Genomic DNA, 112,530 nt, shown 5'->3' with positions numbered 1-112,530 from the left:
GTTTTGCCCTGCCGGGTATCGGCAATAACTGGATGGTGATGCTCAAGGCCACCGCGCTGGTGTCGATCATCGGCCTGGCCGACCTGGTCAAGGCGGCCCAGGATGCCGGCAAGAGCACCTACCAGCTGTTCTACTTCCTGGTGCTGGCGGCCTTGATCTACCTGGTCATCACCAGCGCCTCCAACATTGTCCTGCGCTGGCTCGAACGCCGTTATGCCGCGGGCTCGCGGGAGGCGGTGCGATGATCGAGCTCCTGCAGGAATACTGGAGACCCTTCCTCTACAGCGACGGCTACAACGTCACCGGCCTGGCGATGACCATGTGGCTGCTCAGCGCCTCGATCTTCATCGGTTTCCTGGTGTCGATCCCGCTGTCCATCGCCCGGGTCTCGCCCAAGCTCTACCTACGCTGGCCGGTGCAGTTCTACACCTACCTGTTTCGCGGCACGCCGCTCTATATCCAGCTGCTGATCTGCTACACCGGGATCTACAGCATCGCCGCGGTCCGCGCCCAGCCCATGCTCGATGCGTTCTTTCGCGACGCGATGAACTGCACCATCCTCGCCTTCGCCCTGAACACCTGCGCCTACACCACGGAGATTTTCGCCGGGGCGATCCGCAGCATGGCCCATGGCGAGGTCGAGGCGGCCAAGGCCTACGGCCTCAGCGGCTGGAAACTGTACGCCTACGTGATCATGCCCTCGGCCCTGCGCCGCTCGTTGCCCTACTACAGCAACGAAGTGATCCTGATGCTGCACTCGACCACCGTGGCCTTCACCGCGACCATCCCGGATGTGCTGAAAGTCGCCCGCGACGCCAACTCGGCAACCTTCATGACCTTCGAGTCCTTCGGCATCGCCGCGCTGATCTACCTCACCGTGACCTTCGCGCTGGTCGGCCTGTTCCGTCTCGCCGAACGCCGCTGGCTGGCCTTCCTCGGGCCGACCCACTAGAACAAGGCAAATCATCATCCATGCGCCAACAGACTCATGATCTGCTCGCCCCGGTGCCGGGGACCTCGCGCCAGATCCACAGCTTTCACTTCGGCCCCGAGCGGGCCGAAGGCAAGATCTACATCCAGTCGTCGCTGCACGCCGATGAACTGCCGGGCATGCTCGTGGCCTGGCACCTCAAGGCGCGCCTGGCGGAACTGGAGGCCCAGGGCCGCCTGCGCAGCGAAATCGTCCTGGTGCCGGTGGCCAACCCGGCCGGCCTGGAACAGGTGTTGATGGACGTGCCGCTGGGCCGCTACGAGCTGGAAAGCGGGCAGAACTTCAACCGCTGGTTCCTCGACCTCGGCGAAGAAGTCGGCAACGACATCGAAGGCCAACTGGGCGACGACCCACGGCACAACCGCGAAATCATCCGCGCCAGCCTGCGCGACGCCCTGGCCCGGCAGACCGCCGGCACTCAGTTGCAGTCCCAGCGCCTGGCCTTGCAGCGCCTGGCCTGCGACGCGGACATGGTGCTGGACCTGCACTGCGATTTCGAAGCCGTAACCCATCTGTACACCACGCCCGAGGCCTGGCCGCAGGTCGAGCCGCTGGCCCGCTACATCGGCTCGCAAGCCAGCCTGCTGGCCACCGACTCCGGCGGCCAGTCGTTCGACGAATGCTTCACCCTGCTCTGGTGGCAATTGCAGCAGCGTTTCGGCGAGCGCTTCGCCATTCCCCTGGGCAGCTTCTCGGTCACCGTCGAGCTGCGCGGCCAGGGCGACGTCAACCACAACCTGGCCAGCCGGGATTGCCAGGCCATACTGGATTACCTGGGCCATTTCGGCGCCATCGCCGGCGAGGCTCCGCCCCTGCCCGATCTGCCCTACCCGGCCACCCCGCTGGCCGGCGTGGAGCCGGTGGCCACGCCCGTGGGCGGCCTGCTGGTGTTCACCGCCCTGCCCGGGGAGTACCTGGAAGCCGGGCAACAGGTGGCCGAAGTCATCGACCCGATCAACGATCGCGTCACCCCCGTTCATTGCAGCTGCGCCGGCCTGCTCTACGCCCGCTCGCTGCGCCGCATGGCCACGGCCGGCATGGTGATCGCCCATGTCGCCGGCCGCGAAGCCTATCGCAGCGGCTACCTACTTTCGCCTTGAGGATGCATGCCCCATGTACAAACTGACCATTGAAGGCCTGCATAAATGCTACGGCGACAATGAAGTGCTCAAAGGTGTTTCGCTCAAGGCGAAGACCGGCGACGTGATCAGCCTGATCGGCGCCAGCGGCTCGGGTAAAAGTACCTTTCTGCGCTGCATCAACTTCCTGGAAACCCCGGACGACGGCGCCATGAGCCTGGACGGCCAGCCGATCCGCATGGTCAAGGACCGCCACGGCATGCACGTGGCCGACGCCGACGAACTGCAGCGGATTCGCACGCGCCTGGCCATGGTGTTCCAGCATTTCAACCTGTGGAGCCACATGACGGTGCTGGAGAACATCACCATGGCCCCGCGCCGGGTGCTGGGCGTCAGCAAGAAGGACGCCGAGGAGCGCGCCCGGCGCTACCTGGACAAGGTCGGCCTGCTCCCCCGGGTGGCCGACCAGTACCCGGCCTTTCTCTCCGGTGGCCAGCAACAGCGGGTGGCAATTGCCCGGGCGTTGGCGATGGAGCCGGAAGTGATGCTGTTCGACGAACCCACCTCGGCCCTCGACCCGGAGCTGGTGGGCGAAGTGCTCAAGGTGATCCAGGGCCTGGCCGAGGAAGGCCGGACCATGATCATGGTCACCCATGAAATGAGTTTCGCCCGCAAGGTGTCGAGCCAGGTGCTGTTCCTGCACAAGGGCCTGGTGGAAGAGGAAGGCGCGCCGGAAGAGGTGCTGGGCAATCCGAAGAGCGAGCGCTTGCAGCAGTTCCTCAGCGGTAACCTGAAGTAAGCCCTATGGATAAAGGCCAGCCCGCCGGGACCTCGATGAGGTTCGGCGGGCTGGCCTTTTTCTGGGGGGTAGCGTCAATCAGGCGACAGGAGCGGGAGGAGGCTCGTCCGGCAAGGTCGGCTCGCCTGGTTCGGTCGGCTCGGCGGGTTGCGGGGTATCCGGGTCGGGCTGACCGGGAATGCCGCCTGCCACACTGGGGTGCGCCAGCAGTGACCAGGCCAGGACGCCGACCTGATTGGGCTCAAGTCTGGCAAGTGTGGCGCTTATAAGCGGATCGATCTTCATGGGGCACTCCTGAGCTAAGCACGGTCCGCTGTGCGCAAACCGGGGCAGTCCTCTGGTTAGAGTATCTGCCCGCTGAGGAATTCCCGCTATTCGTCAGACGACGGAGTCAGGTACGCGGCAGGGTCACGCCACGCTGGCCCTGGTACTTGCCGCCACGGTCCTTGTAGGACACTTCGCACTCTTCGTCGGACTCCAGGAACAGCATCTGCGCCACGCCTTCGTTGGCGTAGATCTTCGCCGGCAAGGTGGTGGTGTTGGAGAATTCCAGGGTCACATGGCCTTCCCACTCAGGCTCGAGCGGGGTGACGTTGACGATGATGCCGCAACGGGCGTAGGTGCTTTTACCCAGGCAGATGGTCAGCACGTTGCGCGGAATGCGGAAGTACTCGACGGTGCGGGCCAGGGCGAAGGAGTTGGGTGGAATGATGCACACGTCGCTCTTGATGTCGACGAAGCTGCCGGCGTCGAAGTTTTTCGGATCGACGGTGGCCGAATTGATGTTGGTGAACACCTTGAACTCATCGGCGCAACGCACATCGTAGCCGTAGCTCGAGACACCGAAGGAAATCAGCCGATCCGAGCCTTCGCCACGCATCTGGCGCTCCACGAAAGGTTCGATCATGCCGTGCTCTTGCGCCATGCGGCGAATCCACTTGTCCGATTTGATGCTCATGGCGGGTGTCCTGAAATAGCGAGGTGGAAAAAATCTGTCCGGCATCTTACCGGGGTGCGCCTGCGGGTTCAAAGTCTGCACCGCTTTTCTCGCTGAAAGCCGCAATACTTGCGGGCTGGAGGCTATGTACGGCACCGCCAGTCACTAAAAGCGCGAATCCTTGGCAAAGAACATTGGCAGGTTCCGGAAAAAGGGTTAAGGTGGCGCCACTGTGCTGCTTGTGTCACTGAGAATCTCTACACGATGTTGAATTTCGATCCAACCATCTCCAAGAATTTTTCCTGCTCTTTGCACTCAGTCTCGGCCAGGGCTTTTCCTGAGTCGCAGTTAACTTTGTCCAAGGAGATACACCATGTCTAATCGCCAAACCGGTACCGTTAAGTGGTTCAACGATGAAAAAGGCTTCGGCTTCATCACTCCACAATCCGGTGACGACCTGTTCGTACACTTCAAAGCTATCCAATCCGACGGCTTCAAAAGCCTGAAAGAAGGCCAACAGGTTTCTTTCATCGCTACCCGCGGTCAGAAAGGCATGCAAGCTGAAGAAGTTCAAGTTATCTAACTTGTACTGAAACAGTAAAAAGCCCCGCCCTCAAAGCGGGGCTTTTTTGTGCCCGGATGTTTTTGCTTAATGGCACCCACGCTATATGATCCGCCCCCTCGGACAATCATATGGAAATAGCAGGATGCCGTTCAGACACTGGAAGTTGTTGAGCGCAGCGGTGCTCACTCTCGCCCTCCCTCTCGCACTCAACGCCACACCTCGCCCCGACCATCCAACGGTCATCGTCGGCATCGACAGCAACGCCAGCTACATTGCCAAGGACTCGACACAACAACCCGAGTTGCGGCGCGCAGTGCTGCTGGAGCTTTCCAGCGCCCATCGTTGCGGCAGCAACGAGGTTTACCTCACGCCGGAATCCTCAGGCATCCCCGCGGAGTCGTTCGGCCAGATCCTGGAAGAAATCCAGCAGTTGATCGATGACCAGACCCCACTTTTGCTGACACTTTCAGACTGCGACGGAAAACGAGCCTTTTTCGAAAAAGTCCGGCCCTGCACCGCCCAGGAGTGCGCTGAACTGACAGCCTCCCTGGTCGACGGCAAGCTCTACCTCGACGAACACTATGCGCCGACAGGCCAAGGCCAGGCCTCGTATTTCCTGACGATGCCGATGAGCTACGACGACCGGCAAAAGGCCTGGAACGCAAAAATCTTCTACGTCGAGTCAGGCACCCTGCGCCGGGACTATTTCGTCAGCGCCGAGGACTTCGTTTCGGGCAAGGCTGTTCACGCCTCGAAAACCTACTACCCGGACGGACAAGTCCGCCACAGCGTTGGTTATGACCTCAATGGCAAACGTCAGGGCGAGGCGCTGACCTACTCCGAGAGCGGTGTCGTGGTTAAACGCTCGAACTATCGGGACGGTCTCCTCGAGGGCTGGCAGAGCACTTATCACGACAATGGCAAAGTCGCCGACTCCTACAACTGGCGCCAGGGCAAACGCGTCGACGGCGAATACCTGGAGTACGACGAGAACGGCAAGCGGGTCGGGCGCATCAGCTACCGTGCAGATCTGCCGGACGGCCCAGCTATCAGCTACTACCCGGATGGCCAGATCAAAGACAGCGGACAGTTCGTTGCCGGCAAGAAAGTCGGCCCGAGCCCGTCCTACTACCCTGACGGCACCCTGGAAAGCACAGTCGATTTCGTCGACAACCAGCCCGTGGGCTGGCAAATCCAGTACCACCCCAACGGCAAGGTAAAGCAGAAACAATTCAACGACGAACACGGCACCCAGCGCAGTTATGCCCTCTGGAACGAACAGGGCGCGCAAACCCTCCAGTGGCAATGGGATGAACAGCACCGCGAGCAGGGCGACTTCAAGGCGTGGTACGACAACGGCCAGCTCAAGGATCACAAGATCTACAAGGACGCGAAACTCGAAGGCCCTGCCGTTACCTGGTACGAAAACGGTCAGATGGAATCATCTACGGATTACCTGGATGGCAAAGAGCATGGCTGGATGCGCCTCTGGAACCAGGACGGCAGCCTGCAGAGCGAATGCCAGTACCAGACAGGCGCCCGTCAAGGCGCATGCAGTTGAGCCGGGCATGACACAGCGCTATTGAGACAGCACTCTGGCGCTGCCAAACAAAAAAGTCCCGCCGGTGCAAACCGCGGGACTTCTTCATTTCAGGGCCTGCGAGCTTACCAGGCGACGCCAAACCCCGCGGTGTAACGGGTCTTGTTGAGATCGCTCTCCTTGGTGCCACTGATGATGTCCCGTTCGGCCTTGAGGTTGAGCGACGCCCACTCCGTGACCTTGTAGCGCAGGCCGATTTCGGCATCCAGGGCATAATCGGCAATATTGGACAGCGGCCTGCCCACCTCGCCATTGGTAAACAACTCGACCCGCTTGCCAATCAGGTAACGGTTGTAGTCCCACTTCATGGCCAGCGAATAGAAGTTGTCTTTGCCGCCATCCTTGTACTCGTAGTCGGTGCGGTTGAGCAGCGAACCCAGGGAGAACGCCCCCAGTTCGTTATCCCAGAACTGGTAACCCGGGCCGGTACCCACCACACGCTGGCGGGCCAGATCCTCGACCTTGTCACGCTTGTAGTTCAGCCGCCCTTGCCAGAACCACTTATCGGTGAGGAAGCGGTCCAGCGCGTATTCGGCGCGCCAGTTGTCGGTGGTGACGACATCGTTCTGGAATTCGCGGTTGTACTCGCCTTCCGCCGTGTGTCGCCATTTGCCGTGGCGCGCCGAGGTCTTGAAGTCGATGTCGTAGTCGTCGGTGTCCTTTTCCGCCCGCTGATAGTCCAGCGCCATGTCGACATTGCCCTTCCACACCAGATCCTCGACCACTGGCTTGGGCTTCATGATCTGCTGGATGCTCGCCAGTTCGACGGTCTTCGGCGTCTCTCCATTGGCCAGGGTGACCTTGCCGTCTTCCGCCGCGTGCAGGGACTTGGCCTTCTCGCCGGTGTAGGCGTCCTGCTTGACCAGCAGCTCCTGATCGCTCTCCAGCGTCTTGACCTGCTTCCAGTCGATCGGGATGGCCCCGGCATACTCGGTCTGGATCAGTAACTTGCCACCATCGAACACGTTGATCTTGCCGGTCAGACGGTCACCGTTCTTCAACCAGACGGTATCGGCGAGTAAAGGTGTGGAGGTACTGAAAACGGCAAGGCACAGCAGGGTTCTGGACAACATAAACAGATACAGGACTCGAGTTTGCGAAAAAAACCGGCATTATCCACATGAATAAAACCTCAGGTAGGGACTGACTCGACTATCTATAGTGAGTTCAATCCTCAACGGTTAATAAACCCTTTGTCCTACAGACGGTTTACAGGCCTGCATCAGGAAACCCGAACGTGATCGAACCGCTCGACGCCGACCAAAGCCCCGCCGAAATCCGACGCACGGCGCTCTACCTGACCCTGGCCCAAGTCCCGGAAGGCAAGGTAGTCAGCTATGGGCAACTGGCGGAAATGGCGGGCCTGGGTCGCGCCGCACGCTGGGTGGGACGAACCCTCAGCCGGTTGCCCGCCGACACCACCCTGCCCTGGCACCGCGTACTGGGCGCGGGCGGGCGCATCAGCCTGCCCGTGGGCAGTGCATCGGGCGACGAACAGCGCGCGCGACTGCGTATGGAAGGTGTCTCGATCCTGAACAATCGTGTGGATATTCGGCGCCATGGCTGGCGTCCGGTAGAGCACAGCGGTTAGAGTGCGCGCTTTGTTTCCGTAATTCTTGAGGCAGACTCCAGCCCATGCCCCGTAAAACCTGGCGCGCCGCGCTCGCCGCCTATGCCAGCCCCTCGACGCTCGTGCTGTTGCTGCTTGGTTTCGCCGCCGGCCTGCCCTACATGCTGGTGTTTTCGACACTTTCAGTCTGGTTGCGCGAAGCCGGTGTGGCCCGCGAGACCATTGGCTACGCCAGCCTGATCGGCCTGGCCTACGCCTTCAAATGGGTCTGGTCGCCCTTGCTCGACCAATGGCGCCTGCCCCTGCTGGGCAAACTCGGACGCCGCCGCTCCTGGCTGGTCCTGGCGCAATCGCTGGTGCTGCTCGGGCTGATCGGCATGGGTTTCTGCGATCCGCAAAAGCACCTGTCCTGGCTGATCGCCATTGCCGTTATCGTCGCCTTTGCCTCGGCCACCCAGGACATCGCGGTGGACGCCTACCGCCTGGAAATCGCCGAAGACAGCCGCCAGGCTGCCCTGGCCGCCGCCTATATGTCCGGCTACCGCGTCGCCGCCCTGCTGGCCACCGCTGGCGCCCTGTTCTTTGCCGAAGGTTTCGGCTCCACCGGTTTCAGCTACAAGCACTCGGCCTGGACCGGCACCTATGTGCTGTTCGGCGTGCTGATGATCCCGGCCCTGCTGACCACCCTGTTCATGCGCGAACCGCCGGTGCCGCTGCGCACCCAGCTGTCGGCCGGGCGCTACAGCTTCTTGCACCAGTTGGTGTCGGTATTCGTGCTGATCGTGCTGCTGGTGTCCGTGCCGGCGATGTTCACCCAGCTGTACAACACCGACTTCGCCAGCGTGCTGTTCGAAGGTGTCAGCCTGCTGGACCTGCTGCTGGAAGACCGGGCGTTCCTGCGCGCCATTCTCTACACCATTCTGACCGCGCTGTGCCTGTCGGCCATGGGTCGCCGCGGCCTGGCCCCGGTGCTGACGCCGGTCAACGACTTCATCCTGCGCTACCGCTGGCAAGCCCTGCTGCTGCTGGGCCTGATCGCCACCTACCGGATGTCGGACACAGTGATGGGCGTGATGGCCAACGTGTTCTACATCGACCAGGGCTTCACCAAGGACCAGATCGCCAGCGTCAGCAAGATTTTCGGCCTGATCATGACCCTGGTCGGCGCCGGCATGGGCGGCCTGCTGATCGTGCGCTTCGGCATCCTGCCGATCCTGTTCATCGGCGGCGCCGCCTCGGCCGCGACCAACCTGCTGTTCCTGATGCTGGCTGACATGGGCCCCAACCTGCAGATGCTGGTGGTGACCATTTCCCTGGACAACTTCAGCTCGGGCCTGGCCACCTCGGCCTTCGTCGCCTACCTGTCGAGCCTGACCAACCTGAAGTTCTCGGCGACCCAGTACGCCCTGCTCAGCTCGATCATGCTGCTGTTGCCGCGCCTGATCGGCGGTTATTCGGGGGTCATGGTGGAAAAGTTCGGCTATCACGACTTCTTCCTGATCACCGCTCTGCTCGGCGTGCCGACCCTGATCCTGATCGCCCTGCACTGGTTCCAGGAAAGCCGCCGCGCCGAACCGCCGCAAGCGCCCGAAGCCACGCCACCCGCGCCTCCACCCGCTACTGCGATCAGCGAAGAACCCTAGGAAACCCCGGGGCATACCGGCATTCATCCGGCGCCCCGACCTCCCCCGGCCGCAATCCTGTACGCCAACGGTTCTCGCCCGTACAATGCTTCGTCATTTCTAGTCTTCAGCAACCGACAACGGCCTACCATGCGCACCAGTCAATTTTTGCTCGCCACACAGAAAGAAACGCCTTCCGATGCGGTCGTAATCAGCCATCAGCTGATGCTGCGCGCCGGCATGATCCGCAAACTGGCCTCGGGCCTGTACACCTGGCTCCCGATGGGCCTGCGGGTGATGCGCAAGGTCGAAGCCATCGTTCGTGAAGAAATGAACGCCGCCGGCTCGCTTGAAGTGTTGATGCCGAGCACCCAGCCAGCTGAACTGTGGCAGGAATCCGGTCGCTGGGAGGAGTACGGCCCTGAACTGCTGCGCTTCAAGGATCGCCACGGTCGCGACTTCTGCGCCGGCCCGACCCACGAAGAAGTGATCACCGATCTGGCCCGCAACGAGCTGAGCAGCTACAAGCAGCTGCCGATCAACCTGTACCAGATCCAGACCAAATTCCGCGATGAAATCCGTCCACGCTTCGGCCTGATGCGCGGTCGCGAGTTCATCATGAAGGACGCCTACTCCTTCCACGCCGACCAGGCATCGCTGCAGATCACCTATGACCGCATGCACCAGGCCTACTGCAACGTGTTCACCCGCCTGGGCCTGAAATTCCGTCCGGTCGAAGCCGACAACGGCTCCATCGGCGGCGCCGGCTCCCACGAATTCCACGTACTGGCCGAGTCCGGCGAAGACGACATCGTTTTCAGCAACGGCTCCGACTACGCGGCGAACATCGAGAAAGCCGAAGCCGTGCCACGGGAAACCTCGCGTCCGGCGCCAAGCGAAGAACTGCGCCTGGTCGACACCCCTGATGCGAAAACCATCGCGCAGCTGGTGGAAGGCTACAACCTGCCGATCGAAAAGACCGTCAAGACCCTGGTGGTGCACGCCGAGGAAGCCGGCAAGCTGATCGCCCTGATCATCCGTGGCGACCACGAGCTGAACGAAATCAAGGCCGCCAACCAGCCTGGCGTCGCCAGCCCGCTGGTCATGGCTTCGGAAGCCGAACTGCGTGACGCCATCGGCGCCGGCGCCGGCTCCCTGGGCCCGCTGAACCTGCCGCTGCCAATCATCGTCGACCGTTCCGTGGCCCTGATGAGCGACTTCGGTATCGGCGCGAACGTCGACGACAAGCACTATTTCGGCTTCAACTGGGAACGCGACATGCCGGTCCCAACCGTGGCCGACCTGCGCAACGTCGTCTCCGGCGACCCGAGCCCGGACGGCAAGGGCACCCTGGAAATCAAGCGCGGCATCGAAGTCGGGCACATCTTCCAGCTGGGCAACAAGTACAGCAAGGCGATGAAGTGCGAAGTGCTGGGCGAGAACGGCAAGCCGGTCACCCTGGAAATGGGCTGCTACGGCATCGGCGTGTCCCGCGTGGTGGCTGCGGCCATCGAGCAGAACAACGACGAGAACGGCATCATCTGGAGCGACGCCCTGGCCCCGTTCCAGATCGCCCTGGTACCGCTGCGCTATGAAACCGAGCAGGTTCGCGAAGCCACCGACAAGCTGTACGCGCAACTCACCGCCGCCGGCTTCGAAGTGCTGCTGGACGACCGCGACAAGAAGACCAGCCCGGGCATCAAGTTCGCGGACATGGAGCTGATCGGCATTCCACACCGGATCGTGGTCAGCGACCGCGGCCTCGCCGAAGGCAACCTGGAATACAAGAGCCGTACCGAAGCCGAGGCGCAAGCGCTGCCAGTGGCTGACGTGCTGTCCTTCCTCCAAGCCCGTATCCGTCGCTGAAACCAGATAGAGAAGTCATGTTCAAGCGAAACACCTTAAGCCTCGGTGGCGCCGCCTTGTGCGGCGCCCTGTTGCTCAGCGGCTGTGCCAACCAGATGTCGCAACGCAGCGAGCACGAGGAACGTGTCGAGCGCAAATTGCTCGATCACAGCCTGCAGATCGATGTCGGTGAGCCTAAGGTGCTTGAGCTGCCGCAACGCCGGGTACGCATCCACGAGCAGAAGACTTTCGAAGTCACCGAGTTCGAAGTCACGCGCCGCTACGATCGCTACACGCCCTATCAACCCTGGCGGGAGCTCTACGAGATCCCACTGGGCGCGGTAGCCGTGGTCGCCGGTATCGGCGCCAACGTGGTCAATGTGTTTACCCTGGGCAACCTGCCGGACAGCGTCACCAAGGACTGGATCAGCTACGGCGTGGCCGGGCTCAACCCGTTCATGAACGTGCAGTCCCACGGCCGGGCGCAGCAGAACCTGGCGGGGATCGATGAAGTCCAGCGCGACAAGCGCGTGGAGTATTCGAGCCTGCCCTGGAGCGAACGTCCGGTGCAGGTCAAGGCCGGCAAGGAAACCCATGAGCTGAGCACCGACCGCAACGGTGTACTGCGCCTGAACCTGTTGGACAGCCCGTTTTCCGAGCAGGACCTGAACCACATCGGCCAGTTGCAGATCAGCGTCGCGGATGCCCAGGACGACGTGCATTCCGACTCGTCGCTGGCCATCAGCAACACCCTGCGCGGCAAGCTGCTGGAAGCGCACAACCTGATCTTCGACGACCTCGAGGATGACGAAGTGAGCCAGTGGGTGCACCGGGTCAAGCGTCTCTCCGAACTGGGTCTGGAAGAGGAAGCCAGCGAACTGGAGCAGAGCCTGATCGAGCTGACCCGCAACGATCCGGAGCTGCAAAGCGAGTTTCTCAAGTCGCTGACCAAGAACGCCGGCCGCCTGGTCGCCGATCCTGGCGCCCATTGACTTGGAACGGCTACAGGCTGGCACACCACACCTGTAGCCGCTGCCGAGCCCCGAGGCTGCGATCGGCCAACGGCCGTAAACCGGGCAACCTGTTCTTCCTGGTAAACCGCGCGCTCAGGCTCTGCGAGGACTGCGTCGGAATGCCGCCCACCTCGATCGCAGCCTCGCAAGCTCGGCAGCGGCTACAGGCTGTTTGGGCTTTCAGGAAAGGCTGAACAACTCCAGCTGCTCATGTCCGCCACGCAAATCCTGCAAACGCACGCCAATCCCCAATAGCCGCACCGGCCTGTCCCCGCGCTTGAACGCCTGGGTCAAAAGCTGCCGATAACTCTCCAGGTCCCGCCCTGCCCCCGCCTGTTCGAGCGTGGTCTGGGTAAAATCGTGAAACTTCACTTTGACGAACGGCTTGCCCGGACGGTAACTGCTGTCGATTCGTTCGATCCGGCCGGCCAGGGTCTGCATCAGCTCCGGGAGTTTATCCAGGCAGCTCTGCAGATCGGGCAGATCGACGTCGTAGGTGTTTTCCACACTGATGGACTGCCGACGGCTGTCGTTCTGCACCGGCCGCTCATCGATGCCCCGGGCCAGGTTCCACAGGCGCTCGCCAAAACTGCCGAACTCGCGCACCAGCGCCAGCTTGCTCCATTCGCGCAACGTCTCGCAGTTGACGATGCCCAGGCGCCCCAGTTTGTCGGCCGTGACCTTGCCCACGCCATGCAGCTTGTTCACCGGCAAGGCCGAAACGAAGTCCTCGACCTGGTCCGGGGTGATCACGAACAGGCCGTTGGGCTTTTTCCAGTCGCTGGCGATCTTGGCCAGGAACTTGTTCGGCGCCACCCCGGCCGACACCGTGATATGCAGCTGATTGGAGACCCGGCGGCGAATGTCCTGGGCGATACGGGTGGCGCTGCCGGCAAAGTTGGGGCTGTCGGAGACGTCCAGGTAGGCCTCATCCAGGGATAAAGGCTCGATGAGGTCGGTGTAGTCGCGAAAGATCGTATGAATCTCTTTCGACGCCTCCCGGTAGGCCTCCATGCGCGGCTTGACGATCAGCAGGTCGGGGCACAGCGTCAGCGCATGCCGCGAGGACATGGCCGAACGCACCCCAAAGGCACGGGCTTCATAGTTGCAGGTGGCGATCACCCCGCGTCGCTCCGCCGAGCCGCCCACCGCCATCGGCCTGCCGGCCAATTGCGGGTCGTCGCGCATTTCGATGGCGGCGTAGAAGCAATCGCAGTCGATGTGGATGATTTTGCGCTGCGTCATATAAAGGCAGAGTTCATGGAAGCAAGAGGTCGATCACGAAACAGGGCGACAGTATCTCACCGAGAACTGTATATAGCACCAGTAGTTTGATTTCTCCTGCCCGGCGCCAGAAAAATCGGAAGATGAATTTATTTCCTCAATCGGCCAGAGCCCTTCAATAGAGCTGAAAGCCTTGTGCAGCATGCCCCCGAGGCTGATTCAAAGGCTGCTTTTTCAAGCTAAGCGATTGAACGAGAACAGTTTTTTTCGCCTGATCGGTTGACAGACCGGCGATCCTCTGTAGAATGCCGCCACACAGACGCGGGATGGAGCAGTCTGGTAGCTCGTCGGGCTCATAACCCGAAGGTCGTCGGTTCAAATCCGGCTCCCGCAACCAAACATCAAAAAAGGCTACTCGAAAGAGTGGCCTTTTTTGTGCGCGCCGCTTTTATCGCCATGCCTTGCGCGATGTCGCGCAAAAAACAAAACCCTTTGCACCACCGGGACTTAACCCGCCTTGCGAGTCATTCAACACTTATTTGACTCAATGGATCATTAACGGTTGACACTCCAGCATTCGTCTGTAGAATGCCGCCACACAGACGCGGGATGGAGCAGCCTGGTAGCTCGTCGGGCTCATAACCCGAAGGTCGTCGGTTCAAATCCGGCTCCCGCAACCAAACATCAAAAAAGGCTACTCGAAAGAGTGGCCTTTTTTGTATCTGTCGGAAAAATCTTTTCGCAACAATGACCTGGCAATCTCCCGTGAACCGTCAGTCACCTCCCCCACTCTTTCCAACCCGCTATGCTCATTGCCAGGCTGCCGCTTGAAAACGCTGGCCGTCCGGGCTCGCAGGGCCATGGTGAGACGCGTTAATATTTGAAACTATTTTTTCTGCAGGGATTGGTAACTTGGCTGGATACCCCCATCCTGTCGCGCACAATCCACGAGGTGATTGATGCGCGCCAACTCGTCTGACTCACAAGACACCGATACCGTTACAACGAACCAACCGGTTGCGGCCACCCGCTTGCGCTGGCTGGAACTGTTGAGCAAATATCGCCAGCCGATCGGCATGGTCGTGACCCTGCTGCTGTTCGGCATCGCCCTGATTGCCTGTCGCCACCTGCTCAGCGAGCTGGATCTGTATGCCCTGCATGACTCGATCCTCGACGTGCCTAAACCGGCCCTGCTCGGCGCACTGGCCGCGACCGTGGTCGGCTTCGTCATCCTGCTCGGCTACGAATGGTCCGCCAGCCGCTACGCCGGGGTGAACCTGCCGCCGCGCACCCTGGCCCTGGGGGGCTTCACCGCCTTTGCCATCGGCAACGCCATCGGCCTGTCGCTGCTCTCCGGTGGCTCGGTGCGTTACCGACTCTATGCCCGGCATGGCGTGGGCGCTGGCGACGTCGCCCATATGACGCTGTTCGCCAGCCTGTCCCTGGGTTGCGCCCTGCCACCGCTCGCGGCCCTGGCGACCCTGAGCAACCTGCCTGCCGCGTCCGCCGCCCTGCGCCTCTCCGAAGGCCTGCTGGCCAGCATTGCCGGCGCCGTATTGCTGCTCTGCGCGATCCTGGTCATCGGTATCTACCGGCGCCGCCTGCCCGAACAGCCATTGCCGGACAACCTGCTGGTCAAGGCCGGGCGCCGCACCCTGCGCCTGCCGGGACGCCGCCTGACGCTCCTGCAACTGCTGATCACCGCCCTCGACGTCGCCGCCGCAGCCACCGTGCTGTATCTGCTGCTGCCCGAAGCACCGCCCTTCGGCGCCTTCCTGCTGGTCTACCTGCTGGCCCTGGCGGCCGGCGTGCTCAGCCATGTACCCGGCGGCGTCGGGGTGTTCGAAGCGATTCTGCTGGCCGCCTTCGCCGACAAGCTCGGCGCGGCGCCACTGGCCGCCGCCCTGCTGCTGTACCGGTTGATCTACGTGATCCTGCCGATGCTGGTGGCCTGCGTCCTGCTGCTGATCAATGAAGCCCAGCGCCTGTTCCAGACCCGTCAATCGCTGCGGGCGGCCTCGGGCCTGGCGGCGCCGATCCTCGCGGTACTGGTGTTCCTGTCCGGCGTGGTGCTGCTGTTTTCCGGCGTGACTCCGGAAATCGACACCCGCCTGCAACACATCGGTTTTCTGATCCCGCACCGCCTGGTGGATGCCTCGCACTTCGGCGCCAGCCTGGTCGGAGTGCTTTGCCTGCTGCTGGCCCAGGGCCTGCGCCGGCGCCTGTCCGCGGCCTGGATCCTCACCACCATCCTGCTGCTGGTCGGCGCGGTGCTCTCGCTGCTCAAGGGCTTCGACTGGGAAGAAGCCAGCCTGATGACCCTGACCGCCAGCCTGCTGGCGATCTTCCGGCGCTCCTTCTACCGGCCGAGCCGCCTCACCGAACTGCCGTTCTCGCCGCTGTACCTGGTGGCCAGCGTCTGTGTGCTGGGTGCGTCGATCTGGCTGCTGCTGTTCGCCTACCAGGACGTGCCCTACAGCCATCAGCTGTGGTGGCAGTTCACCCTCGACGCCGATGCCCCGCGGGGTCTGCGTTCGCTGCTGGGGGCCGCGGTACTGCTGGTGGTGGTGTCCCTGACCTGGCTGCTGCGCACCGCGCGCCCGGTGATTCACCTGCCCAATGGCGAGGAACTGGACCGCGCGGCGAAGATCCTCATGGCCTCGTCCCAGCCCGATGGCGGCCTGTCCCTGACCGGCGACAAGGCCCTGCTGTTCCACCCCAACGACGATGCCTTCCTCATGTATGCCCGGCGCGGCCGCAGCCTGGTGGCGCTGTACGACCCGATTGGCCCGACCCAGCAACGGGCCGAGATGATCTGGCAGTTCCGCGACCTGTGCGACGTCCACCATGCGCGCCCGGTGTTCTACCAGGTGCGCGCGGAAAACCTGCCGTACTACATGGACATCGGCCTGACCGCGATCAAGCTCGGTGAAGAAGCCCGGGTCGACCTGAACCGCTTTGACCTCGAAGCCAAGGGCAAGGAGATGAAGGACCTGCGCTACACCTGGAACCGTGGCACCCGGGACGGCCTGTCGCTGGAAATCCATGAGGCCGGGCACGCGCCGATGGACGAACTGAAAGTCATTTCCGATGCCTGGCTGACCGGCAAGAATGTCCGCGAGAAAGGCTTCTCCCTCGGACGTTTCAGCGAGGACTACCTCAAGCATTTCCGTATCGCGATCATTCGTTTTGAAGGACGTCCGGTGGCCTTCGCCAACCTGCTCGAGACCTACAGCCATGACCTGGCCAGCCTCGACCTGATGCGCGCCCACCCGGAGGCTCCCAAGCTGACCATGGAATTCATGATGGTCGGCCTGATCCAGCATTATAAAAACCATGGGTATGCCCGCTTCAGTCTGGGCATGGTGCCGTTGTCGGGCCTGCAACCCCGGCGTGGCGCGCCACTGACCCAGCGCCTTGGATCGATGGTTTTCCGTCGGGGTGAGCAGCTGTACAACTTCCAAGGGTTGCGCCGTTTCAAAGACAAATTCCAGCCTGACTGGGAACCTCGTTACATGGCCGTGCCCGCCGGACTGGATCCGCTGGTGGCACTGGCCGATACCGCCGCCCTGATTGCGGGCGGCCTGACTGGATTGGTGAAACGCTGATGATTCAACGCTCCTGGCGGTATGTACTGGCCACTCTGGTGGTGTTTGCCCTGATAGCGGGAGGCGGCTACTGGTACTGGAATCGTCCGGCGCCCCAACCGACCCTGGAACACCTGGCCCAGACCGATGGTTCGACCCTGACCCGCGTCACCCCGGCCGCCCAGGCCAAGGCCCGGGTCGCCGTGGCCGTCCTCGCCGACGAAGCCCTGACCGATACTCAACTCATGGCCCTGAGCCGCGGCGGCGCGGCGCAGATCGTCCAGGTGATCCTGCCCAAGGACGATTGCAAGCTGCAGGAACAAGCCCTGCAGAACGCCCTTGGCCAACTCAAGGGCCCGGCGACCCTGGTCAGCGGCATCGGCCCTGGCGCCGCCCTGGCCTGGCGCTGGATCGCCACCCAGAACGATGACAAGGCCCAGGCCGTGTCGGTGGGTTTCACCATTAACCCGGCTCCGGGTTGCACCGACCCACTGCCCAAGACCCTGGCCCACGGCCACTGGCTGGTGGCCTGGAACGACAACCCGGATGACGAAAGCGCCGGCTTCGTGCGTGACACCCCCAATGCCACCACCAGCATCAGCGACTACGACATTCACCTGCCCCAGGTACTGAACAACGAGTTGCGCAAGCTGCTGGTGGGTTCGGACAACGGCGGCCTGAACATCCCGGTGGTCGAAGTACCGGCCGGCCAGGCCAAGGACACCGTGACCCTGTTCCTCTCCGGCGACGGCGGCTGGCGCGACCTGGACCGCGACGTGGCCGGCGAGATGGCCAAGATCGGCTACCCGGTGGTCGGCATCGACACCCTGCGCTACTACTGGCAGCACAAGACCCCGGAACAGAGCGCCACCGACCTGACCGAACTGATGCAGCACTATCGGCAGAAATGGGGCACCAAGCGCTTCGTGCTGACCGGCTATTCGTTCGGCGCCGATGTCTTGCCAGCCATCTACAACCGCCTGCCGGAAGCCGAGCAGCAGCGGGTCGACGCCATTATCCTGCTGGCCTTCGCCCGCACCGGCAGCTTCGAGATCGAAGTCGAAGGCTGGCTGGGCAACGCCGGCAAGGAAGCCGCCACCGGCCCGGAAATGGCCAAGCTGCCAGCGGCCAAGGTGGTGTGCATCTATGGCGAAGAAGAAGTCGACGAAAGCGGTTGCACCGACAAGACCGCCGTCGGCGAAGCCATGAAGCTGCCGGGCGGCCACCACTTCGACGAGAACTACCCGGCCCTGGCCCAGCGCCTGGTCAACGTCATCGAGAAACGCCAGGGTAAGGACAAGGTCGCCGAAGAGTGATCTGATTGCCGTTGTATCAAAAGCCCCTGCAGCCTGATGGTTGCAGGGGCTTTTTTACGCCTGCTGAAAACGCAAGGCCGACCCGTTGGAACCTCCCCGCCAGCACGCTGCCGGAACGCCTCAAGGTGCCAAACGAAGGTGAAACATCGCAATGCCGGATGACTCCCGCGGAGGTTGTAGGCAAACTCCGAACATTGCGTAAGGGGATGCGCTAGAGCACTTTGCTGCCTTGTTGGCCTTCGCTTCGACGGGATAGGCTCCAGACGTCGCTGACTATTCAGCGATCGGGCTTGGAAACCCGAAGAGTCTGGGCAACTAGCACCCCATAGTGATTGCAGGCGAATTTAGCGCCTGCAATCCATCAGTTATGGCGGCTGTGCGTGGGAGACCTTCGGGTCTGCCGGTTTCCTGGATTCCCGGTTTTCCAACCTGCGTACAGCTGCCACCCATTCGCTTGGAAACGAACGTGGCAGCTCCTCAAATTCAGGAGTTGGTCCATGAACAATGCAAATCCGCCCCAATCTTCAAACCTGACAACAGTCGGCTTAACCCCTTTCCTCTACTGCTCAGAACGCCCGCTGTTCCACGTCAGCGCCGGCGTCCCCATTGGCGACGCCCTGGCCCAAGCCTCCGACCTGCTGTTCCTGGCCAAGGCCTTTGCCGAGGACGCCGCCTACAGCAAAGACAGCGACCGCCACGCCTGGGCTGCGCATTACCTGACGGCCATGGGCAAGGCCGTGATTGATGACGTGGTGAAGGTGTTGAGCTTATGACCAGCTCGCCCAAAGATCAGGCCTGACCGCAGTTCTTCTGTAGGAGCGAGCTCGCTCGCGAAAAACTCAAACACAGCGCATTTCTTCAATGCCTACGCATTATCATTGGCCATCTTCGCGAGCAAACTCGCTCCTACAAGGGCCACAAAAAAGCCCCCGTCACCACTGAGGTGACGGGGGCTTCTGCTGTCGCGCCTGCTTACATCTCGATCTGCGTCCCCAGCTCGATCACCCGGTTCACCGGCAGCTTGAAGAAGCGCAGGTTGCCGTTGGCGTTCTTGAGCATGAAGGCGAACAGCGTCTCGCGCCAACGCGCCATGCCGACGATCTTGGAGGTGATGACCGTCTCGCGGCTGAGGAAGTAGGTGGTGCGCATCGGGCTGAAGTCCAGTTCGTCCAGATGACACAGCTTCAGCGCTTCAGGCACATCCGGCTCGTCGGTGAAACCGAAGTGCAGGATCACCCGGAAGAAGCCTTCGCCATAGGAATCCACCTCGAAGCGCCGTTGCGTCGGCACCCGTGGGATGTCTTCATAGACCACGGTCAGCAACACCACTTGCTCGTGCAGCACCTGGTTATGCAGCAGGTTGTGCAACAGCGCATGGGGCACGGCGTCGGAGCGTGCAGTGAGGAACACCGCGGTGCCCTGGACCCGATGCGGCGGCTGCACACGGATGCTGTTGATAAAGATCGGCAGCGGCAACGCGCCCTCGCCGAGGCGCTCCATCAACAGTTCCTTGCCGCGCTTCCAGGTGGTCATCAGGGCGAACAGCACAATCCCCGCCACTACCGGGAAAGCACCGCCCTGGAAGATTTTCGGCACGTTGGCGGCGAAGAACAGCCCGTCCACCAGCAGGAAGCCCACCAGGATCGGCACCGTCAGCACCGGCGACCACTTCCACAGCAACAGCATCACCGCCGACACCAGGATGCTGGTGATCAGCATGGTCCCGGTCACCGCCACGCCGTAGGCCGAAGCCAGTGCGCCGGAAGACTCGAAGCCCAGCACCAGGAGGATCACACCGACCATCAGCGCCCAGTTCACCGCGCCAATGTAGATCTGCCCCTGCTCCGCGCTGGAAGTGTGCTGGATGTACATGCGCGGGATATAACCCAGCTGGATCGCCTGGCGGGTCAGGGAGAACGCGCCGGAGATCACCGCCTGGGAGGCGATCACCGTGGCCAGTGTGGCCAGCACCACCAGCGGGATCAGGGCCCAGCTCGGTGCCAGCAGATAGAACGGGTTACGCGCCGCTTCCGGGTTCTCCAGGAGCAAGGCGCCCTGGCCGAAATAGTTGAGCACCAGCGCCGGCAGCACCAGGGCGAACCAGGCGCGGGCGATCGGCTTGCGACCGAAGTGGCCCATGTCGGCGTACAGCGCTTCGGCACCGGTCAACGCCAGCACCACGGCGCCCAGGATGGCCACGCCCATGCCCGGATGCACGATGAAGAACCGCACACCCCAGACCGGGTTCAGCGCCTGCAGCACTTCCGGATGCTGGGCGATGCCGTAGACCCCCAGCCCACCCAGGGTCACGAACCACAGGACCATCACCGGTCCGAACAGCTTGCCGATGCGATCGGTACCGTGCTTCTGGATCAGAAACAGCGCCACCAGCACGATCAGCGCCATCGGCACGACCCAGTGCTCGAGCCCGTCGAAGGCAATCTCCAGCCCCTCTACCGCCGACAATACGGAAATCGCCGGGGTGATCATGCTGTCGCCGTAGAACAAGGCCGCGCCGATCAGGCCCAGGATGACCAGAACCACCCGCAGCCTCGGATAGGGCGTCGACGCCCGCCGGGCCAGGGCGGTCAAGGCCATGATGCCGCCCTCGCCCTGGTTGTCGGCCCGCAGGATGAACAACACGTATTTGATCGAGACCACCCAGATCAGCGACCAGAAGATCAATGCAAGAATGCCGAACACACCGTCGTGGTTGACCGGAACCCCGTAATGCCCCGCGAATACCTCCTTCAAGGTATAAAGCGGGCTGGTCCCGATGTCGCCATAAACCACCCCGACCGCCGCCACCAGCATCCCCAGGGGCCTGGCCCTGGAATGCTCGCTGCCTACCGCCTGACTACTTGCCTGACCCATCCACCACTCCTACTACCCAGATCGGGGCTTCTTATAAAAGGCATGACATTCAAGACAACGCTAAGCTTGCAAGACTCTCGTGAATGCCCATGCAGCATGCACCCTTTTACTTACAGTTACAGACGTTCTGTTGACTATAAGAATTCACCCGGGCGCAACGGCGCGAAGCATAACGCAGCACTCGTCGTATTTCCCTGCATAAAGCTGGTCAAGTGCGCCAGCCGTCGCTAGAATTGCGCACTTTTTGATCAGAGGCGCCCCTAGCGCCCGTTCGTCGCCAGCGGTTTTATCCAGATCGCCGAGCGACCCGACACCTATACCGAGGTTAGACATGTCCACCCCTACCGCGCCAGCCAACCCCAAGGTCGGCTTCGTTTCCCTGGGTTGCCCGAAAGCGCTGGTCGATTCCGAGCGCATCCTCACGCAACTGCGTATGGAAGGTTATGACGTGGTGTCCACCTACCAGGACGCCGACGTCGTGGTGGTCAACACCTGCGGTTTCATCGACTCGGCCAAGGCCGAATCCCTGGAAGTGATCGGCGAAGCCATCAAGGAAAACGGCAAGGTCATCGTCACCGGCTGCATGGGCGTGGAAGAAGGCAATATCCGCGACGTGCACCCGAGCGTGCTGGCCGTGACCGGTCCGCAGCAGTACGAGCAAGTGGTCAGCGCGGTGCACGAAGTGGTGCCGCCGAAACAGGACCACAACCCGCTGATCGACCTGGTACCGCCACAAGGCATCAAGCTGACCCCGCGTCACTATGCGTACCTGAAGATTTCCGAAGGCTGCAACCACAGCTGCAGCTTCTGCATCATCCCGTCGATGCGCGGCAAGCTGGTCAGCCGCCCGGTCGGCGATGTGCTGGACGAGGCCCAGCGCCTGGTCAAATCCGGAGTCAAGGAACTGCTGGTGATTTCCCAGGACACCAGCGCCTACGGCGTCGACGTCAAGTACCGCACCGGTTTCTGGAACGGCGCGCCGGTGAAAACCCGCATGACCGAGCTGTGCGAAGCCCTCAGCACCCTGGGCGTCTGGGTCCGTCTGCACTACGTCTACCCGTACCCGCACGTCGACGAGCTGATCCCGCTGATGGCCGCCGGCAAGATCCTGCCGTACCTGGACATCCCGTTCCAGCACGCCAGCCCGAAAGTACTCAAGGCCATGAAACGTCCGGCCTTCGAAGACAAGACCCTGGCCCGGATCAAGAACTGGCGCCAGATCTGCCCCGAGCTGATCATCCGCTCGACCTTCATCGTCGGCTTCCCCGGCGAAACCGAAGAAGACTTCCAGTACCTGCTCGACTGGCTGACCGAAGCCCAGCTCGACCGCGTCGGCTGCTTCCAGTACTCGCCGGTGGAAGGTGCGCCGGCCAACGACCTGGACCTGGAAGTGGTCCCGGACGAGGTCAAGCAGGACCGTTGGGAGCGCTTCATGGCGCACCAGCAGGAAATCAGCTCGGCGCGCCTGCAACAGCGCATCGGCAAGGAAATCGAAGTGCTGATCGATGAAGTCGACGAACAGGGCGCCGTGGGCCGCTGCTTCTTCGACGCCCCGGAAATCGACGGCAACGTGTTCATCGACGGTGCCGGCGACCTCAAGCCAGGCGACAAGGTCTGGTGCCGGGTGACCGACGCCGACGAATACGACCTGTGGGCCGAAGTCCTGTAAGGCGTAAAAAACCGCACAGCCCCGCTCTCTTCGTGAGATGCGGGGCTTTTTTACGTCTATCGTTTGCTCAGGACCACGGATGCGTCACCACACAGGAGCAGGCGGCATGCGCCATCATTCGGTCATCCATACCCCGAAACACAGCGACTACCCGGAACTGACCCGGGTCTGGGAAGCCTCGGTACGCGCCACCCACGACTTCCTGCCGGACAGCTACATCGAACTGCTGAGAAACCTGGTGCTGAACCGCTATCTGGATGCGGTGATGCTGATCTGCACCCGGGACCAGCGCCAGCACATCACCGGCTTCGCCGGGGTCGCCGCCGGCAAGATCGAAATGCTCTTCATCGATCCCGACCATCGTGGCCAGGGCCTGGGCAAGCAATTGCTCAGGTACGCCATCGAACACCTGAACGCCGACGAGCTGGACGTCAACGAGCAGAACCCGCAAGCCCTGGGCTTCTACTTCAAGCAGGGCTTCGAGATCATCGGCCGCTCCGAGCACGACGGCATGGGCCAGCCCTACCCGCTGCTGCACATGCGTCTGAAACAGCCCCAGCAGCAGGCACTGCGCGGCTAAAAGCCACAGCGGGCAAATGGACCCGCGATTAACCGGCGCCGGGCAGGTACAATGCCTGCCCCCTTTTGTTACGGCCCCTGTCATGACTGACCCGATTCGTCTCTCCAAACGCCTCATCGAACTCGTCGGCTGCTCCCGCCGGGAGGCTGAGCTGTTCATCGAGGGCGGCTGGGTCACCGTGGATGGCGAGGTCATCGACGAGCCGCAGTTCAAGGTCGACACCCAGAAAGTCGAGCTCGACCCGCAGGCCAAGGCCACCGCGCCGGAGCCGGTGACCCTGCTGCTGAACGTGCCGGCCGGCCAGGACGTCGACAGCGCCATGCAGTCGCTGGGCGCCGCCAGCCTGTCCGAGGAACACCGCTTCGGCAAACGGCCGCTCAAGGGCCACTTCCTGCGCCTGACCGCCAGCGCCGACCTGCAAGCCAACGCCAGCGGCCTGCTGGTGTTCACCCAGGACTGGAAGATCCTGCGCAAGCTGACCGCCGATGCGGCCAAGATCGAGCAGGAATACGTGGTCGAGGTGGAAGGCGAGATGGTCGCCCACGGCCTCAACCGCCTGAACCACGGCCTGACTTACAAGGGCCGGGAACTGCCGCCGGTCAAGGCCAGCTGGCAGAACGAAAACCGCCTGCGCTTCGCCATGAAGAACCCGCAACCGGGCGTGATCGCCCAGCTCTGCGAAGCGGTAGGCCTGAAGGTCGTCGCCATTCGCCGCATCCGTATCGGTGGGGTTTCCATCGGCAAGGTGCCGGTCGGGCAATGGCGCTACCTGTCCGCCAAAGAGAAATTCTAGGCCGACACCCATTCAGACGCCGCGCTTGCCTGCGGCGCTCAACGTGAACAGACCAGGACTGTAGACATGATTCATAACGATGTACTGCGCAGCGTGCGCTACATGCTCGACATCAGCGACAAGAAGGTCGTCGAGATCATCAAGCTCACCGGCTTTGAAGTGAGCCTGAACGACATCGTCGGCTACCTGAAAAAGGACGAGGAAGAAGGTTTCGTGCATTGCCCGGACGAGGTCATGGCGCACTTCCTCGACGGCCTGGTGATCTTCAAGCGTGGCAAGGACGAAAGCCGTCCGCCGCTGCCGATCGAACTGCCGGTGACCAACAACATCATCCTGAAGAAGCTGCGGGTCGCTTTCGAGCTGAAGGAAGACGACATGCACGCCATCCTCAAGGCCGCCGATTTCCCGGTGTCCAAGCCCGAGCTGAGCGCGCTGTTCCGCAAGTTCGGCCACACCAACTACCGCCCGTGCGGCGACCAGTTGCTGCGCAACTTCCTCAAGGGCCTGACCCTGCGCATTCGCGGCTGATTCCCCCTCGATCCGCGGTGGCCACCCTCGGCCACCGCCCTGTATGCCCCTTCATTCCCCCACACAATAATGGCTCCGCTCACCGCGACTGACGACTAGGGTATGCACTGACCCTCAACCCTCAGGATTCGCCATGCATCCCTACTTTTCCCTGCAAGGCCGTACCGCCCTGGTGACCGGCGGCACCCGCGGCATCGGCAAGATGATCGCCAAGGCTTTTGTCGAGGCCGGCGCCACTGTCTATGTCTGCGCCCGCGATGCCGAGGCCTGCCAGCAGACCGCGACGGAGCTCGGGGCCCTGGGCAGCTGCCACGCCCTGTCCGCCAACCTGGCGAGCGAAGAAGGCATCCAGCAACTCGTCTCCCGCCTCGAAGCCCAGGTCGATCAACTGGATATCCTGGTGAACAACGCCGGCACCACCTGGGGGGCGCCGCTGGAAAGCTACCCGGTCAAGGGCTGGGAAAAGGTCATGCAATTGAACGTGACCTCGGTGTTCAACTGCATCCAGCAATTCCTGCCGCTATTGCGCAAGGCGGGCTCCGCGGCCAATCCGGCGCGCATCATCAATATCGGCTCGGTGGCCGGGATCTCCTCCTTTGGCGAACAGGCGTACGCCTATGGCCCGAGCAAGGCGGCGCTGCACCAGCTGTCGCGGATCCTCGCCCGCGAACTGGTCAGCCAGCACATCAACGTCAACGTGATCGCCCCCGGGCGCTTTCCGAGCAAGATGACCCAGCATATCGGCAACGACGAGCAGGCCCTGGCCGAGGATACGGCGCTGATCCCGATGAAACGCTGGGGCCGCGAGGAGGAAATGGCTGCCCTGGCCATCAGCCTGGCGAGTACCGCCGGGGCCTATATGACCGGGAATATCATTCCGCTGGATGGTGGGTTCAGCCTCTGACTCCACCTGTAGCCGCAGCCTGCGGCAGCGGCTACAGGTCAACGCGGGTTATCATGGCGGCCCCTACCCCGTCTCGACCCCAGACCATGACCTACAGCGTTTCCCCCATCGGCTTCGTACGCTCCTGCTTCAAGGAAAAGTTCGCCATCCCGCGCCAGCCGCAACTGGCCCCGGCGGCCCGTGGCGTGCTGGAGCTGGTGGCGCCCTTCGACCAGGGCGACGCGGTGCAGGGCCTGGAACAGGTCAGCCACATCTGGCTGCTGTTCCTGTTTCACCAGGCGCTGGAAGACAAACCGCGGCTCAAGGTCCGCCCGCCGCGCCTGGGCGGCAACAAGTCCATGGGCGTATTCGCCACCCGCGCCACTCACCGCCCCAACGGCATCGGCCAGTCGGTGGTCAAGCTGGACAAAGTCGAGGCCAATCGCCTGTGGATCTCCGGCATCGACCTGCTGGACGGCACGCCGATTCTCGATATCAAGCCCTACGTGCCCTATGCCGACATCATCGACAGCGCGAGCAACAGCATCGCCAGCGCGGCGCCGGAGCTGATCCCGGTGCAATGGAGCGACAATGCCCTGCAACAGGCCCATACGCACGCTCAACGCCTGCAGGAGCCGCTGGTGGAGCTGATTGAACAATGCCTGGCCCAGGACCCGCGCCCGGCCTACCAGACACCCACTCCAGAGCGTGAATACGGCGCGCAATTCTGGGACCTGGACGTGCGCTGGCACTATCCGCAGCCGGGCCTGATCCAGGTCCTGGAAGTGGTTCCAGCGCGCTGACAGCCGGCCGGAAACGAAAAAGCCCGCGCTGCCTTCTCAGGCAACGCGGGCTTTTTCTGTGCTGCGAGTCGCTTACTTCTCGACGAAGGCGCGCTCGATCAGGTAGTCACCCGGCTCGCGCATGCGTGGCGAAACGGTCAGGCCGAAGCTGTTGAGCACTTCGCTGGTCTCCTCGAGCATGCTCGGGCTGCCACACAGCATGGCGCGGTCGTCCTGCGGGTTGATCGGCGGCAGGCCGATGTCGCTGAACAGCTTGCCGCTGCGCATCAGGTCGGTCAGGCGGCCTTCGTTCTCGAACGGCTCGCGGGTCACGGTCGGGTAGTAGATCAGTTTTTCACGCAGCGCTTCGCCGAAGAATTCGTTCTGCGGCAGGTGCTCGGTGATGAACTCGCGGTAGGCGACTTCGTTGACGTAACGCACGCCGTGGCACAGGATCACTTTCTCGAAACGCTCGTAGGTTTCCGGATCCTGGATGACGCTCATGAACGGCGCCAGGCCGGTGCCGGTGCTGAGCAGGTACAGGTGTTTGCCAGGCTTCAAGTCGTCCAGTACCAGGGTACCGGTAGGCTTCTTGCTGATGATGATCTCGTCGCCTTCCTTCAAATGCTGCAGCTGGGAAGTCAGCGGACCATCGGGAACCTTGATGCTGAAGAACTCGAGATGCTCTTCCCAGTTCGGGCTGGCAATCGAGTAAGCGCGCATAAGCGGGCGGCCGTTGGGTTGTTGCAGGCCGATCATCACGAACTGACCGTTCTCGAAGCGCAGGCCCGGATCGCGGGTGCACTTGAAGCTGAACAGAGTGTCGTTCCAGTGGTGAACACTGAGGACACGCTCGTGGTTCATGTTGCTCATGTACGGGGGACTCCTGGAAAGTTGTCAGCGCACGCTCTGACAGGCGAGCCGAGCGCAATTGCACAGCATTCTAATGGCGGCGACAATATCTGTTAACTGGATTATTAAGATAAGGGTTATCGGTTATATCGATATGCGATTCACTCTCCGTCAACTGCAAGTATTCGTCGCCGTCGCCCAGCAAGAGAGCGTTTCTCGTGCTGCCGGCCTGCTGGCCCTTTCCCAATCCGCGGCGAGCACTTCGATCACCGAGCTCGAACGGCAATCCAGTTGCCAGTTGTTCGATCGCGCCGGCAAACGCCTGAGCCTCAACGCCCTGGGCAAACAGCTGCTGCCCCAGGCGGTGGCGTTGCTGGACCAGGCCAAGGAAATCGAAGACCTGCTCAACGGCAAATCCGGCTTCGGCTCGTTGTCGGTGGGCGCGACCCTGACCATCGGCAACTACCTGGCGACCCTGTTGATCGGCAGCTTCATGCAAGTCCACCCCGAGAGCCAGGTCAAACTCCATGTGCAGAACACTGCGCATATCGTGCAACAGGTCGCCCACTACGAAATTGACCTGGGTCTAATCGAGGGCGACTGCAGCCACCCGGACATCGAAGTGCAAACCTGGGTCGAGGATGAGCTGGTGGTGTTCTGCGCGCCACAACACCCCTTGGCCAAACGCGGCCATGCGAGCATGGAGGAGCTGACCCACGAGGCCTGGATTCTGCGCGAACAGGGCTCGGGCACGCGCCTGACCTTCGACCAGGCCATGCGTCATCACCGCAGCGCGCTGAATATCCGGCTCGAACTGGAACACACCGAAGCAATCAAGCGCGCGGTGGAGTCAGGGTTGGGGATTGGCTGCATTTCCAGACTGGCGCTGCGCGACGCCTTTCGCCGCGGCAGCCTGGTCCCGGTAGAGACGCCGGACCTGGACCTGGCCCGGCAGTTCTACTTCATCTGGCACAAACAGAAGTACCAGACCTCGGCGATGCGCGAATTCCTCGAGCTCTGCCGCTCCTTTACCGCCGGGGTGCAACGCAGCGACGAGATCGTGCTGCCGAGCATTCCTTAAATCAGGATGACTGCCCAGACCACGGTGATCATGCTCAAGGCCACGAGTTGTGCGGCGCTGCCCATGTCCTTGGCATTTTTCGACAGAGGATGGCGATCCAGGGAGATCCGGTCGATCGCCGCCTCGACCGCCGAATTGAGCAATTCGACAATCAGCGCCAGCAGGCAGACAGCAATCAACAACGCCCGCTCGACCCGGCTGACATTCAGCAGGAAAGACACGGGGATCAGAATCGCGTTGAGCAGCACCAACTGACGAAACGCAGCTTCGCCGGTGAAGGCGGCCCGCAGGCCATCGAGGGAGTATCCCGAGGCATTGAGGATGCGTTTAAGACCGGTTTGACCTTTGAAAGGCGACATAAATTAGGCAACTAGAACAATAAGGAATGGGAAAGCTAGTTCAACCAAAGTCAAAAAAGCGTGAAGAAATAGCCGGTTACTGGCTGGAAATTGACTCAAGTTGTTGCAGGAGCAGTGCCGCCTGAGTGCGGGTACGCACCCCCAGCTTACGGAAGATCGCCGTCACGTGGGCCTTGATGGTCGCTTCCGAAACGCTCAGTTCATAAGCGATCTGCTTGTTCAGCAAACCTTCGCAGACCATGGTCAGCACGCGGAACTGTTGTGGCGTCAGGCTCGCCAGGCCTTCGCTGGCCGCCTTGGCCTCAGCGGAGACGCTGACCTGTTCGAAGGCCTGCGGCGGCCACCAGACATCGCCATCGAGCACACTGCGCACGGCCTGTTGAATGACTTCGAGAGAACTGGACTTGGGAATAAAACCACTGGCGCCAAATTCACGTGAACGCACCATCACGGATGCTTCTTCCTGTGCCGACACCATCACCACCGGAATCTGCGGGTACTGACCGCGCAACAGCACCAGGCCGGAAAAACCGTAAGCACCAGGCATGTTCAGGTCCAGCAGCACCAGGTCCCAATCAGCCTTTTCGGTCAGGCGGGCTTCCAGTTCGGCAATGCTCGCCACTTCCACCAGACGGACATCCGGGCCGAGGCCCAGGGTCACCGCTTGGTGCAGTGCGCTACGAAAGAGGGGGTGGTCATCGGCAATCAGGATTTCGTATGTGGCCATTTTTCAAATGATCCTGTTTTTTATGGGAGAACCGATGCATTCGGTCCTCGCCAAGGCAACACAGGTGTCAGCCAGAATGCTGCACCCAAAGAGCACGATCAACGCCAAGAGCCCGAAAATGCGGCGTTTCAAGGATCGGTCGCGCCCTAATCGGCGCCAAGCATGCCCAGCGAAGCCGGGGTGGTCAAGCTTCGGGCCGTGCAGCATCTTAGCTTGCTAACTAATAAGAGTGCCATCACGCAAAGCCCGCGCCCTGCGCGACTGTGCCTCGATGCTGAGCGCGATACTGGTGGCACAACTCTGGCCGGAAAAACTCCAACCCCTGCCTCAGGCTTTACAGAAAAGGCTTGAGGCGCGTGTGCGTCTCGTCATCAGGGTCGATCTCAAGCTGGAACTTGGCCGACAGGTAATGGGTGCTGAACACATCCAGGTAAGCATCCAGCACTTCGCCGGCCTGCCGGTCGGCGGCCAGTTCCAGGCACAGCGCCGCAACCTCCGCGGTGCAGAAATGGTCATCGCGCTTGGAGCGCCGCAGCTTGTAGCGCGACAACTGTTCCGGCTCCAGGCTCAATACCGGCAAGTGCTCTAGATAGGGGCTCTTGCGAAACATCTTGCGCGCTTCGCTCCAGGTCGCATCCAGCAGGATAAACAGCGGGCGCTTGCCCGCCTCCAGGCGGACTTCGCTCACCACCCGCTCTGGCGCGACGAACTCTCCGGGGAACACCACATAAGGCTGCCACTGGGGATCGGCCAGCAAGGCCAGCAATTGTGGGTCGACTTCCGTCCGTGACCAGGGGAACGCCATGGTGTCTTCTATGACATCGGCGATCAGCCAGCCGGTATTGCTCGGTTTCATGGGCTCGACGTCGTGCATGATCAGGCACATCGCCGACTGCGCGGAAACCTTGGGGCGCCAGGCGCACATGCAGTGGCTGGGAATCACCCGACAGCCCGCACAGCGTTCCGCCCGGGAACCACGGGCAGTAAAAGGCCTGACCGCACGTGCAAGACGCTGGGCACGCAGGCGGGAAACGGCATGACTCATTAGAAGCCGCCCTGACAGAAAGAAAGAATCGACACGAAAGGAACTCGGAAAGCTGAAAATTCGCACAAGTTTATCAGAGCTCTCTGCTCAAACCTGTACCGCCTACCCTCGCTCCCCTATAATTCGCCGCCACTGAACGCACAGTCGCGTGACTGGTCGAAGCATCAGTCACTGAACCAGGAGAGTTTCATGTTGCGCTTTATCGTTCCCACCGCCGCCCTTCTGCTGGCCTTGCCGTTCAGTGCTCAGGCTGCATCGCTGCAAGACTTCGAACTGAACAAGACCCTGCAGAAAACCGCCGAGGAAAGTAACGTCGGCACCCCTCGGGAAGTCAACGAGAACATCCTCGACCAGGGTTATACCGTCGAAGGCAAGGAACTGATCAACCACCTCAGCGTCCAGGCCGAACACGCTGAAAAAATGCGCGCCAACCCCAAGGCGGTCTACCTGCAACTGGGCGCCAGCGTTTGTCGTGACCCGAACTACCGCAAGCTGATGGCCAAGGGCGCAATCATGCGCTACGAATTCACCGAAAACCGTACCAACCGCCCGGTCGCTTCGGCGCGCTTCCAGGAGTCGGACTGCCCGGCCCCGGCGAAGAAGAAAAAGTGATTCAGTGCCCTGCTGCGCGCCGCTGTTGATCATCGGCCCGCAGCTCCGCCAACAGGGCCTGCAAGTAGCTCGAACGGCGCTCCCCACCTTCAAGCCGGCGTCGGCATTCCTCTTCAAGAGTCAGATGATTGGCGTCTGCCGCTGACTTCAGCAGTTGATACAGCTGCGCATCTATATCCAGCACGACTTTGTGCATGACCAGCCTCCGTGCCCCCACTCGCCATTACCTGCGCGACAACCCCGTCCCGTGCATCCTGCCCTTTGACGCCAAGCTGTCTTGCTGGCGCTGTAACTTAGTAAATCAGAGCCCCCACTGGTTGGTACTCGTTCAGACAAGCGGTGAAAACACTGCGCGCCTGCGGCAATAAGTGATTGCCAGCCCCGACTTTCAAGGGCCATGATCAAGTCAGCGCGAATCATCATGAAGGTCTAGATTTCAAAGTGTTCATGCTGAATTTTCCTGGGTAGATCCGGAGGCTGCCCAAGCGCGTCTTGCAGTGCACATGCTTTCTAAATCAAGGAATAGCAGAACCTGTATGGATGGCCCGCTGGCCACGCCAGGGTTTTTCCACCCTGGCGAATCAGCCGCCAAAGCCGGGCTGACAGCGACACATGCAGTGTCGGGATGCCAACGAATGCTTCGTTCGTGTCAAAGGTTCTGTGCAGAAGGAGAAGTTGAATGCCTTACGAACCGAATGACCTCCTCAGTCGTCATTTTCAGAGCAACGGTATCGATCTCAGCAAGGTCGAAGAACAACTCAACCTGATCGCCCCCAACAGCCCCAACATCCCTCTTTATCGCGACATGATTCTCACCGTCCTGCGCATGGCCCAGGACGACCTCAACCGCTGGAACGCGAAAATCACCCTGCAGGCCCTGCGCGAACTGGAACACGCTTTCCGCGTACTGGAACAGTTCAAGGGGCGACGCAAGGTGACGGTATTCGGCTCCGCGCGCACGCCGATCGAACACCCGCTGTATGGCCTGGCGCGAGAGCTCGGCGCGGCCCTGGCCCGCTCCGACCTGATGGTCATCACCGGTGCCGGTGGCGGCATCATGGCCGCGGCCCACGAAGGTGCCGGTCGCGATCATAGCCTGGGGTTCAATATCACCCTGCCCTTCGAGCAGCATGCGAACCCGACGGTGGACGGTACAGAGAACCTGCTGTCCTTCCACTTCTTCTTTACCCGCAAGCTGTTCTTCGTCAAGGAAGCCGATGCCCTGGTGTTATGCCCGGGTGGCTTTGGCACGCTCGATGAGGCGCTGGAAGTACTGACCCTGATCCAGACCGGCAAGAGCCCGCTGGTACCGGTAGTGCTGCTGGATGTCCCGGGAGGAACCTTCTGGCAAGGGGCGCTGGACTTTATCCACAACCAGCTCGAGAACAACCGCTACATCCTGCCAACCGACATGAAGCTGATGCGCCTGGCGCATAACACCGAGGAGGCGGTGGAGGAAATCAACCAGTTCTACAGCAACTTCCACTCCAGTCGCTGGCTGAAACATCAGTTTGTCATTCGCATGAATCACAAGCTCAGCGAACCGGCGCTCGAGCAGATGCAGACGGCTTTCGCCGACCTGTGCCTGAGCGATCGCTTCCATCAACATGCTTACAACGTGGAAGAACACAACGAACCGGAGTTCAGCCATCTGGCACGCCTGTCGTTCACCTTCAACGCCCGCGACAATGGTCGCCTGCGCGAGCTGATCGACTTCATCAACCTGCCGGAAAACTGGGCGGTAAATCAGGCCAGGACGTCACAACGCAGCAGAGAACCGATCAAGGTCACTTGAGCGCAAATGCAGCGGCCCGCGCATTCGATTCGCGGGCCCTACAGGTCAGTCGTCCACCCTTCGGCCGCTCAACAAGCGGCCGATCATGTCCATCGAATATCCCCGATAGCCCAGAAAGCGGCCTTGTTTGGCACGCTCCTTGGCATCTATCGGGAAATGCCCGGCAAACTTGCGCTGCCAGACCTCTTCCAGTTGCGCCTGCCAGTCAATACCGCTCTCACGCAGGGCGAGCTCGATATCGGCACGCTGCAAACCGCGCTGGCTGAGTTCTTCGCGAATACGCATGGGGCCGTAGCCGGAACGGGCACGATAGGAAACGAAACTTTCGAGGTAACGGGATTCGGATAACAGCCCCTCTTCCGTCAAACGGTCGAGGGCTGTTTCGATCATCTCGGGACAGGCGCCGCGCTGACGCAGTTTACGCGTCAGCTCGACTCGACCGTGCTCGCGTCGCGCGAGCAGGTCCATTGCGGTTCGCCGCACCGCGACGAGGGTATCGAGTACGGCGGTCATCGGATCGATCAGATATCCGCGTCAGCCATGTCATCGATGGTCTCGTTGACCGGCGAAGCTTTGACATCAGCGCTTGGAGCCAGCAGCTTGTCGCGAATCTGCTTCTCGAGGGCATTGCCGATTTCCGGATTGTCCTGCAGGAACTTGGCCGAGTTGGCCTTGCCCTGACCGATCTTGTTGCCCTGGTAGCTGTACCAGGCACCGGACTTCTCGAGGAAACCGTGCAGCACGCCCAGATCGATGATCTCACCGTTCAGGTAGATACCCTTGCCGTACAGGATCTGGAATTCAGCCTGGCGGAACGGTGGAGCCACCTTGTTCTTGACGATCTTGACCCGGGTTTCGCTACCGACGACTTCGTCGCCTTCCTTCACCGCGCCAGTACGACGGATGTCCAGACGAACCGAAGCGTAGAACTTCAGCGCGTTACCGCCGGTGGTGGTTTCCGGGCTGCCGAACATCACGCCGATTTTCATACGGATCTGGTTGATGAAGATCACCAGGCAGTTGGCGTTCTTGATGTTACCGGTGATCTTGCGCAGCGCCTGGGACATCAGGCGGGCCTGCAGGCCCACGTGCATGTCGCCCATCTCGCCTTCGATCTCGGCCTTGGGTACCAGTGCCGCCACGGAGTCGATCACGATCACGTCGATGGCATTGGAGCGCACCAGCATGTCGGTGATTTCCAGCGCCTGTTCGCCGGTGTCCGGCTGGGAAACCAGCAGGTCGTCAACGTTGACCCCCAGTTTGCCGGCGTATTCCGGGTCCAGTGCGTGCTCGGCGTCGACGAAGGCGCAGGTGGCGCCCATCTTCTGTGCCTGGGCAATCACGGACAGGGTCAGGGTGGTTTTACCGGACGATTCCGGACCGTAGATTTCAACAATACGACCTTTTGGCAGGCCGCCGATGCCGAGTGCGATGTCCAGACCCAGAGAGCCAGTGGAAATGGCCGGGATCGCCTGGCGGTCGTGATCGCCCATACGCATTACGGCACCCTTGCCGAATTGACGTTCGATCTGACCCAGGGCCGCAGCCAAGGCTTTCTTCTTGTTGTCGTCCATTAAAGTCCTCACGTAATCAATAAGGCCTGACGGCCAACACCTGTATAAGTAGCCAGTATTATTCCACAGCGTTCGTGGATCGCCTACCCCTGTTTTGAGATTTCTGCCGCGGCATGTTGCAGCAAGCCCTCTAGCGCGGCCTTCACCGTTTGTCGGCGGACTTCGTCCCGATTCCCGGGAAAGTGCCGGCACTCGGCCGTTACCGCCTCTCCGACGCCCCAGGCCAGCCATACGGTGCCCACCGGCTTCTGCGGCGAGCCGCCGTCCGGCCCGGCCACGCCACTGACCGCCACGGCATAACGTGCCCTGCTTTTGCCCTGCGCGCCCCGCACCATCGCCTCGACCACCTCGCGGCTGACCGCGCCGACGGAAGCGAACAGCGCTTCCGGCACCCCCAGTTGCTGGGTCTTCTGCCGATTGGAGTAGGTCACATAACCCGCCTCGAACCAGGCCGAACTCCCCGGAATGCGGGTAATGGCCTCGGCAATCCCGCCACCGGTGCAGGACTCGGCGGTGGTGACGTGGGTATTCAGAACCTGCAAGCGCCTGCCAAGTTCAGCGGCAAGCTGGGTGATTTCGTTCACGGTCCTCTCCTGATCGGGCTGGCGGAGGTCTTACCGTACACGAGCGATACGCGCTTGCAAGGCACGCAACGGATCAAAATGTTTAGCGGCCTAGCGCCCTGACATAGGCCTGACAGGCCTGCAGGGCGATCAGTCCCCGGTCGCCGGCATCGGTGATGCCGACAATTCGTTGAGCATGCGCCGGGTCAAGTCGGGCTCGCGGGGCTCCATGAACCAGGCCGCCGGTGGCGGCGGTGGCAGGCACTGTACAGCCGGCGGCGCTGTCGTGGGCGTCGAGGAGGACTGACAGGCGCAGATCAGCAGTGGCAAGACGGTCGCGCAGGCGACCTTGATCACGTTGGGCATCGCTCAAGGCTCGGTAATGGGTTTGGTCGCTGGCTTGCAGCTGTTGCTCCAGGGCCAGGCGTTTGTCCTGTTCGTCCCGCTGCCGGGCAGCGGCCGCCAGGTTCAGCTGATTCAGCGCTTCACCGTGCAGCCTGGCCTGCTCCGCCAGTTGCCGGCCAAAACGCCACTCCTGGACCTGCCAGGCCAGCGTCCCGGCAACGCCGGCCACCACGGCCAGCAGTACGACGACAGCCATTGCCCGGTAAGACAGCGGCATCAGGCCGAAGGCTGGCATAACACCTCCCGCGCCCGCGCCCAGAGTTGCAGGCGGTCCTCCAGCCCGTTCAAGCCGCCGTTGATACGACGGGTGATGCTGTTGAACTGGTCGCGGTCAGCCAGTTCATTAAGGCCGTTCTGCTGCCAGAACCAGGCGGCCGACTCGGCGGCCCACTGCGGTTGTTCCAGCAATTGCGGCAACGCCAGCAAACGCTCGTCGCCGAACAGTCCGAGGCTGCATTGCCGGTAGTTGTCGCGACCGGTGACCTGGATCAGACCACGGCCCCGGTATTTCTGGCCGTCGCCATCGGCCTCCGGGGTATTCCCCAGACGGGCCGCCAGGCTGCCGGTGTCGTATTTGCTCAGGTACTGGTCATTGCCCAGCTCCCGCACATAACGCAACTGCCCCGACTCATGACCGACCTGCGCGAGGAAGGCGGCCATGCGTTTGGGGGTGTTGATATAGCGGTGCGCCATGGCGGTGTTAAGCGCAGAAACAAAAACGCCCGCTTGGGAGCGGGCGTTGGGCATGATGCGTTGAATCATTTCAAGGGTGACAGGCATTTCAGTCTACCTCCTCTGCATCGAGGACGTTCAGAACAAACAGGGTCATTTACGCTCCTGGAGAACACTTTCAAGCCAGGCTGGCTCGACAGGTCGATATTCAGCGTCCGGAAAGTCAGCAGCTGAAGGCCAGTCCCGCAACGCCTGCCTATAAGCCAGCAGCTCCTTGAACTGCTCGGTATTCAGCGTCGTCCCTTCACCCATTTCCAATTCTTCGTTGTCACGAATAATCAGCCACTGAGTCGACTCAAGCATCTTGTTACGCCAAGCCCTCTCAATATCCTGAGTTGCCTGAGCAGATAAACCTGCCTTCGGCGCAGCCCCGGCACTATCCGTCAAAGCAACATTAAGAATTGGCCTTGCGGCAACAGAAGGAAAACCAGAGGACTCCGGCCAGCTACGCAAAGCCCGGCGATAGGCTTGCAGGTTCTCATAGTCAGCGCTTGATATCGTTGTATCGATCCCTGCCTCCAGCTCATCCCGATGCCTTGCGACTATGCCATCGGTTTGTAGCAGCTGCGAATCACGCCAGACACGCTCAGCCCCGTCCGACTCAGCATTGATCGTGATCGCTTGTGGCTCCCCTCCATAACTCAGCCACTGCATGTAGGCAGCCCAATCGCGATTGGCCAAGTCTTCTGGAATAAAAACCGAATCGGCAAGGCGATAGACTCCATTAGCGGTCAGTTGATAGCTCATATGGTTTTATCCCTATAGTTCGGCATCTGCCGTTGCATGGATGTAATAGGTCTGAGGTGCCACTGCCACATCCGAGTTATATACCCAGGCTCCTCGTGTAGAGACTGAATAGGGACGCGCGTTGCCGGACGAAATCGTGTCGCTCCCGGAGCGCCACTGACCAACCGTTCCGCTCTGCGAGATCCTATACAGGGCAATGCTGGGAGTCGTTCTTTTTTCTACCTTGAAAGACCACTGCGCCAAGGGTTGGGAAGAAGAACCCGACTGCCCCTCCATGACGATAGATATGAGAGCCCCAACGGCAGAGCTTGATGTATCGCCTGGCTGAATGTCCTGTCTGAGTGTCTTCTCGTAATAACGTTGACACAGTATCAACTCATCGGCGGGAGTTCTAAATTCAAAAGGCGTTGAAATCGCGCCTTCTTCAAGTTGAATTTGCGCCAGATCGATTGTTTGCAGGACATTCAATGGCAAATCGAAGGCCAACCTAAGAGAGTCGTTCTCCGCACCGCCCAGGACTTTGCCTGCAATCGATGGGATTTTCACAGTCGCTGTATAACGCGCCCATATACTGGTCAACTTAAATACTCCCACCGTCGTGACCACAGATTCCGAACCACCACCAAAAAACTGGGTGACTGTCACCGTGATGTTTCTCTCTGCATCGGCTTTCGCCCAGAAAGTCACGGTTGCCTGCTTTCCGGCTAGAGTTCTGACAGACTCAATATATTGAGAAATCTTATGTGTATTGGCCCCTGCACCGGCCGTGACTTGCTGCCAACGTAGAAAAAACCGTGGTTCATTGGGAACTTCTGTTTGTCCCAAAGTAAAGTTCTGACGCGAAATATTGACTCCAGCATTGCCGTTCCAGTCACAACGAAACCGGTCTGCAACATACCCTCCAATATTGGCCCCCTGGTTGGCAGGCCCACGCTGCCAGATATCGAAGTTCCCATTAATCACATGATTCTTTCGATAGACCTGAACCGGAAATGCTTGCAACGGATCCAGCTTGGCCAGTTCTTTGATGGCCAGCGTCAGTTGATTATTCTGATTCTCCACAGGAGACATTCCTGCCGCATCGATTGCATTAACAATCTCTTGAGTGACCGCATTCCCCCAACTCGCGGGGATCAGAGATCCTGGCGTTCCAGCGATCGGATTTTCATCGACAAACTTTCCGTTTACCAAACCGGCGCTAGGTACACTCTTTGGGTAGTCCACTGTCTAGCCCTCATAAAAATTAAACATAAAAAACTTCAGCGTTCGGCAAAGGCCAATAAGGAGTCGACAAACTCAAACGGGCTCGGCCACCTGCACCGGCTTTCTCACTCTCTTTCTTTTCACCGTCGCCCCCGTAGTGCCGGAAGCCATTCTCAGCACGGGTCGATCTGTGACGGCAGGAAACTTTCGGGACTTTGGCCAACTGCGCAAATCACAACGGTAGGCTTGTAAAGCGCTGTAGTCCGCATCGGACAAGGTGGTGGTGGCTTGAGACTCAAGCTCATCACGATGTCTGGCGACCAGCGCATCGGTCTTGAGCAACTCCGAGTCACGCCATACGCGTTCAATTGAAATCAATTGTTCAGGCGAGGGGCCGGCAGGGTCGACAAGAATGGGCGCGCCGTTGTCATTGGCCGCAATCCGCTTGCCCACGCCCTGCCCGGCAAAGAGTTCGGCATATTCAGCCTGGCTGATTTCAACCGCGCCTTCTGGTGGAGCCTCGTTTGCAGAGGCGACAACATCGAAGCCGAGGGTTTTCGCAAAGAAATAAATCTTCATGGTTATCGCCCCCACACAACGATGCGCCCGGTTATACCCGCGGCAACTCTGATAGTCCCAACTTCGACCGATCTGACACGGGCAACAGCTGTTGAAGTATTTGATGCATTCAAATCAAACGACCAGACCGTGACATTCGCACCGCCCCAGCCTGATGGGTATCCTTCGTCAGCAATACCTCCCAATATTGCATTGGGAAACTTTATAGGTAATGACAAGGACATGACGCCATTGGCGTCAGACCCACCTAACACCCATTGCTCAATCAAGCCACTCGGATATTTTTGATAACCCGCCGTCGAAAGTTGCGCCCCGTACAATGCTGAGTACTTGAGGCTGGCCGTACCATAAACGGTCCAGACTCCCCATTCCCGGACCAGATTCGCACTTTCACCACTGCTCATTACGATGGAGTTCAGATAGTTCCCTTGTGGACTGATCTGCGCACCACTCTTGCTAGCCACGGTCACCTGCGCGCTACTACGACAATGCAAGCTGATCGTCGCGCCATCTGGAACAGTCGAGACATCTGGCAGGGTGACGGTAAAGGCGGTAGTCCCACCCAGGCCGATGGAACAACCTACATCGGCAATGGTCAGTTGCGTACTTTCCGATATTCCTCGAGCGCTGGAGTAATTACCCAGCGCGCGCTGTACAAACTCTGGAGTAGCGACCGACCGACTCACATCGAAGCGAGGCGGTGTAGAAAAGAGCGTTGGACTGCGTAATGCACCCAGCAGTTGATCATTCGCCCCCTCGTCCGGCGCCATACCCGCCGCCTGAACTACACCGAGAATCTCTTGGGTAACACTATTCCCCCAACTTGCCGGAATAAGCGAACCTGGCGTGCCGGCCAACGGGTCTTCATCAACAAACTTTCCATTCACCAGCCCTACACTGGGCACACTCTTTGGATAATCCAATGTCTTACTCCTGATAACTTCTTTATTAGCCAACTCACTGGCCGGCACCGTAAAGAACCTTGCATAAGCCAACCAAACGCCCTCTTGATTTGGTGTCGGAGCTCATTGACTGCAGGTGGTCTATTTGAAGGAAATACGGTGTTCCATCAGTTAGCTGAACTGAAAATGCTCACTAACGAAGCCGGAACGGCGGGACGCTCAGTGGCCAAGGGAAACTTCGTGGTAACGGGCCAGTCGCGCAGTGCTTGCCGATATTCAAGGAGCTCCAGGTATTGCTTGGCCGTAAGCATCGTCACACGCCCCAGTTCCTGTTCATCGCGATGACGGGCCAACAACCATTGAGTTTCCGCTAAAACGGATTGACGCCATTTACGCTCCTGGATTGCCGAGTCCTCTACGGGGTCTTCGATAATTGCTACCGAGGTTTCTGTCGGCTCGGATATCACCGCCTTCCCTGGAGAAGTTTCTGCCACTTGGACAAGCCGCCATTGAGCACTGTCCCACTCATGCTCGGGCGATGGCTGAACAGGCCGCATTTCACCTTCAAACTGATGCATCTCTTGAATGACTCTCATCGAATCAGCTCCCAGGACAGGTGAACGTTGACCGCGTTGGAAAAGTTGACGGCAATACCAGCGCTGTAATCGGTAATCGGGTGGGTCTTTATGCCCATACTCATCAACAACTCGTCGCTTTCGGCGTTATTGGCGCCCAGCAGGTGCTCCGCCTGGTAAGACTGCCAAAGGGACCGCAACTGGGTGTGATCGAAACTGGCGGTCAGTGAGGTGACCGTCACATCACCCACCACATTGTTGGTGAACAAGGTGCAAGGTGTCGGATTGGCAGGGTCCGTCCAACCTGCCGCATGGTTCCAACTGCTGGTCGAAACCGGTGACAGGAAACAATAGTTACCGCCCAGCCAACCTGCCTGAGGGAAGGCCAACATAGTCACAGCACTGGCGGAGGGCGTTGGGTTGCCCGCAACCAGGCGCGCGGCACGGGCATGCGGGTCGAGAGGCAGGAAGATAGCGCCCGCCCCATTCAAGGTCTGGCTCCAGCTCAGGCGCGCCCGGTTGTAAATCTGGCGCACAGTTGGCGTCGTGCCCGGCGCCCCCGTGACTACCCAAGCCAGGCACATATCCAGCGGCGTCGACTGAAAGCCGCCACCGGCGCTGCCATTGACGACGCCTTTAAGCGAGTCGGGAGTCGCGTCATAGATGGTTCCGCGCTGCATGTAAAACGTCAGGGCGCCACCTATCACTTGGGCCCTGAGGAAATACCCAGAGCTGGGCAACAGCTCCGTACTGCTCCAGGCGCTGGTCATGAAGGTGCGTGAGCGGCCCAATTGGCCGGCCACCACCTCCTGACCAAGGCTGACGTACACACCCGCCGGAATCGACACCTTGCCACCACTGGTCGAAACCGCGGTCGGCGTCACCGCCACACGGGCATCGGCCGTCGCCACGGTCGGCAATGCCAAGGCATTGAGCGGCAACGCCAGGTCCTGATTCCAGCCTTTGGCGGCAACTGCCTGGATCGCCTGCAACAGTTGGTCAGTCTTCACCTCGTCCGGCGTCAATTCAGCCGCCTTGATGACGTTGAGAATTTCCTGGGTAACGCCGTTACCCCAATCGGCTGGAATCAGCGATCCCGGGGTCCCGGTCAGCGGGTTTTCGTCCACGAACTTGCCACCGACCAACCCGGCACTGGGCACACTCTTCGGATAATCCATCCGTCTATCTCCTAGTCATAATTGGTATGCACTCGCATGGGCACCGGTGCACTGGATCTGGCGCTCTAGGGCGAAACCCGGATTAATGCCGACGCACTCGCCCCTGTAGCTGGCGTTGATCCGAAAAGCGGGTTCTCGTCGACAAACCAGCCATTGACCAGCCCGACGCTGGGGATACTTTTTGGATAATCCATACCGTTGTCCTCCCGCTCTGTCAGACCGGGATCCTTGAGTGAAAATGAAAACGCCCACTGGATTCGTGGGCGTCCGGGAGGGCTGTCCGATCCAGGTCAGAAAAGGACAACCTTTAGAAGAGGTTTAACGTTCAAGACTGAACGCAGTTGTGAATCGCCTGGACTGCACCGTCGGCTACGGCCCTGGCCTGCTCCATCTTGCCCTTGGCAACATGCGCCCTGATCTTTTCCTTAGCCTTCAAGCGCAGGGTGCGCAGGGTCAACAAACAGTCATTGAAATCGGCGGATTTACGCAGAATATCCTCGGCAGCCTCTTCGACCGTTCGCCCCTTGACGGCCCAGGCACTCACGAACAGCGGGACAGCTTTGGCTGGGTAACCGGCGTCCTTGAAGGATTGCGCCTGCGTGGCAGCTCTTTCGTACTCCAAGGTTCGCAGCGGATCGCCAACGATCACGAGACGAACCTTGTCGGCGGCAGAATCGAGCAGCGCACAAAGCCGCGCGCCTTCCTCCTGCTCCAGCTGTTTCGCCTGCTCGGCGTCGAGCGTCCATTGAGCACCGTCCCACCTGTGGGCGTACGAAGGCGGTGGCTGTTCGACCTTGATCAGCTCGCCATCGAAGACGTAGTGCAGTGCCTCCTTCTGCTTCCATTGCTCGGCCGTCACCTGCAGGACTCTGTTGCCCTCGGCTGTCGCCGTATAGGCCAGTACTTCAGTGTCCTGCCACTCGATGACCGTCCCCGATGTCACGCAATAAAGAACTTGTTTGCTCATGTGTTCACCACTCGATCAGCATGAAACCTGGGGCGCCGTTCCCGCCAGGTTGTGCAAGGCCGGAACCCGCAATGTAGTAGCCTCCAGCTCCACTGCCGCCAGCGCCATAGCCAAAGGCCGGCTTACCTGCAATCCCGGAGGACGTACCCGACCTTGCGATACCTCCACCAGCACCGAATGGCCCGCCGGCCCCTGCCCCTCCTATACCGGCAACAGTATTGGGCGAGACATCCGTAGCATCACCTCCTGCCGGAAAGCCATTACCTCCTGGAGGACCTGGCACATAACCAGAGAGATTGACCCCAGGAGGACCTCCATTCCCGCCAGACAGCGACAACAGGGAGCCAGCTGTACCGACCCATGTATTGCCCCCACTGGTCGCCAATACCGCGCCATTGCCACCCACCCCGGCCGCGCCGATCACCACGGGAATGACCTGCCCCGGCGTCACGGTGACAGGAAAGCGGATAACCGGCTGCCCGGCACCGCCCCCACCCCCACCGGAGGCAGTCGCACTCGTGCCTCCGGGGCAGGCGCCGCCACCGCCCCCACCCGCACACCCACTGAGCCAGATCTTCGTCACGCCCTCCGGCACGGTGAAGCTGCCATTGGCGGTAAAGCGCTGAATGCCCAGCCCCGCGCTCTTGCGGCTGATGCTGCGGATCGCGCTCAGCAGCTGCGTCAGGTTCGCCTCGCTGGGGGTCAGGTCGGCCGCCGTGATCACGGCCAGCAGTTCCTGGGTCACCCCATTGCCCCAGTCCGCCGGAATCAGCGATCCCGGGGTGCCGGTCAGCGGGTTCTCATCGACGAACCTGCCGTTGACCAACCCGGCACTGGGCACACTCTTCGGATAATCCATCGGTCTATCCCCTAGTCATAATTGATGTGCACCCGCGTATGGGCCGGTGCGCTGCGGTGGATCTGGCATTCCAGGGCGGAGCCCGGGTTCATGCCGAAACGCTCGCCCCAGTAACTCGCGCCAAAGCGCCGGCCCAGGAGCAGTCGTCCACCGGTGTTGAGCGTCCACATGAATTGCGCCTGCCAAGTGCCGAAATGCGCGTCACCAAACCGTGCGCGGCCCATGCGCGGGGCTTCGTGCTCGGTGATGGTGGCGTTCGGATACCCCTGGCTACGGGCGATCTCGATGTAGTAGGCGAGCGCCTGGCTGCCGACGGCCAGCAGCCGCCGGCGCACGGCCAGGCGGCGGTCGTCGAACAGCGGGGTCGCACCCAGGCAGGGATCGGGCAGGTTCATCACCCGTTCCCAGTCCGGTACCAGCTCGCTGGCGCCCGCCGGGTCCATTTCGTTGAGCAGGTCGGCGGCGCGGGCGTCGAGGCGGGCCAGTTCCTGGGAGACGCCTTCGAGCACCTCCTCGAGTTCCGGCACCCGCTCCGGGTCCCAGGCCGGGCCGCTGGGCAGCAGACTGCGCAGTTGGCTCTGGTACTGCGCGGCGGTTCTTACTCCAGCCATACGCAACCTCCGAACGTCAGCAACTGGTTACTGGCGGCGGGGACATCCGCGGCCGGCGCGCTGAGCCGGTGATCGTTCTCGCCGGCGGCACTGCTGATGGCCTCGCGGATATGGCTGATCAACAAGGTGTCGCCCAGGCCGGCCTCGCGGTTGTGCAGATCGCGCAACTGCGCCTCGACCGCCGCGCGTACCGCGCTGGTGTCCGGCGACAGCCGCAGGCTGTAGGTCACCGGCAATTGCTGCGGCGCCAGCACATGCAACTCGGCCGTCACCGGGCGCAGCGGTTCGATGTAGGCCTTTACCTCCGCCAGTTGCTCGGCATTCGGGATCGGTTGCGCATCGTCGTCACGCATCACGAACAGGCCCACGGTGCCCGGCCCCAGGTAGCTGCCACGGCACCAGGCGCGGGTAATCCCCGGACACTCCAGCGCCCAGGTTTCATAGTCCTGGGCCGAGCCGCCGTGGGGGATGATGCGGTAGGAGCGGATCACCCGCGCGCGCAGCGATTCCAGGCTTTCCGCGGCGACGCCGCCGCTCAGGCCGGGGGCGAGCACGGTGAAGCTGTTGCCGATGCCCTGGATCGGTTGCACCGGGATCAGGTCCAGGCCGGCCTCGGCATTGCCCAGGGTGCCGGCGTCGAGGGCCTGGACGGTGGTGCTGTTGTTGCCGGCGCTGGTGGTGCGGGCGGCGGTGACTTTGTAGGTGCGGCCGTCACTGGCCTGCAGCAGGGTATCGACGTCCAGTACGGCGCCCGCCGCGGCGCTGAAGCTCACCGAACCGCTGGCCGCCTGGGCGGCCTTGCGTGGCTGGTTGAGGCGCAGCGCGGCGATGCGTTCCAGGGTCGACTCGTCGGCCTTGTCCGGCAGGATCTGATCGGCGATCCAGTCCAGGTAGCCGTAGAGGCCATAGGCGGCGCCACCGAGGGCGCGGGCCAGCACTTGCGCATCGGACTGGCGCAGCGCATCGCTGGCCAGGTCGCTTTGGGTGCGCTTGATCAGCACCGGCAGCGAAGGGGTATCAAAGGGCATAGGTCACCTGCCAACTGTTATCGGGGTTGATGTCCAGGCGTTCACCGTTGGCCAGGACCAGCGTCGTGCGCAGGTTCAGGCGCTGGTCGTCGAGACGTTCGCTGATGATCTCGACGGCGCTGCAATGGCCATCGTCGATCAGCCATTGCAGGGCTTCGCGGGCATAGAACTCGGCGTCGAGCTGGGTCTGGCGGGTGAGCTTGACCCGCCGCAGCAGCCACAACCGCGAGCCGATGCGGTCGTCGGCCACGGTGGGGAAACTGTCGCCCCACCAGCCGAAGCGCTCCTCGTCATCCAGCGGGTCGTCGTCCGCCGCGCGGCGCCAGGTGAACAGGCTGATCAGCACGGCACGGGTCAGTGCGCGGTGCAGGTCTTGGCTGATGAACATCATTGGCCTCCCGCCGGCGCGCCGGTCTGCCCGCTACCCGACTGCACGCCGCCATGCACGTGCTGGATCTGGCTGATGCCGCCAGCGACCTGATCGCCCTGGGAGACGATCTTGCCGGTCTGGGTCAGGGTCGGGGTGTCGATGTGCACCGCGCTGCTGGCGCGGATATTGAGCGTGGCGGTCTCGATGTCGATGATCCGCCCGCGCTTGAAATGAATCTTGTCGCCCTCGTCGGTGTAGATCGCCACTTCGCCGGGGGCCAGGGCCTTGAGGCGAAAACGGCGGTCGGCGACCACCAGCACGACGGCATGGGAACGATCGCCGCCGAGAAAGGTGGCGATGCCTTCGGCGCCGGCCAGCGGGTTGCTGGTGAAGCCGTAGGGTTCGAAGTGCTCCATGTCGTCGTTCACTTCGCCGGCGGTCAGGCGCATTTGCAGCGATTGCAGTTTGTTGGCCGAGTTGGCGAGCACGACGGTGCCGCGCGCCAACAGGCGTGTCAGTAGGCTCATGGTTTTTCCTTGACCTCTGTAGGAGCGAGCTTGCTCGCGATGGAGGCAGCACGGGGTGTCAGGCGGAGCGCTATCGCGAGCAAGCTCGCTCCCACACATGCATAAGGGGAACGACGTCAGGTTTTGGGGGGCACGGGGCTGGCGTCGAAGGTATGGGGCGGCGCCACCTGCAGGGTGGTGATCGAGCCCTGCTCGGAGAGCGAGTAGGTGACCTTGGAAATCAGCAGGTCCTGGTCGAAACCCAGCACCGGGTCGATCACCCGCACCAGGGTGTTGTGGCGCCACAGCTCGCCGTTGCTCTGGCGCCAGCCCTGCACCTTGTAGGTGCTGGTCAGGGCCTTGCCGGTACGGATGGCGCTTTCCCAGTCGGCCCGTTGCTGGGCCAGTTCCTGGGTCAGCTGGGCCGGCTCGTTGATCACCGTGACCCGCTTGCGCTTGGCCGTGCTGTCGCTGGCCACGCCCGACACTTCGCTGACCGCGGCGCCGCTTTTCTGGTCGTTGCCCTTGTGCTGGCCGATCACCCGGTACTCGGAAAACACCTGGCTGAAGTCCATCGGCGCACTGGCCGAAAGGATGTTCTGGCCCAGCTCCAGCACATCCACCGCGCGCCCGCCGCTGCCCGGCCGGGCCAACAGCACCCGGCCTTCGGCGTCGTCGGTGGAGAACACCCGGAACAACGTCAGCAGGCGGTCGATAGACTGGAACACGGTTTCCCCGGGCACGATGCTGTGGCTGCTCAGCCGCGTGGTTTCCGCGATCTCGCTGACTACACCAACGCCGTAGGACGCGGCCAGGGCCTGGACGATTTTCAACAGGCTCTGTTCGCGCCATTGGCCGGGCTGGTTGATCGCCGCGCAATCCACCAGGTCCTGGGTCAGGGAGCTGCCCTCGATGCTCAGGCCGATCTGCCGACCGTCATAGCTGATCGGCGCCTTGAACACATGGCCGCTGAGCAACAGGTCGGCGCCGATGCGCACCTGGCACTTGGCGCCGGGACGGATCCGTTGGTCCAGGGTCTGCCCGGGCCATTGCCAGGTCACGTCGAGCTTGAAGGTGCGAAACTGCCGCTCCAGGTCGGCGCTGATTTCGACGCTTTTCCAGCCGCCGTAATCCTGGCCGTCCACCGTCAACAGCACCCGGTTATCGAAGTTGCTCATGGCTCACTCCCCCGCCACTTTGACGTTGGTCGGCGGCAGGAAACCGGGATGGGCCACGCCGTTGCGCTGCTGCACTTCGGGCGCCCGGGTGGCGTCGCCGAACAGCCGGTAGGCGAGCACCACCGTCGGCAGGCTCTGCATCGGGTTCTTCACCACCAGCCGCACACCGGACGAAGCCACCGCGGTGAGATGGCCGTAGACCAACTGGCGCAAGCCGTTGAGCACCTCGTAGTGCACAGCATCGGCTTTTTCCGCCGCCTGCCAGATCGCTTCGTTGATCGAGTTGCGCAGCGCCAGCACCTCATCGGCCACCGGCACTTCCGCACGGGTCACCGGCTGGATCGCCTGCTTGGCCAGCGACGGCGTGCCGCTCAGCTTGACCGCCGGGGTCGCCACCGGCAGCGACGCCACGGCCTGGGCGATCCGCACCAGCACGGCGTCCTGCACCAGGTCCGCCATGGCTTGCGCCGCGGCGGTGGTGTCCTTGCCGGTGGTGAGTTTCGGCGTGTCGATCTTCTTCACCGCCTCGACCTGCTGCGAAACGTTGGCCAGCACGCCGCGATAACCGTTGCGCGCATAGTCCTTGAGGTCCTTGATGTCCCCCATCAAGCCCTTGAACTCGGCGCTGACTTCCTTGGGCAAGTCCTTGATCGCCCGCACCAGCAGATTGAGATCGCGGTAGGTGTCGATCAGCGGCTTGAGCTCCTGCTCGATGGTCTGGTAGACCTCCTTGAGGCTGTTGCGCAGATCGGCGATGCCGATGCGCGCGGCCTTGACCAGGGTCATGGCCTCCTCGAAGCGGCGCACCGCCGAGCCGATAAGGCTGTCGGCCGACACCAGCAACAACTGGCGGGTGTTGACCGTGGCGCTGGGGAATTGCAACGGCTGGTCGGGGTAGAACTTCAGGGTGAAGGTCACCAGGCCGCCGTCCTGGCGGCTCTGGGTCATCTCGCATTCGCCGACCTTGACCTGCAGGCGCCCCAGCCACGGATGCACCAGCTCGCCACTGCCCTGCTCCAGCGCCTGGAGCAGCTTGTCACGCTGCTCCAGACAATCGGCGCCGACGATGAACGCCGTCAGGTCGTGGGTCCGCGCCTGCCGCCCCAGGCTCTCGTAGAACGGCAGGTCACGCTGCGGGTACTCGTGCAACTGGCCCTTGTGGCCGACCGGGGTTTTCGCCTGGTCGACCCAGAACCCGACGCCACGAAACGACGCCGGCAACAAACGATCACGCCAGCTCATTGGAACCTCCTAGCGAAAGTGAGCGATAGCCGACACGCGACGACAGCGCCACGCCGGGTTGGTTGATTTGCGGCGCGCTGGTACGCAGGCCCGCCGGGGCGTTTTCGAAACTCACTGTCAGCCCGCCCTGCAATTGCGTGCGGTTGTTGGCCGCGCTCTGTTGCAGCAGCGAGGTGGAGCTTTGCGGCAGGCTGCCGGAAAGCGCCGAAGAACCCGGTGCCGGCTGGCCACCACCGAAAAACGCCGGCGCCAGCGCACCTTTGCCTTCGGCATTGGTTTGCCGCTGCGCCTCGGTCAGGTTTTCGACCTTGCCGGTGACGCGGGCGACGAAGCCGGCGAAACCACCGTCGAACAGTTCCCTGATCGGTGCGATCACCGCCTGCAGCCGTTGCCACAGGCCACTGAACCACTCGGTGATCGGCTCCCAGTTCTTGATGATCTGCCCCAGGGGCGACCACTCGAACATACCGCGCATAAACTCGATGGCCGGCGCCGCCAGGGCTTTCAACACCTCCCAGAGGGCCGCGAACACGTCGCTGATGGGCTGCCAGTTGGCGATGACCTGCCCCACGGGCGACCACTCGAACAGGGTGACAAAAAAGTCCTTGATGACCTGTGCCGCGCTTTTCAGGGTGGCCCAGATGGAGTCGAAGTAGGTGCTGATGGCACCCCAGTTGTTGATCACCATCCCCAGTGGCGAGGTATCGAACAACCTGACGAAGAAGTCCTTCACCTGTTGCGCCGGACCTTGCAGGCCGGCCCAGAGCGAAGCGAAGTAGGCGCTGATCGCGCCCCAGTTGTTGACCACCATCCCCAGTGGCGAGCTGTCGAACAGCCCGATGAAGAAGGCCTTGACCCGTTGCGCCGGACCTTGCAGGTCAGCCCAGAGCGAGGCGAAGAAACCGCTGATCGCTCCCCAGTTGTTGATCACCATCCCCAGCGGTGTCCAGTCGAACAGGCCTTTGAGGAAATCCATCGCCGGAACGGACAACGCCTTGAGCAACTCCCAGAGCGCCGAAAACAGGCCGCTCAGGGGCGTCCAGTTCTCAATCACCAGCCCCAACGGCGTCCAGGAAAACACCTGCTTGAAGAAGTCGACCACTGACGCGGCCATCGTCTTGAGCTGTTCCCAGAGACCGGCGAAAAATCCGGTGATCGATCCCCAATTGGCGATCACCATGCCCAGCGGGGTCCAGCCGAAGACAGTCCTCAACCCCGCCATCAGTTGCGTGGCGGCGTCCTTGATGCTTGCCCAGAGGGTGACAAAAAACGCCGACAGCGGCTCCCAGTTGGCCACGATCAGGCCAGCCGCCACCGCGATCCCCAGGGCGACCAGGCCGATGGGCGAGGCCAGCAGGCCGCTGCTGAACAGGGTCACGGCGGACGAAGCCAGGGTCATGGCGCCGCGGATCGCGGTGAAGGCCAAGGCGCCGGCGGCGAGGCCCTGGACCAGTTGCGGGTTGCTTTCAATGACCTTCGCCACAAAGCCCAGCAGCGGTTGCACGGCGGTCACTACCGAGTTGACCGCCGGCAGCAGCGCGCTGCCGAACTTTTGCGAAATATCGTCGACGCTGTCGCTGAAGGCCTTCAGGTTGGTGCCCGTCTCGCCCAGCACATCCTTGGGCGGTTCGATGCCCTGCGCCACCAGCTTGGCCCGCGCCGCCTGGTTCTCGAATTCGATGGCGGAATTGACCCCCGCCACGAAGGGCGCGGCCAGGCCACCGCCCTTGATCAGGCCGGAAAAATCCAGCCCGCCCAGGCCGCTGTCTTCGATGCTTTTCTTGAAGTTGCTGACTTTCGAACGAACCTCGCCCAGCTCGGCGTCCAGTTTCTGCATGCCTTGCATGACCACCAGCATGTTCACCGTGGTCTGCACATGGGTCACGCTCAGGCGCTGTTTGATGCTCGTCTGATTCAAGCTTTGATTGATGTTCGCCATCACTGCACCTGCTGCATCGCATTGATCCGTTGCGCGTGCTCCAGGGACTCCCGGAGCACATCCAGTGGCCTGGCCATCATCTGTTCGGGGTCAACCTTCCAGAACCAGGCCAGGTCATAGGCAACCGCGATCAGGTCGCTGATGGCTCCGATGCCGCACTCATGAAAAAACTCGCGACCGCCCAGCTCAGGGCGTTGAGGTCAGCCAGGTCCAGCTGGTTGACCGAGGACGGAGGAATGCCGGCACAGACCGCGATGTACTTGGCCGCGACGTCCATGTCGAGGCTGACTTCTTCGCTCTTGTCGATCTTGTACGGCAGCGCCTTGATCGCCCGCACTTCCTGCACCGTCGGGCGGCGCAGGGTCAGTTCGGTCAGCGGTTCGCCGTGGGCTTCGATGGCCACACGCAGCTTTACGCTATCGCTCATTGCCAGGTCCCCTTGATGCCTTCGAACTTCAGTTCGATGCTCGCGTCGTCACCCTTGGAAACCGGCTCTTCCACCAGGTAGGCGCCGGCCAGGACGTAGACCTTGCCGTTGCTGAATTCGCAGGTGACGGTCATGTCGGAACCGGCCACCAGCTGCTTGAGCGGGAAGTCCGGGGTGTGCAGCGCCGTGACCTTGAAGGACGGGGCAATGTCGGTTTCCTTGTAGAAACCCGGCACGATGGTTTCCCGTTTCACGGACATCAGCGGTGCTTCGCAGCCGCCGTTGATGGTCAGTTGAGCGCCGTCCACTTTGACGTAGCAGGTGCCCGCAATCAGTTGACCCATGGTGTTTCTCCCAAAAAATGAGCCCGCGCGAGGCGGGCTGGAAAAGCGCAGTGAAAGAGGCTCGGCTTAGGCCGCCGCGTCGTACTGCAGACGGAATTGGTTGAGCAGCGCGAACACTCGCAGGCCGTTGATGTAGTCCGGCGGGAACAGCACGTTGACCCGGCTCGGGTCCTGGCTGTCGCGCTCGACGATCAGGTGCTCGGCGAACAGCTCGGCGTTCTCCACGTGGCCTTCCAGTTCCAGCTTGGCGTACTGGGCGATCAGCTCGCCGCGGATGGTGCTCGGGGTCACGATCGGCTGGCCGGCACCGAAGCGGGTACCGTCGGCGGCCAGTTTGTGGCGCCCGTACTTGCTGGTGATCACGCTTTGCAGGCGGCGCACGATAAAGGCCGACTGGTGCATGGTTTCGCTGTCCAGGTAGGAGTTGTCGGCCTGGCCGTAGGCGTTCTTCTGGTAGGTGGTGATCGAACGCTGGATGCGCACGTAACCGCCTTCGTAGTAGGCGGTGGCGATGCCGTAGCTGAGCAGCGACTGACGCTCGGTCAGGGTGAAACGCTCGCTGGCCGGCGCCGGATCGACACCCGGCAGGCTGCCGCTCTGGGTCGGACGGCTGGCATCGGCGGAGATGAACACCGAGGTGCGCGCGGCCAGTGCGGCGGCCTGCACCCAGAACGGTTGCGGTACGCCCGGCTCCAGGGCCTGGATGGTGATGTGCTGGTCGTTGCGGGCCTGGCCGGCCGCCACCAGGGTGCCGACGGTACCGCGCTTGGCGCTGTAGACATGACCGAACAGTTGCTTGGCCCAGGACCAGCGACCGGTGCTGTCATCCATGACGGCTTGCCAGGCGTTGAGGGTCGCGGTGTCGGTCCACGGCATGCAGATGAACTCGAACGGTTCATCGCCCAGGGCCGCCAGGGCCGCGACCTGATCCGGCACGCCGGCGCCGCCGGCCATTTTGCCGACCGTCACGCTCAAGCCAGCCGGGGTTTCTTCGCCATTGCTCTTGCCCAGGCGGTTGAGCTGCAGGCTGATGTCGTTAGCGCTGTCGCCGGTCCACTTGGCGGTCAGGGTCAGGGTGCCTTCGACCGCGGCGGCGCTCACCGGCAGGTCGGCGGCGGCGTTGATTTTCAGCGCCAGCGCGCTGGCGGCCTGCGCCGCGGTGGCGGCATTGACGATGGCGGCCTGAACCCGCACACCACCGACATACAGGTTGAGCACGCCGCTTTCGCTGGCGGTGCCGGTGAACTTCAGCTCGGCCTTGGCCACGCTGCCTTCGACGTTGTGCAGCGGCAGGCACCAGATTTCACCGATCGGGTCGGTCTTGCGCCAGGTCTCGTACATGGAGGCGAGCATCGAGCCCTGACCGCCGATGCTCTTGGCCAGCGCGACGCTGGACACCAGCACCAGCTTGCCGGTTTCGGCCGGCGCGACGTTGTCGTTGACCTGGGCCACGATCAGTCGGCGCATGGCCGAAGACGCGCTATTGGCCGCCGAATTGTCCATCTCGGCGTAGAACAGCGGCACACGAATGTCCGCCGGAATATTGCTGAATCCGATCGCCATTATTTGGCTCCTTGTGGTTTGGCCGCCTTCGCGGCCTTGAGGGTGATATCGCCATCGGCCAGACGCCGGCGCCACCAGGCGTTGTCGTCGACTTCACGGCCTTCCAGCGGCAGCAGGTCGCCGGCTTCGGGGTCCGGCACGGCGCGGCCCGCGGCCGGCAGCACAGTGATGCGTTTGCTCATTGCGTTACGTCTCCAGAGAAAGTCAGTTCCAGGCGCCCGTCGGGCCCCGGGTGTTGCAGGTTGGGGTCCGCCGGATCGATGGCATCGACCCGCACCGTGACCCCGGTAAAGGACGGCAGGCCGTCCAGTTCACGCTCACGCCAGGTTTCCGCCGGCTGGCTGGCCAGGTTGCGTCCCAGCTGGAACTCGGCGAAAAAGCGCAGCTGATAGAACAACCGCGTGGCACTGAGCGAAACCATCTCGCCACCGTCGTATTCGATCGGGTTGTAGTCCGCGCCCGGCTTGAACCCCACCAGCGCCCGCCACAACTCGGCCCGCAGGCTTTCGAGTTGCTCCAGCGCCTGCCGGGCATCGCTGGCATCCAGCACCAGGGTGATCACAAAGCGGTCGCGGATGGCCTGGCGGGTGACGTTCTGCCCGGTGCTCGGGCTGGCCAGATCGGCGATCGGCGTCACATGGGCACTGGGGGTGGGCAACGCGGTATTGCTTTGCAGCAGCGCGAGATCGACGCCGACGGCCACCTGATTGGCCAGGCCGGGGCAGTGATCGCGCAGCTGCGTGAGGATCGGAGTGATCTTCATGAAGAAGCTCCAGAATCGAATGAGATAAGAAAACCGAGGGCGATACCCAGCAGCCATTGGCGATGCACAAAGGGCGAACGCTCCCCTCCCCCCAACATGTGCTTGAGCTTTATCAGGGGGGGTGACAGGGGGAAGGTTGCGGACGGCCAGAGAGATCAGGCCGCCGTTGCGCCGGGCAAACTCAGTCCGGCTGGGGCTCCAGGCATTTGGCCGAGAGGGTGCAGCGATAGCCCTGGGTACGGGAGCCGCTGGAGGTCACCTTCTTGATCGACCAGCGTCCCCGCATGAAGCCGGGCCAGGTATCGTCAAGCAGGACCAGCCCCTCGGCCGACAACGCCGGGTTGCCAGGGCACTCGATCTGGATATTGCGCGCCTCACGCTCCTGCCTGCGCATCTCGCTGATGGCCGCGGCCAGGGCTTCCTGCTCGCTGGCCCGGCGCTTGCCCAACTTGTTGAAGGGCGCGCTACCGACTTGCACCACTCGCTCCTTGGCGGCGGCGCTGTCCCACCAGGTGCTTTGGCAGCCCTGGAATTTCGAGCGACTTTCCTCATCGACCTTGGCCGAAATGAAGGCCGAATCCCCCGGGCGGTTATCCCGGGTCACCGACAAGCGCACATCCGGCAGCGTTTGTCCCGACAAAGACTTGACCTGACCGCTGCGAGCCAGCACATACAGGCCGTTCACCGGTTTGGTCACCGCGCCGTACTCCCTGGCCAGGCGCGTCAGAAAACTCATGTCGGTTTCGTTGGACTGATCGACATGAGCGATCTGTACCCCATCCAGCTCCGGCGCCACCCGCGGCGAAAACCCGTGGCGGGTGACCAGTTGACGAAACAGCGCGCCAAGGGTGATCGGCCCGTAGCTGGCGGATCGGCGACGCCTGAAACCCGTCTCGTCGCTCTCCTTGAACGGCGCGGCGGTGGCCACCAGCACCAGGCGCATGGGGTACAGGAAGGGTGTGCGCCGGGCAATGATGAATTGCCCCTTGTCCACCATGCCCGACTCCAGGTAACCGACCCGCAAGCCGATGCGGCCGCCCAGGCTGGGCAATCCGTCGAGCCCTTCGGTATCGAGGGTCAGGGTCAGTTGATCGGATTCGATCCCGGCCGCGTCGATGTGCTGCCATTGCACCAGACGCTCATTGAGCAGCGCCGCGTTGGCGCCGTAGATCTCTACCGACGGCGTAAATCCAAGTGCCATGTCGCCTCCTTAATCCCAGGCCGATACTGGCGTTGCGAGTACCGGCCGGGTCTCCAGCTCGGGCAGTTTCACCCAGAGCCCCGCCGGCAGCACCGGCCCATGCTCGGCCAGCCCTGGATTGAGCCGCCAGAGCGCTTCCTCGGCGGCATCGTCGTTGCGACCAAGCTCGCGGTAGAGCAGCAGGTTCACCGAATCGCCAGCAATGCTTCTGACCTTACGCATTGATGAACTCCGTCAGTTCTATGACCCAGTCGTTGACCATCGCCGTGCCGTCATCGATCACGTAGCTTTGGCTCTCGGACACACTGTCGATTCGCCACAGGCCCCAGTTGCGGCCGATGCCATCGACCAGCGGCAGCGGCACCCGCAACGCCTGCAAGGCACGCAACTCATCGAGCCGCGTCATGGCGATCGCACGCATGGACTTGCCACTGATTGTCAGCCCTTGCAGGCCCTGACCGGTCTGGCTGGATTTAGGCTTGCTGGTGAGAATCTCCAGGCTCACCCAACCACCACCCGACTTGCGCACCAGGGAGCTGTAAGCGAACCCTCGCGACTGGCCGAAAATAAAATTGCCCAGCACCATTTGCTGTCGCATCAAACACCTCCATCGCTCAGGGCGGCACCGCGTCTTACCGCGAGTGGGTCGGTCATCATCAAGGGTATGAACTGCGCCCTGAGCTGTTGCAGCACGAGGTCGGCAATATGCTGGGAGCTGGCTTGATCGGGCCCGCTGATCTGAATGACCGGGGCGAAGGTGATCGGCGGGCTGACTGCCTGACCGGCACCCGCCGGGTTCGCCGGCTGGCCGCCCACCAGGTCGTTCTTGACCTGCTCCGGCGAGCTGAGGCGATCGACCAGGGCACCGAGCTTGTCGCCCAGGCTGGCGCCGTAGTCACCGCCATAATAGCCGCCGAACAGTCCACCGACGGCCGCACCGAGCGCCGTTCCGATGATGGGCACGACACTGCCGATCGCCCCGCCGAGGGCAGCCCCCGCGGAAGCCCCCGCCCAGCCGCCACCGGCGGTTCCCAGGCCAGAAGAGAGCATCTGGGTATCGCCGGTCACCAGGCCTTCGGCGACATCCACCGCGGCGCCGAGGTACTTCGCCGGCCCTGGAGCCCTGCGGCTCAAGGAACGAACCGAGGCCTGCGACCCGGACAGACCGAAAGCAAAGGACGAACCTGCACCTGGAACAGCGGCCGTGGCTTTCAGCGCTTTCTGGGTAGCCTTTTTTGCGGCCCTCCTTGCGGCCTTGCCTTTGGAACGTTGTTCCTGGGGAACATCTATGCTCGGACCGCTCGGGGAACTCGGAGCACTGGGACCGCCCGAAGGACCTGGAGCGCCGGGCTGGCGAGCGCCAGCACCGTCAAGGATGCGCTTGGCGCCACGGTTGAACACCTCGTCCACCACCGCCTTGGCCTGCTTGCCGATCAATGGCGCCAGCGCCGCGCCGAGCAGCACGATGGCGGCCGTGACCTTGGGAAAGGTTTCGGCCAGTTCGCTGAGGCCATCCACCAACTCGCCAAGAGGAGTAAGCGTACTGTCGACTACCGGTGCCAACGCGTTGCCCGCGGCAGTGGACAATCGCTCGGTGCGGGCCTCGAAGGTGTCCCAGGTGGCTTTCTGGGTCTTTGACTGCGCCAGCGCCGACTCCCGTACCGAGCCCTGGTAATTCGACTCCGAGGGGACGTCTGGATCCGAGCCGGCTACCCGGGAGAAGGTCTGCTTGACGTCATCGAGATTCTGCGCCAGACGCAGCACCGCCTGATCGCCCTCGGCAAACAATGCCGTGGCCAGCGTCGACCGCTTCTCGGCGGGCTGCCTGTTCAGCGCCTGCAGCACCGATGCCACAGTTCCCCCAGCATCCTCGCGCAAGCCCCCGGCCACTTTCCCGGGGTCCAGTCCCAGCGCCTTCCAGGCCGCTTGCTGAGTCGCCGTTGCCTGATCACCCTTACCCAGGGTCGTGGTGATGTTCTTGAGCGCACTGCCGGCATCGGCCTTAGACGTATCGCTGTTGAGCAATGCCGCCGTGAGGGCCGCGGCCTGCACCGGCGCCAGGCCAACCGAGGTCGCCGCACCACCATGACGCTGGAGGATGGCGCCGATATCAGCCGCCTCGGCGTCACCGGGGACTTTACCCAGGTGATTGGTCGCATCCGCCAGATCCATGGCCTGGTCGGCGTTGAGCTTCATCGATGTGCGCCAGCCGGCCATCATCTCCCCGGCATCCGTGCCCGACATCTTGAATGCCGTCGCGGTGATTGCGGCAGCATCGGCAAAGGCCAGCAACGCCTTTTGCCTGGCTTCGCCCGAGCCTTGATCGCTACCGATCCCCGCCTTGGCCGCCGTGTATTCGATCCTTACCAGATCGACCGCCTTGGTTCCCCCGGCAGCAATCTGTGGAAGCGCAGCCATTCGCTGGTTTTCCACGGCCATTGTTTGGCGATCGCTCCCCTGGAAATCGACCAGGCGCCCCAGGTCGGCCATCGCCGAGTCCATGCTGATCGCAGGCTTGAGCAGGTCCGGCGGCTCGATGCCGCCGCCTGCCTTGCCCGCACTTTTTTGCTCGCCCTTGGCGCCGGCAGCCTGGCTAACCGTAACCACCTGCCGCAGACGTTGCGACGACAGGGTCAGGTTCAGGGCGTCGAGGCTGGTCACCAGCAACCCGATATCGGCGCTGAGGGTATCCAGTGCCCGGTCAAGACCGGGTAGCCGATCCTTGGGCTGGGCTGCCAATCCACCCGACGGCGCGATGCTCGCGACGGGCGTGTTCAGGTCGACCGACCTGGGGTCACCGAACGTCAACCAGCCTTCCTTGACGGCGGTGAACTTGAGCGAAAACTTATCGTCCGCCATCCCGCTCTACTCCTGTTTCACGCCAAGGCGAGTGATCGCGATGTCGTAGCGGCGTAATGCCTTGCCGGCGTCCCATTCCAGGATTTCCGCTTCACTCACCGAGTAAATGAGCGGCACCACATCGAGTATCACTTCGATGTCGCGCTCCGAAAGAAGGCCGCCGGTTTGTTTAAAAAATCGTCGATGCGTACCTGCAGCTGGGTCCAGTCGGGCACCGTCAGCTGGGCAAGATCAGGAATCATCAGGCCAGTGCAATGGGCGGTGATGAACTCAGCGCGCTCCTTGGCCGTCTTGAGTTTTTTCATCGCTTTGGTCGCCCGCAGCGCCGGCATTTCCAGGGTCAGCGAGGTCACGTCCTGGCCGGCCACGGCCAGCGGCAGCAGCAGTTGCACCTGATCCGGGTTGTCGTCGCTGATCTGCTCCTCGGCCTGTTTGAGGAAGTGGGCGGTCGGACGGGTCGACATCTCGTGAACGTACTGCGCAATGCTCACGTAATCCGGTCGCTTGAGCTGATCCAGCTCTTTCACCGACAGGCCGGTGGCCAGCTTGGCCAGCTCGAAGAACTGATCGTCCTCATCGTCGCCGGCGCGGGCCAGCGCTTCTTTCTGCGCGGCGTAGAACAATGGCTTGAGCTGAATCTGCGCGATCTGCGACTCGTCGTCGGCGGTGATCGGGCACAGCAGGACATGGATCGGAGGCGTCCAGGACATGAATGAATTCCTATGTAAAAGGTAGGAGCGAGCAGGCTCGCAATAAGGATCGGCCAACGGATGCGATGTCGTTTGTCAGGCCGTCATCGCGAGCGTGCTCGCTCCTACAGGAGGGGAGTGTTGCGAGTTAAGGCATCAGTACGGCGCGACGGGCATCACCGAGGATGTCGACGCCGTTGAGCATGAACTTCTGGGTGCGCACGTCGATGTCGATCACCGGCACGCCGTTTTCCAGACGGTGGTAGGTACGGCAGCTGAGCTCCAGGTTGGTCTTGGGCTTTTCACCCATTTTCAGCATCGTCTCTTCCAGGGATTTCAACTTGCCACCGACCGTGTGGTAGGTGAAGTAGGTGTTGCCATCCTGGTCCTGGCCGGCTTCACGCACATTCAACAGAATGTCGTCGCCCACGCTCACGCCGAGGGCGAGCATGATTTCCGGACCTACGCCCTGGAGGGTCAGCTTGGCATTGAGCACCTTGCCGCCCTTGGCCATTTCTTCGGCGATGAAGCGCCCGCCGCGCATCTCTTCCATGTCGAATTCGATCTTCGGCGGGGTGAACTCTTCCACGGTCGCCGACAACGGCAGGCCTTGCAGGGTGGCCGCGATGGCCTGTCTTACGCGGTTGGTAAACATTAGAGAACATCCTCCAGGAACTGCTCGATGATTTCATCGCGGGCGTTGAGCTGATACACCATGTGCTCGTTCGGCGCGTAGCGGCCGTAGTCGATGACCACGTACCAGGTACCGTTTTTGTACTTCTCGACGCTGTTCAGCTCGGGGTGCAGGTACACGCTGCCGCCCGGGATGGTTTCGTCGGCGACCAGGGTCTGCAGCCAGTCGTTGATGCGCTTGACCTCCTGGTCCATGAAGGACTTGGTCAGGTTCTTGGCCATGGCTTTCTGGCCGGCCTTGACCAGCTTGCGGCTGATGGCATCCTCCAGGCCGACATAGCTGATGAACTTGCCGGTGATGGAGCGGTTACCCAGCAGCGAGAAGCCGCCGAGCACGGTGCGGGCGTAGTAGCTGACGCCGTAGCGGTTGAGCAGGTCGCCCTCGGTCGAGGTGTCGAGAATGTTGTATTCCACGGTGCGCGAAACGTCTTCGGCGTAGGTCACCTGGTTGCCCGGGCTCTCCCACTGCTTGACCTTGGCCAGCGCAGCGATGGCCAGGCTCGACGGCGCCAGGAACACGTTCTTCTTGGCCGCCTTGGAGTACACGGCCGGCATGTTGTGCACCACCAGGCAGCGGTCAAAGCCCAGGTCCGCGCCGCCCAGTTCCTTGCTGTAAGTCACCTGGTCGGCGACCGAGGCATCCTTGCCATCCAGCACCACACGAGCCTTGATGCGCTTGCCGAAGGAAGCGAATTCGCCAGCCACCGCCTTGGTACCGGTAAAGCCCGGCGCGCCGATGATGGTCAGGTCTTCCGGGACACTGCCCAGGGCCGCCAGGCCGAGCTTGCGGCCGGTGGTGGCATCGACGCCGCCGATCACGTTATTGACGGTGTCGGCCGGGGTCGCGCCCTCTTCGACGATCACCACATAGACCGGAACCTTGACCACTTTGAGGATCTGGTACACCGCCTGGAACAGAGTGCCCGACTCGGCACCGGTCGGGTCCAGCAGCGCCTGGGTGGTGAAGCTGTTGATGCGGAACGGCGCATTGCGCGGAATCAGCGGGTCGGCCTTCGGCGCGGTGCCGACCAGACCGATGACGTTGTCACCCAGGCCACCCATGGCCTCGGGGGATTCGGTGGCATTGACGGTAATGCCGTTGTGCTCGAAGTTCAGAACCTCAGCCATGGTTATTCAGCCTTCTTGGCAGCGGCCTTTTTGGCCGCGGTGGATGGGGTGGCCGGTTCGGCCTGTTGGCGCGTTTCAAGGACGCTGGTCAGCTCCAGGCGGCCGGCGGCACGCAGGGCACTGGCCTCGACATCGAGCAGTTCCAGTTGCTGGCCGATGCTCGACCAGTGGCCGCCGCCGGTGGGGAACGGCACGAGGACGGTGTAGGTTTGGCGGTTAGCCATTTCAGTCTCTCCAGATACGAAAAAGCCCCAGGTGAGTGAGGCTGTTGGGTGTTGTGTATTGCTTTGCGGATAAGAAAACGCCCCGTCGGTGCGGGGCGTTTATTGGAGCTGTTCGAGCATCCAGATCGGAGCCGCAGGTCGTAACTCTTCAGTAGGAAAATCCGAAGTCTCTGGCCAGCTTCGCAGGGCCGAACGGTAGGCTTGAAGTTCGGCGTACCGATCCTTGTCAAGCGTCGTTCCTGAGCCTGCTTCCTGCTCGTCACGGTGCCTAGCCACAAGTGAATCTGTCAGCGACAGATTTTGATTACGCCATACTCGCTCAGCAGCGACGATAGCTTCAGTTGAGGTCTTCGGCTGATCCACAATAGAAGGCAATCCATCATCACCAGGAACAACAATTTTTCCCGCTGGTAACGGCTGGGCGAAACACTGGCGATAAACATCGTTTGAAATTTCGAGAGCATCACTTGGAATATTGCTGTGAAAGCCAGTTAAGTAGACGCCGCCTGTTGTTGCTGAATACAGATACTTGGCCACGATTAGTACCCTATCGCGATGTAAGAAAGAATTGGCTTACCATTGTTCACCCCACAGGCGTATACCCAAGTGCCACCGGTCAACGTTCGCCCTTCAATAGAAGTATTCGTAAATGAATTCGATGCGATGCCAGTGACAATGCTAGTGGTGGCAGCCAGAAGAGCATTAGGAAATGCAATAGGCCAGGTTACTGGCGTATAAATGAATGTATTGGCGGTGACAGTACTAGCCGTCTGGACATAACCCCATTGAACAATCAGACCTCCGAGCCAAGACGGAAACGCGATATAGCCATTGGAGGCCAAGCTGAGTGCGAACCCACGCCGTAGCTTTTTGGGTGTAACAAACGTTGCGTCATCACTCCCCCCTTCAACCTGAGTTTGAGTAGCAATCCTGGCCAAACCAATATTGGTTTCCGTTGCTTGCCGCGCCAAACCTTCCAGCGCTGCAATATCAATGCTTCCCTGATTGACCGGGGCATTCCAAGCCTTGATACACCACATGACAGCCAAGTTGCGTGGACGAGCCCCAATCAGAGCACCATTGGAAAAAATGTTATCCGTATCGAGAAACATAACTCCGCCCGTGTCTGGGGCGTCGACAGTCGAACCTACTCTCGGATAATCAGACTTTTTTATTAAATCTCCACTAACAGCCGCAATGCCGCCGGGAAAGTCTGTGCTCTCAAGGCTTGGAAACTGATAAGCAGCAGTCGTATTTTGCTTTGCCGCACCATTTGCAAGCACCGCGTCCATACCAACCGCCGTTGCTCTTTGATAACTACCAATCTCCCGACCAGCATCAACCCCACGACCGTGATCCCAGCCACGCAGAAACTCAGCACGCGACTCTGGTAAACGAGTTGAATCAGCAGGATCACCCGCTCGGTTGAATTTCTTATCGAGAAAGACCGCCAAGTCTGGATACACGACATCTTTGAAAATAGTGTCAGCCGAAACCTCAAGAAAACCAGGCGGTATTTTAGCCAGCGGAAAAGCAACCATAGTACCGACAGGCAACGCAGACATACGTGCAACCAAGGCGTCGATTTCGGTCTTGGTATACGAATCCTTAATACCATGTCCGGCCAAAGTTTCTGGAGTTTCTCCCTCTGTTACTCGCCCGTACTTATCCACCTTCACTCGGTTGTAATACCCAGCTTGAATACCAGTGCGGCCGGCCAACATCTCAAATTTCAGAGCAGTAGTGCCAAGCGTTATCGGGCCGTTTGTGACCAGATGCCACAACGAATCACCGTTTGCGGCGCCTTCCTCTACTATCAGATTCAGACCCGGACTAACCTTGGCACTCGTGTTGGCATCAGATGCGCGAACCCAAGCATCGTTAGCCACAACATAAATGCCGTTATCTTTGGCCAGCACCTGTGCAGTTAGCAACACCCGTTGGCCTGCAACCAGGGCAATGCCATCAATAACCTGGGCACCGCTGAGCACGATATTCTCCGTGGCAACTGCACGTACCGACTGCTTACCATCCAGCTTTGCCAACTCATCAGCGAGATAAGTTGTGACCCAAGCCCGCGTCGCCTTGACCACCGTATCGTCGATCAGCAAGGTCACCAGCGAAGCATTGCTGGTCTCGAAAATCGAGCGGATATAGAACTCTTTCCCCGATCCCGAAGTCGCCAGCACCGGCTTGAACGACTCCGGATACTTGACGATGGCGTAAAGGATCCCGGTATCGGTCCACAGCCCGGCCTCGCGTACATACCAGCCGCCGACTTCAGGTGGGATGGTCACTTCGGCCAGCAGCCAGCTGGGGTTTTTCTCGTCCTGGAACAGGGCATTGAGCGGACCGCGCCAGACTTCGCGCTTGAGGGCAGTGTCGGTCGCAGCCGGGTTGTAAACCGCGCCACCTCCGTCACCGACGGAAATCTGCGACAGCTTGATCGGTACGCCTGCTGCCTTGCAGGCGGTTTCGTAGGCGATCCCCGCATTCGTGAGCAGGGTGTAATAGTCGGCCATTTAGGACCCCTGAGGATAAATAGTGGATGTTTCGACGCTGTACAGTCCGGCGGCCATGAAGGCCTGGCCCGAGGCTTCAAGGCCCTCGACGACGATCGGGTAGATGGTGGTCAACTCGCCGCAGACGGTCGCCGCCCCGATGGAGTGGGAACCGAATGCGCTCAGGCCCACGGATACAGTCAAGGTGTCGCGTTCGCTTTTGGCATCCGCCAGGCGCCGATCGAGGCGCGCGTCGATCTCTTCGCTGTAAGGCCGCTCGGTGAAGGCCCTGACCGAAAAGCTGTAAGGCGCCCCCGGTGGGGTCTGCTCATACCAGGCGCGAACCTCGGGCATCAATTGCAAACCCTTGGCGGCATTTTCCAGCGCCTTTCGTGTGCCGGCCTGACGCGCGGTGGGCCAGGCCAGCTCGACCGTCAAACGTTTTTCGGCCTCGGGCGCTTCGGAGCGCCACTCGCCGACACCCCGATCAGCCGCGAGATAAGGCAAGAATTCAACCGGTGTTTCGGCGGGGCTCATCAGCTCCGGAAACGGCGGCGCGATGCGTTCGAGCAACCGGGCAAAACCCAGGTCGAGCGCTCTTTCCAGAGGCGAGCTGTTGACCGGCAGGAGACTCGGGTGAACGGCTTCATCCTTCATAGCGTGAGCACCTCCACCTCGACATCCGTGCAATACGGCGCCTGGAAAGCCGTCGTGACGATCGGCGCCAAGGGTTCGAGAATTTCCAGCTGCACCGCACCCGCGGCATGCAGCGTGTAATCGATCCAGCTCGGATCCACCCGCCCTTCCAGGCGATGACAACTGTCCGCGTAAGCCTGGAGTTGCCGCTGCGTGGCGACCTGGGTCAGTCCGGAATCGGGGCCCGGGTTGATCTTGGCCACCACGCGGATCTTGTAGGGTTTGATCTGCGCCGCCTGCACCGTCACCCGATCCGTTTCCGGCTTCACGTCCGGTCGGGCAAAGTGTCGGCGTACGCCTTCGAGCAGGTCCTCGGACGGCGTGCCGTCGCCTTCCCGCGAGAGCACAGTGACCTGCACTTCGCCCGGTGCGGTACGGCGGCCGTTGCCATCCTTGACCTGAGCGGCGAAGCCGTCCGGATCGAAGGTGTAGGTGACGGTCACCACGCCCGCATCGGTGGAGTCCACCTTCACCGTCGGCCGCTCGCCGAGGGTGAAGACTTCGCGCCGGTACTGCATGCGCGAACCGGCGGCCGGTGCGTGGGGCGCCAGGTAGTAGCGCAGGCGGGCATCTTGGTCGCTTTCATAGACCGCGGGGACCGGTGGAAAGGCCGCCGGATCGCCCGGGTCAAGCAACTGCCGCTCCAGGCCCATGTCCGCCAGGCGCGCATCGAGATTGCTGCCGGTGGCCCACCAGGCCAGCATCTGCTTGATGCGGGCGTTGTACTTGCGCTCATGGGTCTGCAGGCGCAGGCAGAAGGCTTCCAGCGCCAGGGTCAGCAGCTCGCTTTCGTTGGCCAGGCTGGCCTGCAGTTTCTGCGCATGGGCGGGGGAACGCTGGGCCACGTAATCGATGACGAAGGTCTTGAACTCGGCAAGCAGCGTCTCGAATTCATCGACTGTGACAATGGCCGGCTCGGCCAACTGGTGTTCACCGGGTATCAGCATGCTCATGTCACGACCTCGAACGTCTGTTGGCGGTTTTTCCAGGTGCCGGCGAAACGCAACAGCAGCCCGGCGCCGCGCCGGCTGGCGACTATGACCTGCGGCTCGAAATCGCCGATGCCGTTCTGCTCGTTGTAGAACGCCTGCGCGGCATGACTCTGGGCGAGGATCAGCAGGTCATCGCCAAGGTTCTGGCCCAGCAGGTCGGGAATCAGCGAGCCGTACAAAGGGCGCTTCTGCCGGGTGCCCAGCGGCGTGGTCAGGGCGCGGGTCGCGCGCTGCACGAACTGCAGCCAGTCATCGACCGCGGCGCCGGTGTTTCTATCGACTCCAATCATGGAAAGCCTCTTATCAAGGGCTGATAACGCGGCCCTGGTGTTCCACCAAGGGGCCGCTGAAGTGGATGCCGGCGCTGTCGAGCAAGATGCCCACCGCGCCCAGCCGCAGCTCGATCGCCTCGGGCCTCATCGCCAGCCGGGCGGGACCGATGCTCAACTCGACCGCCTCGCGGGAAGCGGTGAGCGCGGTCTGGCCGTTGCTCCAGCTCAAGACATGGCCGGCATCGTCATAACTGCTTTGGGTGCCATCGGCGTATTGGCGGCGGGTCAGCGCGGCCAGGGTCGACACCGGTGGAAAGCGGTCGCAGTTGAGGCCGAACAGCGCCACCGACTGGGCCCCGCCGTCGCCGCCACCGTAGTTGAGCAGCAGGCACTGCTCGCCCACGGAAGGAATGCGCGATTCGCTTTGCGCGCCGGCGCTGGGGTTGAAGAACCTGATTGCCGGCGTCAGCAGCTCTCCGTGGCTGACCCGACAGGTGTTGCTGGCCGCATCGACCGACTGGCACACACCGATACGGCAATGGTTTTCCGTCCGCCGGTGCAAGTCATCGAGTTCGGTTTCCATTTCCGCCAGTCGCTCGATGATCGGGCCCAGCTGCATGCGCAGCAGCTCGTCAAACATGGCTCAGCCCTCAAGTGCTTGGTATTGGTCGGGGTCATCGATGTTCGAGACTTCCCAGGTGCGGGCGAACTTCGGTATGCCAGTCGGGTCGTCCAGCAATGGCTGGCCGAGGTACAGCGTCTGGGTGAACGACAGCGTCCAGGCGGCGTATTGCTGCTCGCCGCGAATCAGGGTCGAGGGCAGGCCCTCGAGGTTCATCGGCAGGTCGCACTGCACTGCCGGGAGGCCCCAACGGTTATCCGTAGCGAGATCCTTCAGCACGCTCGCCAGATCGCAGGCCTCGAACCCGGAACGCTCGCTCCCCACAGCCGCCACGGCTTGCAGCGAGATCGTCAGGACATGGGCGATACGCCCTTCCTGGCTGCGCATGCCCGGGGCATCGCGCTCGATCGCCATCAGCACCCAGGCCTGGTCGAGCAGACCATCGAAGTCCTGGTGACTGCCAACCTTGAGGCCAAGGCCCGCCCCTCGCAGGGTCTCGGCAATGGCGAAAAACAGCTGCGACGGCTTGTCGATGACGGCGGGCATAGGGGGGCTTCCTGTTCGGATATCAGGGTTGAGATTGCGCTGGGGTGCTGCGGATGTGGTGCGAGCTGGAGGAGCGGTGAACGTCGGTTTGAGCAGGGCTCTGGCTCGCCAGATCGGTGCGCGACATCGCGAAGGGCTGGGTGATGCAACGAATGACTCACGAGACTTTGCTGAGGTCCGGCATCACCTTCGATGGAGACCTCAGCCCTGATTTCGCCGAATCAGGCGTACTTCTCGTTCAGCGCATAAAGGATCGCGCAGGTTTCCACATCCAGTTTCCCGGTGTAGTTCTTCGGCCTGAAGTGCATCTGGAACGCCCGCACCAGCGACTGGAAGAAGTCATCCGTTGCCTGGGCCGGCACGCCATAGCCGTAGGTGGCGAAAGCCTTGAGCACTTCGGCACGCTCGGGCAGCCCGGCAGTGCGGAATTGCTGGACGTATTTCTTCTTGGTCGGCTCGTCGTACCAGGCGCCGATACCGGCCTTGTAGAGTTCTTTCCAGGGCAGCTTGGGGCCCGGATCGGATTTGCGGCCCACCGCGATATCGGAGTGGCCCACCACGTTTTTCGGCGACATGTCCGGATAACGCTGGAGAATATTCAGGGCCAGCTGCTTGAGCGCCTCGACCTGGGAGCGTTCGTAATCCGGGAAGGTGAAGACACCGTTGATGTCGGTGGCTTCGTTGACGATCTCGATGCCGATGGAGGTGTCGTTCAAGCCGCTGCGACCGGCCCAGTCACTGACACCGGCATGCCAGGCGCGGTCTGCTTCGGCCACCAGGTTGAAGATTCGTTGTTCCTGGAAACCCGCGGCCTGATACGTCGGATCCTGCACCGCCGGGATCAGGTAATGGGCACTCGCCGCGCCGGTGGTCAGGGCCTTGACCGACGCCTCGAAGTTCAGCGCCGTGTAATGCAGCACCAGGAACCGCACCCGCTTGTTATAGGGCGCAAGGGTGCGATAGCTGTTGTAGTCGATTGGGATCATGGTTTGCCTCTGTTTGAAACGGATGGATGGACGGCGCTGGGCCGTACCTGGCGCCTCCCTGCCGGGAGGGCCGATTGAGCTCGTTCAATACGAGTACGCGTCCTGCGTCAGGCGGGTATCACGGCAGCGTCGACTCAATGAATCGACGATCTGTTTTGGTGGTTATTCAGGAGTCCGAGCGGGGATCCTTGGGCGGCACTTCGCACACACCCAGCCGCTTGGCCGCCCAGCGCTCGTAGAGCCCGATGGCTACATCAGCGCCCGCCATGGCGGTCAGGCAGCCGAAGGCGCCAGCGGTCCAGATCGATACGCCGGCGGCGTACAGCAGCATGATGGTCGAGACCCCGCAGATCACGCAGGCCCCGGAGCGCAGTGCCAGGCGCCGCAGCAACAACCAGCCGCGGGCGCCCTCCTTGTCGGCGCGCCACATTTCGCCGGACACCCCGCCCACCAGGGCGAGGACGATGACAAGCCAGATCGGCATGTCCAGCAACGCTTGTTGCTCGTTTGTCATGTCACGCCTCCTGGGAGCGTTGATGAGTGCAGGGATTGAGGGCAAGACAGCACCGAGTCACCGGCACTGTCTTCAACCCTGGAAAAGTCCGCTGAACGGGAGTTACAGACGTTCAACAATGACGTTGTCGATAAAGGCAAAGTTGGCGTACGGATTCTGTTCGTTGGAGAACGCCAGGGTCGTTTGCGTGGTAGTGGCGGTGAAGTCGTAGGTCAGGGTGCTCCACTCGATCGCAACGCCTTTGGCGGTCGGCGTATTGAAAGTGGCGGTTTGGCCGGCCACTTTGACCTGTACCACACCGTCGCCCGAACGACCGGCGAACTTCGAATTGCCGGCGCTGAACGTCAGCCGGTACTTGGCGCCAACGACAGTGGCAAAGTTCTGTTGAATGCCCCCGCCGTTGCCATAGACATAGTTCGCCAGGTCAACAATCACCAGGCCATCCGCGGCTACGGAGCCGCCAATCGAAGCCGGCACGTTGAAGTACTCGGCACCGGACAGGAATGTCGTCCAGCCGGTAATGAAGTTGGTTTTTGCCGGGGTATCCAGAATACAGCTACCACTGCAACCGGGCTGTTCAAAGCTGCCGTTGACCAGCAGGTTGGCCGCAACGACATTGGCTGCGGAGCCCAGCAGCACAGCGGCGGCCAGAATGGGAGCGACGTATTTTTTCAAGACTTTCATGTGTTCACCTATGGCTGTGATGGATTGGGTCGTGCTACCGAAGCAGCACTCATGTCGCTCACAGGCGATCGCTCGGGGCTCGTGGCCCTCACATGATTCAGCGTTCCGCACCGGGAACATTTGATCTGGAGCTCTGCATACTCGCCGATCCGGGCGAGCAGTCTCTTGCAATGTCCACATCGGCAATCTTTCAACATCTGCAATGCCTTGTGATGTTCATCGGATCCTTCCTTTTGCATTGGCCATCCAGGGATGAGGCCTGATGTGCCTGTGCGCTTCAGGTAGGCATTCCAAAAAGCCCGGCAATCCGCCGGGCTTTTCAGAATGCGATCCTTCGCCTTCCTTTCATCCTGTGAACAAAAAGGAAGCTGACTTTTCGGCGCTACTGGCGCGGTACGAGTCTATTCAAATTGTTTTTCCGACCGCGGTCCCTGCCCGCCGGATAACTGTTCACGGTGCTTTACGCTGCACACCCGGGTCAGTTGCCAACCCTCTGAACCGTCGAGGCCGGTTCATCGCTGCCTTTGCTTTTGCCACTAAAGAGCGGTGTCGCTCGCCGCTGTCGGGCGGCTTGGAACGAATAATATGCATGGATGCATATACAGTCAATGCACAAATGCATTTATTTGTGCGCAAGAAATGCATAGGCGCATGAAGGCCGCATAAATAAAGGCGTGGAGGGTTTTCCGCGGGCACAAAAAAGCCCGCTCGATGGCGGGCTTTGGCGTTATGGGCTGCGGTTAGCGGGCGTACATGCCCCACCAGAAGACATGACCGAGGATGACGATCTGCTCTTCCTGCATTTCCTGGAAGCTGTAGTCCTCATCCGGATGTTCGTCGCGGTTGAAGCTACGCAGGCGAATGCCGGAAGGCAGGCGATAGAGCTGCTTCACTCGCAGCTGGCCATTGTGGTTGATGGCATACAGGTCGCCGTCGATGATGTCGCCGATACCGCATTTGCCGGCATTGACCCCCACCGTGGCACCGTCACGCAGCACCGGCAACATGCTGTTGCCGCGCACGGTCACGCATTTGGCCTGGTCGAACTGCACGCCATTGTGTCGCAGGCTGCGCTTGCCGAAGCGCAGACTGGAGCGCTCGCTTTCCTCGATGACGAATCTTCCTGATCCCGCAGCCAATTCAACCTCGCGAAGAAAGGGGACCGACACCTCGTCGTCATCGACGGGGGTATCGTCGTCCCACAGACTTATGTCCTTGAGTTCCGAATGCGGATCGGCCGACCGGGCAGAGGCGACAGCCGCGCGCCCGCGCAGTTGATCGGTGCTCACCTGGAAGTACTCGGCGATCCGCGAGATGTGTTTGTCCGAAGGATCGACAATCTTGCCGCTGAGGATCCGCGAAAGGGTGGATTGAGGCACGCCGGTACGCCGATGGAGTTCCGTGGGGGAAATGCCATCGCGATCGAGCAGCTCTCTTAAGACGGTAGAAACGTTGCGCTTTTGCATAACGCGCATATTGCGGGTTATTTTCGTCGATGACAAATGCTAAAATGCATATTAATGCATAAAACACTCGAAATCCGCCTAGGTTCATCCCTGCGAAGGTCGGACCGCCCATGGTAACCTTGCGCCCATCGCGAAAAAGCCGGGCCCATGCCCTCTGCTTTTGCCCACCCTTTCAACGAATCAACCTGACGACCCGATGAATAAAGCGCTCACCGATCTGTCCTCCCACACGCCGATGATGCAGCAGTACTGGCGCCTCAAGAACCAGCACCCCGACCAGCTGATGTTCTATCGCATGGGCGACTTCTACGAAATCTTCTATGAAGACGCAAAGAAGGCCGCCAAGTTGCTGGACATCACCCTGACCGCGCGTGGGCAGTCGGCTGGCCAGGCGATTCCGATGTGCGGGATTCCTTATCATGCCGCCGAAGGTTACCTGGCCAAGCTGGTGAAGCTCGGCGAGTCGGTGGTGATCTGTGAACAGGTCGGCGACCCGGCCACCAGCAAGGGCCCGGTGGAGCGCCAGGTGGTGCGGATCATCACCCCGGGGACCGTCAGCGACGAGGCCCTGCTCGACGAGCGCCGAGACAACCTGATCGCGGCGGTGCTGGGCGACGAGCGTCTGTTCGGCCTTGCGGTGCTGGACATCACCAGTGGCAACTTCACGGTCCTGGAAATCAAGGGCTGGGAAAACCTGCTGGCCGAGCTGGAACGCATCAACCCGGTGGAACTGCTGATCCCGGACGACTGGCCGCAAGGCCTGCCGGCGGAAAAACGCCGTGGCGTGCGCCGTCGCGCGCCCTGGGACTTCGAACGCGACTCGGCCCACAAGAGCCTGTGCCAGCAGTTCTCCACCCAGGACCTCAAGGGCTTCGGCTGCGAGAACCTGACCCTGGCCATCGGCGCCGCGGGCTGCCTGCTGAGCTATGCCAAGGAAACCCAGCGCACCGCCCTGCCCCACCTGCGCAGCCTGCGTCACGAACGCCTGGACGACACCGTGGTGCTCGACGGCGCCAGCCGGCGCAACCTGGAGCTGGACACCAACCTCGCCGGCGGTCGCGACAACACCCTGCAATCGGTGGTCGACCGTTGCCAGACCGCCATGGGCAGCCGCTTACTGACCCGCTGGCTGAACCGCCCGCTGCGGGACTTGAAAGTCCTGCAGGCGCGGCAGACCTCGATCGGCTGCCTGCTGGACGGTTACCGCTTCGAAAGGCTGCAACCGCAGCTCAAGGAGATCGGCGACATCGAGCGGATCCTCGCCCGTATCGGCCTGCGCAACGCCCGTCCCCGCGACCTGGCGCGCCTGCGCGATGCCCTGGCGGCGCTGCCGGAACTGCAAGTGGCGATGACCGAGCTCGAAGCCGAGCACCTGAGCCAACTGGCCGTGACCACCAGCACCTACCCGGAACTGGCAGCACTGCTGGAAAAAGCCATCATCGACAACCCGCCGGCGGTGATCCGCGATGGTGGCGTGCTGAAAACCGGCTACGACACCGAGCTGGACGAGCTGCAATCGCTGAGCGAAAACGCCGGCCAGTTCCTTATCGACCTGGAAGCCCGGGAAAAGGCCCGTACCGGCCTGGCCAACCTGAAAGTCGGCTACAACCGGATTCACGGCTACTTCATCGAACTGCCGAGCAAACAGGCGGAACAGGCCCCGGCGGACTATATCCGGCGCCAGACCCTCAAAGGCGCCGAACGCTTCATCACCCCGGAGCTCAAGGCTTTCGAAGATAAGGCGCTGTCCGCCAAGAGCCGCGCGCTGGCCCGCGAGAAGATGCTCTACGAAGCCCTGCTGGAAACCCTGATCGGCCACCTGCCGCCGCTGCAGGACACCGCCGCGGCGCTGGCCGAGCTGGACGTGCTGAGCAACCTGGCCGAGCGAGCGCTGAACCTCGACCTCAATTGCCCGCGTTTCGTCAGCGAGCCGTGCATGCGCATCACCCAGGGTCGCCACCCGGTGGTCGAGCAGGTCCTGACCACGCCGTTCGTGGCCAACGACCTGAGCCTCGACGACCAGACCCGGATGCTGGTGATCACCGGCCCGAACATGGGTGGTAAATCCACTTATATGCGGCAAACCGCGCTGATCGTGCTGCTGGCCCATATCGGCAGCTTCGTGCCGGCGGCGAGCTGCGAGCTGTCGCTGGTGGACCGTATCTTCACCCGGATCGGCTCCAGCGATGACCTGGCCGGTGGTCGCTCCACCTTCATGGTGGAAATGAGCGAAACCGCCAACATCCTGCACAACGCTACCGAACGCAGCCTGGTGCTGATGGACGAAGTGGGTCGCGGCACCAGTACCTTCGATGGTTTGTCCCTGGCCTGGGCTGCGGCAGAACGTCTCGCCCAGCTGCGGGCGTACACCCTGTTCGCCACCCACTACTTCGAACTCACTGTCCTGCCGGAAAGCGAACCTCTGGTGGCCAACGTGCACCTCAATGCCACCGAGCACAACGAGCGCATTGTGTTCCTGCACCATGTGCTGCCAGGTCCTGCCAGCCAGAGCTATGGCCTGGCCGTGGCCCAGTTGGCGGGGGTTCCGAGCGATGTAATCGTCCGCGCCCGCGAGCACCTGAGTCGCCTGGAGACCACCAGCCTGCCCCATGAAGCGCCGTCTCCGGTACCGGGCAAGGCTTCGGTCCCGCAGCAAAGCGACATGTTCGCCAGCCTGCCGCACCCGGTCCTCGATGACCTGGCCAAGCTCGATCTGGACGACATGACCCCGCGCAAGGCACTGGAAATGCTCTATACATTGAAGACACGCATCTAACGCTGATGCTTTCAAGCTGTTAGAATCTCGCGCGGTTTGGGATGCTGCGGACTATTAGCCTGGTCCGCAGACTATCGCTCCCGAACCTGGCGACCCCGTCCTGAAGGGGCTCCGCTGCCGCCGCCTGAGGAGAGAATTAGAAATGACCTTCGTCGTCACCGACAACTGCATCAAGTGCAAGTACACCGACTGCGTAGAAGTCTGTCCGGTGGACTGCTTTTACGAAGGCCCGAACTTCCTGGTGATTCACCCGGATGAGTGCATTGACTGCGCGCTGTGCGAGCCTGAATGCCCCGCTGTAGCGATCTTCTCCGAGGACGAAGTTCCGGAAGAGATGCAGGAGTTCATTCAGTTGAACGTTGAGCTGGCCGAAATCTGGCCCAACATCACTGAAAAGAAAGATTCCCTGCCCGATGCCGAAGAGTGGGATGGCGTCAAAGGCAAGATCAAAGATCTCGAACGCTGATTACCTCGCGTTCCCCAAAAAGGCCCCTTGCGGGCCTTTTTGCTGTTCCGGATTCACTTTTACGCAGGCAAAAAAAAGGGGCGGTATGACCCGCCCACCTTTTTTCCCTAGTCCCTGTGTTCCTTTTCATCGTCCTGATGAATCGCATCCTGCGATGTCCTGACCATCATCCTTGATGGCTGTGTCTATCCGTCGACACAGGGCTGATATTAGAGAGTTTCCATGACAGAGCAATGGCACTGACAGCTGTAAAAAGTGTCGAACACCGTTCTAGACACTAGAATAAGTTCTTATTAATCAATAAGATAACCAAAAACCTCAGATCAAATAGACAACTTTCATACCGCATAAAAACCGAACACTTACGAAAGAGTAAGCCTTTACTTACATGCTCTTTCAGCTATTGAACGCGCGCCTGCCTATTTCATCTGACTCCTATCGATCACCCAATAAAAAGCCCCGAACATGTCGGGGCTTTTCACGGCAGGATTGCTCGTACCGTTACTGGAACAGCGACTCGCTGGAGAGGCCGTTCTTCTCGAGGATCTCACGCAGACGCTTGAGACCTTCGACCTGGATCTGGCGTACCCGCTCTCGGGTAAGCCCGATCTCCAGGCCCACATCTTCCAGGGTGCTGCTCTCGTGGCCGCGCAAGCCGAAGCGGCGAACGACCACTTCACGTTGCTTGTCGGTCAATTCGGAAAGCCACTGATCGATGCTTTGCGACAGGTCGTCATCCTGCAGCAGCTCGCACGGATCGGTAGGACGATCGTCGGTGAGGGTGTCCAGCAGGGTTTTATCCGAATCCGGACCCAGCGAGACGTCGACTGAAGAAACCCGCTCGTTCAAGCCCAGCATGCGCTTGACCTCACCTACCGGTTTCTCCAGCAGGTTGGCGATTTCTTCAGGGGAGGGTTCATGGTCGAGTTTCTGTGTCAGCTCCCGTGCTGCCCGCAGGTAGACGTTGAGCTCTTTGACCACATGAATCGGCAGCCGGATAGTCCGGGTCTGGTTCATGATTGCCCGTTCGATGGTTTGACGGATCCACCAGGTGGCATAGGTCGAGAAGCGGAAACCGCGCTCCGGATCGAACTTCTCCACCGCCCGGATCAAACCGAGGTTGCCCTCTTCGATCAGGTCCAGCAGCGAAAGCCCACGATTGACATAACGCCGGGCGATTTTCACCACCAGACGCAGGTTGCTTTCAATCATGCGCTTGCGCCCGGCCGGATCGCCACTTTGCGACAGACGCGCAAAATGAACTTCTTCTTCCGGAGAGAGCAATGGGGAAAAGCCGATTTCATTGAGATACAGCTGCGTCGCGTCGAGCGCTCGCGTGTAATCAATGTACTTGTGTTGTTTCAATGAAGCGGAGTGTTTGGATTTGGCACGAACTGAAGGTACAGCAGATCCCTCATTCGACATCGAATCAGTGGCGATATCCGTCTCCATAAGGAGAACTTCATCGTCGATGTCAAACTCCGGCACTTCTTTACTGAGAGCCATTGTTATAGTCCTTTGGTGAGTTCGACCTCAGGCTCAAGCGACGCCTTTATCCTTGGCAACGCTGGAACCTGTTCCCTCTACGTGACGGAACAGGCTTGGTAACGGATCAACGACGTGGCAGGAATTGCAGCGGATCTACAGGTTTACCTTGTCGGCGAATCTCAAAGTGCAGTTTCACCCGGTCTGTACCAGTTGATCCCATTTCGGCAATTGTCTGTCCGACTTTGACCTGCTGCCCCTCCCGAACCAACAGCCTACGGCTGTGGCCGTAAGCACTGACGTAGGTATCGCTGTGTTTGATGATGACCAGTTCGCCGTAGCCCCTTAAGCCACTCCCGGCGTAAACCACCGTCCCATCAGACGCAGCTAAAACAGGCTGTCCCAAATCCCCGGCGATATCAATGCCTTTATTCAAACTACCGTTTGAAGAGAATTTTCCAATCAGAATACCGTTCGCAGGCCAGCCCCAGCCCTTTGGCGCGGGGCCTGCAGGCGGTAATGGAGCCGGCGCGGGCTGGCTCGCAATCGTTGGCGCGGCACCTGCCGGACGACGAATTACTGTGGTTTTACTTGAAGAAGATGCACTGGAAGCCGACTTTGTAACCACCGCTGTCGGTGCCGAACCCGAGCGGCCGTCGAAGCGGATGGTCTGCCCCGGGTGAATGGTGTACGGCTCGGCAATATTGTTGCGCGCGGCCAGGGCCTTGTAATCCCAGCCATAACGGAAGGCGATCGAGAACAGGGTGTCGCCGCGACGAACCGTGTATTGCCCCGTGGTCACCGTCGGGCGCTGCGGTACCGCACTGGTGCGATCGACGACCCGGGCGCTGCTCGATTTATTGCTCGAACACCCGACCAACAGAGAACTCAAGACAAGGCCAATCACCAGTCGCTGAAAGCTTGTTGTACCCATACGCTGCGCAATGACTGTGAGACTCACCCGCCGCTCCCTTTGTGGTGGTTGAAGATAAATGATGCCTGGCTCAGGCATGAAATGTCGCAAGTATAACCGGCCACCCGCGCTTTACTCCCGGTAAAGCGAAATCGGCAGGTACCGGCATATCGATCAGGGTTCAAGGTTGCTTAACCGATTGATCAAGCTGTAAGACCAAGCCGATCAAACAGAATTCACCCGCTCCAAACAAATGCTCAGGCCAACGGCCCGTTGAGCAAGGGAACGAAGCGAACCGCGCCGAGAACCTGCCGCGAAAACCCCTGCTCTTCACGAATGACCAGCATCAGTTGCTGCACTTCGCCGGCCCCGACCGGAATCACCATCCGGCCACCCGGCGCCAACTGGTCCAGCAGGGCCTGAGGGATGTCGGTGGCGACCGCCGTCACGATGATCCCGTTGTACGGCGCCAGCGCCGGCCAGCCTTCCCAGCCGTCGCCCCAGCGGAATACCACGTTGCGCAGGTTCAGCTCGACCAGACGTTCCTTGGCCCGATCCTGCAACACCTTGATGCGCTCGACCGAGAACACCCGCTCCACCAGTTGCGACAACACCGCTGTCTGGTAGCCCGAGCCAGTGCCGATCTCCAGCACCTTGTCCAATGGGCCGGCCGCCAGCAGCAACTCGCTCATGCGCGCCACCATATAAGGCTGCGAGATCGTCTGGTTGTGCCCGATCGGCAAGGCCGTGTCTTCATAGGCGCGATGCGCCAGGGCCTCGTCGACGAACAGATGCCGCGGCGTACGCCGAATGACTTCCAGCACCTGGGCGTTGGACAGGCCTTCATCGTAAAGACGCTGGATCAGGCGTTCGCGGGTACGCTGGGAAGTCATCCCGATACCGCGACGCAACAAATCGTCCTGTTCGCGAGCCATCAGCGCAGCCCCTCCAGCCAGCCATCAAGACTTCTGAAAGCATCGTTGAAGGTGCGATCGAGCTGCAACGGCGTGACCGAGACATAACCCTGCATGATCGCGTGGAAGTCCGTACCCGGGCCACCGTCCTCGGCGTCCCCCGCCGCGGCGATCCAGTAACCGGCCTTGCCGCGCGGGTCGACCGTCTTCATCGGCGCCGCCGCCCGGGCGCGATGGCCCAGACGAGTCAGCTGAATGCCGCGAATATGATCGAGGGGTAGATTGGGAATGTTCACATTCAGCACGGTACGTGGTGGAAGATCCAGCTGCCCATGGGCCTCGACCAGTTTGCGGGCGAAATAGGCAGCCGTCGGCAGATTATCCACCTGACGCGAGACAAACGAAAAGGCAAATGCCGGAAGCCCCAGAAAACGCCCTTCCAGGGCCGCGGCGACAGTACCGGAATACAGCACGTCGTCACCCAGGTTCGCCCCGAGGTTGATTCCGGATACGACCATGTCCGGATCGCGCTCCAGCAGCCCGTTGAGGCCCAGGTGCACGCAATCGGTGGGGGTGCCATTGATACTGATGAAACCGTTACTCAAGGTGTGCGGGTGCAACGGCCGGTCGAGCGTCAGCGAGCTGCTGGCACCACTTTTGTCCTGGTCCGGGGCGATCACCACACACTCGGCGTAATCCGCCAGCGCAGCATGAAGCGCGGCGAGACCGGGTGCTGTTACACCATCGTCGTTAGAAATCAGAATACGCATGGGCTGTCCGTCTGCCCCACCGGCACCAGATCGACGAGTTCACGCACCAATACGGTGGCGAAGCATCCGGCCGGCAGGACGAATTCCAGTTGCAGAATGTCAGGCTCGGGATAATGCCACGTCAACCCGCCAATGGGCAGCCGCAGGATGCGACGTTCGTGGCTCATTCCGGCTTTAATCAACCAATCGCGCAGATCCGCTTCGTCGCCAGCCACCTGCTGTTCCAGCAGATGGGTCGCTCCCGCAGCAGGCGATTCGCCCTCACCCCACTGCGGGCCGGTCGGGTGCAAGTCGAGGATGGCCAGGCGCGGATCGCTGCATTCGGCTTCGCCGGCCGGGAAAAAACTGCGGCTGTCGGTGAAGGCCAGCAGGTCGCCGACCTGGGCCCGCTGCCAGCTGCCATCGGCCACTCGCGCCGCCAGCACCCGATTGAACAGGTAACTGCGCGCGGTGGAAAGCAGCCGCGAACGCACGTTGCGCTGTTCCGGCAAGGCCTTGCGGGCGGCCCAATCGCGGGCATCGACCAGGTTGCCGCCGTTATGGCCAAAACGCTGGGCGCCGAAATAATTGGGGATGCCGTGTTTGGCGATCGATTGCAGGCGCTCTTCGATTCCCGCCTTGTCTGCCTTCAATTCGGTCAGACGCAGGGTAAAGCCGTTGGCCGCATGGGCGCCGCGTTGCAGCTTGCGCTTGTGGCGGGTCAGCTTGAGGATCTTCAGCGTGTCGTTTTCAGCCGCCGACAGATCGGGGTCGGCCTTGCCAGGCAGTTGGATGCTGAACCACTGCCGGGTCAGCGCCTGGCGATCCTTCAAGCCGGCATAGCTGACGGTGCGCAACGGCACGCCCGCGGCCTTGGCAATCCGCCGCGCCGCTTCTTCGGTGTTCAGGCCGCGCTTTTCCACCCACAACCACAGGTGTTCGCCCTCGCCGGTCAGAGGGATGTCCAGGACTTCGTCGACCTGGAAGTCTTCGGCGGTGGCCTTCAGTACCGCGCTGCCCAGGGCTTCGCCATAGGCCCGCGGGCCCAACAGTTGCAGTTCGTTCATGCGCGCAGCAACAAGGCAACGGAATGTACGGCGATGCCTTCTTCGCGCCCGACGAAGCCGAGCTTTTCGGTGGTGGTGGCCTTGACGTTCACTTGATCCAGCTCGACTTGCAGATCCGCGGCGATCAGCGCGCGCATCGTTTCAATATGGGGGGCCATCTTCGGCGCCTGGGCCACGATGGTGTTATCGACGTTGCCGACCTTCCAGCCCTTGGCATGGATCAGTGCGACGACATGACGCAACAGCGCACGGCTGTCGGCGCCCTTGAACTGCGGATCGGTGTCCGGAAAATGTTTGCCGATGTCGCCCAGCGCGGCCGCACCCAGCAAGGCATCGCTCAGAGCGTGCAGCAGCACGTCGCCGTCGGAGTGGGCGAGCAGCCCGAAGCTGTGTGCAATCCGCACGCCGCCCAGAGTGATGAAATCGCCTTCAGCGAAACGGTGCACATCGTAGCCGTGGCCAATACGCATAAAAAAACGCCCTGATTGAGTCAGGGCGTGATTCTACCTGCTTTGGCGGACATTAGCCGCTCAGAGCGCGCGCATGATGCTGCAGGTGGTCGCCAATGAAGCTGGCGATAAAGAAATAGCTGTGGTCGTAGCCGGGTTGCAAGCGCAACGTCAGCGGATGACCCGCGGCTTTCGCCGCCTGTTGCAGCACTTCGGGCTTGAGCTGATTGGCCAGGAAATCGTCACGATCGCCCTGGTCCACCAGCAACGGCAGCTTTTCGCTGGCCTCCTGGATCAGCACGCTGGCATCCCATTCGCGCCAGCGGGAGCGCTCTTCGCCCAGGTAACTGGAAAAGGCTTTCTGCCCCCACGGGCAATCCATCGGGTTGCTGATCGGCGCGAAGGCCGACACCGACTGGTAACGTCCCGGATTGCGCAACGCGCAGACCAGAGCCCCGTGGCCGCCCATGGAGTGCCCGCTGATGCCACGCTTGTCCGAGGCCGGGAAATGCGCCTCGACCAATGCCGGCAGCTCCTGCACCACATAGTCATGCATGCGGTAATGCTCGGCCCAGGGCTGCTGGGTGGCATTCAGGTAGAACCCGGCCCCCAGGCCGAAGTCCCAGGCGCCATCCGGATCACCCGGCACGCCAGGGCCACGCGGGCTGGTATCCGGCGCGACGATGATCAACCCCAGTTCGGCGGCCAGGCGCTGGGCGCCGGCCTTTTGCATGAAGTTCTCGTCGGTGCAGGTCAGGCCGGACAACCAGTACAGCACCGGCAGCTTGCCACCCTGCTCCGCCTGTGGCGGCAGGTACACGGCAAACACCATGTCGCAGCCCAGCACCTCGGAATGATGCTTGTAGCGTTTGTGCCAGCCGCCGAAGCTTTTCTGGCAGGACAGGTTTTCCAGACTCATGGGCATTTCAGCCGCAGGCTTCAAGCTTCAGGCTGCAAGTTGGCGGTGATCGCTCTCGCAGCTTCTGCTTGCCGCTTGCCACTGCTCCTTAGAAATGAATGACGGTACGGATGCTCTTGCCTTCATGCATCAGGTCAAAGGCTTTGTTGATGTCCTCCAGCCCCATGGTGTGGGTGATGAAGGTGTCCAGGGGGATTTCGCCGCTCTGGGCCATTTCCACATAGCTTGGCAACTCGGAACGGCCACGCACGCCGCCGAACGCCGAACCGCGCCAGACACGGCCGGTCACCAGCTGGAACGGACGGGTGGAGATTTCCTGGCCGGCACCGGCCACGCCAATGATCACCGACTCGCCCCAACCCTTGTGGCAGCACTCCAGCGCAGCACGCATCAGCTGCACGTTGCCGATGCACTCGAAGGAGAAGTCCACGCCGCCGTCGGTCATGTCGACGATGACCTCCTGGATCGGCCGGTCGAAGTCTTTCGGGTTCACGCAATCAGTGGCGCCCAGCTGTTTGGCGATTTCGAACTTGGCCGGGTTGATGTCGATGGCGATGATCCGGCCAGCCTTGGCTTTCACCGCGCCAATCACCGCCGACAGGCCGATACCGCCCAGGCCGAAGATCGCCACGGTGTCGCCGGCCTTGACCTTAGCGGTGTTGATCACCGCGCCGATCCCGGTGGTGACGCCGCAACCCAGCAGGCAGACTTTTTCCAGAGGCGCTTCTTTAGGGATCTTGGCTACCGAGATTTCCGGCAACACGGTGTACTCGGAAAAGGTCGAGGTGCCCATGTAGTGGAAAATCGGCTGGCCTTTATAGGAGAAACGAGTGGTGCCGTCCGGCATCAGGCCCTTGCCCTGGGTGGCGCGGATCGCCTGGCACAGGTTGGTCTTGCCCGACAGGCAGAATTTGCACTTGCCGCATTCCGGGGTGTACAGCGGGATCACATGATCGCCCACGGCCACCGAGGTCACGCCCTCGCCGATGGCCTCGACCACGGCACCACCTTCGTGACCGAGGATCGACGGGAAGATGCCTTCCGGGTCGGCCCCGGAAAGGGTGTAGGCGTCTGTATGGCAAACGCCGGAAGCAACGACCCGCAACAACACCTCGCCGGCCTTGGGCATGGCGACATCGACTTCAACGATCTCAAGGGGTTTCTTGGCCTCGAAGGCAACGGCAGCGCGCGACTTGATCATCCTGGGTCTCCAGCGAATAAAAACGAGACAGGGAGTGTAAAACAGCGCCTGGCGATGAATAATCCGGACAAAAGCAAAACATTATTGCTGTACAGGGATAATCGTCATGAATGAGAACCGCTGGGAAGGCATCGATGAGTTCGTTGCCGTGGCCGAGTGCAGCCAGTTCACTGCCGCCGCGGAACGCCTCGGGGTGTCGTCTTCCCATATCAGCCGGCAGATCGTCCGCCTGGAAGAACGGCTGCAGACCCGCCTGCTGTATCGCAGTACCCGCCGGGTGACCCTGACCGAAGCCGGGCAGACTTTCTTGCAGCATTGCCAGCGCCTGCAGGATGGACGCGAAGAGGCGTTGCGCGCCGTCGGCGACCTGACCAGCGAACCCAAGGGCATGCTGCGCATGACCTGCGCAGTGGCCTATGGCGAACGGTTTATCGTGCCGCTGGTCACCAGTTTCATGGGGCTTTATCCGCAACTGCGGGTGGATATCGAACTGAGCAACCGCCCTTTGGACCTGGTGCATGAAGGCCTGGACCTGGCGATCCGTCTTGGTCGCCTGCAGGATTCACGACTGGTGGCGACCCGCCTGGCGCCGCGTCGCATGTACCTTTGCGCCTCGCCGTCCTACCTGGAGCGTTATGGTCGCCCCCACAGCTTGTCGGAGTTGAGTCGACACAACTGCCTGATCGGCAGCTCGGATATCTGGCAGCTGGAGCAGGACGGCCGCGAGTTCTCCCAGCGGGTGCAAGGCAACTGGCGCTGTAACAGCGGGCAGGCTGTGCTGGATGCGGCGCTGCAGGGGGTTGGCCTCTGCCAGCTACCGGACTATTACGTGCTGGAGCATCTGCATCAAGGCACCCTGATTTCCCTGCTCGAGGCGCATCAGCCACCGAATACCGCGGTGTGGGCGCTGTATCCGCAACAACGGCATCTGTCGCCCAAGGTGCGCAAGCTGGTGGACTATCTCAAGGAGGGGTTGGCCAAGCGGCCGGAGTACAAGGATTGATCCGTAGACGCTGCGGCAGGCTGCGATCGGCCCGGAACGAGGTGCGCTTTTCGCAGGTCATCACCACGCATAGTCAAACCGATCGACCGTGTTGCCCGGTAAACGGCTACTGCGTAGCCGATCGCAGCCTGCGGCAGCGGCTACAGGGACCAGCGAAACCTAAGATCAGCGGCGATTGGCCCAACGCTGGCGTAGCCACTCCAGATCTTCCGGGCGGGTCACCTTGAGGTTGTCCGAACGCCCTTCGATCAGGCGCGGTGCCTGGCCGGCCCACTCCATTGCCGACGCCTCATCGGTAATCGCCACATCCGCCACCAGGCTGTCGGCCAAGGCGCGATGCAAGGCGCCAAGACGGAACATCTGCGGCGTATAGGCTTGCCAGATCAGGCTGCGATCCACGGTTTCCAGCACTCGGCCGTGCTTGTCGATCCGTTTCAGGGTGTCACGGGCCGGCACCGCGAGCAGGCCGCCCACGGGGTCATCCGCCAGCTCGCCCAGCAACTTGTCCAGGTCATCCCGGGACAGGTTCGGCCGTGCGGCATCGTGGACCAGCACCCAGTCATCATCCGCAGCGCCCTGGGCGTGCAGATGGAGCAAGGCATTGAGGACCGATCCGGAACGCTCCGCGCCACCTTCGACCCGCTGGATCCGCGGGTCGTGGGCACAGGCCAGGGTCGGCCAGTAAGGATCGTCAAGCGCCAGGCTGACCACCAGCCCCTTCAGGGAAGGATGGTCGAGGAAACAGCCGAGGCTGTGTTCGAGAATAGTGCGCCCGCCCAGTTGCAAGTATTGCTTGGGACGGTCCGCGGCCATGCGGGCACCGACGCCCGCGGCAGGAATCACGGCCCAGAAGGCCGGTAGAGACTGAATCATTGGGCCAACTGGTAGAGGGTTTCGCCCTCCTTGACCATGCCCAGTTCATGACGAGCCCGCTCTTCCACGGTCTCCATGCCTTTCTTCAATTCCATGACTTCCGCGTCGAGTACACGATTGCGCTCCAGCAGGCGCTCGTTTTCAGCGCGCTGATCGGCAATTTGCTGAGTCAGGTCGGTTACCTGCGCCAAGCTGCCATTCCCCACCCAGAGGCGGTACTGCAGGCCAGCCAGCAGCAAGAGCAAGACGAGGAACAACCAATTGGGACTGCGCATCGAATATCGGGTATCCAGTGAAAAAAGACAGCCATGCCAACAACTTCGAACCTACTGACAGCACGAAGCCTGGAAGAACCAGGCTTGTGCTCTTAAGGCATCAGATTAGTGGCAAAAACCTCGCTGATGCGATTTTTCTGACCCAATCCGGTGTCTTTGTACCATCTACCGCTTAACCGCGAAACTCGCTGCGGCCGTTGTACTTGGCCTTGCCATTCAATTGCTCTTCGATACGCAGCAATTGGTTGTACTTGGACACGCGGTCGGAACGGCACAGCGAACCGGTCTTGATCTGGCCAGCCGAGGTGCCCACGGCCAGGTCGGCAATGGTCGAATCTTCGGTTTCGCCGGAACGGTGCGAAATCACTGCGGTGTAACCGGCAGCCTTGGCCATCTGGATGGCTTCCAGGGTTTCGGTCAGGGTACCGATCTGGTTGAACTTGATCAGGATCGAGTTGGCGATCTTCTTGTCGATGCCTTCTTTCAGGATCTTGGTGTTGGTCACGAACAGGTCGTCGCCCACCAGCTGGGTCTTCTCGCCGATCTTGTCGGTGAGGATCTTCCAGCCAGCCCAGTCGGACTCGTCCAGACCGTCTTCGATGGAGATGATCGGGTAACGCTCGGTCAGGCCCTTGAGGTAGTCGGCGAAACCTTCAGCGGTGAACACCTGGCCTTCGCCGGACAGGTTGTACTTGCCGTCTTCGAAGAACTCGCTGGCTGCGCAGTCCAGAGCCAGGGTCACGTCGGTGCCCAGCTTGTAACCGGCGTTGGCCACCGCTTCGGAGATCACTTTCAGGGCGTCTTCGTTGGAAGCCAGGTTCGGTGCGAAACCACCTTCGTCACCTACGGCGGTGCTCAGGCCACGGGCCTTCAGCACGGCTTTGAGGTGATGGAAAATCTCGGTGCCCATGCGCAGGCCTTCGGAGAAGGACTTGGCGCCAACCGGCTGCACCATGAATTCCTGGATGTCGACGTTGTTATCGGCGTGCTCGCCACCGTTGATGATGTTCATCATCGGCACCGGCATCGAGTAGACGCCCGGAGTACCGTTCAGGTTGGCGATGTGCGCGTACAGCGGCAGGTCCTGGTCCTGTGCTGCTGCCTTGGCCGCGGCCAGGGACACGGCGAGGATCGCGTTGGCGCCCAGGGTTGCCTTGTTTTCAGTACCGTCCAGCTTGATCATCGCCTGATCGAGGGCCTTCTGGTCGCTTGGGTCTTTACCCAGCAGCAGGTCACGGATCGGACCATTGATGTTGGCTACGGCCTTCAGTACGCCCTTGCCCAGGTAACGGCTCTTGTCGCCATCACGCAGCTCCAGCGCTTCACGCGAGCCGGTGGAAGCACCGGACGGCGCGCAGGCGCTGCCGATGATGCCGTTATCGAGAAGCACGTCCGCTTCGACGGTGGGGTTGCCACGGGAGTCGAGAACTTCACGACCTTTGATGTCGACGATTTTTGCCATTGTTGTAAACACTCCAAAGTTGACGAAAACGACGCAGCTGAAGGGAATCTCTTTACCGTCGGCAAGCAGGGAACAGGGGGCAGACTTGCGGACGATAAGGCTCAGGCCCGCGGGCCTGAGCATTTAATCGTGCGGTACTTTACCGGAGAAATCGGTTTTACGCGGTCTCTACCGTCGGAAAACTCTTAACCAGTTCGTCCAGGGACTTGAGCTGGGCCAGGAAAGGTTCGAGCTTGTCCAGGCGCAGGGCGCATGGACCGTCGCATTTGGCGTTGTCCGGATCCGGGTGGGCTTCCAGGAACAGGCCGGCCAGGGACTGGCTCATGCCGGCCTTGGCCAGGTCGGTGACCTGGGCACGACGACCGCCGGCCGAGTCGGCACGACCGCCGGGCATTTGCAGCGCGTGGGTCACGTCGAAGAACACCGGGTATTCGAACTGCTTCATGATGCCGAAGCCGAGCATGTCCACCACCAGGTTGTTGTAACCGAAGCTCGAACCACGCTCGCAGAGGATCAACTGATCGTTACCCGCTTCTTCGCATTTGCTCAGGATGTGTTTCATTTCCTGGGGCGCGAGGAACTGGGCTTTCTTGATGTTGATCACCGCACCGGTCTTGGCCATCGCGACCACCAGGTCGGTCTGGCGCGACAGGAAGGCCGGCAGCTGAATGATGTCGCAGACCTCGGCGACGACCGCGGCCTGGTAGGGCTCATGGACGTCGGTGATGATCGGCACGCCGAAGGCTTGCTTGATGTCCTGGAAGATGCGCATGCCCTCTTCCAGGCCAGGACCACGATAAGAGGTCACAGAAGACCGGTTGGCCTTGTCGAAACTGGCCTTGAACACGTAAGGGATACCGAGCTTTTCGGTGACCTTCACGTACTCTTCGCAGACCTGCATGGCCATGTCACGGCTTTCCAGCACGTTCATGCCGCCGAACAGCACCATGGGCTTGTCGTTGGCAATCTCGATGTCGCCGACGCGGATGATCTTCTGTGCCATCGGGGTTACGCCTTCTTCTGGTGTTGAGCCAAAGCGGCCTTGACGAAGCCACTGAACAGCGGATGGCCGTCACGTGGGGTCGAGGTGAACTCAGGGTGGAACTGGCAGGCGACGAACCATGGATGGTCCTGTGCCTCGACCACTTCAACCAGCGCGCCATCGCCGGAACGACCGGAAATCTTCAGGCCGGCGTCGATCAGCTGTGGCAGCAGGTTGTTGTTCACTTCGTAACGGTGACGGTGACGCTCGACGATCACATCCTTGGCGTAGCAATCGTGCACCTTGGAGCCGGCTTCGAGCAGGCATTCCTGAGCGCCGAGACGCATGGTGCCGCCCAGGTCGGAAGCTTCGGTACGGGTTTCGACGGCACCGGTGGCATCAGCCCACTCGGTGATCAGGCCGACGACCGGGTGACCGCTGGCGCGATCGAACTCGGTGGAGTTGGCGTCCTTCCAGCCCATGACGTTACGAGCGAACTCAATCACGGCCACTTGCATGCCCAGGCAGATACCCAGGTAAGGCACCTTGTTTTCGCGAGCGTACTGGACGGCGGTGATCTTGCCTTCCACGCCACGCAGGCCGAAACCGCCTGGAACCAGGATCGCATCGACACCTTCGAGCAGCGCGGTGCCCTGGTTCTCGATGTCTTCGGAGTCGATGTAACGCAGGTTGACCTTGGTACGGTTGGTAATACCGGCGTGACTCATCGCTTCGATCAGCGACTTGTAGGCGTCCAGCAGCTCCATGTACTTGCCGACCATGGCGATGGTGACTTCGTGCTCGGGGTTGAGCTTGGCGTCGACCACTTTTTCCCACTCGGACAGATCGGCACCGTTGCATTGCAGGCCGAAACGCTCGACGACGAAATCGTCCAGACCCTGGGCGTGCAGCACGGCCGGGATCTTGTAGATGGTGTCGACGTCTTCCAGGGAGATCACCGCGCGCTCTTCAACGTTGGTGAACAACGCGATCTTGCGACGCGAGGACACGTCCACCGGGTGGTCGGAGCGGCAGATCAGCACGTCAGGCTGCAGGCCGATGGAGCGCAGCTCTTTCACCGAGTGCTGGGTCGGCTTGGTCTTGGTCTCGCCAGCGGTGGCGATGTACGGAACCAGGGTCAAGTGCATCAGCATCGCGCGCTTGGAACCGACTTCGACGCGCAGCTGGCGGATGGCCTCGAGGAACGGTTGCGACTCGATGTCACCCACGGTGCCGCCGATCTCCACCAGGGCCACGTCGGCATCGCCGGCGCCCTTGATGATGCGACGCTTGATCTCGTCGGTGATGTGCGGAATCACCTGGATGGTGGCGCCCAGGTAATCACCACGGCGCTCTTTGCGCAGCACGTGCTCGTAGACACGACCGGTGGTGAAGTTGTTGTTCTGGGTCATAGTCGTGCGGATGAACCGCTCGTAGTGGCCCAGGTCCAGGTCGGTCTCGGCGCCGTCGTGGGTGACGAACACTTCACCGTGCTGGAACGGGCTCATGGTGCCCGGGTCGACGTTGATGTACGGGTCCAGCTTGAGCATGGTGACCTTAAGTCCCCGCGCCTCCAGGATGGCCGCCAATGAAGCCGAGGCAATGCCTTTCCCCAATGAAGAAACAACACCGCCCGTGACGAATATGTAGCGCGTCATGAAAAACCCTAGAAGTCTGCGTTAAAGCGGTCCGAGCCGCCGGGGAAAGCGAAGGAAGGCCGAAGCCCCCGATCACCTGCATTAATCACAGTGCACCTTTCAAAAAAACCGCCGCGTTGGGACAGACCGGAAGAGAAAACACCGGTACGTTGCTCGCTACACATTTTTTGGAATCGCCCAGCAAAGACTGCTTGGTAATCGGCAACTCCTGCAATTCAGGCGAATCCACAGAAGTTGTATCAAGAAGGGAGCGTAGTCTACCGGAAAGGGACTTTCAGCTCAAACCTTGATCGCTCGAAGGCGGCTGCCAATGCAATTGCCAGCCTTCATGGGTATTTGCGTCAAGACCTGGCAGGTTCGCCACCGCGAGCAATTCTTCACCTCGATACAGCAGCGGCAATCTGCCACGGACGAAGGCCGGCAGACCCGCCTCATTGAGCAGACGCTTGAGATCGCGGTGGCCGCGCCCAGGCAGTTGCATCACCTCGCCCCCCTGACGGTAACGCACCTGCAAGGGCCCTTGCGGCGCGCCACCGATGAATTGCAATCGCCCATTGCCTGGTAACGGCAAAGGCGCAGCGGTATCGACCCAACTCGGCACCGATAGCGGGGATTGCAGCCAGCTACCCGACAACCACCAGACGCGCCCTGCCGACCGCTGCAACTCGCCCTGCCCCAGCCGCCATACCGGACGGCTGTCGCCCGCGGCATCGCGCAGCGTCTGCCAGCCCGCCCAGTGGTCGCTGTCAGGCAGCGGCGTGAGCCGGCTCAGCCAGTGACCCAGGGCATTGCGCTGACGCGCCTCCGACAAGCCGACCAAAGGCACCAGCGCCAGGGACGGCAACCCCAGCCACTCGAATTCAGCGCCCACAGCCGCCTCTTGCAGATCGATGAGCGCCAACTCATCCAGCAACTCCCGGGCCTCGCGCACATGCGCTGCGCTGCGCGCCAGGCTGCTGGCAGCTTGTGGCCAGCGGGCAGTCAGCAATGGGAACACCTGATGGCGCAGGTAATTACGGGAGAACTGCCGGTCCTGGTTGGAGGGATCTTCGATCCAATGCAGCTGGTGATCATGAGCGTAACGCTCCAGTTCGTCGCGGGAGACGTCGAGCAAAGGCCGCAGCAAATGCCCCTGCCCCAAGGCACGCGACGCCGGCATGGCGGACAAGCCCCTGACCCCAGCCCCACGCAGCAGTCGGAACAACAGGGTTTCCGCCTGATCGTCGCGGTGCTGGGCCGTCAGCAGCACCTCATTGCTGCCGGTTACTTCTTCGAACGCAGCATAACGCGCCTCCCGCGCTGCACGCTCCAGGCTGGCCCCCGGTTGCACCTGCACCGCCACTATTTGCAACGGCACCCCCAAGGCCTCGCACTGGGTTCGACAATGCTCCGGCCAGGCGTCAGCCACAGCCTGAAGGCCGTGATGCACATGGATGGCGGTCAATGGGGGAAGTGTGTGTCGCTGCCTGAGTTGGGCAAGCAGGTGCAGCAGGACGGTGGAGTCGAGGCCACCGGAGAACGCGATGCGCCAGGCCGATCGATCCAGCCAGGGCAGGAGGCGTTGCAGCAGTTTTTGCGTAAGGACGGTATCGAATGGGCTCATGAGTGGACCGGATCCTGAGTAGAGACCGAGCTTGCTCGCAGTGCCTGAAAAGCCTCGACCTGAATGGCCGAGGCGCCCATTTCGCGAGCAAGCCCGCCCCTACAAGGAGCGTCGATCTGTCAGAGACCGTAGCTCATCAGGCGATCGTAACGACGCGCCAGCAGGGTGTCGTTATCCATCTTCTTGAGCATCGCCAGCTGGGAGGTCAGCTCGGCGCGGATCAGAGCAGCAGCGGCAGCCGGATCACGGTGCGCGCCACCCAGCGGCTCGCTGATGACCTTATCGACAATGCCCAGGCCTTTCAGGCGCTCGGCGGTGATGCCCATGGCTTCGGCAGCATCCGGCGCTTTCTCGGCGGTTTTCCACAGGATCGAGGCGCAGCCTTCCGGCGAGATCACCGCGTAAGTGGAGTACTGCAGCATGTTCAGTTGATCGCAGACACCAATGGCCAGCGCACCGCCGGAACCACCTTCACCAATCACGGTGGCGATGATCGGGGTTTTCAGGCGTGCCATGACCCGTAGGTTCCAGGCGATAGCCTCGCTCTGGTTGCGCTCTTCGGCGTCGATACCCGGATAGGCGCCCGGAGTGTCGATGAAGGTCAGGATCGGCATCTTGAAGCGTTCGGCCATTTCCATCAGGCGGCACGCCTTGCGATAGCCTTCAGGACGCGGCATGCCGAAGTTGCGACGGACTTTCTCGCGCACTTCACGGCCTTTCTGGTGGCCGATGATCATGACCGGCTGGTCGTCCAGACGGGCAACACCGCCGACGATCGCGGCGTCGTCGGAGAAGTGACGGTCGCCATGCAGCTCGTCGAACTCGGTGAAGATGTGCTCGATGTAGTCCAGGGTGTACGGACGACGCGGGTGACGCGCCAGGCGTGCGATCTGCCAGCTGGTCAGCTTGCCGAAGATGTCCTCGGTCAAGGTGCTGCTCTTGTCTTGCAGGCGGGAGATCTCATCGCCGATATTCAGCGAATTGTCATTACCGACCAAGCGCAACTCTTCGATCTTGGCTTGCAGGTCGGCGATCGGCTGTTCGAAATCAAGAAAATTCGGGTTCATAGGCGTCCGTCTTGGGTCGACGTCCAAGAGAGCTTGGGCCGGCCGGTTGTCTATTCGCGCCCTACCTTAAGGGAGAGGCGCGTTCAGGTCGAGATTAAAAGTTCGGGTCGAGATCGGCGCACTTTCATGGCGCCTGACCGTCAACGGTATTGGAGGAAGACGTTGTCTCGCCCGAACTGGTCACGCAGGGCTTGAATCAAGGCATCCGCCGGGTCGATCCGCCAGGCTTCGCCGAACTGCAGCAAGGCCTTGGCGTCCTCCTTGGTGTACTCCATGGAGATCGGGCAAGCACCGCGATGGCGTTTGCACAGCTCCCCCAGCCAGCGTAGCTGATCGCCCTTGAGGGCTTCGGTGTGCACCTTCAGGCGCAGGCTTTCCGCCAGGTTGGTGCGGGCATCTTCCATGCTCATCACCCGCTTGACCCGCAGGCGCAGGCCGCCGGAGAAGTCGTCGTTGCTGACCTCGCCCTCGACCACCACCATCGCGTCGGTCTGCAGCAGGGACTGCGCCGAATGGAAGGCATCGGCGAACAGCGAGGCCTCGATCCGCCCCGAACGATCGTCAAGGGTGATGAACCCCATCTTGTCGCCCTTTTTGTTCTTCATGACCCGCAGGGCAATGATCATGCCCGCGACGGTCTGGGTATCGCGCGCCGGCTTCAGGTCGACGATGCGCTGGCGGGCGAAACGCCGGATCTCACCTTCGTATTCGTCGATCGGGTGCCCGGTCAGGTACAGGCCGAGGGTGTCTTTCTCCCCTTTCAGGCGTTCCTTGAGGGTCAGTTCCTTGGCCTTGCGATGATTGGCGTAGACATCCGCATCCTCTTCGACGAAGACCCCGCCGAACAGGTCGGCGTGACCACTGTCGGCGGTTCGCGCGGTCTGCTCGGCCGCCTTGACCGCTTCCTCCAGGGCCGACAACAGCACCGCGCGGTTGCGGTCGATGTTGGCCTGGTAGGCCTTGAGTTCGTCGTGGAAGTAGGGCCCCAGGCGATCCAGGGCACCACTGCGGATCAACGCATCGAGGGTGCGCTTGTTAATGCGCTTGAGGTCGACCCGGCTGCAGAAGTCGAACAGGTCCTTGAACGGGCCACCTTCGGCACGGGCCTCGACGATCGCCTCCACCGGCCCCTCGCCCACACCCTTGATCGCTCCCAGGCCATAGACAATACGGCCGTCGTTGTTGACGGTGAACTTGAAGTCGGAACTGTTCACATCCGGCGCATCGAGGCGCAGCTTCATGCTGCGCACTTCTTCGATCAGCACCACCACCTTGTCGGTGTTGTGCATATCCGCGGACAGTACCGCCGCCATGAAAGGCGCCGGGTGATGCGTCTTGAGCCATGCAGTCTGGTAGGACACCAGCCCGTAGGCGGCCGAGTGGGACTTGTTGAAACCGTAGCCGGCGAATTTTTCCACCAGGTCGAAGATGTTGCCCGCCAGGTCGGCATCGATACCGTTGTTGGCGCAACCTTCGATGAAGCCGCCGCGCTGCTTGGCCATCTCCTCGGGTTTCTTCTTACCCATGGCACGACGCAGCATGTCGGCCCCGCCAAGGGTGTAGCCAGCCATCACCTGGGCAATCTGCATCACCTGTTCCTGATACAGGATGATGCCGTAGGTCGGTGCCAGTACCGGCCGCAAGCCATCGTACTGGTAGTCCGGATGCGGATAGGCCAGTTCGGCGCGACCGTGCTTACGGTTGATGAAGTCGTCCACCATGCCCGATTGCAACGGACCGGGACGGAACAACGCTACCAGTGCGATCAGGTCTTCCAGGCAGTCGGGCTTGAGCTTCTTGATCAGCTCTTTCATGCCTCGGGATTCGAGCTGGAACACCGCGGTGGTCTCGGCCTTCTGCAGCAGCTCGTACGTCTTCTTGTCGTCCAGCGGGATGAAGTCGATGTTGACGTCGGGCAGGTTCTTTTTCACCTGCTCGCGGTTGATGGTCTCCATCGCCCACTTGATGATGGTCAGGGTCCGCAGGCCGAGGAAGTCGAACTTCACCAGGCCGGCAGCCTCGACGTCGTCCTTGTCGAACTGGGTTACCAGGCCGTCGCCGGCTTCGTCGCAATAGATCGGCGAGAAGTCGGTCAGCTTGGTCGGGGCGATAACCACGCCACCGGCGTGCTTGCCGACGTTACGCACCACGCCCTCGAGCTTGCGCGCCATCTCCCAGATTTCCGCCGCTTCTTCATCGACCTTGATGAAGTCGCGCAGGATTTCTTCCTGCTCGTAGGCTTTTTCCAGGGTCATGCCGACTTCGAAGGGGATCATCTTCGACAGACGGTCAGCCAGGCCGTAGGACTTGCCCTGCACCCGCGCCACGTCCCGCACCACAGCCTTGGCGGCCATGGAACCGAAGGTGATGATCTGGCTTACGGCGTTGCGGCCATATTTCTCGGCCACGTAGTCGATAACCCGGTCACGACCGTCCATGCAGAAGTCGACGTCGAAGTCGGGCATGGAAACCCGTTCCGGGTTGAGGAAACGTTCGAACAGCAGGTCGTAGGCCAGCGGGTCGAGGTCGGTGATCTTCTGCACGTAGGCCACCAGGGAGCCGGCACCCGAGCCCCGGCCAGGACCTACCGGCACGCCGTTGCTCTTGGCCCACTGGATAAAATCCATAACGATCAGGAAGTAACCGGGGAACCCCATCTGGATAATGATATCCAGCTCGAAATTCAGCCGGTCGACATACACCTGGCGCTTGGCTTCATAGTCTTCGGTGGTGTCCTTGGGCAGCAGCACGCTGAGGCGCTCTTCCAGCCCGTCGAAGGAAACCTTGCGGAAATATTCATCGATGGTCATGCCATCGGGAATCGGATAGTCAGGCAAGAAGTGCTTGCCCAGCTTCACTTCGATATTGCAGCGCTTGGCAATCTCGACCGTGTTTTCCAGGGCCTCGGGCAGGTCGCTGAACAGCTCGGCCATTTCCTCGGCGCTTTTCAGGTACTGCTGGTCGCTGTAGTTCTTCGAGCGACGCGGATCGTCGAGGGCGCGGCCTTCACCGATGCAGACCCGGGTTTCATGGGCCTCGAAGTCTTCGCGCTTGATGAACCGCACATCGTTGGTCGCCACCAGCGGCGCGCCGATCTTGTCCGCCAGGGCCACGGCTGCGTGCAACTGCTCTTCGTCGTTGGGACGGTTGGTACGCTGCACTTCCAGATAGAAACGGTCCGGGAACACCGCCATCCATTCGCGAGCCAGGGTTTCCGCTTCTTGCAGGTCGCCAGAGAGCAGGGCAAGACCGATCTCGCCCTCTTTCGCGGCCGAGAGCATGATCAGGCCTTCGGCGGCCTCGGCCACCCACTCGCGCTCGATGATGATCTGGCCATTACGCTGGCCATCGATAAAGCCGCGGGAAATCAGCTCGGTCAGGTTGCGATAGCCAACGGCGTTCATCACCAGCAGGCTGATGCGGCTCAGTGGATTCTCGGGATCCTTGTTCGACAGCCACAGGTCGGCGCCACAGATCGGCTTGATCCCGGTGCCCATGGCCGCCTTGTAGAACTTGACCAGGGAACACATGTTGTTCTGGTCGGTAACCGCCACCGCGGGCATGCCCATGCCGGTCAACGTCTTGACCAGCGGTTTGATCCGCACCAGACCGTCAACCAGGGAATATTCAGTGTGCAGGCGTAGATGAACGAATGAAGCCGGCATAGTGATCCTGTAATGAGCACAAAAACAACAAGGCCCGGATTGTACCGGGCCTTCGCTAAAACATCAGCCTCAGGACTGAATCTCGCCCAGGTTCTCACGGGCTTCGTAGGCTTGGCGCACCGGCGCGAACGAGCGCCGGTGAATCGGCGTCGGCCCCAGGCGGGCCAGCGCTTCCAGATGAACGGGCGTCGGGTAGCCCTTGTGCCCGCCGATGCCATAACCCGGGTAGATCAGCTCGAACGCCGCCATCTCGCGATCCCGGCTGACCTTGGCAAGAATCGACGCCGCTGCGATCGCCGGCACCTTGCTATCACCCTGGACCACGGCTTCGGCAGGCATCGACAGTTTCGGGCAACGATTACCGTCGATCATTGCCAGTTTCGGGGTCACGCTCAGCCCTTCTACCGCCCGCTGCATGGCCAGCATGGTGGCATGCAGGATATTCAACTCGTCGATTTCCTCGACTTCGGCGCGGGCAATGCACCAGCTCAGGGCTTTTTCACAAATCTCGTCATAGAGCTTTTCGCGACGGGCCTCGGTGAGCTTCTTCGAGTCATTCAGACCGAGAATCGGCCGGCTCGGATCGAGGATGACCGCAGCCGTGACCACTGCGCCGCACAAGGGGCCGCGCCCGACTTCGTCGACACCGGCCACCAGGTCTTCGGCATCGGCCACCAGAGAGAAATCCAGTCCCATCTGCATCTTTTCGTTACTCATGCCGGTTTGCCAATCAGGTTCAACACCGCTTCAGCCGCCTGGTTAGAGGCATCCCGGCGCAAAGTGCGATGGATCTCGTCAAAACCGCGAGTCTGCTCCTGGCCGTCTTCGATCAAGGGCGACAGGGTCTGGGCCAGGGCCTCCGCAGTCGCGTCATCCTGCAGCAGTTCGGGAACCAGCAGGCGCTGGGCCAGCAGGTTCGGCAGGGAAATATAAGGGCTCTTGACCATACGCTTGAGAATCCAGAAGGTCAGCGGCGCCAGGCGATAGGCGACGACCATCGGGCGCTTGTAGAGCAGCGCCTCAAGGGTTGCGGTGCCGGAGGCGATCAATACCGCATCGCAAGCCGCCAGCGCCTGATGCGACTGGCCGTTGAGCAGGGTCAACGGCAGGTCGCGACCGGCCAGCAGCTCTTCCAGCTGAGTACGCCGCTCGGGGCTCGCGCAAGGCATGACGAAACGCACCCCTGGACGCAAGGCGCGCAGGCGTTGTGCCGCGTCGAGGAACAAGGCCCCGAGGCGCCCGACTTCGCCGCCACGGCTGCCCGGCATCAGGGCCACCAGCGGCCCCTCGGGCAAGCCCAGCTCAGCGCGAGCCGCGGCCCGATCGGCCTCCAGCGGAATAGCATCGGCCAGGGAGTGCCCGACGAACCGCACCGGCACGCCCTTCTCTTCATAGAATTTGGCTTCGAACGGGAACAGCGTCAGCATCAGGTCGCAACCTTCGCGGATCTTCAGCACGCGCTTTTGCCGCCAGGCCCAGACCGAAGGACTGACGTAGTGCACGGTCTTGATGCCGGCCTGACGCAACTGGAGTTCGATGTTCAGGTTGAAATCGGGGGCGTCGATGCCGATGAACACGTCCGGCTTTTCGGCGATCAGGGTCTGCACCAGCTTCTTGCGCCGGGCCAGCAGTTCGCGCAGGCGTCCCAGGACCTCTACCAGGCCCATGACCGCCAGGCGCTCCATCGGGAAGTAGGAAACCAGCCCTTCGGCCTGCATCAGCGGGCCACCGACACCGATGAACTCAACGGCGGGATGCTGGACCTTGAGCGCGCGCATCAAACCGGCGCCAAGAATGTCACCGGAAGCTTCGCCAGCCACCAGCGCAATACGCAGTTTGCTCATGATTAACGGGTGATGCCGCGAGTCGAAGACTGGATCGAGTCACGAAATACCGCGACTTCGGGAAATTGTGCAGCAGCTTCTGCCAGCTCGACGAGTGCCTGATCGACGGTCAAGCCCTGGCGATACACCACTTTATAGGCTCGACGCAGGGCGTGAATCGCGTCTTCGCTGAAACCACGACGGCGCATGCCCTCGAAGTTCATGCTGCGCGCCTCGGCCGGGTTGCCGAACACTGTGACAAAGGCCGGAACATCCTTGCCGATCGCCGTCCCCATGCCGGAAAAGCTGTGGGCGCCGATATGGCAGTACTGGTGAACCAGGGTGAAGCCGGACAGGATCGCCCAATCGTCCACATGCACATGGCCGGCCAACGCCGTGTTGTTGACCAGGATGCAGTGGTTGCCGATCACGCTGTCGTGACCGATATGGGCATACGCCATGACCAGATTGTGATCACCGAGAGTGGTCTCGGAACGGTCCTGGACAGTGCCGCGATGAATGGTCACGCCTTCACGAATGACGTTGTGGTCACCAATCACCAGGCGGGTTTCCTCGCCTTTGTATTTCAGATCGGGAGTGTCTTCGCCTACCGAGGAGAACTGGTAGATACGATTGTGCTTACCGATCCGGGTCGGGCCTTTGAGCACCACATGCGGCCCGATCACCGTACCCTCGCCGATTTCCACACCGGCGCCAACGATCGACCACGGGCCAACCTCAACGTCGTCGGCCAGAATGGCCGTCGGATCGATGATTGCGCGAGGGTCAATCAAACTCATAGTTTGCGTTCCGCACAGATGATTTCAGCGGAGCAGACTGGCTTGCCGTCGACCGAAGCCTGGCATTCGAATTTCCAGATCTGGCGCTTGCAACTGATGAACTTGGCTTCCAGGATCAACTGGTCGCCCGGCAGCACCGGCTGGCGGAAGCGCAGCTTGTCGGAACCGACGAAGTAGTAGAGGGTGCCATCGGCCGGCTTCACGTCCAGCATCTTGAAACCAAGAATGCCCGCAGCCTGAGCCATGGCTTCGATGATCAGCACGCCCGGCATGATTGGATGCGCGGGGAAGTGACCATTGAAGAAAGGTTCGTTGATGCTGACATTCTTGTAGGCACGAATGCACTTGCCCTCAACATCCAGATCCACTACCCGGTCCACCAACAGGAACGGGTAACGGTGAGGCAGGTATTCGCGAATCTCGTTGATGTCCATCATTTCGGGGGGAAGCCTGTAGTAAAGATTGGGAGCGCGCGACTAACGCACACTCCTCTAGCAAATCAAGGAGGCAGTCTAACGGCTGTGCACACTTGATATGGAAATGGTATCAGCCATCTGATGAAGCTTTACCGTCGGGGGTCACGTCCCCTACGCGCTTTTCCAGTTGTCGCAGGCGTCGCGCAAGATCATCGAGCTGACGGATGCGTGCCGCGCTTTTGCGCCACTCGGCAGCAGGCTGCATGGCTGTACCGGAAGAGTAGGAGCCCGGCTCGGTAATCGAGTGGGTCACCATGGTCATCCCGGTCAGGAAAACGTTGTCGCAAATATCGATGTGGCCGACCAGCCCGACACCGCCGGCGAGCATGCAATGCTTGCCGATCCGGGTGCTGCCGGAAATACCGACACAGGCCGCCATGGCGGTGTGATCACCGACCTGGACGTTGTGGGCGATCTGAATCTGGTTATCCAGCTTCACGCCATTGCCAATGACGGTATCGGCCAGCGCACCGCGATCGATAGCGGTATTCACGCCAATCTCGACATCATCGCCAATGGTGACGCCACCAACCTGCGCAATCTTCTGCCAGATGCCTTTCTCGTTGGCGAAACCGAAACCTTCACCGCCCAGTACCGCACCAGACTGAATGACCACACGCTTGCCGATACGCACATCGTGGTAAAGCGTCACACGTGGAGCCAGCCAGCCGCCCTCGCCAATCTGGCAACGGGCACCGATAAAACAATGAGCACCGATCGTGACACCCGCGGCGATTTGCGCACCGCTCTCGATGACCGCAAACGCGCCAATACTGGCAGCCGCGTCGACCACAGCATCCTCGGCAATGACCGCAGTCGGATGAATACCGGCAGCAGCCTTGGGCTTGGGATCGAACAGGTGGGAAATGCGTGCGTACGACAGGTAGGGGTCGGCCACTACCAGGGCATCACCGGCATAACCTTCGGCATCCGCCGCCTTCAGCAGCACGGCACCCGCCTGGCTGTCAGCCAGATACTTACGGTATTGGGGATTTGCCAAAAAGCTCAACTGAGCTGGGCCAGCCTCCTGCAAGGTGGCTAGCCCAGTGATTTCTTTCTCTGCGGAGCCACGCAGGGTGGCTCCGAGGAACTCGGCCAGCTGGCCGAGCTTTATAGTCGCTGTCATGGGTTACTTCAGCTGATTCATGCGCTCGATAACCTGGCGAGTGATGTCGTACTGAGGTTTGACATCAATCACTGCACCACGCTCGAACACCAGGTCAAAACCACCTTTCTTGATGACTTCTTCCACGGCGCTGTCGAGTTTCGGCTTCAGTTGCTTGAGCATTTCACGATCGGCAACGGCCTTGGCTTCGTTCAGTTCCTTGGACTGGAACTGGAAGTCACGGGCTTTCTGCTTGAATTCGAGCTCCAGGCGCTCACGCTCGCCCTGCTGCATCTTGTCGCCACCGGCAACCAGACGATCCTGGATGCCCTTGGCGCTGCTTTCCAGGGTTTTCAGCTTGTTCAACTGCGGGCCGAACTTCTTCTCGGCATCCACCGCGTATTTCTTCGCAGCATCGGATTCCAGCAGTGCCATCTGATAGTTCAGTACGGCGATTTTCATGTCGGCGAAGGCCGGACCTGCTACCAGGACAGTCGCCAGGAGAACCAATTGAGTCAACTTACGCACGATGCACTCCTACAAAATCCATTGTCGTTATCTTGGGTCAGGCTCTTAGAAAGTCTGGCCGAGGGAGAATTGGAACACCTGGGTTTCAGCGTTGTCAGGTTTCTTGACCGGCATTGCAAGAGCAAAACTCAGCGGCCCCAGAGCGGTTACCCACGTCACGCCGACACCCACGGAACTGGCCAGGTTGCTCAGACTGACGTCATTACACTGCGTATCGGAACGCAAACCACTAGGGTTTCTGACCTGCTCGCATTTGGAGTCGAACACATTACCCACGTCCCAGAATACGGAGGTACGAAGAGAGCGTTGGTCCTTGACGAACGGCATCGGGAACAGCACCTCGACACCGCCCTGGATCAGCACGTTGCCACCGAATGGCAGCGGATCCTGATCCGGATCACGAGTCGTGCCGGCGTTGCCCGTCGCACCTGCACCACGGCTCGGAGTACTACGAGGACCCAGGGTGCTGTCCTTGAAACCACGGACCGAGTTGAAACCACCAGCATAGTAGTTTTCATAGAACGGCAAGCCGTCGGTCGAACCATAACCGTCGCCATAACCCAGCTCGGTATGCAGGCGCATGGTGTAGGTATCGGTCAGCGGCTGGAACAACTGGCCGCGGTAGTCGAGCTTGAAGAACGACAGGTCGCTACCTGGGGTGGTGGCTTCCAGCACCAGGCTCTGGGAATGACCACGGGTCGCCAGGACGCCTTTGTTCAGGGTGGACTCGGACCAGCCGGCCGAAGCCTTGAAGTTCAGGTAGTTGTCGCCTTCGCGGTTCACGAAGTCGAAGATCTCGTCGACGGTATAACGACCGGTCTTGATCTTGTCCTGCTGCGCGGTCAGGCCGAAGGTCAGACGCGAAGTCTCGCTGATCGGGTAACCAACGCTGACGCCGGCACCCAGGCTGTCTACCGCATAGCTCGCCACGTCGACATCGAGGTCGTCGTAGTCGGTGGTGCGATAGAACGCGTTGTAACCCAGGCTCACGCCATCGGCAGTCCAGTAGGGATCGACATAACCGAAGTTGTAACGGCTTTGGTATTCGCTGCGGGTCAGGCCGATGCTGACCTTGTTACCGGTACCCAGGAAGTTGTTCTGGGTGATCGAACCACCGAGGATCAGGCCCGCACTCTGGGCGAAACCGACGCTGGCGGTAATCGAACCGGAAGCCTGTTCTTCTACTGCGTAGTTGACGTCTACCTGATCGTCGACACCTGGCACGGCCGGGGTTTCGACGTTGACTTCCTTGAAGAAGCCCAGGCGCTCCAGACGGGTCTTGGACTGGTCGATCAGGTAGGTCGAAGCCCAGCCACCTTCCATCTGACGCATTTCACGGCGCAGCACTTCGTCTTCGGACTTGGTGTTGCCGCGGAAGTTGATGCGGTTCACGTAGGCACGCTTGCCGGGATCGACCACGAAAGTGATATCGACCGTGTGATCTTCGTCGTGCGGCTGCGGAACACCGTTGACGTTGGCGAAGGTATAACCCTCGTTGCCCAGGCGGCGGGTGATCAGCTCGGAAGTGGTGGTCATCAATTTACGCGAGAACACCTGGCCCTTCTCGACCAGCAGCAGCGACTTGACCTGGTCTTCAGGCACTTTCAGGTCACCGCTGAGCTTCACGTCACGAACGCTGTACTTCTCGCCTTCGTTGACGTTCACAGTGATGTAGACGTGTTTCTTGTCCGGAGTGATCGAAACCTGGGTCGAAGCGATATCCATGTTGATATAGCCACGGTCCAGGTAGTAGGAACGCAGGCGTTCCAGGTCACCGGACAGCTTCTCACGGGCATACTTGTCATCGTTCTTGAAGAACGACAGCCAGTTGGTGGTTTTCAGCTCGAACAGATCAACCAGGTCTTCGTCCGGGAATACAGTGTTGCCCACGACGTTGATGTGCTGGATGGCCGCTACGGTGCCTTCGTTGATATTGACCTTCAACGCCACACGGTTGCGCGGCTGCGGGACCACTTCGGTATCGACGGTGGCCGAGTAGCGGCCCTGAGCGACATATTGGCGCTGCAGTTCGTTACGAACACCTTCAAGGGTCGCGCGCTGGAAGATTTCACCTTCCGCTAGACCGGATTGCTTGAGGCCTTTCATCAGGTCTTCAGTGGAAATCGCCTTGTTGCCTTCGATTTCGATACTGGCGACGGATGGACGCTCGACTACCGTGATGACCAGGACATTGCCATCGCGGCCCAGCTGGATATCTTGAAAGAAGCCGGTTTTGAACAGCGCACGAGTGGATTCCACGAGGCGACGATCGTCCGCCTGCTCACCGACGTTCAGCGGCAAGGCCCCAAAGACGCTACCCGCGGAGACCCGCTGGAGGCCATTGACGCGGATATCGGAGATAGTGAAGGACTCGGCGTGAACTTCGGCGATCATCAATACGGAGAGAACCGCAGTTAGCAGCAGACGTTTCATGAAGTCCTTTCTTATTCCAACTGGCAATAAAGAAACTGCCGCAAAATGCGGCAGATTCGCAATTCAGCGAAGCGTTACAGACGACCCAGATCGTTGACCAGGGCAAGCAACATCACCCCGACCACCAAGCTGATACCGATCTGTATCCCCCAACCTTGCACCCGATCCGACAAGGGACGACCACGCGCCCACTCGATCAGATAAAACAACAGATGCCCCCCATCCAGTACAGGAATGGGCAGCAAGTTCAGAACCCCTAGGCTAATACTCAGATAAGCAAGGAAATTCAAGAAATCAGCAACGCCCGACTGGGCAGAAGCGCCCGCCACTTTAGCAATGGTTATCGGTCCACTCAAGTTTTTTACCGAGAGCTCGCCGAACAACATTTTCTTCAGTGAGTCGAGGGTCAGCACGCTCATGGTCCAAGTACGCCGGGCACCTTCCCCAATGGCAGCCAGCGGACCATAACTGACCTCGCGAAGCATTTCCGGCGGCCAATCGACCGCCTTCACCCCAGCCCCCAGATAACCACTGGCGACCTTCTCTTTACCGCGTGCGGCCAGGGTCACCGGGACGTCGATTTGAGCACCATCACGCTCGACGTGCAGCACAATTTTGGTATCAGGACGTACACGCACCCAGTCGACGACCTGCTGCCAATCGGTCAGCGCCTGACCATCCAGCGCCAGCAAGCGGTCACCGGCTTTCAGGCCAGCCGCCTGGGCCGGGCCTTTCGGATCGAGCTCAGCCAGAACGGGGGCGAGCGCCGGACGCCAGGGGCGAATCCCCAGGGAACGAATAGGATCAGGTTCATCGGTACCCTTGAGCCAGTTGTCGAGCACCAGCTCGCGCGGCGAATCGGCGGTCGAACCCTGCTCACGCACCAGCAACTGCAAGGTACCGCTTTCGCCCAGACGTCGGATCAGTTGCAGGTTGACCGCCGACCAGCCCACGGTGGGCTCGCCATCGATGGCAACAATTTCCTGGCCAGGGCTCAGGCCAGCCTTGGCGGCAATGCTTCCAGACTCGACACTGCCGATGACCGGACGCACCTGCTCGGTACCGAGCATCGCCAGCCCCCAGAAGAACACCAGTGCCAGCAGGAAGTTGGCGACAGGACCGGCAGCAACGATGGCGATACGCTGGCGTACCGACTTGCGATTGAACGACTGGTCGAGCTGGTCGACGGGTACTTCGCCTTCGCGCTCGTCAAGCATCTTCACGTAGCCACCCAGCGGAATGGCGGCAATCACGAATTCGGTACCTTGCCGGTCATACCAACGCAGCAACGGCATGCCGAAGCCCACGGAGAAACGCAGAACCTTGACGCCGCAACGACGCGCCACCCAGAAGTGACCGAATTCATGGAAGGTGACCAGCACACCCAAGGCGATCAGGGTGCCGACAATCATATAGAGCGCGCTCATCTACTTTCTCCGCAATCCTATCCAGTACCGATACGCTCGGGCTTGTCGCAACTTACCGGCTGTTGCGACCCAGCCACTGCTCAGCCAGGGCACGGGCTTTGGCGTCCGCCGCGAACACGGCGCTCAGCTCATCGACTGCGACAACCGGTTCAAGGCTTAAAACTTCTTCGATGATACTCGCGATCTCGGGGTAGCGGATGCGCCGTTCGAGAAACGCGGCAACAGCTACCTCGTTGGCGGCATTCAACATGGCCGGAGCACTGTTGCCGGCCTCGGCGGCCTGGCGCGCCAGACGCAAGCACGGGAACCGCTCTTCATCAGGCGCCTGGAAATCCAGGCGCGCCACGGCGAACAGATCCAGCGGCGGCACGCCCGAGTCGATTCGCTCCGGCCAGGCCAGGGCATTGGCGATCGGCGTGCGCATATCCGGGTTGCCCAACTGGGCCAGTACCGAACCGTCCACATAGTCGACCAGCGAGTGAATCACGCTTTGCGGATGAATCACCACCTCGACCTGGGCAGGCTTGGCATCGAACAGCCAGCACGCCTCGATCAGCTCAAGGCCTTTATTCATCATGCTGGCCGAATCGACGGAAATCTTGCGCCCCATCGACCAGTTGGGGTGAGCACATGCCTGCTCAGGCGTTACCTGCTCCAGGTCGGCCAGCGGCGTTTGCCGGAACGGGCCACCGGATGCGGTCAGCAAAATGCGCCGCACCCCCACATGGCTCAACCCACGGGAAAAGTCCGCGGGCATGCACTGGAAGATGGCGTTGTGCTCACTGTCGATGGGCAACAATACCGAACCGCTCTTGCCCACCGCCTGCATGAACAATGCGCCGGACATGACCAGCGCTTCTTTATTGGCCAGGAGAATTTTCTTGCCAGCCTCGACGGCAGCCAGGGTCGGACGCAAGCCCGCGGCACCGACGATAGCCGCCATGACCGCGTCGACTTCAGGGTCGGACGCCACTTCACACAAGCCCTCCTCGCCCACCAGTACACGGGTGCGCGAACCGGCATTGCGCAAGTCTTCCTGCAGGCTGCGCGCGGCAGCGATATGCGGGACGACGGCAAAACGGGGAGCATGACGGATACACAGCGCCAGCAGCTCGGCCAGACGACTGAAACCGCTCAGGGCGAAGACCTGATAACGCTCGGGATGGCGGGCAATGACATCCAGGGTGCTGAGGCCGATAGAGCCGGTGGCCCCGAGAACCGTAATCTGCTGTGGGCGACTCACAATGCAGCCATCCACAACAACACGGCGAATACCGGAATGGCCGCGGTCAGGCTATCGATACGATCAAGCACGCCACCATGGCCCGGCAGCAGGTTACTGCTGTCCTTGATCCCGGCCTGGCGCTTGAACATGCTTTCGGTCAGGTCGCCGACCACCGAGATGAACACCACGACAGCCGCTCCCAGCAAACCAAGGATGATCTGCCCGAAGGACCAGCCTGCAACCAGACCAACCACCGCAGTGATCACCAGGCTCAGCAGCAGACCGCCGTACACCCCTTCCCAGCTCTTGCCCGGGCTGACCTGCGGCGCCAGCTTTCGCTTGCCGAATGCCTTGCCGGAGAAGTAGGCACCGATATCTGCGCCCCAGACCAGCACCATCACCGCCATGATCAACCAGTTACCCAAAGGCTGCTGTTTGATGAAGACCAGGCCTTGCCAGGCCGGCAGCAGAATCAGCAGACCGATCACCAGCTTGGCCGCGGCACCGGCCCAATGCTCTCTGGTACGCGGATAGGTGAGCACCAGGAAAGTCGCCAGCCCCCACCAGAGTACCGCGGCACCAAGCACCCAAGGCGCGATACCCGGCAACAGCTGCATCAGGAACAACAGCGCAGCGACCACTACTGCATAGGCAATACGGGTCGGTTGAGCGTCGAAACCCGCCAGGCGCGCCCACTCCCAGGCCCCAAGGGTCACCACCAGCCCGATAAACAGGGCGAAGGCGGAACCTTCGAGCAGGAAAAAACCGCACAAGGCGATCGGTAGCAGGATCAGCGCAGTAATGATTCGTTGTTTGAGCATTAAACCCGGGCTCCAGCTTCGACCTGCTCGCTCGTTTTACCGAAGCGGCGCTGGCGAGAAGCGTAATCGGCCAGCGCAGCGCGCATGGCATCGTGTTTGAAGTCCGGCCAGAACAGGTCGGAGAAGTACAGCTCGGCATAAGCCAGCTGCCAGAGCAGGAAATTGCTGATGCGGTGTTCGCCGCCCGTACGGATGCACAGGTCCGGCAACGGCAGGTCGCCAGTCGCCAGGCAGGTTTGCAACAACTCGGGGGTAATGTCGTCAGGGCGCAGGTGCCCTGCCTGGACTTCCCGCGCCAGGCGCTGAGCGGCCTGGGCAATATCCCACTGACCGCCATAGTTGGCGGCGATCTGCAGAATGAAGCGATTACTCCCCGCGGTCATCGCTTCCGCCTCGCGCATCGCCGCTTGCAGCTCGGGATGGAAGCGCGAGCGATCGCCGATGATGCGCAGGCTGATGTTGTTTTCGTTGAGACGCTTGGCCTCGCGGCGCAATGCCTTGAAGAACAGGTCCATCAAGGCACTGACTTCATCGGCCGGCCGCTGCCAGTTTTCACTGGAGAAGGCGAACAGCGTCAGCACCTCGACCTTGGCCTCGGCGCACACTTCAATCACCGCACGAACAGCATCGACACCCGCTTTATGCCCGGCGACACCCGGCATAAAGCGTTTTTTTGCCCAGCGATTGTTCCCATCCATGATGATCGCGACATGGCGCGGCACCGAAGACGGTACAGGCTGCTTGGTCTTGTCCATGAAAACGTCCTGACCCTTATACGGCCATCAGGTCCGCTTCTTTTTGCTTCACAGCGACTTCGATTTCCGCCACGAACTTGTCGGTCAGCTTCTGGATTTCATCGGCGGCGCGACGCTCGTCGTCTTCGCTGATTTCCTTCTCCTTGACCAGGTCCTTGAACTGGCTCAGCGCGTCACGACGCACGTTGCGCACAGCAATACGGGCGTCTTCGGCCGCTTCACGAGCCTGCTTGGTGAAGCCCTTGCGGGTTTCTTCGGTCAGCGCCGGCATGGTGATCAGCAGCAGCTCACCCAGGTTGGTCGGGTTGAAGCCCAGGCCGGAGCTCTGGATCGCCTTGTCCACCGCCGCCAGCATGTTGCGCTCGAAGGCCACGACCTGCAGGGTGCGAGCATCCTTCACGGTGACGTTGGCCACCTGGTTGATCGGGGTGTCAGCACCGTAGTAAGGCACCATCACGCCTGCCAGAATGCTTGGGTGAGCCTGGCCGGTGCGAATGCGGCTGAATGCATGCGCCAGGGATTCCAGGGACTTCTTCATGCGCTCTTGAGCGTCTTTCTTGATTTCGTTGATCATTGTTCGCCTTCCTCGATCAGGGTTCCTTCAGCGCCGCCATGCACGATGTTCAGCAGGGCGCCGGGCTTGTTCATGTTGAAGACACGCAACGGCATCTTATGGTCGCGGCACAGGCAGATCGCCGTCAGATCCATGACACCCAGCTTGCGATCCAGTACTTCATCGTAGGTCAGATGATCGAACTTCTCGGCATGCGGGTCTTTGAATGGGTCTGCGGTGTATACACCGTCAACCTTGGTTGCCTTGAGCACGACGTCGGCATCGATCTCGATCGCCCGCAGGCATGCTGCGGAGTCGGTCGTGAAGAACGGGTTGCCGGTACCGGCAGCGAAGATCACCACTTCCTTGGAGTTCAGATGACGCATCGCCTTGCGACGGTCATAGTGATCGGTCACACCGACCATGGAAATGGCCGACATGACGATCGCCGAGATATTCGCACGTTCCAGCGCGTCGCGCATGGCCAGGCCGTTCATCACAGTGGCCAGCATGCCCATGTGGTCGCCTGTCACCCGATCCATGCCGGCCGCGCTGAGCGCCGCGCCACGGAACAGGTTGCCACCGCCGATGACCAGACCGACCTGAACACCGATGCCAACCAGCTGGCCGACTTCCAGCGCCATGCGATCTAGCACCTTAGGGTCGATCCCGAACTCTTCCGAGCCCATCAGGGCCTCGCCGCTAAGCTTGAGTAGAATGCGTTTATAGCGAGCTTGATAACCACTGCCCTGCTGAGCCATTGCGAATCTCTCCTGCGGCGTATTTTAAAAATTCTCTGCAAGCTGTTTGCAGCCTGCGTTCACTCTAGCTTGACGCTGTCACAGCGCCATCAGAACACGACTTTGTAAACCGGTTCCGAAGGCAACCAACTAAATTGGTTACCCCATTTGAAAAGAGGCTGCGCGCGTGAGCGGGCAGCCTCTTTCGGGCGACAGTTGAAAAACCGTCTTACTGTTGCTTGGCAGCAGCCAGTTGTGCGGCAACTTCTTCAGCGAAGTTGTCTTCTTTCTTCTCGATGCCTTCACCTACCGCGAAGCGGGTGAACGAAACGATTTCAGCGCCGCCTTTCTTGGCCAGGGCACCTACGGTGATTTCTGGATCCTTGACGAAAGCTTGCTCAACCAGGCTGGCTTCGGCCAGGAACTTGCTGATACGGCCACCGATCATTTTTTCAACGATTTCGGCTGGCTTGCCTTTCATCTTGTCTTCGTTCAGCTGCAGGAACACGGCTTTCTCGCGTTCGATGGCTTCAGCGGAAACTTGCGATGGCAGCAGGAACTCAGGGTTGCTTGCAGCCACATGCATGGCGATGTCCTTGGCCAGCTCTACGGAACCGCCTTTCAGGACAACCGCAACACCGATCTTGTTACCGTGCAGGTAAGTACCGACCACGTCACCTTCAACGCGAGCCAGACGACGGATGTTGACGTTCTCGCCAGTTTTACCAACCAGAACCAGACGATCGGCTTCTTGAGCTTCGATCAGCGGAGCGGCGTCGGTCAGCTTGTCAGCGAACGCTTTTTCAACGCTGGCAGCAACGAATGCCTTGAAGTCGTCCTGCAGAGCCAGGAAGTCGGTCTGCGAGTTGACTTCCAGCAGAACGGCGGCTTTACCGTCGTCCTTGATGGCGATGGCGCCTTCAGCAGCGATGTTGCCTGCTTTCTTGGCAGCCTTGATGGCGCCCGAAGCACGCATGTCATCAATGGCTTTCTCGATGTCGCCGCCAGCCTTGGTCAAGGCTTTCTTGCAGTCCATCATGCCTTCGCCGGTACGCTCGCGCAGTTCTTTAACCAACGCTGCAGTAATCTCTGCCATTTTCAAATTCCTCTTGGATAGGTTTTCAACCATTCCACCCGACTCAACGGGCGATCAATTCTTGAGCTGCGCTCTCGAAAACCCTTGATAGCCGCCACACATGACAAGAACTGCAGGGGCGCCATCGGCAAATGATTTTCGAGGTGGCAAAAAGGGGGCCTAGCCCCCTTTTTTGCGTACTGAGTAAACGCTAAGCGTCAGTTACTCAGGCTTCAGCTGCCGGCGCTGGAGCGTCTTCAGCGAATACTTCGGTGCCGCCAGCAACGTTGTTGCGGCCACGGATCACGGCGTCAGCCATCGAACCCATGTACAGCTGGATGGCGCGAATGGCGTCATCGTTGCCTGGGATGATGTAGTCAACGCCTTCCGGGCTGCTGTTGGTATCGACAACGCCGATGACCGGGATGCCCAGCTTGTTGGCTTCGGTGATCGCGATGCGCTCGTGGTCAACGTCGATCACGAACAGCGCGTCAGGCAGACCGCCCATGTCCTTGATACCACCCAGGCTACGATCCAGCTTTTCCAGATCGCGAGTGCGCATCAGCGCCTCTTTCTTGGTCAGCTTGGCGAAGGTGCCGTCTTCCGACTGAACTTCCAGGTCACGCAGACGCTTGATGGAAGCACGGATGGTCTTGTAGTTGGTCAGCATGCCGCCCAACCAGCGGTGATCGACGTACGGCGAACCGCAACGTGCTGCTTCTTCAGCAACGATCTTGCCAGCGGAACGCTTGGTGCCGACGAACAGAATCTTGTTTTTGCCCTGGGCCAGACGCTCTACGAAAGTCAGAGCTTCGTTGAACATTGGCAGGGTTTTTTCAAGGTTGATGATGTGAATCTTGTTGCGCGCGCCGAAAATGTACTTGCCCATTTTCGGATTCCAGTAACGGGTTTGGTGACCGAAGTGCACACCGGCCTTCAGCATATCGCGCATGTTGACTTGGGACATGATAGTTCCTTAATAAGTCGGGTTAGGCCTCCACGTATCCCAATGACCAACCAACAGCTTGTGCTGAGGGCACCCAGGTCATCGTGTCGACACGTGTGTGGGTTTAGGCTTTTCGGAGCATCCCCGGAAAGCGGCGCATTTTATACCACAAGAAGGGTAAAAACGGAACCCGGATTCTCATTTCCCCCGGGGCGCTTTTTTGCTCCCCCCTTGGAATCGGGCCAGAATGCTCCACTGTTATAGAAAGAAGCGACGCACAGAGCCTCAGATTTGCCCCGGGGCTCTGTTAGAATCGCACCTTTGAGGCTTTTGAAAACGTGGCGACCCCACAGCGGGCTCAGCCTTCGGTACACCGTTTTCAAGCCATTCCGTGTTTATCCGCGCCACTGAGCGTCAAGAGAGCCTGTATGACCGTCACCCTCAAAACTCCCGAGGACATCGCAAAAATGCGTGTCGCCGGCAAACTGGCCGCCGAAGTGCTGGAAATGATTGCCGAGCATGTCAAACCCGGTGTGACCACCGAAGAACTGGACCGCATCTGCCACGACTACATCGTCAATGTGCAGCATGCGATTCCCGCGCCACTGAATTACAAGGGTTTCCCCAAATCCATCTGCACCTCGATCAACCACGTGGTGTGCCACGGCATCCCGAACGAGAAGCCGCTGAAGGATGGCGACACCCTGAACATCGACGTCACTGTCATCAAGGACGGCTACCACGGCGACACCAGCCGCATGTTCCACGTTGGCACCGTGCCGGTCTGGGCCGAGCGCCTGTCGCAGATCACTCAGGAATGCATGTACAAGGCCATCGAACTGGTCAAGCCGGGCTGCCGCCTGGGCGACATCGGCGAAGTCATCCAGAAGCACGCTGAAAAGAATGGCTTCTCGGTGGTTCGCGAGTTCTGCGGCCACGGTATCGGCAAGGTGTTCCACGAAGAGCCGCAGATCCTGCACTACGGCCGCGCCGGCACCGGCATGGAACTGAAAGCCGGCATGACCTTCACCATCGAGCCGATGATCAACCAGGGCAAGGCCGACACCAAGGTGCTGGGCGACGGCTGGACCGCGATCACCAAGGACCGCAAGCTCTCCGCGCAGTGGGAACACACCCTGCTGGTGACCGAGACCGGCTACGAGATCTTCACCCTGCGCAGCGATGACACCATCCCGCGCGTCTCGGCCTGATCCACGCAGCTGCGCCCTTACCTATAGATAGAAAGGAAAGCCAATCGATGCCGCAGGTGGATCCCGAATTGTTCGACCGCGGCCAGTTCCAGGCGGAACTGGCCCTGAAGGCAAGCCCTATCGCCGCCTTCAAGAAAGCCATTCGTCAGGCACGTGAAGTGCTCGACGAGCGCTTTCGCAGCGGACGGGATATCCGCCGGCTCATCGAGGACCGCGCCTGGTTCGTCGATAACATCCTGCAAAAGGCCTGGGACCAGTTCGACTGGAGCGAAGACGCCGACATCGCCCTGGTGGCGGTCGGTGGCTACGGTCGTGGCGAGTTGCACCCCTACTCGGACATCGACCTGCTGATCCTGCTGGACAGCGCCGACCATGAGATTTTCCGCGATTCCATCGAACGCTTCCTGACCCTGCTCTGGGACATCGGCCTGGAAGTCGGGCAAAGCGTGCGCTCGGTGGAGGAATGCGCCGAAGAGGCCCGCGCCGACCTGACGGTGGTTACCAACCTGATGGAAAGCCGCACCATCTGCGGCCCCGAACGCCTGCGCCAGCGCATGCTCGACGTCACCAGCACCGCGCACATGTGGCCGAGCAAGGACTTCTTCCTGGCCAAGCGCGCCGAACAGAAGGCCCGGCACCACAAGTACAACGACACCGAATACAACCTGGAACCCAACGTCAAAGGCTCGCCCGGCGGCCTGCGCGACATCCAGACCATCCTCTGGGTCGCCCGTCGCCAGTACGGCACGCTGAACCTGCGGGCCCTGGCCGGCGAAGGTTTCCTGGTGGAAAGCGAGAACGCGCTGCTGGCTTCGTCCCAGGAGTTCCTGTGGAAGGTCCGCTATGCCCTGCACATGCTCGCCGGGCGCGCCGAAGACCGCCTGCTGTTCGATCACCAGCGCTCGATCGCCAAGTTGCTGGGTTTCGAGGGCAACGATGCCAAGCAGGCCATCGAAAGCTTCATGCAGCAGTACTACCGGGTGGTGATGAGCATCGCCCAGCTCAGCGACCTGATCATCCAGCACTTCGAGGAAGTCATCCTCGCCCCGGAAGACGAAGCGCCGCCGCAGCCGATCAACTCGCGCTTCCAGCTGCACGACGGCTACATCGAGGCGATCAACGCCAACGTGTTCCGCCGCACACCGTTCGCCATGCTGGAAATCTTCGTGCTCATGGCCCAGCACCCGGAGATCAAGGGCGTACGCGCCGACACCATTCGCCTGTTGCGCGAAAATCGCCACCTGATCGACGACGATTTCCGCCATGACATTCGTAATACCAGCCTGTTCATCGAGCTTTTCAAGTGCGAGATCGGCATTCACCGCAACCTGCGACGGATGAACCGCTACGGCATTCTCGGGCGTTACCTGCCGGAGTTCGGCCATATCGTCGGGCAGATGCAGCACGACCTGTTCCACATCTATACGGTCGACGCCCACACCCTGAACCTGATCAAGCACCTGCGCAAACTGCAGTACACCCAGGTTTCGGAGAAATTCCCGCTGGCCAGCAAGCTCATGGCCAAGCTGCCCAAGCCCGAGCTGATCTACCTGGCCGGGCTCTACCACGACATCGGCAAGGGCCGGCACGGCGACCACTCGGAAATCGGCGCCGTGGACGCGGAAGCCTTCTGCATCCGCCACCAGCTGCCGCTGTGGGACACCCGCCTGATCGTCTGGCTGGTGCAAAACCACCTGGTGATGTCGACCACCGCCCAGCGCAAGGACCTGTCCGACCCGCAGGTCATCCATGACTTCGCCCAGGTCGTGGTCGACCAGACCCGCCTGGACTATCTGTACGTGCTGACGGTTTCCGACATCAACGCCACCAACCCGACGCTGTGGAACTCCTGGCGCGCCAGCCTGTTGCGCCAGCTCTACACCGAGACCAAGCGCGCCCTGCGCCGCGGCCTGGAAAACCCGGTGGACCGCGAAGAGCAGATCCGCCAGACGCAAAGCGCGGCGCTGGACATCCTGGTCCGTGCCGGCACCGATCCGGACGACGTCGAGCAGCTCTGGGCGCAACTGGGGGACGACTACTTCCTGCGCCACACTGCCGGCGACGTGGCCTGGCACAGCGACGCGATCCTCCAGCAGCCGGCCGACGGCGGCCCGCTGGTGCTGATCAAGGAAACCACCCAGCGCGAATTCGAGGGTGGCACGCAGATCTTCATCTACGCCCCGGACCAGCACGACTTCTTCGCCGTGACCGTGGCCGCGATGGACCAGTTGAACCTGAACATCCACGACGCCCGGATCATCACCTCGAGCAGCCAATTCACCCTCGACACCTATATCGTGCTCGACAACGACGGCGGCTCGATCGGCAACAACCCGCAACGCGTCAAACAGATCCGCGATGGCCTTACCGAGGCCCTGCGCAACCCTGACGACTACCCGACCATCATCCAGCGTCGGGTACCGCGTCAGCTCAAGCACTTCGCCTTCCCGCCGCAAGTGACTATCCACAACGACGCCCAGCGCCCGGTCACCGTGCTCGAACTGAGCGCTCCCGATCGCCCTGGCCTGCTGGCGCGCATCGGCAAGATCTTCCTGGAGTTCGACCTGTCGCTGCAAAACGCCAAGATCGCCACCCTGGGCGAGCGCGTGGAAGACGTGTTCTTCATTACCGACGCGAACAACCAGCAACTGTCCGATCCCCAGCTGTGCAGCCGACTGCAGGACGCCATCGTCGAACAACTGAGCGTCAGCCACGAACCGCCTACCGCCTTGACGCGCCTGAACATCTGATCACGCGCCACGACCCGCTTTGAGTGAGACACCGCACCGATGAACAACGCTCTGAACCAGCTGCAGCCCTACCCGTTCGAGAAACTCCGCGCCCTGCTCGGCGGCGTCCAGCCGAACCCGGCCAAGCGCCCTATCGTGCTGTCCATCGGCGAGCCCAAGCACCGCTCGCCGAGCTTTGTCGCCGAAGCCCTGGCCAATAACCTGGACCAGATGGCGGTGTATCCGACGACCCTGGGCCTCCCTGCCCTGCGCGAAGCCATCGCCGGCTGGTGCGAACGGCGTTTTGGCGTACCCAATGGTTGGATCGATCCGGCGCGCAACGTGCTGCCGGTCAACGGCACCCGCGAGGCGCTGTTCGCCTTCACCCAGACCGTGGTCAACCGTGGCGACGACGCGCTGGTGGTCAGCCCGAACCCCTTCTATCAGATCTACGAAGGCGCGGCCTTCCTCGCCGGCGCGAAGCCGCACTACCTGCCGTGCCTGGATGAAAACGGCTTCAACCCGGACTTCGACGCGGTACCGGCCGAGATCTGGCAGCGCTGCCAGATCCTGTTCCTGTGCTCGCCGGGCAACCCGACCGGCGCGCTGATCCCGATCGAAACCCTGAAGAAACTCATCGCCCTGGCCGACCAGTACGATTTCGTGATCGCCGCCGACGAGTGCTACAGCGAGCTGTACTTCGACGAGCAGACCCCACCGCCCGGCCTGCTCACTGCCTGCGCCGAACTGGGACGCCAGGACTTCAAGCGTTGCGTGGTGTTCCACAGCCTGTCCAAGCGCTCCAACCTGCCGGGCCTGCGCTCCGGTTTCGTCGCGGGCGACGCGGATATCCTCAAGGGCTTCCTGCTGTACCGCACCTACCATGGTTGCGCCATGCCGGTTCAGACCCAGCTGGCCAGCATCGCCGCCTGGAACGACGAAGTGCATGTGCGCGCCAACCGCGCGCTGTATCGCGAAAAGTTCGATGCGGTGCTGGAGATTCTGGCGCCGGTGCTCGACGTGCAGCGCCCGGACGGCAGCTTCTACCTGTGGCCGAACGTGGCGGGCGACGATACGGCGTTCTGCCGTGACCTGTTCGAACAGGAGCATGTGACCGTGGTGCCGGGCTCCTATCTGTCGCGCGATGTCGACGGCAGCAACCCGGGAGCCGGTCGGGTACGCATGGCCCTGGTAGCGCCATTGGCCGAATGCGTGGAAGCCGCCGAGCGGATCCGGGATTTCGTTCAGCGCCGTCAATAACCCACGCCCCTGTAGGAGCGAGGCTTGCCCGCGATCAAGA

114 protein-coding genes and 2 tRNA genes (1 of these 116 only partly in view) are annotated in these 112,530 nt (G+C 61.2%); 30 read left to right on the top strand and 86 right to left on the bottom strand.

Annotated features, from left to right (window positions below; all coding sequences use genetic code 11):
• The 4 genes in view from PVZ78_RS29215 to PVZ78_RS29200 are tightly spaced (at most 20 nt apart) and all read left to right on the top strand, a layout consistent with a single transcriptional unit that may run on beyond the window.
• Positions 1 to 245: the final stretch of an ABC transporter permease gene (locus tag PVZ78_RS29215; RefSeq protein WP_009047356.1), read on the top strand. Its footprint begins 484 nt before the window's first position; 245 of the gene's 729 nt are visible here — the last part of the coding sequence; its start codon lies beyond the left edge, outside the window; the stop codon is at positions 243 to 245.
• Positions 242 to 952 carry an ABC transporter permease gene (locus PVZ78_RS29210; protein ID WP_009047355.1) on the top strand — a complete coding sequence of 237 codons (711 nt, stop codon included), beginning with the start codon at positions 242 to 244 and terminating at the stop codon, positions 950 to 952. The genes PVZ78_RS29215 and PVZ78_RS29210 overlap by 4 nt, the downstream gene beginning before the upstream one ends.
• Before the next feature lie 20 nt (positions 953 to 972).
• Positions 973 to 2,091 (top strand): succinylglutamate desuccinylase/aspartoacylase family protein, encoded by a 1,119-nt coding sequence (locus tag PVZ78_RS29205; RefSeq protein WP_009047354.1) that lies wholly within the window; start codon positions 973 to 975, stop codon positions 2,089 to 2,091.
• A 13-nt stretch (positions 2,092 to 2,104) separates the two neighbouring features.
• Positions 2,105 to 2,869, top strand: coding sequence for an ABC transporter ATP-binding protein (locus PVZ78_RS29200; protein ID WP_009047353.1), 765 nt, complete (start codon positions 2,105 to 2,107; stop codon positions 2,867 to 2,869).
• Positions 2,870 to 2,947: 78 nt separating this feature from the next.
• Here PVZ78_RS29200 and PVZ78_RS29195 read toward each other — a convergent pair whose 3' ends face one another.
• Entirely contained in the window at positions 2,948 to 3,154 is a 207-nt protein-coding gene (locus tag PVZ78_RS29195) for a hypothetical protein (RefSeq protein ID WP_016702032.1), read from the bottom strand.
• 106 nt (positions 3,155 to 3,260) lie between these two features.
• Entirely contained in the window at positions 3,261 to 3,827 is a 567-nt protein-coding gene (gene dcd, locus PVZ78_RS29190; protein ID WP_009047351.1) for a dCTP deaminase, read from the bottom strand.
• A 352-nt stretch (positions 3,828 to 4,179) separates the two neighbouring features.
• On the opposite strand from dcd, the gene PVZ78_RS29185 reads away from it, so the two are divergent.
• Entirely contained in the window at positions 4,180 to 4,389 is a 210-nt protein-coding gene (locus tag PVZ78_RS29185; RefSeq protein ID WP_002554837.1) for a cold-shock protein, read from the top strand.
• A gap of 124 nt (positions 4,390 to 4,513) precedes the next feature.
• A complete protein-coding gene (locus PVZ78_RS29180; protein WP_273829648.1) occupies positions 4,514 to 5,932 on the top strand; it encodes a toxin-antitoxin system YwqK family antitoxin in 1,419 nt (472 codons plus the stop codon).
• 104 nt (positions 5,933 to 6,036) lie between these two features.
• Here the strand turns inward: PVZ78_RS29180 and PVZ78_RS29175 are convergent, their stop codons facing one another.
• A complete protein-coding gene (locus tag PVZ78_RS29175; RefSeq protein ID WP_009047349.1) occupies positions 6,037 to 7,044 on the bottom strand; it encodes a DUF481 domain-containing protein in 1,008 nt (335 codons plus the stop codon).
• Between the two features lie 164 nt (positions 7,045 to 7,208).
• On the opposite strand from PVZ78_RS29175, the gene PVZ78_RS29170 reads away from it, so the two are divergent.
• The 4 genes from PVZ78_RS29170 (at position 7,209) to PVZ78_RS29155 (ending at position 12,000) form a co-directional block, all read left to right on the top strand.
• Positions 7,209 to 7,562 carry an MGMT family protein gene (locus tag PVZ78_RS29170; RefSeq protein WP_009047348.1) on the top strand — a complete coding sequence of 118 codons (354 nt, stop codon included), beginning with the start codon at positions 7,209 to 7,211 and terminating at the stop codon, positions 7,560 to 7,562.
• Between the two features lie 44 nt (positions 7,563 to 7,606).
• Complete coding sequence (locus PVZ78_RS29165; protein WP_009047347.1) at positions 7,607 to 9,184, top strand: AmpG family muropeptide MFS transporter; 1,578 nt, start codon at positions 7,607 to 7,609, stop codon at positions 9,182 to 9,184.
• Positions 9,185 to 9,313: 129 nt separating this feature from the next.
• A complete protein-coding gene (locus PVZ78_RS29160; RefSeq protein ID WP_009047346.1) occupies positions 9,314 to 11,029 on the top strand; it encodes a proline--tRNA ligase in 1,716 nt (571 codons plus the stop codon).
• 17 nt (positions 11,030 to 11,046) lie between these two features.
• Complete coding sequence (locus tag PVZ78_RS29155; RefSeq protein WP_016702030.1) at positions 11,047 to 12,000, top strand: hypothetical protein; 954 nt, start codon at positions 11,047 to 11,049, stop codon at positions 11,998 to 12,000.
• Between the two features lie 201 nt (positions 12,001 to 12,201).
• On the opposite strand, the gene dinB is transcribed toward PVZ78_RS29155, so the two are convergent.
• Positions 12,202 to 13,266: a DNA polymerase IV gene (gene dinB / locus PVZ78_RS29150; RefSeq protein WP_009047344.1), complete on the bottom strand. Its 1,065-nt coding sequence runs from the start codon at positions 13,264 to 13,266 to the stop codon at positions 12,202 to 12,204.
• Positions 13,267 to 13,565: 299 nt separating this feature from the next.
• Here dinB and PVZ78_RS29145 point away from each other — a divergent pair.
• The 5 genes from PVZ78_RS29145 to PVZ78_RS29125 all read left to right on the top strand — a co-directional run bounded on the left by PVZ78_RS29145 (position 13,566) and on the right by PVZ78_RS29125 (position 18,921).
• Positions 13,566 to 13,642 (top strand) — tRNA-Met (locus PVZ78_RS29145).
• A 206-nt stretch (positions 13,643 to 13,848) separates the two neighbouring features.
• A tRNA-Met gene (locus PVZ78_RS29140) sits at positions 13,849 to 13,925 on the top strand.
• 279 nt (positions 13,926 to 14,204) lie between these two features.
• On the top strand, positions 14,205 to 16,853 hold the full coding sequence (gene mprF, locus PVZ78_RS29135) for a bifunctional lysylphosphatidylglycerol flippase/synthetase MprF (protein WP_009047343.1): 2,649 nt from the start codon (positions 14,205 to 14,207) through the stop codon (positions 16,851 to 16,853).
• Entirely contained in the window at positions 16,853 to 18,148 is a 1,296-nt protein-coding gene (locus PVZ78_RS29130; protein WP_028681822.1) for a virulence factor family protein, read from the top strand. The genes mprF and PVZ78_RS29130 overlap by 1 nt, the downstream gene beginning before the upstream one ends.
• 497 nt (positions 18,149 to 18,645) lie before the next feature.
• Entirely contained in the window at positions 18,646 to 18,921 is a 276-nt protein-coding gene (locus PVZ78_RS29125; protein ID WP_273829647.1) for a DUF3077 domain-containing protein, read from the top strand.
• A gap of 199 nt (positions 18,922 to 19,120) precedes the next feature.
• On the opposite strand, the gene PVZ78_RS29120 is transcribed toward PVZ78_RS29125, so the two are convergent.
• Complete coding sequence (locus PVZ78_RS29120; RefSeq protein WP_371920935.1) at positions 19,121 to 20,962, bottom strand: potassium transporter Kup; 1,842 nt, start codon at positions 20,960 to 20,962, stop codon at positions 19,121 to 19,123.
• Between the two features lie 391 nt (positions 20,963 to 21,353).
• Between PVZ78_RS29120 and rimO the strand changes: the two genes are divergently transcribed.
• The 6 genes from rimO to tsaA all read left to right on the top strand — a co-directional run bounded on the left by rimO (position 21,354) and on the right by tsaA (position 26,278).
• Positions 21,354 to 22,691, top strand: coding sequence for a 30S ribosomal protein S12 methylthiotransferase RimO (gene rimO / locus PVZ78_RS29115; RefSeq protein ID WP_016702026.1), 1,338 nt, complete (start codon positions 21,354 to 21,356; stop codon positions 22,689 to 22,691).
• Between the two features lie 106 nt (positions 22,692 to 22,797).
• On the top strand, positions 22,798 to 23,271 hold the full coding sequence (locus PVZ78_RS29110) for a GNAT family N-acetyltransferase (RefSeq protein WP_009047338.1): 474 nt from the start codon (positions 22,798 to 22,800) through the stop codon (positions 23,269 to 23,271).
• An 82-nt stretch (positions 23,272 to 23,353) separates the two neighbouring features.
• Positions 23,354 to 24,064, top strand: a complete 711-nt coding sequence (locus PVZ78_RS29105; protein ID WP_009047337.1) for an rRNA pseudouridine synthase — start codon at positions 23,354 to 23,356, stop codon at positions 24,062 to 24,064.
• A 66-nt stretch (positions 24,065 to 24,130) separates the two neighbouring features.
• Positions 24,131 to 24,592, top strand: coding sequence for a DUF1456 family protein (locus PVZ78_RS29100; protein WP_009047336.1), 462 nt, complete (start codon positions 24,131 to 24,133; stop codon positions 24,590 to 24,592).
• Between the two features lie 133 nt (positions 24,593 to 24,725).
• Positions 24,726 to 25,496 carry an SDR family oxidoreductase gene (locus PVZ78_RS29095; RefSeq protein ID WP_273829646.1) on the top strand — a complete coding sequence of 257 codons (771 nt, stop codon included), beginning with the start codon at positions 24,726 to 24,728 and terminating at the stop codon, positions 25,494 to 25,496.
• A gap of 86 nt (positions 25,497 to 25,582) precedes the next feature.
• Positions 25,583 to 26,278: a tRNA (N6-threonylcarbamoyladenosine(37)-N6)-methyltransferase TrmO gene (tsaA, locus tag PVZ78_RS29090; RefSeq protein ID WP_028681824.1), complete on the top strand. Its 696-nt coding sequence runs from the start codon at positions 25,583 to 25,585 to the stop codon at positions 26,276 to 26,278.
• 72 nt (positions 26,279 to 26,350) lie between these two features.
• On the opposite strand, the gene fpr is transcribed toward tsaA, so the two are convergent.
• Positions 26,351 to 27,130, bottom strand: coding sequence for a ferredoxin-NADP reductase (gene fpr, locus PVZ78_RS29085; protein ID WP_009047333.1), 780 nt, complete (start codon positions 27,128 to 27,130; stop codon positions 26,351 to 26,353).
• Positions 27,131 to 27,263: 133 nt separating this feature from the next.
• Between fpr and PVZ78_RS29080 the strand changes: the two genes are divergently transcribed.
• Positions 27,264 to 28,190 carry a LysR family transcriptional regulator gene (locus tag PVZ78_RS29080; RefSeq protein ID WP_009047332.1) on the top strand — a complete coding sequence of 309 codons (927 nt, stop codon included), beginning with the start codon at positions 27,264 to 27,266 and terminating at the stop codon, positions 28,188 to 28,190.
• Here the strand turns inward: PVZ78_RS29080 and PVZ78_RS29075 are convergent.
• The 3 genes from PVZ78_RS29075 to PVZ78_RS29065 form a co-directional block, all read right to left on the bottom strand.
• Complete coding sequence (locus tag PVZ78_RS29075; RefSeq protein ID WP_009047331.1) at positions 28,187 to 28,549, bottom strand: diacylglycerol kinase; 363 nt, start codon at positions 28,547 to 28,549, stop codon at positions 28,187 to 28,189. The genes PVZ78_RS29080 and PVZ78_RS29075 overlap by 4 nt on opposite strands.
• A gap of 76 nt (positions 28,550 to 28,625) precedes the next feature.
• Positions 28,626 to 29,276, bottom strand: a complete 651-nt coding sequence (gene erdR, locus PVZ78_RS29070; RefSeq protein WP_009047330.1) for a response regulator transcription factor ErdR — start codon at positions 29,274 to 29,276, stop codon at positions 28,626 to 28,628.
• A 334-nt stretch (positions 29,277 to 29,610) separates the two neighbouring features.
• A complete protein-coding gene (locus PVZ78_RS29065; RefSeq protein ID WP_016702022.1) occupies positions 29,611 to 30,321 on the bottom strand; it encodes a tRNA-uridine aminocarboxypropyltransferase in 711 nt (236 codons plus the stop codon).
• Between the two features lie 189 nt (positions 30,322 to 30,510).
• Between PVZ78_RS29065 and PVZ78_RS29060 the strand changes: the two genes are divergently transcribed.
• Positions 30,511 to 30,933 carry a PA3611 family quorum-sensing-regulated virulence factor gene (locus tag PVZ78_RS29060; protein ID WP_007923938.1) on the top strand — a complete coding sequence of 141 codons (423 nt, stop codon included), beginning with the start codon at positions 30,511 to 30,513 and terminating at the stop codon, positions 30,931 to 30,933.
• Between the two features lies 1 nt (position 30,934).
• Here PVZ78_RS29060 and PVZ78_RS29055 read toward each other — a convergent pair whose 3' ends face one another.
• The gene (locus PVZ78_RS29055; RefSeq protein WP_009047328.1) at positions 30,935 to 31,129 is read right to left on the bottom strand and encodes a hypothetical protein; all 195 of its coding nucleotides are present in this window, start codon (positions 31,127 to 31,129) and stop codon (positions 30,935 to 30,937) included.
• 483 nt (positions 31,130 to 31,612) lie between these two features.
• Here PVZ78_RS29055 and PVZ78_RS29050 point away from each other — a divergent pair, with 483 nt between their 5' ends.
• Positions 31,613 to 32,728: a TIGR00730 family Rossman fold protein gene (locus PVZ78_RS29050; RefSeq protein ID WP_016702021.1), complete on the top strand. Its 1,116-nt coding sequence runs from the start codon at positions 31,613 to 31,615 to the stop codon at positions 32,726 to 32,728.
• Positions 32,729 to 32,773: 45 nt separating this feature from the next.
• Here the strand turns inward: PVZ78_RS29050 and recX are convergent, their stop codons facing one another.
• The 45 genes from recX to PVZ78_RS28820 all read right to left on the bottom strand — a co-directional run bounded on the left by recX (position 32,774) and on the right by PVZ78_RS28820 (position 69,065).
• Entirely contained in the window at positions 32,774 to 33,241 is a 468-nt protein-coding gene (recX, locus tag PVZ78_RS29045; protein ID WP_009047326.1) for a recombination regulator RecX, read from the bottom strand.
• An 8-nt stretch (positions 33,242 to 33,249) separates the two neighbouring features.
• On the bottom strand, positions 33,250 to 34,302 hold the full coding sequence (recA, locus tag PVZ78_RS29040; protein WP_009047325.1) for a recombinase RecA: 1,053 nt from the start codon (positions 34,300 to 34,302) through the stop codon (positions 33,250 to 33,252).
• An 83-nt stretch (positions 34,303 to 34,385) separates the two neighbouring features.
• Positions 34,386 to 34,886, bottom strand: a complete 501-nt coding sequence (locus tag PVZ78_RS29035) for a CinA family protein (protein WP_023969838.1) — start codon at positions 34,884 to 34,886, stop codon at positions 34,386 to 34,388.
• 82 nt (positions 34,887 to 34,968) lie between these two features.
• Positions 34,969 to 35,505, bottom strand: coding sequence for a lysis system i-spanin subunit Rz (locus PVZ78_RS29030; protein ID WP_273829645.1), 537 nt, complete (start codon positions 35,503 to 35,505; stop codon positions 34,969 to 34,971).
• Positions 35,487 to 36,050, bottom strand: coding sequence for a glycoside hydrolase family 19 protein (locus tag PVZ78_RS29025; RefSeq protein WP_023969836.1), 564 nt, complete (start codon positions 36,048 to 36,050; stop codon positions 35,487 to 35,489). Before PVZ78_RS29025 ends, PVZ78_RS29030 begins: the two co-directional genes overlap by 19 nt.
• A gap of 45 nt (positions 36,051 to 36,095) precedes the next feature.
• Positions 36,096 to 36,749 (bottom strand): phage tail assembly chaperone, encoded by a 654-nt coding sequence (locus tag PVZ78_RS31900; RefSeq protein ID WP_411268957.1) that lies wholly within the window; start codon positions 36,747 to 36,749, stop codon positions 36,096 to 36,098.
• A gap of 12 nt (positions 36,750 to 36,761) precedes the next feature.
• Positions 36,762 to 37,973: a carbohydrate-binding protein CenC gene (locus PVZ78_RS29010; protein WP_273829644.1), complete on the bottom strand. Its 1,212-nt coding sequence runs from the start codon at positions 37,971 to 37,973 to the stop codon at positions 36,762 to 36,764.
• A gap of 72 nt (positions 37,974 to 38,045) precedes the next feature.
• Entirely contained in the window at positions 38,046 to 38,531 is a 486-nt protein-coding gene (locus PVZ78_RS29005) for a phage tail assembly chaperone (RefSeq protein WP_273829643.1), read from the bottom strand.
• Positions 38,532 to 38,533: 2 nt separating this feature from the next.
• Positions 38,534 to 39,454 (bottom strand): gp53-like domain-containing protein, encoded by a 921-nt coding sequence (locus tag PVZ78_RS29000; RefSeq protein ID WP_273829678.1) that lies wholly within the window; start codon positions 39,452 to 39,454, stop codon positions 38,534 to 38,536.
• Between the two features lie 146 nt (positions 39,455 to 39,600).
• A complete protein-coding gene (locus PVZ78_RS28995; RefSeq protein ID WP_273829642.1) occupies positions 39,601 to 40,029 on the bottom strand; it encodes a phage tail assembly chaperone in 429 nt (142 codons plus the stop codon).
• Positions 40,026 to 41,186, bottom strand: coding sequence for a phage tail protein (locus tag PVZ78_RS28990; RefSeq protein ID WP_273829641.1), 1,161 nt, complete (start codon positions 41,184 to 41,186; stop codon positions 40,026 to 40,028). Before PVZ78_RS28990 ends, PVZ78_RS28995 begins: the two co-directional genes overlap by 4 nt.
• Before the next feature lie 325 nt (positions 41,187 to 41,511).
• Entirely contained in the window at positions 41,512 to 42,153 is a 642-nt protein-coding gene (locus tag PVZ78_RS28985) for a hypothetical protein (RefSeq protein ID WP_273829640.1), read from the bottom strand.
• 4 nt (positions 42,154 to 42,157) lie between these two features.
• On the bottom strand, positions 42,158 to 43,012 hold the full coding sequence (locus PVZ78_RS28980) for a glycine-rich domain-containing protein (protein WP_273829639.1): 855 nt from the start codon (positions 43,010 to 43,012) through the stop codon (positions 42,158 to 42,160).
• Between the two features lie 11 nt (positions 43,013 to 43,023).
• Complete coding sequence (locus tag PVZ78_RS28975; RefSeq protein ID WP_009042430.1) at positions 43,024 to 43,623, bottom strand: YmfQ family protein; 600 nt, start codon at positions 43,621 to 43,623, stop codon at positions 43,024 to 43,026.
• Positions 43,611 to 44,651 (bottom strand): baseplate J/gp47 family protein, encoded by a 1,041-nt coding sequence (locus PVZ78_RS28970; protein ID WP_009047316.1) that lies wholly within the window; start codon positions 44,649 to 44,651, stop codon positions 43,611 to 43,613. Before PVZ78_RS28970 ends, PVZ78_RS28975 begins: the two co-directional genes overlap by 13 nt.
• A complete protein-coding gene (locus PVZ78_RS28965) occupies positions 44,641 to 45,039 on the bottom strand; it encodes a phage GP46 family protein (RefSeq protein WP_009047315.1) in 399 nt (132 codons plus the stop codon). The genes PVZ78_RS28970 and PVZ78_RS28965 overlap by 11 nt, the downstream gene beginning before the upstream one ends.
• Complete coding sequence (locus PVZ78_RS28960) at positions 45,039 to 45,548, bottom strand: phage baseplate assembly protein V (RefSeq protein ID WP_009047314.1); 510 nt, start codon at positions 45,546 to 45,548, stop codon at positions 45,039 to 45,041. Before PVZ78_RS28960 ends, PVZ78_RS28965 begins: the two co-directional genes overlap by 1 nt.
• 116 nt (positions 45,549 to 45,664) lie before the next feature.
• Positions 45,665 to 46,705, bottom strand: coding sequence for a phage baseplate assembly protein (locus PVZ78_RS28955; protein WP_009047313.1), 1,041 nt, complete (start codon positions 46,703 to 46,705; stop codon positions 45,665 to 45,667).
• A gap of 3 nt (positions 46,706 to 46,708) precedes the next feature.
• A complete protein-coding gene (locus PVZ78_RS28950) occupies positions 46,709 to 47,947 on the bottom strand; it encodes a DNA circularization protein (protein WP_101281897.1) in 1,239 nt (412 codons plus the stop codon).
• Entirely contained in the window at positions 47,934 to 49,886 is a 1,953-nt protein-coding gene (locus tag PVZ78_RS28945; RefSeq protein ID WP_101281896.1) for a phage tail protein, read from the bottom strand. The genes PVZ78_RS28950 and PVZ78_RS28945 overlap by 14 nt, the downstream gene beginning before the upstream one ends.
• Positions 49,887 to 50,016: 130 nt before the next feature.
• Positions 50,017 to 50,313: a phage tail assembly protein gene (locus PVZ78_RS28940; RefSeq protein WP_007923972.1), complete on the bottom strand. Its 297-nt coding sequence runs from the start codon at positions 50,311 to 50,313 to the stop codon at positions 50,017 to 50,019.
• Entirely contained in the window at positions 50,310 to 50,657 is a 348-nt protein-coding gene (locus tag PVZ78_RS28935; RefSeq protein ID WP_007923973.1) for a phage tail tube protein, read from the bottom strand. The genes PVZ78_RS28940 and PVZ78_RS28935 overlap by 4 nt, the downstream gene beginning before the upstream one ends.
• Positions 50,658 to 50,723: 66 nt before the next feature.
• Entirely contained in the window at positions 50,724 to 52,220 is a 1,497-nt protein-coding gene (locus PVZ78_RS28930; RefSeq protein ID WP_028681834.1) for a phage tail sheath subtilisin-like domain-containing protein, read from the bottom strand.
• Positions 52,220 to 52,402 (bottom strand): DUF2635 domain-containing protein, encoded by a 183-nt coding sequence (locus PVZ78_RS28925; RefSeq protein WP_007923975.1) that lies wholly within the window; start codon positions 52,400 to 52,402, stop codon positions 52,220 to 52,222. The genes PVZ78_RS28930 and PVZ78_RS28925 overlap by 1 nt, the downstream gene beginning before the upstream one ends.
• Positions 52,399 to 52,983, bottom strand: coding sequence for a phage tail terminator protein (locus PVZ78_RS28920; protein ID WP_103331118.1), 585 nt, complete (start codon positions 52,981 to 52,983; stop codon positions 52,399 to 52,401). The genes PVZ78_RS28925 and PVZ78_RS28920 overlap by 4 nt, the downstream gene beginning before the upstream one ends.
• A gap of 181 nt (positions 52,984 to 53,164) precedes the next feature.
• Positions 53,165 to 54,184 carry a contractile injection system protein, VgrG/Pvc8 family gene (locus tag PVZ78_RS28915; protein ID WP_053268350.1) on the bottom strand — a complete coding sequence of 340 codons (1,020 nt, stop codon included), beginning with the start codon at positions 54,182 to 54,184 and terminating at the stop codon, positions 53,165 to 53,167.
• Between the two features lie 9 nt (positions 54,185 to 54,193).
• Entirely contained in the window at positions 54,194 to 54,406 is a 213-nt protein-coding gene (locus tag PVZ78_RS28910; RefSeq protein ID WP_023969822.1) for a tail protein X, read from the bottom strand.
• The gene (locus tag PVZ78_RS28905; RefSeq protein ID WP_028681836.1) at positions 54,399 to 54,782 is read right to left on the bottom strand and encodes a phage tail protein; all 384 of its coding nucleotides are present in this window, start codon (positions 54,780 to 54,782) and stop codon (positions 54,399 to 54,401) included. The genes PVZ78_RS28910 and PVZ78_RS28905 overlap by 8 nt, the downstream gene beginning before the upstream one ends.
• Complete coding sequence (locus PVZ78_RS28900) at positions 54,782 to 57,043, bottom strand: phage tail tape measure protein (protein WP_273829638.1); 2,262 nt, start codon at positions 57,041 to 57,043, stop codon at positions 54,782 to 54,784. The genes PVZ78_RS28905 and PVZ78_RS28900 overlap by 1 nt, the downstream gene beginning before the upstream one ends.
• 128 nt (positions 57,044 to 57,171) lie before the next feature.
• Entirely contained in the window at positions 57,172 to 57,753 is a 582-nt protein-coding gene (locus PVZ78_RS28895; RefSeq protein ID WP_273829637.1) for a phage tail assembly protein, read from the bottom strand.
• A gap of 127 nt (positions 57,754 to 57,880) precedes the next feature.
• Positions 57,881 to 58,387, bottom strand: coding sequence for a phage major tail tube protein (locus PVZ78_RS28890; protein ID WP_028681839.1), 507 nt, complete (start codon positions 58,385 to 58,387; stop codon positions 57,881 to 57,883).
• Entirely contained in the window at positions 58,387 to 59,553 is a 1,167-nt protein-coding gene (locus PVZ78_RS28885; protein WP_016701993.1) for a tail protein, read from the bottom strand. The genes PVZ78_RS28890 and PVZ78_RS28885 overlap by 1 nt, the downstream gene beginning before the upstream one ends.
• 2 nt (positions 59,554 to 59,555) lie before the next feature.
• Positions 59,556 to 59,777, bottom strand: a complete 222-nt coding sequence (locus PVZ78_RS28880; RefSeq protein ID WP_009047302.1) for a hypothetical protein — start codon at positions 59,775 to 59,777, stop codon at positions 59,556 to 59,558.
• Between the two features lie 99 nt (positions 59,778 to 59,876).
• A complete protein-coding gene (locus tag PVZ78_RS28875; protein WP_273829636.1) occupies positions 59,877 to 60,314 on the bottom strand; it encodes a phage tail assembly chaperone in 438 nt (145 codons plus the stop codon).
• A 2-nt stretch (positions 60,315 to 60,316) separates the two neighbouring features.
• Entirely contained in the window at positions 60,317 to 62,299 is a 1,983-nt protein-coding gene (locus PVZ78_RS28870) for a phage tail protein (protein WP_273829635.1), read from the bottom strand.
• A complete protein-coding gene (locus tag PVZ78_RS28865) occupies positions 62,300 to 62,935 on the bottom strand; it encodes a phage tail protein I (protein WP_009047299.1) in 636 nt (211 codons plus the stop codon).
• Complete coding sequence (locus PVZ78_RS28860; RefSeq protein ID WP_009047298.1) at positions 62,932 to 63,927, bottom strand: baseplate J/gp47 family protein; 996 nt, start codon at positions 63,925 to 63,927, stop codon at positions 62,932 to 62,934. Before PVZ78_RS28860 ends, PVZ78_RS28865 begins: the two co-directional genes overlap by 4 nt.
• Positions 63,924 to 64,256 (bottom strand): phage baseplate protein, encoded by a 333-nt coding sequence (locus PVZ78_RS28855; protein ID WP_007924012.1) that lies wholly within the window; start codon positions 64,254 to 64,256, stop codon positions 63,924 to 63,926. The genes PVZ78_RS28860 and PVZ78_RS28855 overlap by 4 nt, the downstream gene beginning before the upstream one ends.
• 13 nt (positions 64,257 to 64,269) lie before the next feature.
• Positions 64,270 to 64,878 (bottom strand): phage baseplate assembly protein V, encoded by a 609-nt coding sequence (locus PVZ78_RS28850; protein WP_016701985.1) that lies wholly within the window; start codon positions 64,876 to 64,878, stop codon positions 64,270 to 64,272.
• A 3-nt stretch (positions 64,879 to 64,881) separates the two neighbouring features.
• Positions 64,882 to 65,406: a hypothetical protein gene (locus PVZ78_RS28845; protein WP_016701983.1), complete on the bottom strand. Its 525-nt coding sequence runs from the start codon at positions 65,404 to 65,406 to the stop codon at positions 64,882 to 64,884.
• 221 nt (positions 65,407 to 65,627) lie between these two features.
• The gene (locus PVZ78_RS28840; protein WP_016701982.1) at positions 65,628 to 66,392 is read right to left on the bottom strand and encodes an N-acetylmuramoyl-L-alanine amidase; all 765 of its coding nucleotides are present in this window, start codon (positions 66,390 to 66,392) and stop codon (positions 65,628 to 65,630) included.
• A 166-nt stretch (positions 66,393 to 66,558) separates the two neighbouring features.
• Positions 66,559 to 66,906, bottom strand: a complete 348-nt coding sequence (locus tag PVZ78_RS28835; RefSeq protein ID WP_009047293.1) for a phage holin family protein — start codon at positions 66,904 to 66,906, stop codon at positions 66,559 to 66,561.
• Positions 66,907 to 67,008: 102 nt separating this feature from the next.
• On the bottom strand, positions 67,009 to 67,590 hold the full coding sequence (locus PVZ78_RS28830) for a DUF642 domain-containing protein (RefSeq protein WP_009047292.1): 582 nt from the start codon (positions 67,588 to 67,590) through the stop codon (positions 67,009 to 67,011).
• An 8-nt stretch (positions 67,591 to 67,598) separates the two neighbouring features.
• On the bottom strand, positions 67,599 to 67,787 hold the full coding sequence (locus tag PVZ78_RS28825; protein ID WP_080577932.1) for a Com family DNA-binding transcriptional regulator: 189 nt from the start codon (positions 67,785 to 67,787) through the stop codon (positions 67,599 to 67,601).
• A 543-nt stretch (positions 67,788 to 68,330) separates the two neighbouring features.
• Positions 68,331 to 69,065: a LexA family transcriptional regulator gene (locus PVZ78_RS28820; RefSeq protein WP_028681850.1), complete on the bottom strand. Its 735-nt coding sequence runs from the start codon at positions 69,063 to 69,065 to the stop codon at positions 68,331 to 68,333.
• 187 nt (positions 69,066 to 69,252) lie between these two features.
• On the opposite strand from PVZ78_RS28820, the gene mutS reads away from it, so the two are divergent.
• Both mutS and fdxA read left to right on the top strand, forming a co-directional pair.
• Positions 69,253 to 71,832 carry a DNA mismatch repair protein MutS gene (mutS, locus tag PVZ78_RS28815; RefSeq protein WP_038630722.1) on the top strand — a complete coding sequence of 860 codons (2,580 nt, stop codon included), beginning with the start codon at positions 69,253 to 69,255 and terminating at the stop codon, positions 71,830 to 71,832.
• Between the two features lie 142 nt (positions 71,833 to 71,974).
• Entirely contained in the window at positions 71,975 to 72,298 is a 324-nt protein-coding gene (fdxA, locus tag PVZ78_RS28810) for a ferredoxin FdxA (RefSeq protein ID WP_007924025.1), read from the top strand.
• 501 nt (positions 72,299 to 72,799) lie between these two features.
• Here fdxA and rpoS read toward each other — a convergent pair.
• The 8 genes from rpoS to PVZ78_RS28770 form a co-directional block, all read right to left on the bottom strand.
• Positions 72,800 to 73,804: an RNA polymerase sigma factor RpoS gene (gene rpoS, locus PVZ78_RS28805; protein ID WP_007924026.1), complete on the bottom strand. Its 1,005-nt coding sequence runs from the start codon at positions 73,802 to 73,804 to the stop codon at positions 72,800 to 72,802.
• A 106-nt stretch (positions 73,805 to 73,910) separates the two neighbouring features.
• Entirely contained in the window at positions 73,911 to 74,744 is an 834-nt protein-coding gene (locus tag PVZ78_RS28800; RefSeq protein ID WP_007924027.1) for a peptidoglycan DD-metalloendopeptidase family protein, read from the bottom strand.
• Positions 74,745 to 74,953: 209 nt separating this feature from the next.
• Positions 74,954 to 75,589, bottom strand: a complete 636-nt coding sequence (locus tag PVZ78_RS28795; RefSeq protein ID WP_172833404.1) for a protein-L-isoaspartate(D-aspartate) O-methyltransferase — start codon at positions 75,587 to 75,589, stop codon at positions 74,954 to 74,956.
• Between the two features lie 41 nt (positions 75,590 to 75,630).
• Positions 75,631 to 76,380 (bottom strand): 5'/3'-nucleotidase SurE, encoded by a 750-nt coding sequence (surE, locus tag PVZ78_RS28790; protein WP_009047229.1) that lies wholly within the window; start codon positions 76,378 to 76,380, stop codon positions 75,631 to 75,633.
• A complete protein-coding gene (gene truD, locus PVZ78_RS28785) occupies positions 76,368 to 77,426 on the bottom strand; it encodes a tRNA pseudouridine(13) synthase TruD (protein ID WP_081362552.1) in 1,059 nt (352 codons plus the stop codon). Before truD ends, surE begins: the two co-directional genes overlap by 13 nt.
• A complete protein-coding gene (gene ispF / locus PVZ78_RS28780) occupies positions 77,423 to 77,896 on the bottom strand; it encodes a 2-C-methyl-D-erythritol 2,4-cyclodiphosphate synthase (RefSeq protein ID WP_007924033.1) in 474 nt (157 codons plus the stop codon). The genes truD and ispF overlap by 4 nt, the downstream gene beginning before the upstream one ends.
• A 52-nt stretch (positions 77,897 to 77,948) precedes the next feature.
• Positions 77,949 to 78,800, bottom strand: a complete 852-nt coding sequence (gene fghA / locus PVZ78_RS28775) for an S-formylglutathione hydrolase (RefSeq protein ID WP_273829634.1) — start codon at positions 78,798 to 78,800, stop codon at positions 77,949 to 77,951.
• An 82-nt stretch (positions 78,801 to 78,882) separates the two neighbouring features.
• Entirely contained in the window at positions 78,883 to 79,995 is a 1,113-nt protein-coding gene (locus PVZ78_RS28770) for an S-(hydroxymethyl)glutathione dehydrogenase/class III alcohol dehydrogenase (RefSeq protein WP_007924035.1), read from the bottom strand.
• 106 nt (positions 79,996 to 80,101) lie between these two features.
• Between PVZ78_RS28770 and PVZ78_RS28765 the strand changes: the two genes are divergently transcribed.
• The gene (locus PVZ78_RS28765; RefSeq protein WP_009047227.1) at positions 80,102 to 80,998 is read left to right on the top strand and encodes a LysR substrate-binding domain-containing protein; all 897 of its coding nucleotides are present in this window, start codon (positions 80,102 to 80,104) and stop codon (positions 80,996 to 80,998) included.
• Between the two features lie 165 nt (positions 80,999 to 81,163).
• Here the strand turns inward: PVZ78_RS28765 and ispD are convergent, their stop codons facing one another.
• The 23 genes from ispD to rpsB all read right to left on the bottom strand — a co-directional run bounded on the left by ispD (position 81,164) and on the right by rpsB (position 107,311).
• On the bottom strand, positions 81,164 to 81,871 hold the full coding sequence (gene ispD / locus PVZ78_RS28760) for a 2-C-methyl-D-erythritol 4-phosphate cytidylyltransferase (RefSeq protein ID WP_016705315.1): 708 nt from the start codon (positions 81,869 to 81,871) through the stop codon (positions 81,164 to 81,166).
• The gene (gene ftsB, locus PVZ78_RS28755; protein ID WP_007924039.1) at positions 81,868 to 82,146 is read right to left on the bottom strand and encodes a cell division protein FtsB; all 279 of its coding nucleotides are present in this window, start codon (positions 82,144 to 82,146) and stop codon (positions 81,868 to 81,870) included. The genes ispD and ftsB overlap by 4 nt, the downstream gene beginning before the upstream one ends.
• Before the next feature lie 172 nt (positions 82,147 to 82,318).
• The gene (gene eno, locus PVZ78_RS28750; protein ID WP_009047225.1) at positions 82,319 to 83,608 is read right to left on the bottom strand and encodes a phosphopyruvate hydratase; all 1,290 of its coding nucleotides are present in this window, start codon (positions 83,606 to 83,608) and stop codon (positions 82,319 to 82,321) included.
• A gap of 157 nt (positions 83,609 to 83,765) precedes the next feature.
• Complete coding sequence (gene kdsA / locus PVZ78_RS28745) at positions 83,766 to 84,611, bottom strand: 3-deoxy-8-phosphooctulonate synthase (protein ID WP_273829633.1); 846 nt, start codon at positions 84,609 to 84,611, stop codon at positions 83,766 to 83,768.
• 5 nt (positions 84,612 to 84,616) lie between these two features.
• A complete protein-coding gene (locus tag PVZ78_RS28740) occupies positions 84,617 to 86,248 on the bottom strand; it encodes a CTP synthase (protein ID WP_007924045.1) in 1,632 nt (543 codons plus the stop codon).
• Positions 86,249 to 86,522: 274 nt separating this feature from the next.
• Positions 86,523 to 87,851: a tRNA lysidine(34) synthetase TilS gene (gene tilS, locus PVZ78_RS28735; RefSeq protein ID WP_101281885.1), complete on the bottom strand. Its 1,329-nt coding sequence runs from the start codon at positions 87,849 to 87,851 to the stop codon at positions 86,523 to 86,525.
• A gap of 119 nt (positions 87,852 to 87,970) precedes the next feature.
• Positions 87,971 to 88,918, bottom strand: coding sequence for an acetyl-CoA carboxylase carboxyltransferase subunit alpha (locus PVZ78_RS28730; RefSeq protein ID WP_016705313.1), 948 nt, complete (start codon positions 88,916 to 88,918; stop codon positions 87,971 to 87,973).
• Positions 88,919 to 89,058: 140 nt separating this feature from the next.
• Positions 89,059 to 92,583: a DNA polymerase III subunit alpha gene (gene dnaE / locus PVZ78_RS28725; RefSeq protein WP_110175171.1), complete on the bottom strand. Its 3,525-nt coding sequence runs from the start codon at positions 92,581 to 92,583 to the stop codon at positions 89,059 to 89,061.
• A 69-nt stretch (positions 92,584 to 92,652) separates the two neighbouring features.
• Entirely contained in the window at positions 92,653 to 93,285 is a 633-nt protein-coding gene (gene rnhB, locus PVZ78_RS28720) for a ribonuclease HII (RefSeq protein WP_016705311.1), read from the bottom strand.
• Positions 93,286 to 93,296: 11 nt separating this feature from the next.
• Positions 93,297 to 94,427: a lipid-A-disaccharide synthase gene (gene lpxB, locus PVZ78_RS28715; protein ID WP_028681759.1), complete on the bottom strand. Its 1,131-nt coding sequence runs from the start codon at positions 94,425 to 94,427 to the stop codon at positions 93,297 to 93,299.
• A gap of 2 nt (positions 94,428 to 94,429) precedes the next feature.
• Positions 94,430 to 95,206, bottom strand: a complete 777-nt coding sequence (lpxA, locus tag PVZ78_RS28710) for an acyl-ACP--UDP-N-acetylglucosamine O-acyltransferase (protein ID WP_007924057.1) — start codon at positions 95,204 to 95,206, stop codon at positions 94,430 to 94,432.
• A complete protein-coding gene (gene fabZ, locus PVZ78_RS28705; RefSeq protein WP_007924058.1) occupies positions 95,203 to 95,643 on the bottom strand; it encodes a 3-hydroxyacyl-ACP dehydratase FabZ in 441 nt (146 codons plus the stop codon). The genes lpxA and fabZ overlap by 4 nt, the downstream gene beginning before the upstream one ends.
• 109 nt (positions 95,644 to 95,752) lie before the next feature.
• On the bottom strand, positions 95,753 to 96,808 hold the full coding sequence (lpxD, locus tag PVZ78_RS28700) for a UDP-3-O-(3-hydroxymyristoyl)glucosamine N-acyltransferase (protein ID WP_009047218.1): 1,056 nt from the start codon (positions 96,806 to 96,808) through the stop codon (positions 95,753 to 95,755).
• Between the two features lie 3 nt (positions 96,809 to 96,811).
• Positions 96,812 to 97,315 (bottom strand): OmpH family outer membrane protein, encoded by a 504-nt coding sequence (locus tag PVZ78_RS28695; protein WP_007924063.1) that lies wholly within the window; start codon positions 97,313 to 97,315, stop codon positions 96,812 to 96,814.
• Positions 97,316 to 97,360: 45 nt separating this feature from the next.
• Positions 97,361 to 99,748: an outer membrane protein assembly factor BamA gene (bamA, locus tag PVZ78_RS28690; RefSeq protein WP_009047217.1), complete on the bottom strand. Its 2,388-nt coding sequence runs from the start codon at positions 99,746 to 99,748 to the stop codon at positions 97,361 to 97,363.
• A gap of 74 nt (positions 99,749 to 99,822) precedes the next feature.
• Complete coding sequence (rseP, locus tag PVZ78_RS28685; protein WP_016705310.1) at positions 99,823 to 101,175, bottom strand: sigma E protease regulator RseP; 1,353 nt, start codon at positions 101,173 to 101,175, stop codon at positions 99,823 to 99,825.
• A 52-nt stretch (positions 101,176 to 101,227) separates the two neighbouring features.
• A complete protein-coding gene (ispC, locus tag PVZ78_RS28680) occupies positions 101,228 to 102,418 on the bottom strand; it encodes a 1-deoxy-D-xylulose-5-phosphate reductoisomerase (protein ID WP_124298604.1) in 1,191 nt (396 codons plus the stop codon).
• Positions 102,415 to 103,221 (bottom strand): phosphatidate cytidylyltransferase, encoded by an 807-nt coding sequence (locus PVZ78_RS28675; RefSeq protein WP_028681758.1) that lies wholly within the window; start codon positions 103,219 to 103,221, stop codon positions 102,415 to 102,417. Before PVZ78_RS28675 ends, ispC begins: the two co-directional genes overlap by 4 nt.
• The gene (gene uppS / locus PVZ78_RS28670; protein ID WP_009047213.1) at positions 103,221 to 103,976 is read right to left on the bottom strand and encodes a polyprenyl diphosphate synthase; all 756 of its coding nucleotides are present in this window, start codon (positions 103,974 to 103,976) and stop codon (positions 103,221 to 103,223) included. Before uppS ends, PVZ78_RS28675 begins: the two co-directional genes overlap by 1 nt.
• 16 nt (positions 103,977 to 103,992) lie before the next feature.
• Positions 103,993 to 104,550: a ribosome recycling factor gene (frr, locus tag PVZ78_RS28665; RefSeq protein WP_009047212.1), complete on the bottom strand. Its 558-nt coding sequence runs from the start codon at positions 104,548 to 104,550 to the stop codon at positions 103,993 to 103,995.
• Positions 104,547 to 105,290, bottom strand: a complete 744-nt coding sequence (gene pyrH, locus PVZ78_RS28660) for a UMP kinase (RefSeq protein WP_007924076.1) — start codon at positions 105,288 to 105,290, stop codon at positions 104,547 to 104,549. The genes frr and pyrH overlap by 4 nt, the downstream gene beginning before the upstream one ends.
• Before the next feature lie 208 nt (positions 105,291 to 105,498).
• Positions 105,499 to 106,365, bottom strand: a complete 867-nt coding sequence (gene tsf / locus PVZ78_RS28655) for a translation elongation factor Ts (RefSeq protein ID WP_009042383.1) — start codon at positions 106,363 to 106,365, stop codon at positions 105,499 to 105,501.
• 205 nt (positions 106,366 to 106,570) lie between these two features.
• Positions 106,571 to 107,311: a 30S ribosomal protein S2 gene (gene rpsB / locus PVZ78_RS28650; RefSeq protein WP_007924078.1), complete on the bottom strand. Its 741-nt coding sequence runs from the start codon at positions 107,309 to 107,311 to the stop codon at positions 106,571 to 106,573.
• Between the two features lie 407 nt (positions 107,312 to 107,718).
• On the opposite strand from rpsB, the gene map reads away from it, so the two are divergent.
• Genes map through dapC form a run of 3 tightly spaced genes read left to right on the top strand, consistent with a single transcriptional unit; the run spans position 107,719 to position 112,490 of the window.
• Positions 107,719 to 108,501, top strand: a complete 783-nt coding sequence (gene map, locus PVZ78_RS28645) for a type I methionyl aminopeptidase (protein WP_009047211.1) — start codon at positions 107,719 to 107,721, stop codon at positions 108,499 to 108,501.
• A 47-nt stretch (positions 108,502 to 108,548) separates the two neighbouring features.
• A complete protein-coding gene (locus tag PVZ78_RS28640; protein WP_009047210.1) occupies positions 108,549 to 111,251 on the top strand; it encodes a [protein-PII] uridylyltransferase in 2,703 nt (900 codons plus the stop codon).
• Positions 111,252 to 111,290: 39 nt separating this feature from the next.
• Positions 111,291 to 112,490: a succinyldiaminopimelate transaminase gene (gene dapC / locus PVZ78_RS28635; RefSeq protein ID WP_273829632.1), complete on the top strand. Its 1,200-nt coding sequence runs from the start codon at positions 111,291 to 111,293 to the stop codon at positions 112,488 to 112,490.
• Positions 112,491 to 112,530 lie beyond the last annotated feature (40 nt).

The sequence above is a fragment of the Pseudomonas sp. SBT1-2 genome (assembly GCF_028640875.1).
In the GTDB taxonomy this organism is placed as follows: domain Bacteria; phylum Pseudomonadota; class Gammaproteobacteria; order Pseudomonadales; family Pseudomonadaceae; genus Aquipseudomonas; species Aquipseudomonas chlororaphis_I.
Note: the sequence above shows the minus strand (reverse complement) of the source record. Positions and strands in the feature narration are given on the sequence as shown.

Coding starts and splice junctions, on each gene's coding strand:
- dnaE (WP_110175171.1), bottom strand. CDS start 92,583: ATGCCGGCTTCATTCGTTCATCTACGCCTGCACACTGAATATTCCCTG.
- PVZ78_RS28940 (WP_007923972.1), bottom strand. CDS start 50,313: ATGAGCGATAGCGTAAAGCTGCGTGTGGCCATCGAAGCCCACGGCGAA.
- PVZ78_RS28640 (WP_009047210.1), top strand. CDS start 108,549: ATGCCGCAGGTGGATCCCGAATTGTTCGACCGCGGCCAGTTCCAGGCG.
- PVZ78_RS28840 (WP_016701982.1), bottom strand. CDS start 66,392: ATGATCCCAATCGACTACAACAGCTATCGCACCCTTGCGCCCTATAAC.
- fpr (WP_009047333.1), bottom strand. CDS start 27,130: ATGAGCAACATGAACCACGAGCGTGTCCTCAGTGTTCACCACTGGAAC.
- PVZ78_RS28935 (WP_007923973.1), bottom strand. CDS start 50,657: ATGGGTCAACTGATTGCGGGCACCTGCTACGTCAAAGTGGACGGCGCT.
- PVZ78_RS29100 (WP_009047336.1), top strand. CDS start 24,131: ATGATTCATAACGATGTACTGCGCAGCGTGCGCTACATGCTCGACATC.
- PVZ78_RS29075 (WP_009047331.1), bottom strand. CDS start 28,549: ATGTCGCCTTTCAAAGGTCAAACCGGTCTTAAACGCATCCTCAATGCC.
- PVZ78_RS28920 (WP_103331118.1), bottom strand. CDS start 52,983: ATGAAGATCACTCCGATCCTCACGCAGCTGCGCGATCACTGCCCCGGC.
- PVZ78_RS28770 (WP_007924035.1), bottom strand. CDS start 79,995: ATGATCAAGTCGCGCGCTGCCGTTGCCTTCGAGGCCAAGAAACCCCTT.
- PVZ78_RS28740 (WP_007924045.1), bottom strand. CDS start 86,248: ATGACGCGCTACATATTCGTCACGGGCGGTGTTGTTTCTTCATTGGGG.
- PVZ78_RS28995 (WP_273829642.1), bottom strand. CDS start 40,029: ATGAGAGTCATTCAAGAGATGCATCAGTTTGAAGGTGAAATGCGGCCT.
- rpsB (WP_007924078.1), bottom strand. CDS start 107,311: ATGTCCCAAGTCAACATGCGCGATATGCTGAAGGCCGGTGTGCACTTC.
- surE (WP_009047229.1), bottom strand. CDS start 76,380: ATGCGTATTCTGATTTCTAACGACGATGGTGTAACAGCACCCGGTCTC.
- PVZ78_RS28970 (WP_009047316.1), bottom strand. CDS start 44,651: ATGCCCTTTGATACCCCTTCGCTGCCGGTGCTGATCAAGCGCACCCAA.
- PVZ78_RS28820 (WP_028681850.1), bottom strand. CDS start 69,065: ATGCGCGTTATGCAAAAGCGCAACGTTTCTACCGTCTTAAGAGAGCTG.
- PVZ78_RS28795 (WP_172833404.1), bottom strand. CDS start 75,589: ATGACTTCCCAGCGTACCCGCGAACGCCTGATCCAGCGTCTTTACGAT.
- PVZ78_RS28845 (WP_016701983.1), bottom strand. CDS start 65,406: ATGCCCGCCGTCATCGACAAGCCGTCGCAGCTGTTTTTCGCCATTGCC.
- PVZ78_RS28965 (WP_009047315.1), bottom strand. CDS start 45,039: ATGTTCATCAGCCAAGACCTGCACCGCGCACTGACCCGTGCCGTGCTG.
- PVZ78_RS29180 (WP_273829648.1), top strand. CDS start 4,514: ATGCCGTTCAGACACTGGAAGTTGTTGAGCGCAGCGGTGCTCACTCTC.
- PVZ78_RS29130 (WP_028681822.1), top strand. CDS start 16,853: ATGATTCAACGCTCCTGGCGGTATGTACTGGCCACTCTGGTGGTGTTT.
- PVZ78_RS28950 (WP_101281897.1), bottom strand. CDS start 47,947: ATGAGCTGGCGTGATCGTTTGTTGCCGGCGTCGTTTCGTGGCGTCGGG.
- PVZ78_RS28675 (WP_028681758.1), bottom strand. CDS start 103,221: ATGCTCAAACAACGAATCATTACTGCGCTGATCCTGCTACCGATCGCC.
- PVZ78_RS28930 (WP_028681834.1), bottom strand. CDS start 52,220: ATGGCGATCGGATTCAGCAATATTCCGGCGGACATTCGTGTGCCGCTG.
- PVZ78_RS29030 (WP_273829645.1), bottom strand. CDS start 35,505: ATGCCAGCCTTCGGCCTGATGCCGCTGTCTTACCGGGCAATGGCTGTC.
- PVZ78_RS28960 (WP_009047314.1), bottom strand. CDS start 45,548: ATGAGCCTACTGACACGCCTGTTGGCGCGCGGCACCGTCGTGCTCGCC.
- PVZ78_RS28855 (WP_007924012.1), bottom strand. CDS start 64,256: ATGATTGGAGTCGATAGAAACACCGGCGCCGCGGTCGATGACTGGCTG.
- recX (WP_009047326.1), bottom strand. CDS start 33,241: ATGACCGCCGTACTCGATACCCTCGTCGCGGTGCGGCGAACCGCAATG.
- ftsB (WP_007924039.1), bottom strand. CDS start 82,146: ATGCGCAGTCCCAATTGGTTGTTCCTCGTCTTGCTCTTGCTGCTGGCT.
- recA (WP_009047325.1), bottom strand. CDS start 34,302: ATGGACGACAACAAGAAGAAAGCCTTGGCTGCGGCCCTGGGTCAGATC.
- PVZ78_RS28825 (WP_080577932.1), bottom strand. CDS start 67,787: ATGTTGAAAGATTGCCGATGTGGACATTGCAAGAGACTGCTCGCCCGG.
- PVZ78_RS29055 (WP_009047328.1), bottom strand. CDS start 31,129: ATGCACAAAGTCGTGCTGGATATAGATGCGCAGCTGTATCAACTGCTG.
- PVZ78_RS29185 (WP_002554837.1), top strand. CDS start 4,180: ATGTCTAATCGCCAAACCGGTACCGTTAAGTGGTTCAACGATGAAAAA.
- kdsA (WP_273829633.1), bottom strand. CDS start 84,611: ATGGCACAGAAGATCATCCGCGTCGGCGACATCGAGATTGCCAACGAC.
- mutS (WP_038630722.1), top strand. CDS start 69,253: ATGAATAAAGCGCTCACCGATCTGTCCTCCCACACGCCGATGATGCAG.
- PVZ78_RS29060 (WP_007923938.1), top strand. CDS start 30,511: ATGTTGCGCTTTATCGTTCCCACCGCCGCCCTTCTGCTGGCCTTGCCG.
- PVZ78_RS29165 (WP_009047347.1), top strand. CDS start 7,607: ATGCCCCGTAAAACCTGGCGCGCCGCGCTCGCCGCCTATGCCAGCCCC.
- rpoS (WP_007924026.1), bottom strand. CDS start 73,804: ATGGCTCTCAGTAAAGAAGTGCCGGAGTTTGACATCGACGATGAAGTT.
- PVZ78_RS28895 (WP_273829637.1), bottom strand. CDS start 57,753: ATGTCCTGGACGCCTCCGATCCATGTCCTGCTGTGCCCGATCACCGCC.
- PVZ78_RS29155 (WP_016702030.1), top strand. CDS start 11,047: ATGTTCAAGCGAAACACCTTAAGCCTCGGTGGCGCCGCCTTGTGCGGC.
- PVZ78_RS28985 (WP_273829640.1), bottom strand. CDS start 42,153: ATGAGCAAACAAGTTCTTTATTGCGTGACATCGGGGACGGTCATCGAG.
- rimO (WP_016702026.1), top strand. CDS start 21,354: ATGTCCACCCCTACCGCGCCAGCCAACCCCAAGGTCGGCTTCGTTTCC.
- dinB (WP_009047344.1), bottom strand. CDS start 13,266: ATGACGCAGCGCAAAATCATCCACATCGACTGCGATTGCTTCTACGCC.
- PVZ78_RS28885 (WP_016701993.1), bottom strand. CDS start 59,553: ATGGCTGAGGTTCTGAACTTCGAGCACAACGGCATTACCGTCAATGCC.
- PVZ78_RS29205 (WP_009047354.1), top strand. CDS start 973: ATGCGCCAACAGACTCATGATCTGCTCGCCCCGGTGCCGGGGACCTCG.
- PVZ78_RS28730 (WP_016705313.1), bottom strand. CDS start 88,918: ATGAACCCGAATTTTCTTGATTTCGAACAGCCGATCGCCGACCTGCAA.
- PVZ78_RS28955 (WP_009047313.1), bottom strand. CDS start 46,705: ATGAGCAACTTCGATAACCGGGTGCTGTTGACGGTGGACGGCCAGGAT.
- lpxA (WP_007924057.1), bottom strand. CDS start 95,206: ATGAGTTTGATTGACCCTCGCGCAATCATCGATCCGACGGCCATTCTG.
- uppS (WP_009047213.1), bottom strand. CDS start 103,976: ATGGACAAGACCAAGCAGCCTGTACCGTCTTCGGTGCCGCGCCATGTC.
- PVZ78_RS29110 (WP_009047338.1), top strand. CDS start 22,798: ATGCGCCATCATTCGGTCATCCATACCCCGAAACACAGCGACTACCCG.
- PVZ78_RS28925 (WP_007923975.1), bottom strand. CDS start 52,402: ATGAGCAAACGCATCACTGTGCTGCCGGCCGCGGGCCGCGCCGTGCCG.
- bamA (WP_009047217.1), bottom strand. CDS start 99,748: ATGAAACGTCTGCTGCTAACTGCGGTTCTCTCCGTATTGATGATCGCC.
- dcd (WP_009047351.1), bottom strand. CDS start 3,827: ATGAGCATCAAATCGGACAAGTGGATTCGCCGCATGGCGCAAGAGCAC.
- tsf (WP_009042383.1), bottom strand. CDS start 106,365: ATGGCAGAGATTACTGCAGCGTTGGTTAAAGAACTGCGCGAGCGTACC.
- rseP (WP_016705310.1), bottom strand. CDS start 101,175: ATGAGCGCGCTCTATATGATTGTCGGCACCCTGATCGCCTTGGGTGTG.
- eno (WP_009047225.1), bottom strand. CDS start 83,608: ATGGCAAAAATCGTCGACATCAAAGGTCGTGAAGTTCTCGACTCCCGT.
- lpxD (WP_009047218.1), bottom strand. CDS start 96,808: ATGACAGCGACTATAAAGCTCGGCCAGCTGGCCGAGTTCCTCGGAGCC.
- PVZ78_RS29095 (WP_273829646.1), top strand. CDS start 24,726: ATGCATCCCTACTTTTCCCTGCAAGGCCGTACCGCCCTGGTGACCGGC.
- PVZ78_RS29200 (WP_009047353.1), top strand. CDS start 2,105: ATGTACAAACTGACCATTGAAGGCCTGCATAAATGCTACGGCGACAAT.
- truD (WP_081362552.1), bottom strand. CDS start 77,426: ATGAACGAACTGCAACTGTTGGGCCCGCGGGCCTATGGCGAAGCCCTG.
- PVZ78_RS28910 (WP_023969822.1), bottom strand. CDS start 54,406: ATGCGTAAGGTCAGAAGCATTGCTGGCGATTCGGTGAACCTGCTGCTC.
- PVZ78_RS31900 (WP_411268957.1), bottom strand. CDS start 36,749: ATGAGCTATCAACTGACCGCTAATGGAGTCTATCGCCTTGCCGATTCG.
- PVZ78_RS29080 (WP_009047332.1), top strand. CDS start 27,264: ATGCGATTCACTCTCCGTCAACTGCAAGTATTCGTCGCCGTCGCCCAG.
- ispD (WP_016705315.1), bottom strand. CDS start 81,871: ATGATTCAGTCTCTACCGGCCTTCTGGGCCGTGATTCCTGCCGCGGGC.
- mprF (WP_009047343.1), top strand. CDS start 14,205: ATGCGCGCCAACTCGTCTGACTCACAAGACACCGATACCGTTACAACG.
- PVZ78_RS28850 (WP_016701985.1), bottom strand. CDS start 64,878: ATGTTTGACGAGCTGCTGCGCATGCAGCTGGGCCCGATCATCGAGCGA.
- fabZ (WP_007924058.1), bottom strand. CDS start 95,643: ATGATGGACATCAACGAGATTCGCGAATACCTGCCTCACCGTTACCCG.
- lpxB (WP_028681759.1), bottom strand. CDS start 94,427: ATGAGCAAACTGCGTATTGCGCTGGTGGCTGGCGAAGCTTCCGGTGAC.
- PVZ78_RS29210 (WP_009047355.1), top strand. CDS start 242: ATGATCGAGCTCCTGCAGGAATACTGGAGACCCTTCCTCTACAGCGAC.
- PVZ78_RS29195 (WP_016702032.1), bottom strand. CDS start 3,154: ATGAAGATCGATCCGCTTATAAGCGCCACACTTGCCAGACTTGAGCCC.
- ispF (WP_007924033.1), bottom strand. CDS start 77,896: ATGCGTATTGGCCACGGCTACGATGTGCACCGTTTCGCTGAAGGCGAT.
- tilS (WP_101281885.1), bottom strand. CDS start 87,851: ATGAGCCCATTCGATACCGTCCTTACGCAAAAACTGCTGCAACGCCTC.
- fdxA (WP_007924025.1), top strand. CDS start 71,975: ATGACCTTCGTCGTCACCGACAACTGCATCAAGTGCAAGTACACCGAC.
- map (WP_009047211.1), top strand. CDS start 107,719: ATGACCGTCACCCTCAAAACTCCCGAGGACATCGCAAAAATGCGTGTC.
- PVZ78_RS28945 (WP_101281896.1), bottom strand. CDS start 49,886: ATGGCGAACATCAATCAAAGCTTGAATCAGACGAGCATCAAACAGCGC.
- tsaA (WP_028681824.1), top strand. CDS start 25,583: ATGACCTACAGCGTTTCCCCCATCGGCTTCGTACGCTCCTGCTTCAAG.
- pyrH (WP_007924076.1), bottom strand. CDS start 105,290: ATGGCTCAGCAGGGCAGTGGTTATCAAGCTCGCTATAAACGCATTCTA.
- PVZ78_RS28835 (WP_009047293.1), bottom strand. CDS start 66,906: ATGACAAACGAGCAACAAGCGTTGCTGGACATGCCGATCTGGCTTGTC.
- PVZ78_RS28990 (WP_273829641.1), bottom strand. CDS start 41,186: ATGGATTATCCGAAGAGTGTGCCCAGTGCCGGGTTGGTCGGTGGCAAG.
- rnhB (WP_016705311.1), bottom strand. CDS start 93,285: ATGCAGATGGGACTGGATTTCTCTCTGGTGGCCGATGCCGAAGACCTG.
- PVZ78_RS28830 (WP_009047292.1), bottom strand. CDS start 67,590: ATGAAAGTCTTGAAAAAATACGTCGCTCCCATTCTGGCCGCCGCTGTG.
- frr (WP_009047212.1), bottom strand. CDS start 104,550: ATGATCAACGAAATCAAGAAAGACGCTCAAGAGCGCATGAAGAAGTCC.
- PVZ78_RS28890 (WP_028681839.1), bottom strand. CDS start 58,387: ATGTTTACCAACCGCGTAAGACAGGCCATCGCGGCCACCCTGCAAGGC.
- PVZ78_RS29050 (WP_016702021.1), top strand. CDS start 31,613: ATGCCTTACGAACCGAATGACCTCCTCAGTCGTCATTTTCAGAGCAAC.
- fghA (WP_273829634.1), bottom strand. CDS start 78,800: ATGCCCATGAGTCTGGAAAACCTGTCCTGCCAGAAAAGCTTCGGCGGC.
- erdR (WP_009047330.1), bottom strand. CDS start 29,276: ATGGCCACATACGAAATCCTGATTGCCGATGACCACCCCCTCTTTCGT.
- PVZ78_RS29025 (WP_023969836.1), bottom strand. CDS start 36,050: ATGCCTGTCACCCTTGAAATGATTCAACGCATCATGCCCAACGCCCGC.
- PVZ78_RS28980 (WP_273829639.1), bottom strand. CDS start 43,012: ATGGATTATCCGAAGAGTGTGCCCAGTGCCGGGTTGGTCAACGGCAGG.
- PVZ78_RS29005 (WP_273829643.1), bottom strand. CDS start 38,531: ATGAAGATTTATTTCTTTGCGAAAACCCTCGGCTTCGATGTTGTCGCC.
- PVZ78_RS28975 (WP_009042430.1), bottom strand. CDS start 43,623: ATGGCTGGAGTAAGAACCGCCGCGCAGTACCAGAGCCAACTGCGCAGT.
- PVZ78_RS28765 (WP_009047227.1), top strand. CDS start 80,102: ATGAATGAGAACCGCTGGGAAGGCATCGATGAGTTCGTTGCCGTGGCC.
- PVZ78_RS29125 (WP_273829647.1), top strand. CDS start 18,646: ATGAACAATGCAAATCCGCCCCAATCTTCAAACCTGACAACAGTCGGC.
- PVZ78_RS29160 (WP_009047346.1), top strand. CDS start 9,314: ATGCGCACCAGTCAATTTTTGCTCGCCACACAGAAAGAAACGCCTTCC.
- PVZ78_RS29065 (WP_016702022.1), bottom strand. CDS start 30,321: ATGAGTCATGCCGTTTCCCGCCTGCGTGCCCAGCGTCTTGCACGTGCG.
- PVZ78_RS29175 (WP_009047349.1), bottom strand. CDS start 7,044: ATGTTGTCCAGAACCCTGCTGTGCCTTGCCGTTTTCAGTACCTCCACA.
- dapC (WP_273829632.1), top strand. CDS start 111,291: ATGAACAACGCTCTGAACCAGCTGCAGCCCTACCCGTTCGAGAAACTC.
- PVZ78_RS28915 (WP_053268350.1), bottom strand. CDS start 54,184: ATGGCACTTGGATTTACGCCGTCGGTAGAGATCTACGGCGCCAACGCG.
- PVZ78_RS28880 (WP_009047302.1), bottom strand. CDS start 59,777: ATGGCTAACCGCCAAACCTACACCGTCCTCGTGCCGTTCCCCACCGGC.
- PVZ78_RS28865 (WP_009047299.1), bottom strand. CDS start 62,935: ATGAAGGATGAAGCCGTTCACCCGAGTCTCCTGCCGGTCAACAGCTCG.
- PVZ78_RS29120 (WP_371920935.1), bottom strand. CDS start 20,962: ATGCTGGTGGCGGCGGTCGGGGTGGTTTATGGCGACATCGGGACCAGC.
- PVZ78_RS28900 (WP_273829638.1), bottom strand. CDS start 57,043: ATGGCGGACGATAAGTTTTCGCTCAAGTTCACCGCCGTCAAGGAAGGC.
- PVZ78_RS28870 (WP_273829635.1), bottom strand. CDS start 62,299: ATGGCCGACTATTACACCCTGCTCACGAATGCGGGGATCGCCTACGAA.
- PVZ78_RS28860 (WP_009047298.1), bottom strand. CDS start 63,927: ATGAGCATGCTGATACCCGGTGAACACCAGTTGGCCGAGCCGGCCATT.
- PVZ78_RS28905 (WP_028681836.1), bottom strand. CDS start 54,782: ATGCGACAGCAAATGGTGCTGGGCAATTTTATTTTCGGCCAGTCGCGA.
- PVZ78_RS29105 (WP_009047337.1), top strand. CDS start 23,354: ATGACTGACCCGATTCGTCTCTCCAAACGCCTCATCGAACTCGTCGGC.